Annotated in this window: 104 protein-coding genes, 4 tRNA genes and 5 pseudogenes (2 of these 113 running past the window's edge); 59 read left to right on the top strand and 54 right to left on the bottom strand. The window is 71.0% G+C overall.

The features are described from left to right. A protein-coding gene (locus H7A72_RS14430) for a hypothetical protein (protein WP_084449813.1) crosses the window boundary here: on the bottom strand, positions 1-194 show its 5' portion. 79 nt of this gene lie to the left of the window's left edge; only the first 194 of its 273 coding nucleotides appear in the window; its start codon is at positions 192-194; its stop codon lies beyond the left edge, outside the window. Positions 195-362: 168 nt separating this feature from the next. Next, positions 363-602, bottom strand: coding sequence for a hypothetical protein (locus tag H7A72_RS14425; protein ID WP_185220959.1), 240 nt, complete (start codon positions 600-602; stop codon positions 363-365). Between H7A72_RS14425 and H7A72_RS14420 the strand changes: the two genes are divergently transcribed. After that, positions 595-1,155 carry a L,D-transpeptidase family protein gene (locus H7A72_RS14420; protein ID WP_185220958.1) on the top strand — a complete coding sequence of 187 codons (561 nt, stop codon included), beginning with the start codon at positions 595-597 and terminating at the stop codon, positions 1,153-1,155. The two genes, H7A72_RS14425 and H7A72_RS14420, sit on opposite strands and share 8 nt — an antisense overlap. Before the next feature lie 27 nt (positions 1,156-1,182). Here the strand turns inward: H7A72_RS14420 and H7A72_RS14415 are convergent, their stop codons facing one another. Together H7A72_RS14415 and H7A72_RS14410 are read right to left on the bottom strand one after the other, a co-directional pair. Continuing rightward, entirely contained in the window at positions 1,183-1,575 is a 393-nt protein-coding gene (locus H7A72_RS14415; RefSeq protein ID WP_185220957.1) for a hypothetical protein, read from the bottom strand. After that, positions 1,568-2,293, bottom strand: a complete 726-nt coding sequence (locus tag H7A72_RS14410) for an AIM24 family protein (RefSeq protein ID WP_185220956.1) — start codon at positions 2,291-2,293, stop codon at positions 1,568-1,570. The genes H7A72_RS14415 and H7A72_RS14410 overlap by 8 nt, the downstream gene beginning before the upstream one ends. 133 nt (positions 2,294-2,426) lie before the next feature. On the opposite strand from H7A72_RS14410, the gene H7A72_RS14405 reads away from it, so the two are divergent. Beyond that, a complete protein-coding gene (locus H7A72_RS14405) occupies positions 2,427-3,056 on the top strand; it encodes a hypothetical protein (RefSeq protein ID WP_185220955.1) in 630 nt (209 codons plus the stop codon). Positions 3,057-3,063: 7 nt separating this feature from the next. Here the strand turns inward: H7A72_RS14405 and H7A72_RS14400 are convergent, their stop codons facing one another. The 9 genes from H7A72_RS14400 to H7A72_RS14360 all read right to left on the bottom strand — a co-directional run bounded on the left by H7A72_RS14400 (position 3,064) and on the right by H7A72_RS14360 (position 14,862). Beyond that, positions 3,064-3,912, bottom strand: coding sequence for a M56 family metallopeptidase (locus tag H7A72_RS14400; protein ID WP_185220954.1), 849 nt, complete (start codon positions 3,910-3,912; stop codon positions 3,064-3,066). After that, entirely contained in the window at positions 3,909-4,337 is a 429-nt protein-coding gene (locus H7A72_RS14395; RefSeq protein WP_185220953.1) for a BlaI/MecI/CopY family transcriptional regulator, read from the bottom strand. The genes H7A72_RS14400 and H7A72_RS14395 overlap by 4 nt, the downstream gene beginning before the upstream one ends. Next, a complete protein-coding gene (gene cydC / locus H7A72_RS14390; protein WP_185220952.1) occupies positions 4,312-5,997 on the bottom strand; it encodes a thiol reductant ABC exporter subunit CydC in 1,686 nt (561 codons plus the stop codon). The genes H7A72_RS14395 and cydC overlap by 26 nt, the downstream gene beginning before the upstream one ends. Continuing rightward, positions 5,994-7,700: a thiol reductant ABC exporter subunit CydD gene (cydD, locus tag H7A72_RS14385; RefSeq protein WP_185220951.1), complete on the bottom strand. Its 1,707-nt coding sequence runs from the start codon at positions 7,698-7,700 to the stop codon at positions 5,994-5,996. Before cydD ends, cydC begins: the two co-directional genes overlap by 4 nt. Before the next feature lies 1 nt (position 7,701). Continuing rightward, complete coding sequence (cydB, locus tag H7A72_RS14380; RefSeq protein ID WP_084449823.1) at positions 7,702-8,826, bottom strand: cytochrome d ubiquinol oxidase subunit II; 1,125 nt, start codon at positions 8,824-8,826, stop codon at positions 7,702-7,704. Between the two features lie 14 nt (positions 8,827-8,840). After that, the gene (locus tag H7A72_RS14375) at positions 8,841-10,280 is read right to left on the bottom strand and encodes a cytochrome ubiquinol oxidase subunit I (RefSeq protein WP_185220950.1); all 1,440 of its coding nucleotides are present in this window, start codon (positions 10,278-10,280) and stop codon (positions 8,841-8,843) included. A 156-nt stretch (positions 10,281-10,436) separates the two neighbouring features. Then, a complete protein-coding gene (locus tag H7A72_RS14370) occupies positions 10,437-12,017 on the bottom strand; it encodes an alkaline phosphatase (protein WP_084449826.1) in 1,581 nt (526 codons plus the stop codon). 325 nt (positions 12,018-12,342) lie between these two features. Next, complete coding sequence (locus H7A72_RS14365) at positions 12,343-13,614, bottom strand: MFS transporter (protein ID WP_185220949.1); 1,272 nt, start codon at positions 13,612-13,614, stop codon at positions 12,343-12,345. Between the two features lie 9 nt (positions 13,615-13,623). Beyond that, positions 13,624-14,862, bottom strand: a complete 1,239-nt coding sequence (locus H7A72_RS14360; RefSeq protein ID WP_185220948.1) for a GAF domain-containing protein — start codon at positions 14,860-14,862, stop codon at positions 13,624-13,626. Between the two features lie 126 nt (positions 14,863-14,988). Here H7A72_RS14360 and H7A72_RS14355 point away from each other — a divergent pair, with 126 nt between their 5' ends. Then, positions 14,989-16,803: an NAD(P)/FAD-dependent oxidoreductase gene (locus tag H7A72_RS14355; protein ID WP_185222413.1), complete on the top strand. Its 1,815-nt coding sequence runs from the start codon at positions 14,989-14,991 to the stop codon at positions 16,801-16,803. A 19-nt stretch (positions 16,804-16,822) separates the two neighbouring features. Here the strand turns inward: H7A72_RS14355 and H7A72_RS14350 are convergent, their stop codons facing one another. Then, positions 16,823-17,629: an amino acid ABC transporter ATP-binding protein gene (locus H7A72_RS14350; RefSeq protein WP_072625660.1), complete on the bottom strand. Its 807-nt coding sequence runs from the start codon at positions 17,627-17,629 to the stop codon at positions 16,823-16,825. Beyond that, a complete protein-coding gene (locus tag H7A72_RS14345; RefSeq protein WP_223277662.1) occupies positions 17,626-18,252 on the bottom strand; it encodes an amino acid ABC transporter permease in 627 nt (208 codons plus the stop codon). Before H7A72_RS14345 ends, H7A72_RS14350 begins: the two co-directional genes overlap by 4 nt. A 110-nt stretch (positions 18,253-18,362) precedes the next feature. On the opposite strand from H7A72_RS14345, the gene H7A72_RS16765 reads away from it, so the two are divergent. Next, positions 18,363-18,542, top strand: coding sequence for a hypothetical protein (locus H7A72_RS16765; protein WP_223277661.1), 180 nt, complete (start codon positions 18,363-18,365; stop codon positions 18,540-18,542). A gap of 101 nt (positions 18,543-18,643) precedes the next feature. Here the strand turns inward: H7A72_RS16765 and H7A72_RS14340 are convergent, their stop codons facing one another. From H7A72_RS14340 to H7A72_RS14330, 3 genes are all read right to left on the bottom strand, one after another. Next, positions 18,644-19,537, bottom strand: coding sequence for an ABC transporter substrate-binding protein (locus H7A72_RS14340; protein WP_185220947.1), 894 nt, complete (start codon positions 19,535-19,537; stop codon positions 18,644-18,646). 114 nt (positions 19,538-19,651) lie between these two features. Next, entirely contained in the window at positions 19,652-20,521 is an 870-nt protein-coding gene (locus H7A72_RS14335) for a VWA domain-containing protein (protein WP_185220946.1), read from the bottom strand. Positions 20,522-20,692: 171 nt separating this feature from the next. Continuing rightward, positions 20,693-21,427 (bottom strand): substrate-binding domain-containing protein, encoded by a 735-nt coding sequence (locus tag H7A72_RS14330; protein WP_185220945.1) that lies wholly within the window; start codon positions 21,425-21,427, stop codon positions 20,693-20,695. 128 nt (positions 21,428-21,555) lie between these two features. Between H7A72_RS14330 and H7A72_RS14325 the strand changes: the two genes are divergently transcribed. Together H7A72_RS14325 and H7A72_RS14320 are read left to right on the top strand one after the other, a co-directional pair. Then, positions 21,556-21,954, top strand: coding sequence for a phage holin family protein (locus H7A72_RS14325; protein ID WP_072625657.1), 399 nt, complete (start codon positions 21,556-21,558; stop codon positions 21,952-21,954). A 150-nt stretch (positions 21,955-22,104) separates the two neighbouring features. Further along, positions 22,105-23,043 (top strand): endonuclease domain-containing protein, encoded by a 939-nt coding sequence (locus H7A72_RS14320; protein WP_185220944.1) that lies wholly within the window; start codon positions 22,105-22,107, stop codon positions 23,041-23,043. 100 nt (positions 23,044-23,143) lie between these two features. Here the strand turns inward: H7A72_RS14320 and hisC are convergent, their stop codons facing one another. Continuing rightward, complete coding sequence (gene hisC, locus H7A72_RS14315; protein ID WP_185220943.1) at positions 23,144-24,223, bottom strand: histidinol-phosphate transaminase; 1,080 nt, start codon at positions 24,221-24,223, stop codon at positions 23,144-23,146. Positions 24,224-24,415: 192 nt separating this feature from the next. Between hisC and pdhA the strand changes: the two genes are divergently transcribed. The 3 genes from pdhA to H7A72_RS14300 are packed head-to-tail and all read left to right on the top strand — an operon-like array spanning position 24,416 to position 28,055. Next, on the top strand, positions 24,416-25,657 hold the full coding sequence (gene pdhA, locus H7A72_RS14310) for a pyruvate dehydrogenase (acetyl-transferring) E1 component subunit alpha (protein ID WP_185220942.1): 1,242 nt from the start codon (positions 24,416-24,418) through the stop codon (positions 25,655-25,657). Next, entirely contained in the window at positions 25,654-26,643 is a 990-nt protein-coding gene (locus tag H7A72_RS14305; RefSeq protein WP_185220941.1) for an alpha-ketoacid dehydrogenase subunit beta, read from the top strand. Before pdhA ends, H7A72_RS14305 begins: the two co-directional genes overlap by 4 nt. 11 nt (positions 26,644-26,654) lie before the next feature. Beyond that, the gene (locus tag H7A72_RS14300) at positions 26,655-28,055 is read left to right on the top strand and encodes a dihydrolipoamide acetyltransferase family protein (protein WP_185220940.1); all 1,401 of its coding nucleotides are present in this window, start codon (positions 26,655-26,657) and stop codon (positions 28,053-28,055) included. 359 nt (positions 28,056-28,414) lie between these two features. Here the strand turns inward: H7A72_RS14300 and H7A72_RS14295 are convergent, their stop codons facing one another. After that, the gene (locus H7A72_RS14295; RefSeq protein ID WP_185220939.1) at positions 28,415-30,385 is read right to left on the bottom strand and encodes an FG-GAP-like repeat-containing protein; all 1,971 of its coding nucleotides are present in this window, start codon (positions 30,383-30,385) and stop codon (positions 28,415-28,417) included. 90 nt (positions 30,386-30,475) lie between these two features. Then, entirely contained in the window at positions 30,476-30,922 is a 447-nt protein-coding gene (locus tag H7A72_RS14290; RefSeq protein ID WP_159451143.1) for a MarR family winged helix-turn-helix transcriptional regulator, read from the bottom strand. Between the two features lie 74 nt (positions 30,923-30,996). On the opposite strand from H7A72_RS14290, the gene H7A72_RS14285 reads away from it, so the two are divergent. After that, a complete protein-coding gene (locus tag H7A72_RS14285) occupies positions 30,997-33,018 on the top strand; it encodes a cytochrome c oxidase assembly protein (protein ID WP_185220938.1) in 2,022 nt (673 codons plus the stop codon). 91 nt (positions 33,019-33,109) lie between these two features. Here H7A72_RS14285 and H7A72_RS14280 read toward each other — a convergent pair whose 3' ends face one another. Further along, positions 33,110-33,856, bottom strand: coding sequence for a hypothetical protein (locus H7A72_RS14280; RefSeq protein ID WP_185220937.1), 747 nt, complete (start codon positions 33,854-33,856; stop codon positions 33,110-33,112). A 127-nt stretch (positions 33,857-33,983) separates the two neighbouring features. Here H7A72_RS14280 and H7A72_RS14275 point away from each other — a divergent pair, with 127 nt between their 5' ends. Together H7A72_RS14275 and H7A72_RS14270 are read left to right on the top strand one after the other, a co-directional pair. Beyond that, positions 33,984-34,184: a hypothetical protein gene (locus H7A72_RS14275; RefSeq protein WP_072625648.1), complete on the top strand. Its 201-nt coding sequence runs from the start codon at positions 33,984-33,986 to the stop codon at positions 34,182-34,184. Positions 34,185-34,204: 20 nt separating this feature from the next. Beyond that, entirely contained in the window at positions 34,205-34,408 is a 204-nt protein-coding gene (locus tag H7A72_RS14270) for a DUF6458 family protein (RefSeq protein WP_072625647.1), read from the top strand. 69 nt (positions 34,409-34,477) lie between these two features. Here H7A72_RS14270 and H7A72_RS14265 read toward each other — a convergent pair whose 3' ends face one another. Then, entirely contained in the window at positions 34,478-36,349 is a 1,872-nt protein-coding gene (locus H7A72_RS14265) for an acyl-CoA dehydrogenase (RefSeq protein WP_185220936.1), read from the bottom strand. A gap of 207 nt (positions 36,350-36,556) precedes the next feature. After that, a complete protein-coding gene (locus tag H7A72_RS14260; RefSeq protein ID WP_185220935.1) occupies positions 36,557-37,426 on the bottom strand; it encodes a hypothetical protein in 870 nt (289 codons plus the stop codon). An 82-nt stretch (positions 37,427-37,508) separates the two neighbouring features. On the opposite strand from H7A72_RS14260, the gene H7A72_RS14255 reads away from it, so the two are divergent. The 6 genes from H7A72_RS14255 (at position 37,509) to H7A72_RS14230 (ending at position 41,537) form a co-directional block, all read left to right on the top strand. Next, a complete protein-coding gene (locus H7A72_RS14255) occupies positions 37,509-38,045 on the top strand; it encodes a MauE/DoxX family redox-associated membrane protein (RefSeq protein ID WP_185220934.1) in 537 nt (178 codons plus the stop codon). 1 nt (position 38,046) lies between these two features. Beyond that, positions 38,047-38,841 (top strand): hypothetical protein, encoded by a 795-nt coding sequence (locus tag H7A72_RS14250; RefSeq protein WP_185220933.1) that lies wholly within the window; start codon positions 38,047-38,049, stop codon positions 38,839-38,841. Between the two features lie 89 nt (positions 38,842-38,930). Beyond that, complete coding sequence (locus tag H7A72_RS14245) at positions 38,931-39,527, top strand: sulfite exporter TauE/SafE family protein (protein WP_185220932.1); 597 nt, start codon at positions 38,931-38,933, stop codon at positions 39,525-39,527. 17 nt (positions 39,528-39,544) lie between these two features. Further along, entirely contained in the window at positions 39,545-40,051 is a 507-nt protein-coding gene (locus tag H7A72_RS14240; RefSeq protein ID WP_185220931.1) for a hypothetical protein, read from the top strand. Then, complete coding sequence (locus H7A72_RS14235; protein ID WP_185220930.1) at positions 40,048-41,433, top strand: LGFP repeat-containing protein; 1,386 nt, start codon at positions 40,048-40,050, stop codon at positions 41,431-41,433. Before H7A72_RS14240 ends, H7A72_RS14235 begins: the two co-directional genes overlap by 4 nt. Positions 41,434-41,466: 33 nt before the next feature. Next, a tRNA-Gly gene (locus H7A72_RS14230) sits at positions 41,467-41,537 on the top strand. 250 nt (positions 41,538-41,787) lie between these two features. Here the strand turns inward: H7A72_RS14230 and H7A72_RS14225 are convergent. Beyond that, the gene (locus tag H7A72_RS14225; RefSeq protein WP_185220929.1) at positions 41,788-42,336 is read right to left on the bottom strand and encodes a hypothetical protein; all 549 of its coding nucleotides are present in this window, start codon (positions 42,334-42,336) and stop codon (positions 41,788-41,790) included. Between the two features lie 304 nt (positions 42,337-42,640). Here H7A72_RS14225 and H7A72_RS14220 point away from each other — a divergent pair, with 304 nt between their 5' ends. The 4 genes from H7A72_RS14220 to H7A72_RS14205 all read left to right on the top strand — a co-directional run bounded on the left by H7A72_RS14220 (position 42,641) and on the right by H7A72_RS14205 (position 46,152). Next, positions 42,641-43,207 carry an RNA polymerase sigma factor gene (locus H7A72_RS14220; RefSeq protein WP_185220928.1) on the top strand — a complete coding sequence of 189 codons (567 nt, stop codon included), beginning with the start codon at positions 42,641-42,643 and terminating at the stop codon, positions 43,205-43,207. Then, positions 43,197-43,901, top strand: a complete 705-nt coding sequence (locus H7A72_RS14215) for a hypothetical protein (protein WP_185220927.1) — start codon at positions 43,197-43,199, stop codon at positions 43,899-43,901. Before H7A72_RS14220 ends, H7A72_RS14215 begins: the two co-directional genes overlap by 11 nt. A gap of 26 nt (positions 43,902-43,927) precedes the next feature. Beyond that, a complete protein-coding gene (gene dcd, locus H7A72_RS14210) occupies positions 43,928-44,503 on the top strand; it encodes a dCTP deaminase (RefSeq protein ID WP_072625635.1) in 576 nt (191 codons plus the stop codon). A gap of 122 nt (positions 44,504-44,625) precedes the next feature. Then, entirely contained in the window at positions 44,626-46,152 is a 1,527-nt protein-coding gene (locus H7A72_RS14205; RefSeq protein WP_185220926.1) for an amidase, read from the top strand. Here the strand turns inward: H7A72_RS14205 and H7A72_RS14200 are convergent, their stop codons facing one another. Beyond that, complete coding sequence (locus tag H7A72_RS14200) at positions 46,153-47,118, bottom strand: endonuclease/exonuclease/phosphatase family protein (protein ID WP_068318980.1); 966 nt, start codon at positions 47,116-47,118, stop codon at positions 46,153-46,155. It lies immediately after the preceding gene. 131 nt (positions 47,119-47,249) lie between these two features. Here H7A72_RS14200 and H7A72_RS14195 point away from each other — a divergent pair, with 131 nt between their 5' ends. Beyond that, positions 47,250-47,828, top strand: coding sequence for an RNA polymerase sigma factor (locus H7A72_RS14195; protein WP_185220925.1), 579 nt, complete (start codon positions 47,250-47,252; stop codon positions 47,826-47,828). Then, positions 47,825-48,523, top strand: a complete 699-nt coding sequence (locus H7A72_RS14190) for a hypothetical protein (RefSeq protein ID WP_143445415.1) — start codon at positions 47,825-47,827, stop codon at positions 48,521-48,523. Before H7A72_RS14195 ends, H7A72_RS14190 begins: the two co-directional genes overlap by 4 nt. A 31-nt stretch (positions 48,524-48,554) precedes the next feature. On the opposite strand, the gene H7A72_RS14185 is transcribed toward H7A72_RS14190, so the two are convergent. The 4 genes from H7A72_RS14185 to H7A72_RS14170 are packed head-to-tail and all read right to left on the bottom strand — an operon-like array spanning position 48,555 to position 52,817. Next, positions 48,555-49,649: an ABC transporter ATP-binding protein gene (locus H7A72_RS14185; protein WP_185220924.1), complete on the bottom strand. Its 1,095-nt coding sequence runs from the start codon at positions 49,647-49,649 to the stop codon at positions 48,555-48,557. A gap of 8 nt (positions 49,650-49,657) precedes the next feature. Further along, entirely contained in the window at positions 49,658-50,509 is an 852-nt protein-coding gene (locus H7A72_RS14180) for a sugar ABC transporter permease (protein WP_223277660.1), read from the bottom strand. Then, positions 50,506-51,513, bottom strand: a complete 1,008-nt coding sequence (locus tag H7A72_RS14175; RefSeq protein WP_223277659.1) for a carbohydrate ABC transporter permease — start codon at positions 51,511-51,513, stop codon at positions 50,506-50,508. The genes H7A72_RS14180 and H7A72_RS14175 overlap by 4 nt, the downstream gene beginning before the upstream one ends. Further along, positions 51,510-52,817, bottom strand: coding sequence for an extracellular solute-binding protein (locus H7A72_RS14170; RefSeq protein WP_185220923.1), 1,308 nt, complete (start codon positions 52,815-52,817; stop codon positions 51,510-51,512). Before H7A72_RS14170 ends, H7A72_RS14175 begins: the two co-directional genes overlap by 4 nt. 120 nt (positions 52,818-52,937) lie before the next feature. Here H7A72_RS14170 and H7A72_RS14165 point away from each other — a divergent pair, with 120 nt between their 5' ends. The 6 genes from H7A72_RS14165 to H7A72_RS14140 are packed head-to-tail and all read left to right on the top strand — an operon-like array spanning position 52,938 to position 58,514. Beyond that, a complete protein-coding gene (locus H7A72_RS14165; RefSeq protein WP_223277658.1) occupies positions 52,938-53,957 on the top strand; it encodes a LacI family DNA-binding transcriptional regulator in 1,020 nt (339 codons plus the stop codon). Positions 53,958-54,001: 44 nt separating this feature from the next. Beyond that, positions 54,002-55,036 carry an enoyl-CoA hydratase/isomerase family protein gene (locus H7A72_RS14160; RefSeq protein WP_185220921.1) on the top strand — a complete coding sequence of 345 codons (1,035 nt, stop codon included), beginning with the start codon at positions 54,002-54,004 and terminating at the stop codon, positions 55,034-55,036. A gap of 49 nt (positions 55,037-55,085) precedes the next feature. Beyond that, positions 55,086-56,204 (top strand): ABC transporter ATP-binding protein, encoded by a 1,119-nt coding sequence (locus H7A72_RS14155; protein WP_185220920.1) that lies wholly within the window; start codon positions 55,086-55,088, stop codon positions 56,202-56,204. Beyond that, positions 56,201-56,851, top strand: coding sequence for an ABC transporter permease (locus H7A72_RS14150; RefSeq protein WP_084449863.1), 651 nt, complete (start codon positions 56,201-56,203; stop codon positions 56,849-56,851). The genes H7A72_RS14155 and H7A72_RS14150 overlap by 4 nt, the downstream gene beginning before the upstream one ends. After that, the gene (locus H7A72_RS14145) at positions 56,848-57,576 is read left to right on the top strand and encodes an ABC transporter permease (RefSeq protein ID WP_185220919.1); all 729 of its coding nucleotides are present in this window, start codon (positions 56,848-56,850) and stop codon (positions 57,574-57,576) included. The genes H7A72_RS14150 and H7A72_RS14145 overlap by 4 nt, the downstream gene beginning before the upstream one ends. Then, entirely contained in the window at positions 57,573-58,514 is a 942-nt protein-coding gene (locus H7A72_RS14140; protein WP_185220918.1) for an ABC transporter substrate-binding protein, read from the top strand. The genes H7A72_RS14145 and H7A72_RS14140 overlap by 4 nt, the downstream gene beginning before the upstream one ends. Before the next feature lie 1,433 nt (positions 58,515-59,947). Here H7A72_RS14140 and H7A72_RS14135 read toward each other — a convergent pair. After that, positions 59,948-62,335: pseudogene (locus H7A72_RS14135) on the bottom strand ((Fe-S)-binding protein); the annotation flags it as partial. Between the two features lie 253 nt (positions 62,336-62,588). Between H7A72_RS14135 and cysK the strand changes: the two are divergent. Both cysK and cysE read left to right on the top strand, forming a co-directional pair. Continuing rightward, positions 62,589-63,515, top strand: a complete 927-nt coding sequence (gene cysK, locus H7A72_RS14130) for a cysteine synthase A (protein WP_185220917.1) — start codon at positions 62,589-62,591, stop codon at positions 63,513-63,515. Between the two features lie 2 nt (positions 63,516-63,517). Continuing rightward, entirely contained in the window at positions 63,518-64,117 is a 600-nt protein-coding gene (gene cysE, locus H7A72_RS14125; RefSeq protein WP_185220916.1) for a serine O-acetyltransferase, read from the top strand. Positions 64,118-64,215: 98 nt separating this feature from the next. Here the strand turns inward: cysE and H7A72_RS14120 are convergent, their stop codons facing one another. Then, positions 64,216-64,557, bottom strand: coding sequence for a hypothetical protein (locus H7A72_RS14120; RefSeq protein WP_072625621.1), 342 nt, complete (start codon positions 64,555-64,557; stop codon positions 64,216-64,218). 91 nt (positions 64,558-64,648) lie between these two features. On the opposite strand from H7A72_RS14120, the gene H7A72_RS14115 reads away from it, so the two are divergent. Then, positions 64,649-64,738 (top strand) — tRNA-Ser (locus H7A72_RS14115). Between the two features lie 6 nt (positions 64,739-64,744). On the opposite strand, the gene H7A72_RS14110 is transcribed toward H7A72_RS14115, so the two are convergent. Continuing rightward, the gene (locus H7A72_RS14110; RefSeq protein ID WP_185220915.1) at positions 64,745-65,152 is read right to left on the bottom strand and encodes a DUF2177 family protein; all 408 of its coding nucleotides are present in this window, start codon (positions 65,150-65,152) and stop codon (positions 64,745-64,747) included. Positions 65,153-65,222: 70 nt separating this feature from the next. On the opposite strand from H7A72_RS14110, the pseudogene H7A72_RS14105 reads away from it, so the two are divergent. The 6 genes and pseudogenes from H7A72_RS14105 to H7A72_RS14085 form a co-directional block, all read left to right on the top strand. After that, positions 65,223-66,258 (top strand): annotated as a pseudogene (locus tag H7A72_RS14105) (M4 family metallopeptidase); the annotation flags it as partial. Continuing rightward, positions 66,250-66,609 carry a protealysin inhibitor emfourin gene (locus H7A72_RS17245; protein ID WP_370543579.1) on the top strand — a complete coding sequence of 120 codons (360 nt, stop codon included), beginning with the start codon at positions 66,250-66,252 and terminating at the stop codon, positions 66,607-66,609. The pseudogene H7A72_RS14105 and the gene H7A72_RS17245, both read left to right, overlap by 9 nt. 25 nt (positions 66,610-66,634) lie before the next feature. Then, positions 66,635-67,075: a type II 3-dehydroquinate dehydratase gene (gene aroQ, locus H7A72_RS14100; RefSeq protein ID WP_084449869.1), complete on the top strand. Its 441-nt coding sequence runs from the start codon at positions 66,635-66,637 to the stop codon at positions 67,073-67,075. 229 nt (positions 67,076-67,304) lie between these two features. After that, positions 67,305-67,508 carry a cold-shock protein gene (locus H7A72_RS14095; RefSeq protein ID WP_007927749.1) on the top strand — a complete coding sequence of 68 codons (204 nt, stop codon included), beginning with the start codon at positions 67,305-67,307 and terminating at the stop codon, positions 67,506-67,508. 152 nt (positions 67,509-67,660) lie between these two features. Next, positions 67,661-69,268, top strand: coding sequence for an LCP family protein (locus H7A72_RS14090; RefSeq protein WP_185220914.1), 1,608 nt, complete (start codon positions 67,661-67,663; stop codon positions 69,266-69,268). A gap of 55 nt (positions 69,269-69,323) precedes the next feature. Next, positions 69,324-69,416, top strand: a tRNA-Ser gene (locus H7A72_RS14085). A gap of 57 nt (positions 69,417-69,473) precedes the next feature. On the opposite strand, the gene H7A72_RS14080 is transcribed toward H7A72_RS14085, so the two are convergent. From H7A72_RS14080 to H7A72_RS14060, 6 genes and pseudogenes are all read right to left on the bottom strand, one after another. Further along, a complete protein-coding gene (locus H7A72_RS14080; RefSeq protein WP_185220913.1) occupies positions 69,474-70,190 on the bottom strand; it encodes a hypothetical protein in 717 nt (238 codons plus the stop codon). 30 nt (positions 70,191-70,220) lie between these two features. Next, positions 70,221-70,919, bottom strand: coding sequence for a GtrA family protein (locus tag H7A72_RS16760; RefSeq protein ID WP_223277921.1), 699 nt, complete (start codon positions 70,917-70,919; stop codon positions 70,221-70,223). 92 nt (positions 70,920-71,011) lie between these two features. Beyond that, a pseudogene (locus H7A72_RS16755) lies at positions 71,012-71,476 on the bottom strand (glycosyltransferase); the annotation flags it as partial. Beyond that, positions 71,469-73,508 (bottom strand): glycosyltransferase family 39 protein, encoded by a 2,040-nt coding sequence (locus tag H7A72_RS14070; RefSeq protein ID WP_084449872.1) that lies wholly within the window; start codon positions 73,506-73,508, stop codon positions 71,469-71,471. The pseudogene H7A72_RS16755 and the gene H7A72_RS14070, both read right to left, overlap by 8 nt. A gap of 125 nt (positions 73,509-73,633) precedes the next feature. Continuing rightward, positions 73,634-75,097, bottom strand: a complete 1,464-nt coding sequence (locus tag H7A72_RS14065) for a cell wall metabolism sensor histidine kinase WalK (RefSeq protein ID WP_084449873.1) — start codon at positions 75,095-75,097, stop codon at positions 73,634-73,636. Beyond that, positions 75,094-75,825, bottom strand: coding sequence for a response regulator transcription factor (locus H7A72_RS14060; protein WP_072625613.1), 732 nt, complete (start codon positions 75,823-75,825; stop codon positions 75,094-75,096). Before H7A72_RS14060 ends, H7A72_RS14065 begins: the two co-directional genes overlap by 4 nt. A 129-nt stretch (positions 75,826-75,954) precedes the next feature. On the opposite strand from H7A72_RS14060, the gene H7A72_RS14055 reads away from it, so the two are divergent. Together H7A72_RS14055 and H7A72_RS14050 are read left to right on the top strand one after the other, a co-directional pair. After that, positions 75,955-76,365, top strand: coding sequence for a hypothetical protein (locus H7A72_RS14055; protein ID WP_185220912.1), 411 nt, complete (start codon positions 75,955-75,957; stop codon positions 76,363-76,365). 73 nt (positions 76,366-76,438) lie between these two features. After that, positions 76,439-76,511 (top strand) — tRNA-Arg (locus H7A72_RS14050). 142 nt (positions 76,512-76,653) lie between these two features. Here the strand turns inward: H7A72_RS14050 and H7A72_RS14045 are convergent. From H7A72_RS14045 to H7A72_RS14025, 5 genes are all read right to left on the bottom strand, one after another. Then, positions 76,654-77,787: a site-specific integrase gene (locus H7A72_RS14045; protein ID WP_185220911.1), complete on the bottom strand. Its 1,134-nt coding sequence runs from the start codon at positions 77,785-77,787 to the stop codon at positions 76,654-76,656. After that, complete coding sequence (locus H7A72_RS14040; protein WP_200811140.1) at positions 77,784-77,978, bottom strand: helix-turn-helix domain-containing protein; 195 nt, start codon at positions 77,976-77,978, stop codon at positions 77,784-77,786. Before H7A72_RS14040 ends, H7A72_RS14045 begins: the two co-directional genes overlap by 4 nt. Further along, entirely contained in the window at positions 77,975-79,516 is a 1,542-nt protein-coding gene (locus H7A72_RS14035; RefSeq protein ID WP_185220910.1) for a replication initiator, read from the bottom strand. The genes H7A72_RS14040 and H7A72_RS14035 overlap by 4 nt, the downstream gene beginning before the upstream one ends. Before the next feature lie 443 nt (positions 79,517-79,959). Further along, positions 79,960-81,315, bottom strand: coding sequence for an NAD(P)/FAD-dependent oxidoreductase (locus H7A72_RS14030; protein WP_185220909.1), 1,356 nt, complete (start codon positions 81,313-81,315; stop codon positions 79,960-79,962). Beyond that, positions 81,312-81,617: a thioredoxin family protein gene (locus H7A72_RS14025; RefSeq protein ID WP_185220908.1), complete on the bottom strand. Its 306-nt coding sequence runs from the start codon at positions 81,615-81,617 to the stop codon at positions 81,312-81,314. The genes H7A72_RS14030 and H7A72_RS14025 overlap by 4 nt, the downstream gene beginning before the upstream one ends. A gap of 55 nt (positions 81,618-81,672) precedes the next feature. Here H7A72_RS14025 and H7A72_RS14020 point away from each other — a divergent pair, with 55 nt between their 5' ends. The 3 genes from H7A72_RS14020 to H7A72_RS14010 all read left to right on the top strand — a co-directional run bounded on the left by H7A72_RS14020 (position 81,673) and on the right by H7A72_RS14010 (position 84,688). After that, a complete protein-coding gene (locus H7A72_RS14020) occupies positions 81,673-82,074 on the top strand; it encodes a heavy metal-responsive transcriptional regulator (RefSeq protein ID WP_185220907.1) in 402 nt (133 codons plus the stop codon). Positions 82,075-82,151: 77 nt separating this feature from the next. Then, a protein-coding gene (locus H7A72_RS14015) for an IS3 family transposase (RefSeq protein WP_185220906.1) occupies positions 82,152-83,422 on the top strand; the annotation gives its coding sequence in 2 pieces (ribosomal slippage) (positions 82,152-82,497 and positions 82,497-83,422; 1,272 coding nt in all). Positions 83,423-84,187: 765 nt separating this feature from the next. Further along, positions 84,188-84,688 (top strand): helix-turn-helix domain-containing protein, encoded by a 501-nt coding sequence (locus tag H7A72_RS14010; protein WP_185220905.1) that lies wholly within the window; start codon positions 84,188-84,190, stop codon positions 84,686-84,688. A gap of 111 nt (positions 84,689-84,799) precedes the next feature. On the opposite strand, the gene H7A72_RS14005 is transcribed toward H7A72_RS14010, so the two are convergent. Next, positions 84,800-86,638: a phosphoenolpyruvate carboxykinase (GTP) gene (locus tag H7A72_RS14005; protein WP_084453024.1), complete on the bottom strand. Its 1,839-nt coding sequence runs from the start codon at positions 86,636-86,638 to the stop codon at positions 84,800-84,802. Positions 86,639-86,932: 294 nt separating this feature from the next. Between H7A72_RS14005 and H7A72_RS14000 the strand changes: the two genes are divergently transcribed. The 5 genes and pseudogenes from H7A72_RS14000 (at position 86,933) to H7A72_RS13985 (ending at position 92,360) form a co-directional block, all read left to right on the top strand. Beyond that, complete coding sequence (locus tag H7A72_RS14000; RefSeq protein ID WP_185220904.1) at positions 86,933-88,258, top strand: acyl-CoA dehydrogenase family protein; 1,326 nt, start codon at positions 86,933-86,935, stop codon at positions 88,256-88,258. A gap of 44 nt (positions 88,259-88,302) precedes the next feature. Beyond that, a complete protein-coding gene (locus tag H7A72_RS13995) occupies positions 88,303-89,568 on the top strand; it encodes an acyl-CoA dehydrogenase family protein (protein ID WP_185220903.1) in 1,266 nt (421 codons plus the stop codon). Between the two features lie 50 nt (positions 89,569-89,618). Next, positions 89,619-90,125 (top strand): annotated as a pseudogene (locus H7A72_RS17240) (ParA family protein); the annotation flags it as partial. 109 nt (positions 90,126-90,234) lie between these two features. Then, a complete protein-coding gene (locus H7A72_RS17235; RefSeq protein WP_370543540.1) occupies positions 90,235-90,516 on the top strand; it encodes a ParA family protein in 282 nt (93 codons plus the stop codon). 98 nt (positions 90,517-90,614) lie between these two features. After that, positions 90,615-92,360, top strand: coding sequence for a S8 family serine peptidase (locus H7A72_RS13985; RefSeq protein ID WP_185220902.1), 1,746 nt, complete (start codon positions 90,615-90,617; stop codon positions 92,358-92,360). A gap of 84 nt (positions 92,361-92,444) precedes the next feature. Here H7A72_RS13985 and H7A72_RS13980 read toward each other — a convergent pair whose 3' ends face one another. From H7A72_RS13980 to icmF, 4 genes are all read right to left on the bottom strand, one after another. Further along, positions 92,445-93,200 (bottom strand): helical backbone metal receptor, encoded by a 756-nt coding sequence (locus H7A72_RS13980; protein WP_185220901.1) that lies wholly within the window; start codon positions 93,198-93,200, stop codon positions 92,445-92,447. Then, entirely contained in the window at positions 93,200-93,517 is a 318-nt protein-coding gene (locus H7A72_RS13975) for a DUF202 domain-containing protein (RefSeq protein WP_185220900.1), read from the bottom strand. Before H7A72_RS13975 ends, H7A72_RS13980 begins: the two co-directional genes overlap by 1 nt. A gap of 2 nt (positions 93,518-93,519) precedes the next feature. Further along, entirely contained in the window at positions 93,520-93,885 is a 366-nt protein-coding gene (locus H7A72_RS13970) for a YidH family protein (protein ID WP_084453013.1), read from the bottom strand. Positions 93,886-93,970: 85 nt separating this feature from the next. After that, a complete protein-coding gene (gene icmF / locus H7A72_RS13965) occupies positions 93,971-97,222 on the bottom strand; it encodes a fused isobutyryl-CoA mutase/GTPase IcmF (RefSeq protein WP_185220899.1) in 3,252 nt (1,083 codons plus the stop codon). Between the two features lie 134 nt (positions 97,223-97,356). Between icmF and H7A72_RS13960 the strand changes: the two genes are divergently transcribed. Next, positions 97,357-97,896, top strand: coding sequence for a hypothetical protein (locus H7A72_RS13960; protein WP_084453009.1), 540 nt, complete (start codon positions 97,357-97,359; stop codon positions 97,894-97,896). Positions 97,897-97,940: 44 nt separating this feature from the next. Here H7A72_RS13960 and H7A72_RS13955 read toward each other — a convergent pair whose 3' ends face one another. After that, positions 97,941-98,438, bottom strand: coding sequence for a MarR family winged helix-turn-helix transcriptional regulator (locus H7A72_RS13955; RefSeq protein ID WP_185220898.1), 498 nt, complete (start codon positions 98,436-98,438; stop codon positions 97,941-97,943). 100 nt (positions 98,439-98,538) lie between these two features. Here H7A72_RS13955 and H7A72_RS13950 point away from each other — a divergent pair, with 100 nt between their 5' ends. Next, positions 98,539-99,135 (top strand): superoxide dismutase, encoded by a 597-nt coding sequence (locus tag H7A72_RS13950; protein ID WP_084453005.1) that lies wholly within the window; start codon positions 98,539-98,541, stop codon positions 99,133-99,135. A gap of 97 nt (positions 99,136-99,232) precedes the next feature. Here the strand turns inward: H7A72_RS13950 and H7A72_RS13945 are convergent, their stop codons facing one another. Genes H7A72_RS13945 through H7A72_RS13935 form a run of 3 tightly spaced genes read right to left on the bottom strand, consistent with a single transcriptional unit; the run spans position 99,233 to position 101,246 of the window. Further along, positions 99,233-99,589: a CrcB family protein gene (locus H7A72_RS13945; protein WP_084453003.1), complete on the bottom strand. Its 357-nt coding sequence runs from the start codon at positions 99,587-99,589 to the stop codon at positions 99,233-99,235. Next, positions 99,586-100,032, bottom strand: coding sequence for a CrcB family protein (locus H7A72_RS13940; RefSeq protein WP_185220897.1), 447 nt, complete (start codon positions 100,030-100,032; stop codon positions 99,586-99,588). Before H7A72_RS13940 ends, H7A72_RS13945 begins: the two co-directional genes overlap by 4 nt. Continuing rightward, complete coding sequence (locus H7A72_RS13935; RefSeq protein ID WP_084452999.1) at positions 100,029-101,246, bottom strand: pyridoxal phosphate-dependent aminotransferase; 1,218 nt, start codon at positions 101,244-101,246, stop codon at positions 100,029-100,031. Before H7A72_RS13935 ends, H7A72_RS13940 begins: the two co-directional genes overlap by 4 nt. A gap of 609 nt (positions 101,247-101,855) precedes the next feature. Between H7A72_RS13935 and H7A72_RS13930 the strand changes: the two genes are divergently transcribed. From H7A72_RS13930 to H7A72_RS13910, 5 genes and pseudogenes are all read left to right on the top strand, one after another. Then, entirely contained in the window at positions 101,856-102,482 is a 627-nt protein-coding gene (locus H7A72_RS13930) for an ATP-binding cassette domain-containing protein (protein WP_223277920.1), read from the top strand. Further along, complete coding sequence (locus H7A72_RS13925; protein ID WP_185220896.1) at positions 102,479-103,795, top strand: hypothetical protein; 1,317 nt, start codon at positions 102,479-102,481, stop codon at positions 103,793-103,795. Before H7A72_RS13930 ends, H7A72_RS13925 begins: the two co-directional genes overlap by 4 nt. Next, a complete protein-coding gene (locus H7A72_RS13920) occupies positions 103,792-104,412 on the top strand; it encodes a hypothetical protein (RefSeq protein WP_084452995.1) in 621 nt (206 codons plus the stop codon). Before H7A72_RS13925 ends, H7A72_RS13920 begins: the two co-directional genes overlap by 4 nt. Before the next feature lie 38 nt (positions 104,413-104,450). Then, positions 104,451-105,790: pseudogene (locus tag H7A72_RS13915) on the top strand (MFS transporter). After that, positions 105,787-107,217: an aminotransferase class V-fold PLP-dependent enzyme gene (locus H7A72_RS13910; protein WP_185220895.1), complete on the top strand. Its 1,431-nt coding sequence runs from the start codon at positions 105,787-105,789 to the stop codon at positions 107,215-107,217. Before H7A72_RS13915 ends, H7A72_RS13910 begins: the two are co-directional and overlap by 4 nt. Positions 107,218-107,235: 18 nt before the next feature. Here the strand turns inward: H7A72_RS13910 and H7A72_RS13905 are convergent, their stop codons facing one another. Continuing rightward, the gene (locus tag H7A72_RS13905; RefSeq protein WP_185220894.1) at positions 107,236-108,894 is read right to left on the bottom strand and encodes an acetolactate synthase; all 1,659 of its coding nucleotides are present in this window, start codon (positions 108,892-108,894) and stop codon (positions 107,236-107,238) included. A 33-nt stretch (positions 108,895-108,927) separates the two neighbouring features. Here H7A72_RS13905 and H7A72_RS13900 point away from each other — a divergent pair, with 33 nt between their 5' ends. The 3 genes from H7A72_RS13900 to pntB all read left to right on the top strand — a co-directional run. Next, the gene (locus tag H7A72_RS13900; protein WP_159451240.1) at positions 108,928-109,068 is read left to right on the top strand and encodes a hypothetical protein; all 141 of its coding nucleotides are present in this window, start codon (positions 108,928-108,930) and stop codon (positions 109,066-109,068) included. 177 nt (positions 109,069-109,245) lie between these two features. Next, positions 109,246-110,787, top strand: a complete 1,542-nt coding sequence (locus tag H7A72_RS13895) for a Re/Si-specific NAD(P)(+) transhydrogenase subunit alpha (protein WP_143445629.1) — start codon at positions 109,246-109,248, stop codon at positions 110,785-110,787. 3 nt (positions 110,788-110,790) lie between these two features. Further along, positions 110,791-111,278, top strand: partial view of a Re/Si-specific NAD(P)(+) transhydrogenase subunit beta gene (gene pntB / locus H7A72_RS13890; RefSeq protein ID WP_185220893.1) — the 5' end (the start) only. It continues 961 nt past the right edge of the window; the window shows 488 of its 1,449 coding nt (coding positions 1-488); it begins with the start codon at positions 110,791-110,793; the stop codon falls past the right edge of the window.

The following is a 111,278-nucleotide window of genomic DNA, read 5'->3' as shown; positions in this document are numbered from 1 at the left end:
GTGAGCGTGCGGCGGCAGGTGGTGCAGAAGGTCGGGGCGTGCGCGGCGAGCTCTTCGTGGCACAGCACGTGGTTGCCCTTGGTGGCGGACTTGCCGCAGTGACCGCAGTAGGTGACCGCCACGACGGGCGGGATCGCACCGAGCGTGTCCGGGTCGCTCCAGCCGGAGTCGCCGGCGGTGGGGAGGTCAGTCATGTCACCGATTGTGTCGCATGCTCGCCGGGGCCTCGCCGCCGCACCCACAGGTCACGTCTCGGTCACTCCTGGTCAGGACGCAACCGGACAGCGCTCCCGGACGTCCACAATGACGAGGACCGGCCGCAGGGGGCGGCCGGCCGCACGATCAGGGGACACTTCCATGACTCAGGGACGAGCAGCGCTGGTGGCGCTGATGGCAGGGGCGGCGCTCGCAGGCTGCGGCACCCAGGCGGCGCCGACGGGGGAGCCGACCGCCGCGACGTCGGCGAGCTCGAGTGGTTCGACCACGAGCAGCACGCCGCCGACGTCGTCGAGCACGTCGACGACACCCACGACCACGGCGCCGTCGACGACGGCGGCGAGTCGCCCCCTTCGTCCGGGTGACGAGGGTCGGGCCGTGCGCACCCTGCAGCGCGACCTCAATGCCGCCGGCTACTGGCTGGGCATGCCCGACGGCACCTACGGGCACCTGACGGAGCAGGCCGTCATGGCCCTGCAGAAGTCCGCGGGCCTCACCCGCGACGGGGTCGCCGGACGCAAGACCCTCGACGCGCTCGCCGAGGGCACCCTGCCGCCGCTGCCCAGCGGCCCGGCCGACCGCGTCGAGATCGACCTCGAGCGCCAGGTGCTCATGGTCGTGCGTGGGGGTCGCATCACGTTCGTCATCAACACCAGCACCGCCTCCGGCGAGACCTACATCTCCCGCGGGCAGCCGGCGGTCGCCGTGACGCCGACGGGGACCTTCCGGGTCGGGCGCACCTTCCGCGGGGCGGAGGTGGCCCCGCTCGGCACGCTCTACAGCCCGCGCTATTTCTACGGCGGCTACGCCGTCCACGGGTCCGGCTCGATCCCGGCCTATCCCGCCTCGCACGGCTGCGCCCGGGTGAGCAACCCGGCGATGGACATGATCTGGGACGAGGACCTCATGCCCGTCGGGTCGACCGTCGTCGTGCGCTGACGCCGGGGGCCAGAGCCCGCGGCGCCCTCAGCGAGCGTCGCGGAAGACCTCGTCGGGGTAGGTCGCCGTCATCCCCGCGTCGTTGCGCAGGGTGACCGACCCATCGCCGAACTCCACGTCGACCTCGCCGGACAGTGGCCACGGGTGCGGCTCGAAGCGCACGCCCCCGGTGTCGCTGTAGTAGAACTCCACGAGGTGCTCGTCGGGCGCGACAAGGTTGCGGTTGTCGCGCTCGCGGACGCACCGCTCACGCACGGTGACCGTCGGGTCGTCGGTGAGCTCCTCGCACCACTCCCGCGTCTGCCCGCCGGCGAGCACCGACTCCGCGACACCGACCGCGCCGACCACGAGCAGCAGGCCGACGGAGCCGGCGGCGAGACCGCCGAGCGCCGCCGGCCAGCGCCGCACCCGGTCAACCACCGAGCAGGTCGCTCAGCCCGCCGCTGCTGCCGCCGGAGCCCTGGTGGCCGCCGTCGGTCACCGATTCCGCGGGCTGGACGAGGACGTAGCCCTGCCCGCCGAAGGCCATCTGGAAGGTCTCGCCGGTCCCTCCGCGGACCATCGACTTCAGCCCGCCGGTGTCGACCTTGATGTCCATCCGGACGCCGCCGGTCCACATGACGACGGCCTGCGCGTCGCCGAAGGTCGGGGCGCTCGCGACGTCGAGGGCGACGGGCTCTCCCTTCGTCGTCAGGGCCACGTAGCCGCTGCCGCGGAGAGTGACGTTGTAGAGGCCGCCGGTCATCGCGGCGCCGCGTGCCTGGATGCGGTGGATGTCCCAGTCGATCGAGGCGCTGAAGGCGAGGATGCTGTTGCCGTTGACCGAGATCATGTCGTTTTCCAGGTAGATCACCTGGATGTCCTGCGCCTCGTTGGCGACGAAGAGCTCGCCCTGACCGGTGCACGTCATCATCTTGACGCCCTCGCCCGTCGTGGCCTGCTTGAGGAACTTGCCGACACCGCCCGAGCCCTTGTTCTCGAAGCGGATGTCACCCTGGTAGGCGACCATCGAACCGGTGCGGGCCATGACGGGGCCGTGGCCCATCTGGATCTTGAGCAGCTTCTTGTTCTGCAGCGAGAACTGGTCGGTCGAGGACTCCTCGCGGAAGTCCTGGAAGAGGGAACCGTGGATCGGCATGGTGTGCAAGCCCTTCGGGTGGGGCGCCCCCTGCGGCGCCGTCTGGACGCAACTGTAGAGCCATCCGCGTGAGCACTCTAGGGTGTTGACCCCCTGCTGGCCTTGTTGCCACCCCCCGAGGCAAGGACGATCGATGAGCTTCTTCGAGCGAGCACGCGCTGGCTATGACAACCTCGCCGGGCGCACCGACGACGCCTTCGACCGTGCGACGGCGAGCAAGGACCTCGGCGAGATCGACAAGCACTACCGCGACCTCGGGGTCCTGGCCTATCTCGCGGCGACCGGGCGGCCGGTCGACCAGGCGACCCAGCAGCGGTTGCTGGGTGCGCTGACCGCCCTCGAGCAGCGCGGCGCGATCCGCGACTTCACGCTCCACACGACTGGTGGGGCGCCGGCAGGTGCTCCCCAGGCCCCGCAGCGCGAAGGGGGGTCCGACGGCATCCCGACGCCTCCGCCGGAGCGGGCCGGCCGGCACGGCGACTTCCTCAGCCAGCCGCGCGACCAGGCGCTGCCGGCGTCGACGATGCCCCCGCCGGCCCCGCCCGCTGCTGCGGGCGGGGGCCCGGGTGGTGCCGGCGTGGCGGGCAGTGGGGTGGCCGGTCAGCCGGAGCGGACGTGGCCGGCGAGCGACCCGGACGAGACGACCGGCCCGCGGCCGGTGCCGCCCCCGCCGCCGCCGTCGACCGGCGGCACCTGGGGGCCGCCGCAGCAGGACAACCAGGGCCCGACCCGGTGGCAGCCGGTCCGTCGCGGCGAGGAGTGAGCCCCGCTCACGGGGCCACCGTGACCGCGAGCACCGGCGGGGTGACGAAGGCCGCCACGCAGATGCCGTAGAGCACGAGCGTCTGCCACGGGGCCGGGTCGTCGGCGACGAGCAGGCGGATCCGCGCGGCGGCCGCGCCGGCGCCGACCGATGCCCCGGGGGTGAGGTCCTCACCCGTGGCCTCGGCGAGTGCGACGAGGGCTCGCCCGAGCGCGACCTCGCCGACCTCGTCGCGTGCCGCGCGGTCGGCGAGCACCTCGACGAGCAGCGCGACCTCACGCAGGGCGGCGTCGGTGCGCAGCAGGCGCGGCGTGGCGGTGTGCAGCACGGTGAAGAACTCGAGCACGAGGTCGTGCCGCTCCCGCAGGTGGGCCTCCTCGTGGGCGACCACGGCGGCGAGCTGCTCGTCGGGCAGGGCCGCCAGGGCCGCCTCGGTGATGACCAGACGCGACCCCGCGCCCGGGACGCAGTAGGCCGAGAGCTCCTGGGAGGGCAGCACGCGGGTGTGGTCGCCCTCGTGCCGGCCGACGAGGTCGACGAGCCGACGGTGCTCGTCGCGCGAGGCGCGGATCCGGGTGCCGACGTTGTGCCCGTTGACGAGGAGCCGCACGAGCACGCCGACGGACGCGATGGCGGCGACGACGACGATCGCGACCTCGACGGGCGCCGGCCAGGGCTGCGGGTGGACGAGGGCGAGCGGGGCGGCCGTGAGCAGGCAGAGCACGGCCGACAGGGAGAGCGACTGCCACACCAGGAGCGCCGCCCGGGGGCTCGTGCGCAGGCGCTCGACGCGCACGAGCAGGCGCGGGGCGGCGAGGAGTGCCGCTGCGCAGAGCAGCAGCAGGGCGGCGATCACCCTCGTGAGTGTGCCGCACCCCGACCGCGTCGCCGTGCGGGGCGATCGCCCTGGGCCTCGACCGCGGCCATCGCCTCGCGGACGGCGGCCAGGTCGTCGGGACTCGCCTCCGCGAGGAAGTGCAGGATCGCCGCCTGTCGCTCGGCGCCGGTCAGGTCGTGCAGCGGGCTGCGCATGGCCTCGGCGGTGAGGGACTCGCGGCTGGCGGCTGGGCGGTAGCGCCAAGCGCGGCCGTCCCGCTCACGGGTGGTCACCCCCTTCGCCTCGAGGCGGGAGAGGACCGTCATGACGGTCGTGTAGGCGAGGTCGCGACCGGTGAGGCCGTCGAGGACCTCGCGGACGGTGAGGCCGTGGTCGGCGTCGCTGGACCACAGGACGTCCATGATCGCCTGCTCGAGGTCACCGAGGGACGCGTTCTTGGCCATGGTGGGCTCCTTCCCTGGTGATGGTGACGGTGCGGTCGAGACGATCGAGGCCGACGCCGTGGTGGGTCACCATGATCACCGACCGCCCGCCGGCGTGCTGCAGCAGGTCGGCGATGACCGCGTCGGCGGTCGGGTGGTCGAGGTGGGCGACGGGCTCGTCGAGGAGGATCACCGGTCGCTGGCTGGCGATGGCGCGGGCGATGGCCAGGCGGGCGCGCTCGCCTCCGGAGATGCCACGACCGTCGGCGCCGAGTCGCGTGTCGAGGCCCTCGGGGAGGGCGTCGAGCCACGTGCCGAGCCCCGCCCGACGAAGGGAGTCGACGAGCGCCTCGTCGTCCGCCTCCGGAGCGGCGAGGACGAGGTTGGCGCGCAGGGTGCCGGCGAAGACGTGGGGCTCGTCGTCGACGACGGCGATGTGGGAGCGGATCTCGGCGAGCTCGGTCGTCGTGACGTCGCGGTCGTCCACGGTGTAGGTGCCGGCGGTGGGGTCGAGGTGGCGGGTGAGGACGGCCAGCAGGGTGGACTTGCCGGCGCCGTTGGGCCCGGTGATCGCGAGGTGCTCGCCGGGTTCGACGACGAGGTCGACCGGCCCCAGGTCGGTGCGGCCGGGGACCCATCCGGCGGTGAGCCCGCGCAGCTCGAGCCGCGGGGCCCGCACGTCCTGTGCCGCACCCGGTCTCGCCGGGACGGTGGGGTCCGGTGCGGCCGGCGGTACCGGACCCCGGGGAGTCGGGGGCGCGACCGCCGGCTCCTGGTCGAGCAGCTCGTCGAGTCGCGCGGCGCAGGCACGTGCCCGCGCCAGCGCGCGGGTGGCGTCGGTGAGCACTCCGAGGGCTTCGCCGGTCGCGAACGGGGCGAGGACGAGCAGTGCCTGGACCGGGGTGCTGGCGCCCGAGGTCGTGGCGAGCCCCGCGGCGGCCAGCGTCGCGATGCCCGTGATGACGAGCACCGCTGCGGCGGAGAGGGATCGGCCCCACGCCTGCCGGGCGACGCTCACTCGCAGCTCGGTGTGCGCCTCGCGCAACCAGCCGGCTGCCGTCTCGGTGCCACCGACCGCGCGCAGCTCGTCAGCGTGCGTGGCGATGAGCTCGGCGACGCGCGAGACCTCGGCGCGGGCGTCGAGCACGCGGGTCTGAGCGCGCGACTCGAGCCGGTCGGCGAGCCACGCGACGCCGGCGACGGCGAGGAGCATCGCCGCGAGCACGAGGCCGACTCGCGGGTCGACGAGAGCCGTGAGGGCCGCGGCGAGGACGCCGGCGACGAGCGCTGTCAGGGCCGGCACGGTGACCCGCACCGAGGCCTCGACGACGTCGGTGAGGTCGTCGACGACCCCGGTGAGCACCTCGGTGCGGCCCCGTCGCCCGAGCCGCGCTGGCGTCAGGGGGATGAGCGCGGCATAGGTGGCGGTGCGGGCCTCGGCGAGGTCGGCGAGCGCGGCATCGTGGCTGCGCAGCCGCTCCCAGTAGCGGAAGACCGGCCTGGCGAGACCAAAGGTGCGCACCGCGACGATCGCCGTGAGCAGCAGCATGATCTGGGGTCGCTGGTCGGCCCGGACGATGAGCCAGCCGGAGGTCGTCGTCAGGGCAATGCCCGACGCGGTCGCGACGCCGCCGAGCAGGCCGGCGACGACGAGCCCTCGGCTCAGGTGCAGGAGCTTCATCGGGCCACCTCCGGCTGGCGCAGGGCGAGGTGCTCTTCGGCGCGGGCGACGAGATCGCTCTGGTGGGTCACCGCGATGACGGTGCGGGTGCGGGCGAGGCGCTCGACGACCTCGCCGATCGTCGCGGCAGAGTCGGCGTCGACGTGGGCGGTGACCTCGTCGAGGAGGACGACGGCCTCGGGGGAGAGGAGGGCCCGTGCCAGGACCAGCCGGGCACGCTGACCGGCCGACAGGCCGAAGCCGTCGTCGCCGATCCGCGTGTCGAGCCCGTCGGGCAGCCCGGCGACGGTGCCGTCGAGGCCGACCTCGCGCAGCGCCTCCCACAGGTCGTGGGACTCGTGCGGGCCGCCGATGGTGAGGTTGTCGCGCAGGGTCCCGGCGCCGAGGAAGGGGCGCTGGGTCACGAGGTGGACGAGTGGGGCGCTGACCCGGCCGCTGTCCGGTCGGCGGATGCCGGCGACGAGCTCGAGCAGCGTCGTCTTGCCGCAGCCGGACGGTCCGGTGACGACCGTGAGCCCGGGGCCGGCGACGAGGTCGACACCGGTGAGGGTCGCCCCCTTCGCCCCGGGGTGGGTGTAGTCGACCCCGGTGACGGTGACGACCTCCTCGGCCCCGCCCCCTTCACTCCGCATTGCCCTACGGCAATGCGGACTCGCGCCCCCTCCAGCCTGCATTGCCGTAGGGCAATGCGGACTCGCGCCCCCTCCAGCCTGCATTGCCGTAGGGCAATGCGGACTGTCGAGCTCGGCGAGGATGTCGTCGAGGGCCGCGGCACCGTCGGCGGCGGAGTGGAACTCGGTCCCGACCCGGCGGATCGGCCAGTAGGCCTCGGGCGCGAGGAGGATCGCGGTGAGCCCGACGAGCAGGTCCATCGAGCCGTGGGTCAGGCGCAGCCCGACGGCGACGGCGACGATGGCGACCGAGATCGTCGCGAGCAGCTCCAGCGCCGCGGCCGACATGAAGGCCAGCCGCAGCGTGCGCATCGTGGCCCGTCGGTGCCGCTGGCTCACCTCGCCGATCGTGTCGACCTGCCGCTCGGCGCGGCCGTAGACCACGAGCGTCGGTAGCCCGCGCACGACGTCGAGGAAGTGCCCCGACAGGTCCGTCAGCGCGCCCCACCTGCGCTCGGTGTCCTCCTGCGTCGTCGCGCCGATGAGCGCCGCGAAGAGCGGGAGCAGCCACACCGTGCCGACGACGATCGCCGCGCTCGGCCAGTCGACGACGGCGAGGCAGGCGATGGCGAGCGCCGGCACGACCGCGGCGGAGACGAGGGCGGGCAGGTACTTCGCGACATAGGGCTCGACGGCGCTCGTGCCCTGCGTCGCGAGGGTGAGTGCCCGCGAGCGGCCCCGGACGAAGGGGGACTCCCCGGCCTCGTCCGTGACGTCACGCTGGTCCGTCGGTCGCCGTGACCAGGCCGCGAGCAGCTGCTCGCGCAGCCCCGTCGCCACGGTGGCGCCGGCCCGCGCCGCCACCGTCTCGGAGAGCGCCCCGAGCACGGCACGGGCCGCGAAGAGCCCGCCGGTCCACAGCGCGGGCCCGGTGAGGTCGGACCCACGCACCACCGCGACGACGAGCGAGGCGAGGGCGAAGGCCGTCGCGATCGTCGCGACGCCCTGCACGATGCCGATGCCGGCCAGCGCCGCCACCGGCCTGCGGGTGGCCGGGACCACCCGCAGGATGCGTGGGTCGAAGGGCCTCATGTCAGTGCGCCTCCGCGCCGGCCTGCTCGCGGACCGGCATGTGCTCGACGGACAGTCGACGGCGGAAGACCCAGTAGGTCCACACCGTGTAGGCGAGCATGATCGGCGTGAAGACGACGGCGGCCCACGTCATGATCGTCAGGGTCATCGGCGAGCTGGCCGCGGCCTCGAGGGTCAGGTCGGGGCTGTCGCCGCGACCGTTGATGGCATTGGGCGTCAGCATGAGGAAGTAGGCGACGACCGTCAGGCCGATCGTCACGGAGGTGCCGACGAAGGCCCAGCCCTCCCTCCCCTTCGTGTTGGCGGCGATGGCGGCGAGCAGCGCGACGGCGGCCAGGGCCATCGCGACCCACGCGGCGGTCGTGCCGCGCTGGGTGCCGAGCCAGACGAAGAGCGCGACGGCGAGCACCGCGGTGACCAGGCCGGCGCGGGTGGCGACCGACCGGGCCCGGGTGCGGATGTCGCCGGTGGTCTTCAGCGCGAGGAAGTGGGCGCCGTGCGTCAGGCAGGCGGCCGTGACGGTGAGGCCACCGAGGATCGCGACCGGCGTGAGCAGGCTGAGCAGGTTGCCGTCGAACTCGGTGTAGGCCGTGCTGCCCATCATGTGCTCGGTCATCGGCAGGCCGGCGACGAGGTTGGTCAGGGCGACGCCGACGAGGAAGGGGGCGACGAAGGAGCCGGCGACGATCGCCAGGTCCCAGCGGCGCACCCACTCACGGTCGTGCCGCTTGTGCCGGTACTCCAGCCCCATGTTGCGCAGGATGAGCGTGACGAGCAGGAGCAGCAGCGCGAGGTACATGCCGGAGAACATCGTCGCGTACCAGTGCGGGAAGGCGGCGAAGGTCGCGCCGCCCGCGGTGAGCAGCCACACCTCGTTGCCGTCCCAGTGGGGGCCGATGGTCGTGAGCATCGTGCGCCGCCGCGTCTCCCGCTCCTCGCCTCCCTTGTCGCCCCCACGTTGATCGAGGTGCGAGGCCGTCCGCGGCCGAGCCTCGAGATCGCCGGCGCCGGAACCCTTGTCGAGCACGGGCAGGAGCATCCCGACGCCGAAGTCGAAGCCCTCGGTGACGAGGTAGCCGGTCCACAGGACCGCCAGCAGGACGAACCAGATGGTGATGAGATCCATGTCGGTGCTCCCGGTCAGTAGGCGAACTCGAGCGGCTGGTCGTCCTCGACGAGACGTGGCTGCTCGAAGGGCTCGGCGCCCTTGCGGATGTAGGCGAGGAGGAGGCGGACCTCGACGACGGCCAGGCCTCCGTAGAGCAGGGTGAAGACGATCATCGACGTCCACACGTCGGCGGCACCGACCGAAGGGGAGACGGCGGTGTGCGTGGCCATCTCGCCGAAGACGACCCACGGCTGGCGCCCGACCTCGGTGAAGATCCAGCCGAAGCTGTGCCCGAGGACGGTGGCGATCGGGGTGAGCACGATGATCGGGAAGACCCAGCGCTGCATCGGCACGCGGTCCTTGCGCGTGGCCCACAGTGCCCAGGCGCCGACGGCCATGGCGAAGAAGCCGGTGGCCATCATCAGGCGGAAGTTCCAGTAGGTCATGGCGATCGGTGGGATGTAGGTCTCGGCCTGCGTCAGCTCGTCGTCGCCGAAGCTCTCGCGGTACTCGGCCTCGAGGTCGGCGATGCCCCGGACCTCACCGTCGAAGCTCCCGGTGCCGAGGAAGGAGAGCAGGCACGGGATCTCGATGACGTGCTTGGGGTCCTCGCCGCCGAGGTCGGCGACGGTCAGGACGGAGAAGGGGGCGCACTCGCCCTCGGGCGGGGTGTCGTAGAGGGCTTCTGCCGCAGCCATCTTCATCGGCTGGACCTCGGTCATGACCTTGCCCTGGAGGTCGCCGCTGATCGCCACGCCGAGGCCGCCGAGCAGGACGACGACGGCGCCGAGCCGCGCCGCGTGGCGGTACATCCTGCGGTCGGCGTCGGGTCCCCCCTGCGTCACGGTCCGGCGCAGCTTGTGCAGCCCGACGGCCATGACCAGGGCGCCGCCGACGAGGTAGCAGGCGGTGATGACGTGGGGGAAGGCGACGAGCTGGACCTCGTTGGTGAGGATCGCGACGAAGTCGGCCATCTCGGCGCGACCGGTCTCGGGGTTGATCCGGTAGCCGACGGGGTGCTGCATGAAGGAGTTGGCGGCGAGGATGAAGTACGCCGACAGCAGGGTGCCGACGTGCACGATCCACATGCAGGCCGCGTGCAGGCGCTCGGGGATGCGGCCCCAGCCGAAGATCCACAGGCCGAGGAAGGTCGACTCGAGGAAGAAGGCGAGCAGCGCCTCGAGGGCCAGCGGCGCGCCGAAGATGTCACCGACGAAGCGGCTGTAGCTGCTCCAGTTCATCCCGAACTGGAACTCCTGGACGATGCCGGTGACCAGTCCGAGGGCGAAGTTGATCGTGAAGAGCTTGCCGAGGAACTTCGCCATCCGCAGGTGGCCCTCGTCGCGCGTGCGGATCCACCGCGAGTGGTACCAGGCCACGATCGCGGAGAGCCCGATCGTGATCGGCACGAAGAAGAAGTGGTAGACGGTGGTGATCGCGAACTGCCACCGTGCGAGGTCGAGGACGTCCATCCAGGTTCCTTCTACTACGTCGATGAATACGACATGACGTAGTAGATGCTACTCCCTCGCTGGTCGAGGTGCGACGAAGGAGCCTTGAGACCCAGACGGACGAAGGGAGACCCCGCCGCGAGGTGCGGCGGGACCTCCCTTCGCCCTCCCTGCGACTCACCCCACGGGCCGCAGCCCCCGCTGCCCGTCCGCGACCTCGAAGCTCGCCTGGGTCGCCACGGCCCCGCCGCGGGTCGTCACCCGGTCGACCGAGCGGAAGTCGGCCCGCAGCCCGTCCGGGGTGACCGTCGTGCGCAGGTACCCGCGCAGGTCGCCGGAGAAGCGCAGGTGCGGGTTCCACTCCATGATCGGGTCCGACCACGCGGCATTGCCGTTGCCGCCGGAGGTGATCGACGACGCGACGAGCTCGGTGCCGACGACAGGTGCGTCGGGGTCGGCGTAGTCGGTCTTGACGTCGGCGGCCCAGTGCTTGTGGACGTCACCGGTGAGCACGACGGGGTTGCGCACGCCGGCGTCCATCCAGGCGCGGGTGACGCGGTCGCGCGAGCCGACGTAGCCGTCCCAGGCGTCATTGCTCGTGTGGAGCAGCTCCTGCTCGACCTTGCCGTCACGCTGCGCGAAGAAGACCTGCTGGCCGAGGAAGTCCCAGCGGGCACCGCTGCGGGAGAAGCCCTCTCGCAGCCACTGCTCCTGAGCGGAGCCGGTGATCGTGCGGCTCGGGTCGAGTGCGCCGGCGCAGTTGGTGTCCCACCCGTCGTCGCAGGCCTGGTCGTCGCGGTACTGGCGCGTGTCGAGCATGTGGAAGCTCGCCAGCCGGCCCCACCCGAGGCGCCGGTAGATCTGCATGTCGGAGCCGCGGGGGATCGAGGAGCGGCGCAGCGGCATGTTCTCGTAGTAGGCCTTGAAGGCATTGGCCCGCCGGGCGAGGAAGCGCTCGGGGGTGTCGTTCCACTCCGGGGCCTTGGCGTCCTGGGGGACACCGGCGGCCCAGTTGTTGTCGACCTCGTGGTCGTCCCAGACGACGAGCCACGGGGCGATCGCGTGGGCGGTCTGCAGGTCGGGGTCGGTCTTGTACTGCGCGTGACGCAGGCGGTACCCCTCGAGCGTCACGGTCTCGCTGCCCGCGTGGACCCGCGGCGCGGCCGGGTTGGTGGTGCCCTTGCCCTCGTACTGGTAGTCGCCCAGGTGCAGCACGAGGTCCGGCGCGTCGTCGGCGAGGTAGCGGTAGGCGGTGAAGAAGCCGGCCTCCCAGTTGGCGCAGCTGGCCGCGGACATCGCGAGCGTCGCCGGCATCTCGTCGCGTCGCGGGGCGGTGCGGGTGCGGCCGACGGGGCTGAGGTGGCCGTCGACGCGGAAGCGGTACCAGTACTCGCGGCCGGACCGCAGGCCCTCGACCTCGACGTGCACGCTGTGCGCGTCGGCGGTGCGGGCGCGGACGGCGCCCCGGGCGACGGGGCGGTGCATCCGGTCGTTGTCGGCGACCTCCCACTGGACCGTGATGTCGCGGCTCGGCATGCCGCCCTTGCCGTCGGGGGCCAGCGGGTCGACCGCCAGACGGGTCCACAGGACGACGCCGGTGGGCGTCGGGTCGCCCGAGGCGACACCCAGCGCGAAGGGGGAGGTCCGCACCGGTCCCGCAGCGGTCAGGAGCGGGGCCGCCGAGGCGGGGGAGATGGCGATCGTGGTGGCGCCGGCGGCGATGCCGCCGGCGAGGACGTGGCGTCGACTCAGGGTCATGACCTGCAGCCTGTCGACGCCGGGTGAACCCAGCAGCCCCCCTTCGTGAACCAGCCTGCCCTGCAACGTGGTCCACGCATGAAGGTCCGGTCAGGCAATGGTCAGGCTTGTCCCCGCGGTTGGTCGAGCGCCCTTCGCTGGTCGAGGTGCGAGCTTGCGAGCCGTCCCCCTTCCGCTGGTCGAGGTGCGAGCTTGCGAGCCGTCCCCCTTCCGCTGGTCGAGGTGCGAGCTTGCGAGCCGTCCCCCTTCCGCTGGTCGAGGTGCGAGCTTGCGAGCCGTCCCCCTTCCGCTGGTCGAGGTGCGAGCTTGCGAGCCTCGAGACCCCTCAGGCCCGCGGCACCCGGTACTTCGCGAAGGCCGGCACGAGCGCCGAGGCGAGCAGCGTCAGGACGATGACGAGCACGCCGCCGACGATGGTCGTCGTGGCCGCGCCGATCTGCCCGGCGACGAGCCCGTGCAGCACGTCGGCGACGCGCGGACCGCCGGCGACGACGACGATGAAGACGCCCTGGAGCCGGCCGCGCATCGCATCGGTCGCCGAGTTCTGCAGCATCGTCGAGCGGAAGGCCGCGGAGGCGACGTCGGCCGCGCCACCCGCGGCGAAGAAGACGACCGCGACGGCGAGCCACAGCCCGGCCGACCCGTCGGCGAGGGCGACCGCGATGCCGAAGCCGGTGATCGCGCCACCCCACACGAGGATCGCGACCATGACGGCCAGGCCGTGCCGCTCCACCCGCGAGACCCACCCGGACATCACCCCGCCGAGGAAGGCGCCGGCGGGCATGGCGGCGAAGAGCACCGCGAAGGCCAGCCCACCGTCGACCGGTCCGCCGAAGTCGAGGTGCGCCATCTCGGGGATGAGCGCTCGCGGCATGCCGAAGACCATCGCGATGAGGTCGACGACGAAGGACATGAGCAGCACCGGGTGCCCGGCGAGGTAGACGAATCCGTCGAGCACCGACCGCAGCCCCGGGGTCGACCCGGCGACCGCCTCGACCGGCAGCGGCGGTAGCGAGATGACCGCCCACAGGGTCGCGAAGAGGCAGATCGTGTCGGCGAGGTAGAGCCAGGAGAAGCCGAGCACGGGGATGAGCGCGCCACCGACGAGCGGGCCGGCGATGGCACCGCCGGTGAAGACCGTCATGTTGAGCGTGTTGGCCGAAGGGAGGAGCTCGGCCGGCACGATGCGTGGCAGGACCGCCGAGCGGGTCGGTTGGTTGACCGCGAAGAAGGCCTGCTGCAGGGAAAAGATCGCGAGCAGCAGCCAGACGTTGGTGTTGCCGAGCGCGGCCTGCACGAAGAAGAGCGCCGAGGTGATGATCAGGCCCCACGTCGTCACGGTGAGGATCCGGCGCCGGTCGAAGTGATCGGCCAAGGAGCCGCCGTAGAGCCCGAAGACGACGAGCGGCACGAGCCCGAAGATGCCGGTCAGCCCGACGTAGGCGCTCGAGCCGGTCATCGAGTAAATCTGCGCGGGCACCGTGACGACGGTCAGCTGTGCACCGATGACCGTGACGATCTGGGCGGTGAAGAGTCGCCGGTATGCCGGCACCTGCAGGGGACGGGTGTCGGCCAGCAGGCCCCGGAGGCGACGCACCGCGTCACCCTACGCCCGCGCCAGAGCCCCCCGCGCACGGATGACGACGGGGGCGCTGGCTCCGGGCAGCAACTGCGTCCCGCTCGCCGGCCACCGGACCTCGAGGTCGACGGTCGGGGCGACTCGGTAGGGGCGCGCGAGCAGCAGCCCGCCGAGTACCCGCCGCAGCCGGGACATCTCGGCGCGGACCGTGACGACCCGGCTCGGGTCGGCGAAGACCTCGTCGGCGAGGGCCGCGGCGTTCAGCCCCGTGTCGCCCGCGCCGACGAGCGCGAGGAGCAGCTCGGCGTGGCGGGGTGTGAGCCGCCGTGTCCACGCGCCGGACTCGGCGACCACCTCGATGCTCGGCTCGGCGGTGAGGTCGAGCACGGCCCGCGGCGCGAGCGGGCCCTCGGCGGGCCCGCCGCGCAGCAGCCAGCCGCCGGGCAACGGCTCGACGACGACGTCGCCGAGCCCGGCGAGGTGGACGACGCCGGGCTGGAGGTCGTCGGGAAGGGCGACCCGCCGCTGGGTCAGCAGGCCGGAGGTCGCGGCGACGTGCCCGGCGCGGTCGACGACGGCGGCAGGGCTGCTGACGCGGGTGAGGACGTGGCCCGACCCGGTGCGCAGCTCCTCGAGGGAGCGGCGGTGCCGCTCGAGCAGCTCCATCGAGGCGAGCCGGGAGGCCATGGCCGCGGTCGCGAGCACGCTCGGGTGCATCGCCGTGCGCGGACCGCTGATGTCGACGACCCCGACGACCTCGTCGGTCCACGGGTCGCGCAGCGGAGCGGCGGAGCACCCCCACCGGGCGTGTGACTCGACGAAGTGCTCCGAGCCCTGGATGTGCACCGGTTCGCCGAGGACGAGGGCGGTGCCGATGGCATTGGTCCCGACATTGCCCTCGGTCCACTCGGAGCCGGGGACGAAGCCGAGGTCGTCGGCGAAGCGGCGCACCCCGGGGCGGCCCATCCGCCACAGCACGTGCCCGTCGGCGTCGGTGACGACGACGAGGTGGCCGCCGTCGACGACCGACTGGAGGTAGGGGGTGAGCTCGGAGGTGATGCGGTCGAGCCCGTGGTGGGTGCGGCGGCGCTGCACCTCGGCCTCATCGAGGGGCGCGATGCGGGGCCGTCCGCCGGGGTCGACCCCCGCGGCGCTCACCCTTCGCCACGACGCGATGACGTCCGCGCGGCCGGGGGGATCGCCCTTCGAGCACGCGCCGAGGTGGGCGTCGCGCTGCCGCGCACGCTCCCGCTCGCTCGGTTCCATGGCTCGCTCCTCACCCGACGGCGGGGGGAGCGGGAGGGATGCAACGTCATGCAACCCTGTCGCCCGGCGCCGCTGCCGGAGTTGTGTGGGTCACGGTACAACGCAAAGGAGCGGATCGTGACCCAGATGACCGAGCAGCAGACGACGACGGCGACCGAGCGGGCAACGGCCTGGTTCGGTGCCCTCGAGGCGGCCCTCACGGCGCAGGACGTGGCGGCTGCCGCAGATCTCTTCGCCACCGAGAGCTATTGGCGAGATCTCGTCGCCTTCTCGTGGAACCTCACCACCGTCGAGCACCGGGAGGGGGTGAGCGAGCTGCTCGAGAGCACGGCGCGTGCGACCGCGGCTCGCAGCTTCGCCCTCTCGGAGGAGGCGACCGAGGAGGACGGGGTGATCACCGCCTGGTTCACCTTCGAGACCGCGGTCGGCCGCGGCCGCGGGCTCGCCCGGCTCGTCACCGAGGACGGCGAGGACCGCGCCTGGACCTTCCTCACGACCCTCTACGAGCTCAAGGGCCACGAGGAGCCGCGCGGCGAGTACCGGCCGAAGGGGGCCGAGCACGGGGTCGACCCCCAGCGCCTCAGCTGGAAGGAGAAGCGCGAAGCCGAGGACGCGGCGATGGGCGTGAGCACCCAGCCCTACGTCCTCGTCGTCGGCGGCGGGCAGGGCGGCATCGCCCTCGGCGCCCGGCTGCGCCAGCTCGGGGTGCCCTCGCTCGTGCTCGACCGCAACGAGCGGCCCGGTGACCAGTGGCGACAGCGCTACAAGTCCCTCTGCCTCCACGACCCGGTCTGGTACGACCACCTGCCGTACCTGAAGTTCCCCGACAACTGGCCGGTCTTCGCCCCCAAGGACAAGATCGGTGACTGGCTGGAGAGCTACACGAAGATCATGGAGGTGCCCTACTGGGGCTCCACGACGGTCAAGAGCGCCAGCTACGACGAGGCGAAGGGGGAGTGGACCGTCGAGATCGAGCGTGACGGCACGCCGATGACGCTCCACCCGACCCAACTCGTCCTGGCCACCGGCATGTCCGGCAAGCCCAACGTGCCGGTCGTCCCGGGGCAGGACGTCTTCCGCGGCGAGCAGCACCACTCGTCCGGGCATCCCGGCCCGGACGCCTACGCCGGCAAGAAGGTCGTCGTCATCGGGTCCAACAACTCGGCCTTCGACATCTGCGGCGCGCTGTGGGAGCACGGAGCCGACGTGACGATGGTGCAGCGCTCGTCGACGCACATCGTCAGGAGCGCGAGCCTCATGGAGATCGGTCTCGGTGACCTCTACTCCGAGCGGGCGCTCGCGGCGGGGATGACGACGGAGAAGGCCGACCTCGTCTTCGCGTCACTGCCCTACCGGATCATGCACGAGTTCCAGATCCCGCTCTACGACAAGATGAAGCAGGTCGACGCCGACTTCTACGCGCGGCTCGAGGCGGCCGGCTTCGACCTCGACTTCGGTGACGACGGCTCGGGGCTCTTCCTCAAGTACCTACGTCGCGGGTCCGGCTACTACATCGACGTCGGCGCGGCCGAGCTCGTCGCTGACGGCAGCGTCAAGCTCGTCAAGGGCCAGCTCGACCACCTCACCGAGGACGCGGTGGTCCTCGCCGACGGCACCGAGCTCGAGGCCGATCTCGTCGTCTACGCGACGGGCTACGGCTCGATGAACGGCTGGGCCGCCGACCTCATCAGCCAAGAGGTGGCGGACAAGGTCGGCAAGGTGTGGGGCCTCGGCTCCGAGACGACCAAGGACCCCGGGCCGTGGGAGGGCGAGCAGCGCAACATGTGGAAGCCGACGCAGCAGGAGAACCTGTGGTTCCACGGCGGCAACCTGCACCAGTCGCGGCACTACTCGCTCTACCTGGCGCTCCAGCTCAAGGCGCGCTACGAGGGCCTCGACACCCCGGTCCACGCGCTGGCCCCGGTGCACCACCTCGGGTGAGCCTCGCCGAGGCGGTCGCTCACCCCAGGTCGGCGACCGCCTCGGCAACCTTCTCGTGCTCGGCACGCAGCCGCCGCAGGAAGTCCTTGGTCCGGGCGTGCTGCGGGTTGTTGATGACCTCGCTCGGCTTGCCCTGCTCGACGACGACGCCGGCGTCCATGAAGACGACCCGGTCGGCGACGTCGCGGGCGAAGGCCATCTCGTGGGTGACGACGATCATCGTCATGCCCTGACCGGCGAGGTCCCGCATGACCTCGAGGACCTCACCGACGAGCTCGGGGTCGAGCGCCGAGGTCGGCTCGTCGAAGAGCATGAGCTTGGGCTTCATCGCCAGGGCCCGGGCGATGGCCACGCGCTGCTGCTGGCCGCCGGAGAGCTGGTTGGGGTAGGCGTGCCCCTTGTCGCCGAGGCCCACCTTGTCGAGCAGCTCGGTCGCCTCGGCACGGACCTCGGACCGGGATCGGCCCTGCACGCGGACCGGCGCCTCCATGACGTTGTCGATGGCCGTCATGTGCGGGAAGAGGTTGAACCGCTGGAAGACCATGCCGATCTCGCGGCGCTGGGCGGCGATCTCCTTGTCCTTCAGCCGGTGCAGGCGCTCGCCCTTGAGCTTGTAGCCCATGAGGTCGCCGTCGACGAAGATCCGCCCGGCCTGGATGTCCTCGAGCTGGTTGATGCACCGCAGGAAGGTCGTCTTGCCCGAGCCGGAGGGCCCGAGCAGGCAGACGACCTCACCGGGGGAGACCTCCATGTCGATGCCCTTGAGCACCTCGTTGCTGCCGTAGGACTTGCGCACCTGCACCGCGCGCACGAGTGGCTGGCTCACTTGCCGCCTCCGATCGTCAGGCCCATGAGGCGGGTGCGGGTGGTGTCGTCCTTGGTCTGCGTGCGGGTGTTGCCGTAGCCGCGACCGAAGTGCCGCTCGAGGTAGTACTGCCCGACCATGAGCAGCGACGTGAGGATCAGGTACCAGGCGCACGCAGCGACGAGCGTCGGCATGATCTTCAGCGTCCGGTTGCCGATGATCGAGGTCTGGTTGAACAACTCGGTGCCCAGCGGTAGTGCGACCAGGAGCGAGGTGTCCTTGAGCATCGCGATGGTCTCGTTGCCCGTCGGCGGGATGATCACCCGCATGGCCTGCGGCAGGACGATGCGACGCATCGACAGGCTCGGCTTCATGCCCAGGGCCGCGGCGGCCTCGCGCTGGCCCTCGTCGACCGACATGATGCCGGCGCGGGCGATCTCGGCCATGTAGGCCGCCTCGGACAGACCCATCGCGATGATGCCCCAGATGAGCGTCGTGCTGATCTGGTTGACGTTGAGCGTGAAGAGGGTGAGGTCGCTGCTCAGCCCGAGGTAGCCGGCGAGCTGCTGGCTGAAGGGGAAGGGCCCGATGTCGAAGCGCGGATAGAGGTAGCCGATGCCGGTACCGAAGAGCGTGACGAGCACCAGGCGCGGGGATCCCGCGGAAGAACCACGTGTAGAGGAAGCCGACGAACTTCAGCACCGGGTTGTCCGAGAGCCGCATGACGCCGATGACGATGCCGAGGCTGACGCCGATGATCATCGACCCGATCGTCGCGATGATCGTGCCCTTGAGCAGCCCCTCGAGCACCGGGTTGAAGTTCATCACCTGCAGCGCGAAGGGGATGTCCCACCGCGGGTTGGTGACGAAGCTGGAGATCATCATCGCGAAGATCACCGCGATGACCACTAGGGCCACCCACCGACCCGGGTGACGCACCGGGACGGCGTCGATGGGGGCCGGCGTCCTCGGACACGGGGGCGGTCCCCCCTTCGCCTGCCGAAGGGGGGACCGCCGCGTCGTTCGTGCCGGACATCAGGGGTTGACGGCGAACTCGTCGATGCCGCCGGACTCGTTGCCCCAGTCCTTGAGGATCTGCTCGTAGGTGCCGTCCTCCTTCATGGACTCGAAGGCGGCGGCGATGGCCTCGCCGAACTCCTCCTGGTCCTTCGGGATGACGATGCCGTAGGGGGCGGAGTCGTAGATGTCGCCGAGGGCCTCGAGCTCCTCGCCCTGCTGCTTGACGGCGTAGAGGCTGATCGGGGAGTCAGCGGCCATGGCCTCGGTCTTGCCGGAGACGAGGCTCGCGGTGACCTTGGACTGCTCCTGCTCGACGACGATCTTGATCTTGTCGTCGCACTTCTTGTTGAGCTCCTCGAGCTCGTCGAACTGGACGGTGCCCTTCTGCACGCCGACGGTCGCGCCGCACGGGTCCTTGGGGTCGACCTTGCCGGGGTTGCCCTTGGCGGTGACCCACTGGGTGCCGGCGTCGAAGTAGCTGATCATGTTGACCTGCTTCTTGCGCTCGTCGTTGATCGTGAAGGAGCTGACCGCGACGTCGTACTTGTCCGAGGAGACACCGAGGATGAGCGAGTCGAAGGAGGCATTGCTCCACTTCGTCTTCAGGCCCATCTTGGCGGCGGCCGCGTCGAAGAGGTCGACGTCCATGCCCTCGACGGTCTTGCCGTCGTCCCCGAGGAACTCGTTGGGCGCGTAGGAGGCGTCGGAGCCGATGTTGAGCGTGCCCTTGCTCTTGATGTCCTCTGGCACGAGCTCGGCGACGGCGTCGTCGACCTCGACCTCGGCCGCCGAGGTGGTCTCGCCGCCCCCGCCGGAGTCGGAGCCCTCGAGCGAGTCGGACCCGCAGGCCGTGAGGGCGCTGACCCCGAGGGTCAGCGAGGCGAAGAGAGCGACGTGGGCGCGGCGCATGGTGGATCCTCCATCGAGCAGTGGGGCACTGGGTGCGTGCCCGGTGCGGGCCATGGTGCCACCACGGTGGTCGCGGCGGGGACTGCCCCGCCGCGACCTTGACCGTCTCGTGACTCAGCCGCGGCGCGCCAGCAGCGCCTGGACGAAGACCCGCTCGATGTCGTCGGGCGTCTCGGCGATGTAGCTCGTGCCGCCGGTCTCGTCGGCGATCTTCTGCAGGGCCGTGGGGTTGGCCTCGCCCATGCCGATGGTGATGACCCGGACCGGCCGCTTCGGGTCGTAGGACGTGTCGAGCTTGCTCAGCAGCTGGTTGAGCGAGAGGCCGCCGTTGGGGTCGTCGTTCTCGCCGTCGGTGAAGACGACGATCGAGTTGACGTAGTCGTCGTCGTATTCCTCGACCATCTGCTGGTGGGCGGCCCAGATCGAGTCGTAGAGCGCGGTGTCGCCCTCGACGAGCTTGTCGCTGCCCGCGACGATCCGCTTGAGCCGGTCGCGGTGGGAGCCGGAGCCGGCGGCGGCGTCGAGCCGCTGGACCGGCGCGAGCTCCTCGTAGTCCTTGCCCTTGCCGCGGTCGCTGCTGAAGACCCACGCGCCGACCTGGCTGCCGGCGGGGAGCATGTCGGCGCCCTGGGTGAGCGCCCCCTTCGTCACGTCCCACCGGGTCTCGCCGGGCGTGGGGCTGTCCCACTTCATCGAGCCGGAGGCGTCGACGAGCGCGAGCATGCGCATGTCCGTGCGCATGACGTCCCACTGCTCGACGGCGGAGATCCGCTCGTTGCGGTTGAGCGGCTCGAGCTCGGTGAGCTTCGGCGGGGTGGCACCGTCGATCTCGGGGCCGCCCTGTCCGTTGGAGTCGCGGAAGCCGGCCTCGGTGAGGGCCTCGCGCACCTCGAGCGAGCCCAGCTCGGTGCGGGCCCGGTCGGCGGTCTTGAGCTCGTCGCCGGCGAGCTCGGGGTTGGTGATCCACGGGTAGTCCAGCGTCAACGTCCCCCTTCTTCGGCATCACCGCGCGAAGGGGGGAGGCGTCACCGTTGTCGGCGTTCCACGCGGCGATCTGCTGCTCGGAGGCGGGGAAGGGCTGGGTCTTGCTCGGGTCGGCGGCGTAGTCGTCGAGGAGCTTGTCGATCGACGGCGCAGCGAAGCGCGACATGAAGATCAGTCGCTTGCCGGTGTCGAGACCGATCCGACCGGGCTGCCCGATGCGGCTGGCGTGGAAGGCCAGGCGGCTCGCGGTGTCGGAGTCGGGGTTGGCCATGCGCAGGCCACCGTCCTGGTTGAGCAGCGAGGACCACGAGGTGAAGCCGGTGCGGGAGTTCTCTTCTGCTCGTCGCTCGTCGCGAGGACGACGGGGGAGGAGGCGATCGACTGGCCCTCGAGCCACTGGCCCGTGCTGTTGCTGGGGTCGACCGCGTCGATCCACGTCGAGCTGTCGGGGATCCAGACGTCGGGGGCGGTGCCGTCGTTGATGCCCTGGGCGGCGTCGGCGGCCGAGGTGGCCGAGACGTCGAAGTTGGCGCACTCGTCCTGCTCGCGCACCTTGTCCAGGGCGTCCTCGAGCGCATCGGCGATCTCGGGGGTCGCGGCGACGGTGAGGGCGTCGCCGCCGCACGCGCTGTCGTCGCCGCCGCGGCCGAAGGCCGCGAAGGCGCCACCGCCGCACAGGGCCAGCACGAGCAGGGCAGCGATCGGCAGCAGCCAGCGCTTGCGCTTGCTCGCGGCCTCGTCCCGGCGACGGGAGTGCCTCGACGGGGCGGGCTCGTCCCCCTTCGTCGGGGTCGCCGCAGCGGCGCTCCCGGCTGCGGCCGAGGTGTCGGCTGGGCCCGAGGTGGTGCCGAGGTCGTCGTCCTCGTCCCACAGGTCGTGCCGTCGTCCGGGGCGGCCGTCGCTCATCCGTCTCTCCTCCATCGCCGGTGCTCCCTCGCTACCGGCCGGTCAAGTATGACCCACTAGGGGACCACAGCCGCCGCCCGTCGGGCGGGTCCTGTGCCCACGGTCACGTGTGCTGCCATGCTGGGCCCATGACCAACTTCCTCATCCGGACCGGCGTCAACGCCGTCGCGCTGTGGGTCGCCGCGTGGCTCATCGACGGGATCCACCTGGCCGACGGTGACGCGACCTTCGCCTCGAAGTTCGCGACCATCGTGCTCGTTGCGCTGATCTTCGGTGTCGTCAACGCGGTCGTGAAGCCGATCGCCAAGGTGCTGACCTTCCCCTTCATCGTCCTGACGCTGGGGCTGTTCACCTTCGTGGTCAACGCCTTCCTGCTCCAGCTCACCGAGTGGATCTCCTCGCCGCTGGGCCTGGACTTCGAGATCACCGAGTTCTGGTGGGACGCGGTCATCGGCGCCCTCGTCATCACGATCGTCTCGATGATCCTCAACTGGGTCCTGCCGGAGAAGGAGGACCTCGACCGCTGACCCCCGGACTCTGCATTGCCCTACGGCAATGCACTCTCTCGAGATCAAGACTCTGCATTGCCGTAGGGCAATGCAGAGTTGGCGGGGCTCAACCAGCCTCACTGTGGATAACTCCGGGACTCGGGTCGGTGATTCGACCAACGTGGTCGCATGGCACCCGTCATCGCGCGACACGTCGACCTCTCCGCCTTCCGCGGCCTCCCGCTCTTCACGACCGAGCAGGCCCGTGAGGCGCGGATCTCCGGGCACGACCTGACCGCCCTCATCCGTCGCGAGCAGGTCTGGCGCGTCGCGCCCGGTTGGTACTCCTGCCTGGTGGACGCGACCGATGACGAGCGGCACGTCCTGAGGACGGTCGCCCGGTTGCGGCTCCTCGGGGAGGGGGCAGCCGCGTGCCGCGTCTCGGCGGCCCTGTTGCTCGGTCTGCCGATCGCCCGGTGCGATCTGGCCACCGTGGAGATCGCGACTGCCGGTTCTGGTCACGGCCGGACCCGCACGGGAGTGCGCGTCAGCGAGTACGCGGCGAAGGGGGGAGCCTGCCGTGACGTCGACGTCCCCTTGGTGGGCGGCGCGGTGCGCGTCGTGGACCCCGCGACGGCGATCGTCGGGATGGCCGCGATCAACAGCGCGCCGGGCGCCCTCGTGGCCGCGGACTTCGCCGTGGCCCAGGGTATGTGCACCGTGGAGGACATCGCGGCGTCGCTGAAGGCGCACGCGGGATCCACGGGCATCGACCGTGCACGAGCGTGGCTGGCGGACATCGATCCGCGCCACGAGTCGGCGGGCGAGACCCTCACCGCGGTGATCCTGCGGCAAGGGTCCTGGGAGTTCGAGCCGCAGCTGTGGGTGCGTGCGGGCGGCCGCAGGTTCCGGCTGGACTTCGCGCTGCGTGAGTACAAGGTCGCCATCGAGTTCGACGGCGAGGGCAAGTACACCGGCCCCGAGGTGATGTTGGACCAGCTGGCGCGGCAGGCGGCCCTCGAGGCCGAAGGGTGGGTCTTCGTGCGACTGGGCTGGGCCGACCTGGACGACCCCTCGACGATCCTGCGGCGGATCGCCGAAGCCGTCGCCGTGGCCGAGGCCCGCTGAACTGCCCTTCGACCGGGTGAGACTGCATTGCCCTACGGCAATGCAGAGGCTTGACGTCGAGAGGTTGCATTGCCGTAGGGCAATGCAGAGTCCACGGGTGTCAGGAAGCGGCGCCCAGGAACTCCCGGGCCACCTCGATGAGTCGGTCGTTGGCCTCGGTCTCGCCGATCGTCACCCGCACGCCGTCGGTGCCGTAGGGGCGCACCGACAGGCCCGCCTCGGTGCACGCCGCGACGAAGTCGGCCGTGCGCTCGCCGAGCGGGAACCACACGAAGTTGGCCTGGCTCGGCGTCATCTGCCAGCCCGCCTCGGCGAGGGCGGCGAGCACCCGCTCGCGCTCGGCGACGATCTCCTTGACCCGCACGTCGAGCTCGTCCTTGGCCTCGAGCGAGGCGATCGCCGCGGCCTGGGCGATGAGGTTGACGCCGAAGGGGGTCGCGGTCTTGCGCAGCGCCTCGGCCACCGGCTCCGGCGCGACGGCGTAGCCGACCCGCAGCCCGGCGAGGCCGTAGGCCTTGGAAAAGGTGCGCAGGAGCATGACGTTGCCGTGCTCGCGACGAAGGGAGAGGCCGTCGACCTCCCCTTCGCCGTCGACGAACTCGAGGTAGGCCTCGTCGACGACGACGAGGACGTCACGCGGCACCTTGGCGAGGAAGGCCTCGAGCTCAGCGTGGGTCACCGACGGACCGGTCGGGTTGTTGGGGGTGCACACGAGCACGACGCGGGTGCGGTCGGTGATCGCGGCGGCCATCGCGTCGAGGTCGTGGCGCTGGTCGTCGGTCAGCGGCACCTGGACCGAGGTGGCGCCGGCTATGGCGACGACGATCGGGTAGGCCTCGAAGGAGCGCCACGCGTAGACGACCTCGTCGCCCGGGTCGCACGTCGACTGGATGATCTGGGCCAGCACGCCGACGGACCCGGTGCCGGTCGCGATCTGCTCCCGCGGCACGTCGAGCTGCGCGGCGAGGGCGTCGGTGAGGGCCGTGACGCCCATGTCGGGGTAGCGGTTGACCCCTTCAGCCGCCTCGCGGATGACCTCCACGACCGAAGGGAGAGGAGGGTGCGGGTTTTCGTTGGAGGAGACCTTGTAGACCGTCACTCCGTCACGCGGGGCAGGCGGTTTGCCGGCCACGTAGGCGGGGACCTGGTCGAGGGCGGAGCGCAGCCGCGGGGTGTCCATGCGCGCACCCTAGCCCCCCTCGCGCAGTGGGTCGGGACCGGTTTGGGCGTCCACCTGCTGAGACGCTAGGTTGGCCCCAGCCAGTGAACTGTGGCTCGGGTCACAAGCCCGCCGCAGCCGACCGGGGCGTCGACGTCGACGCCCCAGTGCCGCGGACGGGTGACCCCCGGGCCGGGCCGAAGGGAGCACACCGTGAGCGACAGCGACGTCGCCGGCCACGCCGGCACCCGAGGACATGTGGCGGGGGCCTTCGAGCCCTCGCCCGAGATGGGGCCGACGCCACCGTCCCAGATCGCCGGGCACTTCTCCGACGACAACCCCGAGATGGTCCAGTTCGTGGACGCCGAGGGCACCCGGCTGGAGACCAACGCGACCAACGCGCCCTACGCCCAGATCGTCGAGGACATGACGAGTGAGGACGCGCGCACGATCTACCGCGACCTCGTCCTCGTGCGCCGCATCGACGCCGAGGGCTTCGCCCTCCAGCGCCAGGGCGAGCTCGGCCTGTGGCCGAGCCTGTTCGGCCAGGAGGCCGCGCAGGTCGGGGCCGGCCGCGCGCTGCGCCCCCACGACTACGCCTTCCCCGGCTACCGCGAGCACGGCGTCGCGTGGTGCCGGGGCGTCGACCCGGTGAGCCTCTTCGGCATGTTCCGCGGGGTCAACCACGGCGGGTGGGACTCCAACGAAAACAACTTCCACCTCTACACGATCGTCATCGGCAACCAGATGCTCCACGCGGTCGGCTACGCCATGGGCATCACGGCCGACGGGGCCATGGGCACCGGCGACCCGGAGCGCGACAGCGCGGTCATGGCCTTCACGGGTGACGGCGGCACGAGCCAGGGCGACTTCAACGAGGCGCTCGTCTTCGCGGCCGTGACCAACGCCCCGGTCGTCTTCTTCGTCCAGAACAACCAGTGGGCGATCTCCGAGCCCAACGACAAGCAGTTCATCATCCCGCCCTACCAGCGCGCCCGCGGCTTCGGCTTCCCCGGCGTGCTCGTCGACGGCAACGACCCGCTGGCCACCTATGCCGTCGCCAAGGACGCGCTCGACAAGGCGCGCAGCGGTCAGGGCCCGACGCTCATCGAGGCCTACACCTACCGGATGGGCGCGCACACGACCTCCGACGACCCGACGAAGTACCGCAGCGACGCCGAGGTCGAGATCTGGAAGCACAAGGACCCGATCAAGCGCATGCGCGGCTTCATGACCGAGCGTGGCCACGCCGACCAGGCCTTCTTCGACGCGGTCGACGCCGAGGCCGGGCAGGTCGCCGAGCGCATCCGCACGGCCTGCCAGGAGATGCCCGACCCGGAGCTGCCGACGATGTTCGACCACCAGTACACCGAGCCGCACCCCGTCGTCGACGCCGAGCGCGAGGAGTTCCTCGCCTACCACGCCGGCTTCGCCGAGGAAGGAGACGCCCGATGAGCGGCCAGCGCCTCTCTCTCGCCAAGGGCCTCAACGCCGGCCTGCGCAAGGCCATGGACAAGGACCCCAAGGTCGTCCTCATGGGCGAGGACGTCGGCAAGCTCGGCGGCGTCTTCCGCATCACCGAGGGCCTGCAGAAGGACTTCGGCGAGCACCGGGTCCTCGACACCCCGCTCGCCGAGTCCGGCATCGTCGGCACCGCCGTCGGTCTGGCGCTGCGTGGCTACCGGCCCGTCGTCGAGATCCAGTTCGACGGCTTCGTCTACCCGGCCTTCGACCAGATCGTCAGCCAAGTCGCCAAGATGCACGCGCGTTCCCTCGGTCACCTCAGGGTGCCGATGGTCATCCGCATCCCCTGCGGCGGCGGCATCGGTGCGGTCGAGCACCACAGCGAGTCCAACGAGGCCTACTTCGCGCACACCGCCGGCCTGCGGGTCGTCTCGTGCAGCAATGCGGCCGATGCCTACTGGATGATCCAGCAGGCCATCGAGACCGACGACCCGGTGATCTTCTTCGAGCCCAAGCGCCGCTACCACGAGCGCGGCGAGACCGAGATCGACGAAGGGGGTGCCCCCGACCTCGGTCTCTACGACGCCCGCGTGGTCCGGGAGGGTCGTGACGCGACGCTCCTGTGCTACGGCCCGATGGTCAAGACCTGCCTGCAGGCGGCCGAGGCCGCGCGCGAGGAGGGTCGCGACCTCGAGGTCGTCGACCTGCGCTCGCTCAGCCCGCTGGACCTGCCGACGATCACCGACTCGGTGAAGAAGACCGGTCGCGCCGTCATCGTCCACGAGGCGCAGACCTTCGCCGGCCTCGGTGCGGAGATCGCCGCCCGGGTCCAGGAGGAGTGCTTCTACCACCTCGAGGCGCCCGTGCTGCGGGTCGGCGGCTACAACATCCCCTACCCGCCCAGCCGCTTCGAGGAGGAGTTCCTCCCGACCCTCGACCGGGTCCTCGACGCCGTCGACCGCTCGCTCGCGCACTGACAGGAGTCCCCGTGGCCGTCAAGAAGTTCAACCTGCCCGACCCCGGCGAGGGCCTCACCGAGGCCGAGGTGACGACCTGGAAGGTCAAGGTCGGCGACACCGTCGCCGTCAACGACATCGTCATCGAGGTCGAGACCGCCAAGTCGCTCGTCGAGCTGCCGATCCCCTTCGCGGGGACCGTCCTCGAGCTGCTCGTCGCCGAGGGCGACACCGTCGACGTCGGCGCCCCGATCATCGCGGTGGAGGTCGCCGGCTCCGACCCGGAGCCGGCCGCGCCTGCGGCCGGTGAGGCGGAGGAGGCCTCCGGCCCCAACCTCGTCGGCTACGGCGCCAAGGCCGGCAGCACCCGTCGGCGTGCCCGCAAGTCGGGCGGCGCCGCTGCGGCACCCGCCGCGCCTGCTCCGGCCGCTCAGGCTGCCCCGGCTGCCCCGCGCGCCCCCGCAGCGGCGGCGGCACCCCCTTCGGCCCCGGCGCAGCCGCTCACGGGCGCGCAGACCCGCGCCCTGGCCAAGCCGCCGGTGCGCAAGCTCGCCAAGGACCTCGGCGTGGACCTGCAGTCGGTCACCCCCACCGGGGACGGTGGGATCGTCACCCGGGCGGACGTCGAGGGCGCGGCCGCCGCGTCTGCAGACGGGCGCGGGGCGACCCCCTCGGCGAGCGTGGCGCCGGCGCCGCAGCGTCTCGACGCGGCGCCCGGCACCGAGGTGCGCGTCCCGATCAAGGGCGTGCGCAAGGCGACGGCGGAGGCGATGGTCGCCTCGGCCTTCACCGCGCCGCACGTCACCGAGTTCGTCACCGTCGACGTCACCGCGATGATGGAGATGGTCGACTGGCTCAAGCGCGATCGGGCCTTCGCCGACGTCAAGGTCACGCCGCTGCTGCTCGTCGCCAAGGCCTTCTGCCTCGCGCTGCGGCGGCACGGCGAGGCCAATGCGAGCTGGGACCAGGCGGCCCAGGAGATCGTGCTGCACCCGCAGGTCAACCTCGGCATCGCCGCGGCGACCCCGCGCGGGCTGCTCGTGCCCAACATCAAGGGCGCCGACCGGCTCTCGCTGCACGACCTGGCCGCCGCGCTCGGCGATCTCGTCGGGACCGCCCGGGAGGGCCGCACGCAACCAGCCGACCTGTCCGGTGGCACCGCGACGATCACCAACGTCGGCGTCTTCGGCGTCGACACCGGTACCCCGATCCTCAACCCAGGCGAGGCCGCGATCCTCGCCTTCGGGGCCGTGCGGCGCATGCCGTGGGTCGTCACCGCCGCCGACGGCAGCGAGTCGATCGAGCCGCGCTGGGTCACCCAGCTCGCGCTCTCTTTCGACCACCGTCTCGTCGACGGCGAGCTCGGCTCCAAGCTGCTCGCCGACGTCGGTGCCCTGCTCCACGACCCGGGCACGGCCTTCCTCTGGGCCTGAGCCAGGGCGACCCGCGTGGACTCTGCACTGCCCTACGGCAATGCAGTCTCTCGACGTCAAGACTCTGCATTGCCGTAGGGCAATGCAGTCCTGCGCGGGCGAAGGGGAGGTCAGCGCGCCTCGGCTGGTGGGTTGAGGTGATGGCGACCGGCTATCCGGTCGCTGGGACCTCCACCAATACGACGAAGGGAGGGTCCCGCCGGCGACAACCGGCGGGACCCTCCCTTCGTCATGGGCGGTGCCTCGACAAGCGGGTGGGACCCAGCTGACCCGCGTGGACTCTGCATTGCCCTACGGCAATGCAATCTCTCGACGTCAAGACTCTGCATTGCCGTAGGGCAATGCAGTCGCGCGGCGGGTCACCAGACGTACGTCAGGTTGCCCAGCCCCTCGCTGATGTTGCGGTAGCTCGTGCCCTGGCCGCCGCCCTTGGTGCCGTAGTGCATCCGGCCGCGACCGGAGGGCCACACCGCGACGATGTCGTCCTGCTGCGACGAGGAGACGTTGATGTCGCCGGGGGAGAGGACCGTGCGGTAGGCGCTCCAGCCGGTGCTCGTCGCGCTCGCCTGCTTCCACGCGGTGCCCGTGGAGGTCCAGGTGCGCATGCGGCCGCCGGCGGCGACGCCACGCAGGTCGTCGCGGCCGTCGCCGTTGACGTCGGCCACGAGCATGATGTTCTGGTAGTAGACGGCCGGCTTGCCCATCGTGCGGATCCGCTTGAGGCTGCCGGAGTCGGACATCTCGTAGTGGTCGACCGCGCCGCCGACCTTGCGGTTGAGGACGTCGAGCTTGCCGTTGCGGTCGACGTCGCCACCCGCGGCGATGTCGGTGTAGGAGCCCCAGCCGGTCGCGATCGTCTTGGGAGTGCCCAGGGCGCCGCTGCTCGTCGTGAGCATCAGCTGCAGCCGGCCGTCGCCACGGCGCACGAGGACGTCGGAGCGCTTGTCCTTGTTGACGTCACCGGCGGTGCCCAGCCAGGTGGCGTCCGAGAAGCCGGACTTGACGACCTTCTTCGCGCCGAAGTCGGTGCCCGATCCCTTCATCCGGTAGATCCGGCCGGTGGCCGACATGCCCATGAGGTCGGCCTTGCCGTCGGCGTCGACGTCACCGCGCTTGCCGCGGGTCGTCGGCGTGGGGGTGGTCGATCCGCCGAGCTTCGCGCGGTTCTTCCACACGATGCGCGAGACCCCCTCGATGGTCGCGACCTCGGTGCTCATCGCGCCGGGGTTGTCGTGGGTGAGCACGGCGATCGTGTAGTCGGGGTAGCCAGCGTTGACCCAGCCGATGGAGTTGACGTGCCAGCCGTCGGTGCGCGGCAGCCAGCCGTTCTTCAGCGCCACCTTGCCGGCGGGCGGGCCGGCCGTGACGCCCCAGTCCTGGCTGGAGTTGATCTGGCGCATCAGGCTCAGGCCGTACATGCGGTTGGTCGCGCTGAGCACGCTGGACGGGCGGGCGTAGTGCTCCATGAGCCGGGCCTGGTCGGCCGCGGTCGTGCTCGTCAGGCCCCAGTGGTTGTAGGGGTCGGCGACGGTACTCGTCATGCCGAGCCGGTCGGCGGTGCTGTCGATCGCCCGCCGGCCACCGATGTGGTTGAAGAGTGCCGTCGTCGCGTCGTTGTCGCTGTTGCGGATCATCGGGGAGATCTTCGACTTCTCCCAGGAGGACAGGGCGCGCCCCTCGCTCTGGGCCTTCATCATCACGGCCGACATGATCTGGACCTTGACGATGCTCGCGGTGACGTTGCGGGAGGAGACCTTGGTGTAGGTCCAGGACTTGCCGGTGCCGGGTCGGCGGACGGCGACCCCGACGGCACCGGGGCGGGAGTTGAGATAGCTGCGCAGCTCCGACTCGAAGGGGAGTGCGGCGGCGGTCGACATCGTGTCGCCCTGGGCGGCGGCCTGCGGCGCCACCGCGGCGCTGGTGTCGACCTCGACGGTGAAGGTCAGCTGCCCGGTCACCGTGCCGGAGGAGGGGGCCTTGGCGGCCTGGGTGGCCGGCAGCACCTTGGCGATCGCGCTGGCCGTCGTCTCCTCGTCGGCGGTGCACAGGGCGCCGTCGCCGGTGGGCGCGACCTCGACCTGGTGGCCGGAGGCGTCCTCGCCGGTGAAGCCGGGGCGGCCGACGACGGTCAACGGGCCCCGCTCGATCTCGGCGGTGCCACCGCGAGTGAGGTCGCCGGTGAGGGTCACGGTGTCGGCGCCGATGCCCTCGCAGTTGACGTCGATGCCGGTGCTGGTCGGTGCGGCGGGGGCGGCACCGGCGGACGAGCCGATGAGCGCGCTCGACGTCGCGAGGACGAGTGCGGTGAGTGCAGCACTGCGATAACGCATGGTGGGTTCCCCCGGTCTGAGGCAGATGACGTCGTCATCTTGGCAGACGCCCGGCCGGTCTGCCGGGTTGCCCCGGTGTCAGCAGCGGTGTCAGGGGCGGTGGCGCTGGTCCGTGGAGACGGCGTCGCAGAAGCGGTCGACGTAGCCGATGAAGGCCGCGATGTCGTTCTCGCTCCAGTCGTCGAGCAGCTCGGCGAACCAGGCCTCGCGGCGCTCCACGAGCTCGTCGAGCAGAGCAGCGCCCTCGTCGGTCAGCGCGACGAGCTGGGCGCGGCCGTCCTGCGGGTCGGGCACCTTGTGCAGCAGTCCGAGGGAGGTCAGGTGGCTCACCTGGCGGCTGACCGTCGACGCGTCGGAGAGGTTGCGCTCGGCGATGTCGCCGACCCTGCTCGGGGCGTCGCGGACGGCGACGAGCACCGAGTGGTGGCTCGCCTCGACGGCGGGGTGCACGCGAGGGGCGCGCACGCGCGTGGCGTGGAGCATGCGCAGCATCCGGATGACGCTGGTGCTCAGCTCTGCGGACGACGACGTGGTCACGGGCACTCCCTTCGATCGGTCCATGACAGCACACGATGCGGTGGTCCCCGGACTCGTTGCCTAGATTAGAGGGCATGTCAGCCAGCCCGGGCGCCCCCCGCACCACCTCCGTCCCGCTCGGGATCCTCGGCCTCGTCAGCGTCCTCGCGGTCGTCGCGGCCACGGCCTTCGGTGGAGGTGCGGCGCCGCTGGAACTCGGCGACCCCGGTGGCTTCGTCCGCTGGTCGCTGCCCGTGCTGCGGGTCGTCCACGACGCCGCAGCCGCCGTGACCGTCGGCGCGCTCGTCCTCGGCGCCTTCCTCGTGCCCGAGACCACCCGCACGACCCGACGCGAAAGCCTGGCCCAGCTGGCCGGCGGTGCGGCGATCGTCTGGTTCCTCGCGGGCATCGGCCGGATGCTCACCGACTTCGCCTCCCTCGCGGGCCTGCGCCTCACCGACCCCACCTACTTCTCCCAGCTCGTCGCCTTCGTCTGGGAGCTGGACAGCACCCGCACCGCGGTCATCTCCTCGGCAATCGTCGGCGTCATCGCGATCGCCGCCCCGCTGGCCCGGACGAAGGGAGCGCTGGCCTGGGCCGCTGCCGGCTCCGTCCTCGCGCTGCTCCCGCTCGCCCTCTCCGGGCACTCCGCCGCCAGCCTCGACCACATGAGCGGGGTCAACGCCCTAGCCTTCCACCTCGTCTCGGCGACGGTGTGGATCGGTGGGCTCGTCGCGCTCCTCGTCGTCCGTCCCTCGCTCGGCACCCACCTGGCCGTGACCGTGCGGCGCTACTCGAGCATCGCCGCGTGGTGCTTCGCGCTGCTCGTCCTCTCCGGCCTGCTGGCCACGTGGATCAACATCGGCGGCCTCGGTGGTCTCGACTCGCGCTACGGGGTCCTGCTCCTCCTCAAGGCCGCGGCCGCGATCGTCCTCGGGGTCATCGGCTGGTGGCACCGCCACCGGATCATCGCCGGACTGGAGGCGGGCGCCCAGGGGGCATCCCCCCTTCGAGGCTCGGGCCTGAAGGCCCTCGCACCTCAGGACAGCGCCTTCGTCCGGCTGGCGCTCGGCGAGGTCGCCGTCATGGCCACCGCCGTGGGGCTCGGCGTGGCGGTGGGGCGCACGCCGACCCCCGAGACCGCCCAGACCGCGCCGGAGAACGCCGTCGTCTACGACCTCTCCGGCTACCCCGACCCCGGGCCGCCGAGCGCGACGAGCTGGATCAGCGACTGGCAGATCGACTGGCTGTGGCTGACCGTCGCCGTCGTCGCGGTCGTCGTCTACGTCCGGTGGGCCCTGCGGCTGCGGGCTCGTGGCGACCACTGGCCGCTGCTGCGCACGATCAGCTGGGTCCTCGGCTGGGTCGTCTTCGTCTACTTCACCTCGGGCGGGCCGGCCGTCTACGGCAAGATCCTCTTCTCCTGGCACATGATCGAGCACATGGGCGTGGCGATGATTGCCCCGCTGCTGCTCGTGCCGGGTGCCCCGATCACCCTGGCGCTGCGGGCCCTGCCAGCACGCAAGGACAAGACTCTCGGGCCCCGCGAGCTCATCCTGGCGACGGTCCACTCGAGCTACCTGCGGGTGCTGGCCAACCCCGCGGTCGCGGCGTCGCTCTTCTTCTTCAGCCTGGCAATCTTCTACTACAGCCCGCTCTTCGAGCTGGCGATGCGCACGCACACCGGCCACGTGCTGATGATGGTGCACTTCCTGCTCACCGGGTACATGTTCACCTGGGTGCTCATCGGCATCGACCCGGGCCCCAAGCGGTGGTCGCCGCTCGCCCTGCTCGTCGTGCTCTTCGCGACGATCAGCTTCCACGCCTTCTTCGGCGTCATCCTCACCCAGTCGACGCAGCTGCTCGCCGAGGACTTCTTCGGTCGGCTCGACCTGTCGTGGATGCGCGACCCGATCGCCGACCAGCAGCGCGGCGGCGCGATCGCCTGGGGCGTGGGCGAGGCGCCGACCCTCGTGCTGGCCATCGCCGTGGCCTGGCAGTGGATGCGCTCGGACGACCGCGAGACCGCACGGCGCGACCGGGCGGCCGACCGCGACGGTGACGCCGAGCTCGAGGCCTACAACAGGCACCTGGCCGGCCTCTCCCGCGAGGACTGACGCACGGCGCGAGCCCGGCCGTCAGCGCAGGCCGGACGACGACGGAGCCGGGCCCCGACGGGGCCCGGCTCCGGGTGCGTGCGGGCGGCGGTCAGCCGCAGTTGCTCCACTCGGCGGTGGTGCTCTTGGCGGCCCAGCCGTTGGAGTTGCCCTTGTAGATCGCGCGGTAGCGGTAGCAGGCGCTCGGCTTGACCGAGGTGTTCCACCCGAAGTAGCCGTGACCGTTGGTCTTCGTCGAGCCGGCGTCGAACCAGTAGGTGCCGTAGGCCTGCCGGGCCTGGATGTGGACGTTGACGTAGCGCAACGGGCGGGTCGGGTTGGCGACGAGCTGGGTGATCCGGCCGGTGACCTTGGTGCCGCCGTTGCTCGTCGCGACCGGCTTGGCGGTCGTGCGCACCCACTTGCCCGGCTTGGCCGTCTGGCGCTCCCAGTTGCTGTGCCGGCCGGTGTACCAGGCATTGCCCGAGTAGACCGCGCGGTAGGTCTTCGAGCGGTCGGCCGTCAGCGAGACGGAGAAGGCGCCGTTGGAGTTGGTCTCCGGGCGGGCGACCGTGCGCCACGTCGTGGAGCCGACATTGCGTGCCTGCAGCGAGATCGAGCGGCCGGTCAGCGGGCGGTAGGTCTTCGAGTCGTAGAGCTCGCCGATGACGGTCAGCCGCTCGTTGACCCCGCTCCACAGCGGCTCGACCGTGAGGTTGAAGCCGGGCCTGCTCTTGGCGGTGGTCGCTGCCGGGGCGGCCGGCGCGGCGGGTGCCGCACTGCTGGCGGTGGGGACGAGGGAGGCGGCGAGGGCGGTCGTGGCGGTGAGGACCATCGCGCGGCGGGTGCTCGGGCGCATCTGAGGCTCCAGGGACGAGAGAGAGGGGCGTGGCGGGTGTGACTCATGTGACTGGTGTGGTCACAATCGCAGTGTGCCCGGTCCACGGGTCTAGGGTGGGGCGAAACGCCGAAGAGAGGGGTACTCCATGGGCGGCGAAGCCCTGTTCTGGATCTTCATCGTCGTCTTCAGCCTGCTGATGATCGCCGGCTTCTTCCTCCTCGATCGGCCGCGCCGTTCGCGCGAGGTGCCCACGCGGCTGTCCGTCCACACCGACCCCAAGGACCCCCGCGGTCGGCACCAGCCGGCCGAGAGGGTCGACCCCACCGAGACCACCAACCGGCTCTGAGCCGGAGTCAGGAGCACGACATGTACATCGGCGCCGGGATCTTCCTGCTGCTCGTCGGACTCGTCATCGTCTTCGCCTACAACGGCGACATGTCGATCGCCGGCCTCGACCTCGCGGCCCTAGGGTGGATCGCCATCGGCCTGGGCGTCCTCGCGATCGTCCTGAGCTTCCTGCTCACGAGCCGCCGTCGCGAGACCGTGGTCCGCGACGACCGTCGCTACTGACGTTCCCGAGCACGACGAAGGGGAGGTCCCGCCAGCCGGCGGGACCTCCCCTTCTCATGTGCGTGCGGGTCAGAAGGCCGACTCGGGCACGTCCATGAGGGTGTTGTCCGTGGCCTCGGCGATGGCGCGCTCGCCGGCCAGGAGCGGGAGGACGTTCTTGGCGAAGAAGCTCGCCGCGGCGATCTTGCCCGTGTAGAAGTCCTTGTCCTTGCCCTCCGCGCCGGCCTCGAGGGCCTCGGTGGCAACGGCGGCCTGGCGCAGCAGCAGCCAGCCGACGACGAGGTCGCCGGCGCCGAGCAGCAGACGCGAGGTGTTCTGGCCCACCTTGTAGATGTTGGTGATGTCCGCGCCCTCCTGCTTGGGGTCGGAGGCCATGAGCGCCTGGAACATCGCGCCGAGGATGCCCTGGACGTTTTCCAGGCCCTGGCCGAGCAGCTCGCGCTCGTGCTTGAGCGCACCGCCCTGCGCGTCGACGTCCTGGGCGAACTCCTGGATCTGCATCGCGAGGTGACCCAGCGCCTGGCCGTTGTCGCGCACGATCTTGCGGAAGAAGAAGTCCTGACCCTGGATGGCCGTGGTGCCCTCGTAGAGGGTGTCGATCTTCGCGTCGCGGACGTACTGCTCGATCGGGTACTCCTGCAGGAAGCCGGAGCCACCGAAGGTCTGCAGCGACTCGGTGCCGAGGAGGGTCCAGGCCCGCTCGGAGCCCAGGCCCTTGACGATCGGCAGCAGCAGGTCGTTGACCCGGTTGGCCATCGCGGCGGGGGAGTCGTCGGCGATCTCCTCGACGCCCGTCGCGAGCTGCTCGACGTCGACGGTGTCCTGCTGGCTCGACGTGAGCGTGACGAGCGCCCGCAGGCCCTCGGCGTAGGCCTTCTGCAGCATGAGGCTGCGGCGCACGTCCGGGTGGTGGGTGATCGTCACACGCGGCGCGTCCTTGGCGGGCGTCGTCAGGTCGGCGCCCTGGACGCGCTCCTTGGCGTACTCGAGCGCGTTGAGGTAGCCGGTGGAGAGGGTGGCGATGGCCTTGGTGCCGACCATCATCCGGGCGTTCTCGATGACGCGGAACATCTGGGCGATGCCGTCGTGGACGTCGCCGAAGAGGGTGCCGACGGCGGCGTGCTTCTCGCCGAAGGTCACCTCGCAGGTCGTCGAGACCTTCAGGCCCATCTTCTTCTCGACGTTGGTGACGTAGACGCCGTTGCGCTCGCCCAGCTCGCCGGTCTCGAGGTCGACGGCGTACTTGGTGAGGATGAAGAGGCTCAGGCCCTTGGTGCCCGGGCCGGCGCCCTCGGGGCGGGCGAGAACGAAGTGGACGACGTTGTCGGTCATGTCCGACTCGGCCGAGGTGATGAAGCGCTTGACGCCCTCGATGTTCCACGTGCCGTCGCCGTTGTCGGTGGCCTTGGTCCGCCCGGCGCCGACGTCCGAGCCGGCGTCGGGCTCGGTGAGCACCATGGTGCAGTGCCAGCCCTTCTCGGCAATCCACTTCGCGAGCTTCTTCTGCTCGTCGGTGCCGAGCAGGTAGAGCAGCTTGGCGAAGGAGTAGCTCGCGCCGAACATGCCGATCGCCGGGTTGGCGCCGAGGACGAGCTCGTTCATCGCCCAGCGCAGCGACGGGGGAGCGACGGTGCCGTCGAGCTCCTCGGGCAGGTCGAGCGACCAGAAGCCAGCGTCCTGGAAGGCCTTGTACGACTTCTTGAAGGACTCGGGCATCGCCACGGACGAGGTCTCGGGGTCGAAGACCGGGGGGTTGCGGTCGGCGTCCGCGAAGGACTCGGCGAGCTCGTTCTCGGCCAGACGCGCGTACTCCTTGAGCATCTCGCGCGCGGTGTCGGCGTCGACAGCCTCGTAGGGGCCCTGGCCCAGGATCTCGTCGCGACCGAAGACCTCGAAGAGGTTGAACTCGATGTCGCGCAGGTTGCTCTTGTAGTGACCCATGCAGGCGTCTCCTGGTCGTGTCGTGCGCCGGGCCTGCCCGACGCTGGGGACAGCACAGTAAGCAAGCGCTTACTGTGCATTCGATTCATCTTCACCCCGCCGCGCTTGCTGGGGCAAGCGAATGTCAGGTGACCTGAGGCACAACGCAACTCGTCCCCCTTCGCCATGGACGAAGGGGGACGAGGTCACCTGCTCGAGGTGGGCGGCTCAGCGCACCGCGTCGTGCCAGGCCAGGGCTGCGTCGAGCTGGTCGCGCATCTGCGCCGGCCGGGGCGGGGAGTGGCCGTCGGCGAAGTCGTCGAAGACGAGCGAGAAGCGGGGGTGTCCCTCGAGGTCGTCGGGGTCGACGCCGGCGGCGGAGAGGAAGGGGCGGACGTGGTCCTCGAGGTGACCGGGGTCGCCGCTGTTGTGGACGAGGCGCACGCAGGCATCGGGCTGGTCGGGGCCGGCCGCCCAGCGGTGGGTCAGGTCGACGCGGTCGCGGTGGGCCGCCTCGACGGAGTCCATGTCGGGGTGCTCGGGGAAGAGGCGGGTGCGGAAGATCTTCACCGGCATGCGCTCGTAGCGGGAGACGCGCGTCTGCGGGGAGAAGGGCACGGCGAGCGAGCCGGGTGTGTGCGCCGCGAGGGCGATCGACGCGTAGCCGCCGCCGCTGCTGCCGGTGAAGACCGTGCGCCGTGCGCCGAGACGGCCGGCCAGGGCCGTCACCTCGTCGGCGAGGCGGGCGGTGACATCGTGCTCCTGCGGCCCGATGTACCAGGCGAGCGGGATCGCCTCGTCGACCTGCAGCGACGGGTCCGAGACGAAGAGCAGGCTCTCGGGACGCTCGCGCAGGGTCCGCAGCCACTCGAAGCGCGGCAGCGTCACGTCCTTGCGCACCAGCGCGCCGTGGAGCACGACGACGAGGTCGGGATGGTCACGACGCAGCAGGAGGGTGTCGATCGTCAGCCGCGGGTCGTCCGGCTGGGTCAGGCGAGTCAGCTGGCGGGTGCCGACCTCCGGCAGGGTCGCGTCCGCAAATCCTGTGGCCGCCACGACCGGCGCCTCGGCGCGCTCGTCCCATGTGCTGCTCGGCATTGGGCAACGGTACGACGGGCGCACGTGTCGTTGGTAGCGTGCCCCCAGCAGCGTCTGCCACGACGACCGGGGAGGAATCGCGATGGACAGCTGGCTCGTCCTCGGTCCCACGGCGCTCGCCGCCGCCGGCCTGCTCGTCCTCGCGGGAGTGCCCAAGGTCGCCGACCCCGGCGATCTGGTGCGAGCCCTGCGCGCGACCGGTCTGCGGATCCATCCCCTGCTCGTCCGTGGCTTCGCGCTCGTCGAGGTCGTCGCTGGCGTCGCGGCCATCGCGCTCCCTTCGCGCCCGTCGCTGGCCGTCGTGGCCCTGCTCCACGCCGGGTTCACCGGCTTCGTCATCCTCGCCCTGCGGCGCGGTGGTGTCGTCGCCTCGTGCGGGTGCCTCGGGCGGGCGGACACCCCGCCGACGCGGGCGCACGCGGCCACCACCGGGCTGCTGGCGCTCGCCGCCGGGGGGCTGGCCGTCGCGGCGCCGGTCGACCCGTGGTGGTCGGCCGGGACGGCCCCGGCGGTCGTCACGGTGCTGCTCGCGGGGTTCATCGGCTTCCTCGCGTGGCAGGTCATCGCCGTCCTGCCGTCCACGACCCCCGCCGCCGTCCGCTCCACAGGAAGGGCCTGACGTGACCGCACTGCTCACGACTCTCGTCGTCGCCGAGCTCGTCGTCCTCGTGCTCCTGTCGTTCCTCGTCCTCGGCCTGCTGCGCAGCCATGCGCTGATCCTCAAGTCCCTGCACGACCTCGGCGCCGGCCTCGAGCTCGACCGTCAGGTCGAGCAGGAGCGGGCGGGCGAAGGGGGCAGCCCCGGTCCGGTCCCCGTCGAGCTCGAGCGGGGAGTCGTCACGCCCGGTCGCACCGGTGACGCGACCGCGCCGCAGATCATCGGCGCCGACCTCGGCGGTGCAGAGCGGTCGGTGGACCTCCTCGGGGGCCGCACCCTGCTCGCCTTCCTCACCACCGGCTGCAGCGTGTGCGCCGGCTTCTGGAGCGAGTTCCGCTCGGCCGTGGACGTGCCCGGTGGCGGTCGCCTGCTCGTCGTGACGAAGGGGGACGATGAGGAGTCCCTGTCGGCGCTGGCCAAGGTCGCCGGTCCAGGGCTGGACGTCGTGCGCAGCGGCCCGGCGTGGGGCGACTACGACATCCCCGGCAGCCCGTACTTCGTCTACGTCGACGCGGGGCGGGTCATCGGTGAGGGCTCGGCGACGACCTGGGCCCAGGTGAGCGACCTCATGGCCCAGGCGCTCGGCGACGACGAGCACCGTGTTGCTGTTGCCGAAGGCTACGTCGACCGTGGCGACCGCGATGACCCGACGTCCGTCGACGCCGAGCTGCTAGCGGCCGGCATCGGCCCCGACCACCCGAGCCTGCGTCCGCCGCCCCGGCCTGGCGTCGACGCGCCGGGGCACGAGCACGGATGAGTACCGCACTCGTCCTCGGCCTCGTGCTGGGAGTGCCCCTCGCCGTCGTCGCGGCCGTGCGCGCCACGTGGTCGCCTTGAGGCGAGTCGATGCTCTCGAGCATCTCTCCGCTCGGTGAGCGGAGCCGCGGATCATCCTTCACCCGCACGGCCCTGGGCTACGTCGTCGGCTCGGTGCTCGCCGCCGTCCTCGTGGGTGCGGTGCTCGGCGGCCTCGGGTCGCTCGTCGGGAACGACGTGCGGGCCTCGACGCCCGTCCTCGCCGTGCTGGCACTCCTGCTCGTCATCGGACTGGTCCTCGACGTCCGGTCCGGCGGCGACGGGGTGCCCTCGTGGCAGCGCCAGGTCGACCGGGAGTGGATCGGTCGCTACCGGGGGTGGGTCACCGGGCTCGGCTTCGGCCTCCAGCTCGGGCTGGGCTTCGTCACGATCATCACGAGCACGACGACCTACGCCGTCTACCTGGCCGAGCTGCTCACCGGTCGGTGGTGGGCGGGCGCGCTCATCGGTCTCGTCTTCGGTCTGGTGCGCGCGTTGCCGCTCGTGCTCGTCTGCCGCGTCGAGACACCCCAGCGGTTGCACGAGGTCTTCGCGAGACTCGACTCCTGGGCCGTTCCGGCCGATATGGTGGCGAGGGCGAGCTTGGGGATCAGCGCCGTCGTCATCATCGTCGGGGCGCTCGGCTAGGTGAGGGGGACTTCTCCATGGCGGTGACGATCGCGGCGCAGGCGCCAGCGGGGTGGCACGTGCGGGTGAGCCGACGTCCGCAGGTGGCCGCCGGAGCGAGGCAGCCGTCGACCGGCAGGCTGCTCGACGGCGCCGGTGACGTCACCCGGCCGATCCTCCACGCAGCCTCGCGGCCACTGCCGCGCGGGCTGGCCGACTTCGGCGGTGAGCTCATCGACGTGCTCGGCCCCGACGACGCCTTCGTCGCCCTCATCGACCACGGGCCCGAGGTCGCCGGTGTCGGGCTCTTCGCACGGCAGGGGCGCCCGACGGTCGCCCCCTCCCAGTTCGCGGCCAACCGACTGGCGCGCTACGTCCCCGGTCGCAGCGCCGGCCAGTGGTTCTTCACCGAGCGCGGCCACGGCTTCTGCCTCTACGCCGTCGCCGGTGCGCACTCCCGACGGATGGCCACGGTGCCCGCCATCGCCCGGGTCGTCGCGTCGATCCGCGTGTCGGCCGGCGGCGGCATCGGAGGTGTCGGGTGACCTCGTCGGACGGCTCGTGGAGCGCTCGTCTCGTCGACGCACTGGCGCGTCGGCTCCCTTCGGTCTCGCGGCGTGACGTGCTCATCGGCTCGGCGGTCGCCGGGTCGGCCCTCGTCACCGCCCCCAGGACCTACGCGTTGCGGCCGGTCTCGGCCTACGCGACCATCTGCGGTCCGGGCAACACCGCCGCCTCGGGGTGGACCGTGTTCTGCGCGACGATCAACAAGGGCGAAAATGCCTGCCCGCCGGGCAGCTTCGCCGCGGGGTGGTGGAAGGCCGCGGGCTCATCGTGGTGCGGCGGACGCTACCGCTACATCGTCGACTGCAATGCGACCTGCTCCAAGTGCTCCACCGGGTGCACCGACGGCATCTGCGACAACAAGTGCTGGAGCTGCTCGTGCGGCACCGGCTCCTCGGCCACGTGCGACCAGCGCCGCGTCTGCTGCAATGCCTTCCGCTACGGGCAGTGCAACACGCAGGTGGCATGCAGCGGTGGTGTGCACTGCCGCGTCGTCAGCTGCACCCCGCCCTACCGGTGGGAAAACTGCACGACGACCTCGCTGGTCGACAACCGCACTTCCGAGCACTCGAGCCCGCTGCTGCCGTCGTGGGGCGTGATCGCCTCGCGCTACTACGCGATGGGTGAGCAGACCTCGCACCTCGGCCATTCCATGGGGCCGGTGCGCTCCGTGGGCGACGGCAAGGGCACCTATGTGCGCTTCTCCTCCGGCGGTAGGATCTACACCACGAAGGGCACCTCCACCGCCTATGCCGTCCGCAGCCAGGTCGTCACCAAGCTGGTCGCGCACGGCTCGGTCAAGGGCACGCTCGGTTATCCGGCGGGGCACGAGTTCCTCGCCTCCGCAGGCGGGCTCACCCAGCGCTTCGACAAGGGAGCGGTGTCCGGCGTCTCGCTCAGTCAGCTCAAGGCGGTCTACGGCCCGGCCTGGACGATCTGGGAGCGGCTCGGCCGCAAGAGCGGCGAGCTCGGCTACCCCACGTCGGAGCGCACCACGGTGGCGACCGGGTGGATCCAGCACTTTGAGAAGGGCGCGATCAGCAAGCGCGGCTCCGCGGCGTCGGTGCACGTGTCGGGGGCCTTCGCGGCGGCCTGGCGCGCTGCCGACGCCGAACGCGGGGTGCTGGGCCTCCCCACCAAGGTCGCGTGGTCGCTCTCCCGCGGCAGCTACCAGCGGTTCGAAGGGGGCGAGCTGTGGCGCATCGGCGCCCAGACCCCGCGCCGGGTCACCGGCACGATCCTCACCGCGTGGAAGGCTGCTGGTGGTCACGTCGGCAGGTACGGGTACCCGATCGGCGACACCACCCAGCGCTCCGACGGGCAGTGGCAGTGCGCCTTCGAGGGCGGGACGATCGTCGCCTGATCCATGGGTTAGCATGGCCGCTGCGCCTCGCGCGCCGGTGTAGCTCAATGGTAGAGCGCCAGCTTCCCAAGCTGGACACGCGGGTTCGATTCCCGTCACCGGCTCAGCAGTCCCTCGGCCCCGTCACCGCTCGGTGACGGGGCCGAGGCTTTGTGTGGGCGAAGGGGGCGCGGCTGGGTTGAGGTGATCGCGACCGGATAGTCGGTCGGATTTACCTCTACTCGCGAAGGGGAGGGGCTGGGTTGAGGTAATCCCGACCGGGTAGTCGGACGTTTTACCTCGACCGGCGAAGGGGAGGGGCTGGGCATGACGAAGGGCCGCACCCGGGTGGGTGCGGCCCTTCGTGCGCCTCGCTCAGGCGGCGGGGACGGGGTTGGTCGACGTGTAGGGAACGTCGCCCGCGAGCTCGTTGCTGGCCTTCACCGTGACGGAGATGGTGAAGGCGCTCGGGCTGCTCAGGCCGATGTCCTGGCCGAGGGGCGCTTTGTAGCTGCCGCCCGGGGCGATGCTGACCTGACCGACGCCACCGTTGGTGTTCGGGGGGAGCGTCAGGACGACGGTGTCGCTGCCGTAGCCGCTGGTCGTCGCGCCGGCGACGAGGTCCTTGATGTCCTTGTCGAAGATCGTGATGCCGGTGATCGTCTGGCCGTTGTCCACGACGAAGGTGATGGTCAGGCCCTCGATCGACTCGGACCCGGTGTTGTTGAAGGTCGTCGGCGACAGGTTCAGGTTGGTCGCACTTTGGCGCACGCCGGTGCCGGGCACCGAGGTCGACAGGTCGTGCGGCGGGGTCGGGTCGGGCGACGCCGCGAGCGAGGGGGCTGCGGCGGCGATGGTGACGACAGGGGCGGACCAGGCCGCTCCCTTGACGATGGTGCGACGGCTGGGCGTCTGCGGGGTCATGCGGGGGTTCCCTCCCATAGGTGGTCGGCCCGGGGAGGGCGAAGCACTCCGTTGCGCTCCCGTTATCGGCCGTGATCGGTCAGGATATTACCGTTACTTGGCAGTAGCTGGGGGGAGTTTGGCGAGAAGTTTCACGTTGTCCTGCTTTTCGTCAGTCGGGGAGGCCCTGGGTCGATGTACCCGGGTGCGCTGGAGGTCACCTAGGTACATCGACCGGCGATGAGGAAATGGGCGTGAACCCCCCTTCGCCCTGCGGGCAAGTACAGGTGTGAGCACACTGGGGACGGACACAGGGAGGCCGCCGATGGGTCAGGTCAAGGCGCTGCGCCGGACACCGAGCATCGGCGGGGTGCCGATCGACGAGGTCTTCGACCGGCACCATGCCGACGTCTACCGCTACCTCGCCCGGCGCGTGCCGGCCGACGTCGCGGAGGACCTCGCGAGCGAGACCTTCGTCCAGGCGGTGACCCGAGGGCACACGTTCGACCCGGAGCGGGGAGTGCTGCGCGGCTGGATCTTCGGCATCGCGAGCAACCTGCTCTCCCGCCATCACCGCGAAGAGGTCCGCGCCTACCGGGCCTGGGCCCGCACCGGCGTCGACCCGCTGACGACCGCCGGCGACGAGACCGACCGGGCCATCGACCGCGTCGACTCGCAGTCGACCCGCCCGGCGCTCGTCACCGCCCTCGCGGACCTGTCCGACGGCGACCGGGACGTGCTGCTGCTCGTCGCCCATGCGGGCCTCACCTATGCCGAGGTCGCCCAGGCCCTCGACCTGCCGGTCGGGACCGTGCGCTCCCGGCTCAACCGCGCCCGCCGCATCGTGCGGGCCGCGCTCGACGACACCAAGGAGACCCACGATGACCACTGACGAGATCGGCCTGCTCGACGGGCCGGAGATGGACGCGCTGCGCGAGCTGCGGGCCGACGTGCCCGGGCCGACTCAGGCGCAGCGACAGGCCGCGTGGGAGCGCGTGCAGGGGGCCCGCTCCCAGGCCGAGCCCCGGAGGAAGAAGGGCGGCCGCGCCTGGCTGCTGGCCGGCGCGGCCGCCGTGGCCGCCGCTGTCGTCGTCGGGGGTGTCGTGGTCGCCACGGGTGGCCCCGAGTCGGCGCCGCCGGCCACCAGCTCGGACCAGAGCTCCTCGGCCGCCCCGACCAACCCCAACCCCACTCCCTTCGCCACGGGCAGCGTGTGGGAGCCCGTGGGCGCGACCGAGCGCAAGGTCATCGAGGGGTACCGCAAGGGCATCGCCCTCACGCCCGAGGGCGGCGTGCGCATCGAGATCCCCGAGACGATGAACTGGGAGGCGATGACCAAGGCGACCAATGCCGAGGGCATCCCGGTCCGCTTCTGGGCCGTGGCCGGGACGACGAATGCCTGGGAGATCGGCGCGACCATGACCATCGACCCCGAGGACGGCGTCGACATGGCGGCGCAGCCCGGGGACCCGTACCCGTCGGACGGCATCACCTTCGAGCGGACAGGTGGCGAGGGCTCCCCGGTCACGGCCGTCGTCTTCGACCACGTCCCGACCGAGCCGGTCGACATCAACTTCACCCAGTGAAGCCGGCGGCGCTCTAGGGTCGGAGCATGCTGCTCTCCGACAGGGACATCCGGGCCGAGATCGACGGCGGGCGGGTCGTGCTCGACCCGTGGGACCCGACGATGGTCCAGCCGAGCAGCGTCGACGTGCGGCTGGACAAGTTCTTTCGGCTCTTCGACAACCACAAGTACCCGGTCATCGACCCGGCCCAGGACCAGCCCGAGCTCACACGGCTCATCGAGGTCGAGCCCGACGAGGGCTTCGTCCTCCACCCGGGTGAGTTCGTCCTCGGCTCCACCCTCGAGACGGTCACCCTGCCCGACGACCTCGCCGCCCGCGTCGAGGGCAAGTCCTCGCTCGGTCGCCTCGGTCTGCTGACCCACGCGACAGCCGGCTTCGTCGACCCGGGCTTCTCGGGGCACGTGACACTCGAGCTGAGCAATGTCGCCACCCTGCCGATCCGTCTCTGGCCGGGCATGAAGGTCGGACAGCTGTGCTTCTTCCGCCTCTCCTCACCGGCCGAGCACCCCTACGGCTCGGCGGCCTACGGGTCGCACTACCAGGGCCAGCGGGGGCCGACGGCGAGCCGCTCCTTCGCGGGCTTCCACCGGTCGCAGGTGTAGGCCGTCCCTTCGAGACGTTCGGCCGCGGGCGGCCTCCCTCCTCAGGGACCGTGATGGTGTGCCGCGGGCGGCCTCGCACCTCGACCAGCGAGACGGTGTGACCCGTGGGTAACATCGGGCACATGAGCGCCGACACCCGCCCCACCGTGCCCTACGAGCAGGTTCGCGAGGACCACGAGTCCCGACGGGTGTCGGCCTACCGCGACGACGCGCTCGGCACCCTCGACGCGACGGGCGTCGCCGAGGAGATCCGGGCCGGCCGGATCAGCGCGACCGAGGCCGTCGAAGCGGCCATCGCCCGCGTCGCCGCCGTCGACGCCGAGCTCGGCGCGACGACCGTCCTCGACACCGACCGCGCCCGCGAGCGGGCCGCCGCGATCGCTCCCGACGCCAAGGGGGCCGGGGCGCGGGCCCCCTTCGCCGGGGTGCCGACGGCCTTCAAGGACAACGTCCACGTGGCCGGGCTGCCCGTGCGCATGGGGTCCGACGCGCTGCCGGACCGGCCCGCGACCGAGGATGGGGCCTTCGTCCGGCAGTACCTGTCCACGGGCGTGGTGCCGGTGGCGACGACGACCTGTCCTCCCTTCGGCTGGACGGCGACGACCGAGCGGCCGGGCGGCCGGATCACCCGCAACCCCTGGGCCACCGGCTACTCCTCGGGCGGCTCCTCCGGCGGGTCCGCGGCACTCGTCGCCTCCGGGGCTCTGCCGATCGCCCACGGCAACGACGGCGGCGGGTCGATCCGCATCCCCGCCGCGGCCTGCGGGCTCGTCGGTCTCAAGGTGAGCCGCGGCCGGCTGCAGGGTGACCCGAGCACCGACCAGACGCCGATCCCGATCGTCGTCAACGGCGTGCTCACCCGCACCGTGCGCGACACCGCGGCCTTCGTCGCCGCGGCCGAGCAGCACCAGCCGGCGCGCAAGCTGCCGCCCGTCGGCCTCGTCGAGGGCCCGTCCTCCCGCCGCCGGAGGGTAGGCGTGATGATCGACTCGCCGCTCGTCCCGCCGACCGCCTCCCAGACCCGTGAGGCCGTCGAGGGGGCGGCCCGGCTGCTCGAGGGGCTCGGCCACGACGTCGACGACGTCGAGGTGCCGGTGCCGGCCTTCTTCAAGACCGACTTCGAGGACTACTGGGGGCTGCTCGCCCTCGCTTCCGCCAAGCAGGGCCGCCGGGTCTACGGCGAAGGCTTCGACGCCGCGCAGCTCGACCCCTTCACCCTCGGCCTGGCCAAGCGCGCCACCAAGCGGCTGTACCGCGCCCCGCTCTACCTCGCCCGCCTCGCCGCGGTCGGTCCGGTGGCGCAGCGCAACTTCCCGGCGGTCGACGTCATCCTCACGCCGACGCTCGCGCACACCACCCCGCGCATCGGCTACCTGTCCGGTGACCTCGACTTCGAGACCCACTTCGCGCGCCTGCCGGACTACGTCGGCTTCACCCCGCTGCACAATGCGAGCGGGCAGCCGTCGATCTCGCTCCCGCTCGGTCGCACCGACGACGGTCGCCCGATCGGCGTCATGCTCTCCGCGCGAAGGGGGCAGGAGCGGCTGCTCCTCGAGCTCGCCTTCGAGCTGGAGGCGGCGGCCCCCCTTCGAGGCTCGGGCCCGGGGGCCCTCGCACCTCAGGACGGCGCCTTCGCCCGGCTCGGCTGATCAGGGCAGCGCGACCGTCGCGGTCAGCGCGCGGTGGTCGCTGCCGCGCTCGCGGGTGACCTCGAGCGCGGTGCACGCGGCCCCGCGGGTCGTCACGTGGTCGATCGGCACCGGCCCGTAGGCGGCTCCGCGCGTCCGCCCCCACGTGCCGGGGAACCCGGACCCGAGCTGAGCGGTGCAGTCCCGCAAGCCTGTTCGCTTCACCCACCGCCGGTAGGCGACCGCGCTGGGCGGTGCGTTGAGGTCGCCGAGGACGATGACCGGACCGTCACTCCCTTCGGCCGCCAGACGAAGGGAGTCCAGCCCCTCGCCCCAGCGGTCGGCCGCGAGGAAGGCGGGGTTCTGCAGGCGCGTGCCGACGACGGTGACTTCCGTGCCACCCCGGCGCAGCCGCAGTGCACTTCCGGGCTGCCGACCGGCGAGCGGGGTGGACGAGGCGACCGTCCACGGGCTGCGCACCCAGACGTCGACGTCGGTCCCGATGTAGTCGTCGTGGTCGCTGGCGGCGAGCCGCCACTGCGGGCCGAGGGCGCGACCCAGGCCATCGGTGCGTCCGGGGTCCCACTCCTGCAGGGCGAGCACGTCGGCGCCGTCGGCGAGGTCGACGAGCTCCGCGTCGGTTGGGCCCGCCCACGCCGTGTTGAGCGTCGCGACCGTGATCGTCGGCCCGTCCTCGGCCGCGGGCCGCGGGTCGGCGACGACGTGGTCGAGCAGCGGTGCCTGGCTGAGCAGCAGGGCGGCGACGAGGGCGAGCCGCCACCAGCGCAGGTGGCGCCACGACACGAGCGCGGCCACCAGGGCGACCCCGACGACGACGGGCAGGGCGGCGGCGATGACGACCCCGATGCTCGTGCGGCCACCGCGCAGGTACATGGCGGCGACGGCGAGCACGCACAGGACGAGGACGCCGAAGCCGGCCCACGCCAGCAGCGTCCTCCAGCGTCTCCCCGCCCGGTGCTCCGTCATCGCGAGCCCAGTGTGCCAGCCGGTCGCGGCCCGTCGAGCGGGGGCGGGAACCGATCCGCGACGTGCGGGGAAGAACAGGTGTGAGCGCGACGGAGAGCACCATGGCGACATGGGCGACGAAGGGAGCAGTGATGACCGGGCATGAGGCCGCGCAGGGGGCGACCTCGCGCCCGGTCACGCTGCTCGACGTCTTCGACCAGCACTACCGGGACGTCCACGGGTACCTCGCGCGACGGGTGGACGCCCACACGGCCGAGGACCTCGCGAGCGAGACCTTCGTCCGCGCGCTGGAGCACAGCGACCGCTTCGACCCGACGAAGGGAGGTCATCGCGCCTGGCTCTTCGGCATCGCGACCAACCTCCTCGCCAAGCACCGGCGCGGCGAGGTTCGCGGCTACCGGGCCCACGCGCGACTCGGTGCGGACCCGCTCGTCGAGGGGTACACCGGCCTCGGCGACATCGACGCCCGGGTCGATGCGCAGGCCCGCGGGCGGGCCCTCGCCGGCGCGCTGGCCGACCTGCGCGACGACGAGCGTGACGTGCTGCTGCTCGTCGCCCACGCCCAGATGAGCTACGCGGAGGTGGCGGAGGCGCTCAACCTGCCCATCGGCACCGTGCGCTCACGGCTGCACCGGGCACGCGCCCGGGTCCGCGCGGCGCTCACCGACCACGACGGCACCGACCACGACACCGAGGGGGGTCACCCATGAGCAGGGATGTGCTCGAGCACGACGAGATCAACCACGACGACCACGACCTCGTGGCGGTGCAGGGCCACCGCGCCGACCTGACCGGCGTCGACGACACGCAGGTGGCCGCGGCCCGCGAGCGGCTCGCCGCGCTGGACGGTGCCGACCGACCGCTGGGGTCCGCGACCGGATCCGGCCGCGGCAGGACGGGGCGACCCCTGCGGCTGATCGCCGGACTGGCGGCGGCCGGGGTCGCGGCCTCCCTCGTCGGGGTCGCCCTGTGGGCCGCGTCCGACGGCGGGCCCAGCGGGCCCGCGACGGTGCCGGCCGCGCCTGCCTCGACGTCCACGTCGACGACAACCCGGTCGACGTCCAAGGCCACGCCGGTGGTCCCCGCGCCCGAGGGGCTCTTCGCCGAGGGGCAGCCGCTGCACTGCATGGCCCTGCACGACGAGCCGCTCGGCGAGGTCGCCCGCAAGCTCGCGACGACCGACCTCAAGGTCGTCTACACGCTCCCGGAGACCGACTCCGCGTCCGGCAAGCGGGAGCGGTGGACCCAGGCGCGGGCCGCGGCCGACACGACGATGAAGGTCTCGGAGGTCATGGAGCGGGACTCCTCCACCATCGAGGTCTACTTCTGGTCCAAGGACAACCCGGACTTCCAGCCGCAGCTGCTGAAGGACGACTTCGACCGACGCTGTCCCGCCCCGCGCTGACCTCCGAGCCGGTCCGGGCCGCTCGATCGGGTCAGGAGGGCAGCGCCTCGCCCGTGCTCGCGGAGAAGAGGTGCAGCCGGTCCTGCTGGATCCGCAGGTGGACCAGGCTGCCCTTCTCCGGGACGCTGCGCGGCGGGACCTTGGCGACGAGGTGCGGCGCGTGGAGCTCGCCGCCCACGAGGTTGCCGTAGAGGAAGGCCTCGGAGCCCAGCTCCTCGGCGACGAGCACCTCGATGGCCAGCGCGCCCTCGGTGCCCTGGCTCACCACCTCGACGGCCTCGGGGCGGAAGCCGAGCACGACCTCGTCCTCGGTGAGGGCCGCGATGGTCGCGCGGGACAGCGGGACCCTGGCGCCTCCCACGACCGCCGCGCCGTCGGTGACGCGGAAGGTCCCGAGGTTCATCGCCGGGGACCCGATGAAGCCGGCGACGAAGGCATTGGTCGGACGGTCGTAGAGCTCGAGCGGCGAGGCCGCCTGCTGCAGGACGCCGTCCTTGAGCACCGCGACGCGGTCGCCCATCGTCATCGCCTCGACCTGGTCGTGCGTGACGTAGACGGTCGTGACGCCGAGGCGCTGCTGGAGCGCCGCGATCTGCGTGCGGGTCTGGACGCGAAGCTTGGCGTCGAGGTTCGACAGCGGCTCGTCCATGAGGAAGACCTGCGGCTCGCGGACGATCGCCCGGCCCATCGCGACGCGCTGGCGCTGACCGCCGGAGAGGGCGGCCGGCTTGCGGTCGAGCAGGGGCTCGAGGTCGAGCACCTTTGCGGCCTCGGCGACGCGCGAGCGGATCTCGGACTTCGACACGCGAGCGATCTTCAGGGCGAAGCCCATGTTCTCCCCGACGGTGAGGTGCGGGTAGAGCGCATAGCTCTGGAAGACCATGGCGATGTCGCGGTCCTTCGGCGGCAGGTGCGTCACGTCCCGACGACCGACGTGGATCGAGCCGGAGGTCACGTCCTCGAGCCCGGCGAGCATGCGCAGGCTCGTGGACTTGCCGCACCCGGAGGGGCCGACGAGGACGAGGAACTCACCGGGGTCGATGTCGAGGTGGAGAGCGTCGACGGCGGGCGTGGTCGAGCCGGGGTAGACCCGGCTGGCGGAGTCGAAGAGGACGGGGGTGGACATCGGGGCTCCTATCCCTTGGTCCCACCAGCGGTGAGGCCGGCGACAAGGTGTTTCTGGGCGAAGTAGAAGACGAGCGACGCGGGGACCATGATGAGCACCGCTCCAGCGGTGAGCAGGTCCCACTGCGGGTTGTACTGCGGCACGAACTGCTGGAGCCCCGCACCGAGGGTCAGCTTCGAGTCGCTCAGCGTGAAGGCGATGGCGTAGGCCACCTCGCCCCACGCGGTGAGGAAGGTGTAGAAGGCGGTCACGGCCAGCCCCGGCCTGGCGAGCGGCAGGACGACGTGCCAGAAGGTCGCGAAGGGGCCCAGGCCGTCGAGAGCCGCTGCCTCGTCGAGGTCGCGGGGGATCGTGTTGAAGTACCCCCGGAGCATCCAGGTGCAGAAGGGGACGGCGACCGAGCAGTAGGCGATGACGAGCGACAGCTTGGTGTCGATGAGCCCGAGGTTGGCCATGATCGTGTAGATCGGCACGATGAGAATCGCGACGGGGAACATCTGCGTCACGAGGAAGAGCCACATGAGCCCGCGCTTGCCGGGGAAGTTGAAGCGGCTCAACGCGTACCCGGCGGTGGCGGACATCGCCAAGCCGAAGACCATCGTCAGCCCGGCCACGACGATCGAGTTGAGGAACCACGTCGGGAAGCTCGTCTCGAGGAGCACGCGGCGGTAGTTGTCGAGGCTCGGCTGGTCGAAGAGGGTGATCCGGCTCGACTGGATGGCGCTCCTCGGCTTGAGCGAGGACAGGAAGACCCAGACGACGGGGAAGAGCGCGATGACGGTGGCGGTGATGAGGGTGGCGTGCAGCGCGATCGATGCACCGACGCTCCGCTGCCCGCGACCGCGGGGACGACGACTCACCAGACCTCTCCCTTCTTGCTGAGGATGCGGCGGTAGATGCCGGCGTAGACGATGAGCATCGAGAGGATGAGCACGCCATAGGTCGCCGCGAGCGAGTAGTTGCGCAGGCCCTCGAAGGCCGCGCGGAAGGCCCCGGTCACGAGGATCTCGGTCTCGCCGGCGGGCTCTCCACCGGTGACGAAGAAGATGATCGGGAACATGTTGAAGGTCCAGATGGTGCCGAGCAGGACGACCGTCGAGCTGACGGGTCGCAGGCCGGGCAGGGTCACGTGGCGGAAGCGCTGCCACGGCGTGGCTCCGTCCATCTCGGCCGCCTCGTAGAGGTCGGCGGGGATGGACTGCAGCCCGCCGAGCAGGGCGACCATCATGAAGGGGACACCGAGCCAGACATTGGTGACGATGGCGGCGAACATCGCGGTCCAGCGGTGGTTGAACCAGTCCACGGGGTCGAGCCCGACGCCGCTCAGCGTGGAGTTGATGATCCCGAAGCGCGGGTTGAAGAGGAACTTCCACGCGAAGGCGCTGACGAAGGCGGGCACGGCCCACGGGACGATGAGCAGCACGCGGTAGAGCGAGCGCCCGCGGAAGTTGCGGTTGAGCAGGACGGCGAGACCGAGTCCGACGAGGTAGTGCAGGGCGACGCACGAGGCGGTCCACACGACGGTGTTGACGAAGAGCATCCAGAAGTTGCCCTGGCCGCCGGTGAGGAGCTCGACGTAGTTGTGCAGACCGACCCAGTGCGCCCCGTCAGGGTTGTCGACGCACTCCTGGCCGCCGCCGAGCGTCTTCGTGCAGACGACGTCGCGGTTGTTGGACTCGTTGAGGTTCGTGAAGGACTGGTAGATGCCTTGCAGCAGCGGGGCGATGACGAGCACCCCGAGAACGAGGACGGTGGGCAGGACCATCGCCCACGCGTACCAGTGCTTGTCGAGGAGCTGACGGACCCGGCCCCGAGGGGCGGAGCCCGACTCGAGGTCGGGCTCCGCGGTGATCGACGAGGTCACGGCAGCTCGTACTCCGGGACGACGTCGGACTTGTACGTCTTCGCCGTCGCGTCGAGCGTGCTCGAGACGTCGTCGCCCTTGACGAGGGTCTTCGTCGCCATCGCGTCGAGCGGCGTGAAGAAGAGGCCGCCCTCGGGGATCCACGGGCGGGGCTTGGAGACCTTGAGCGGCTCCTCCCATGCCGTCACCTGCGCGTTGTCCTTGACGAGCTCGTAGGCCTTCTCGCTCGTCGGCAGCAGGCCGAGCTCGTCGGCGATGTAGGCCTGCGACTCCGGCGAGCTCATGTACTCGATGAAGGCGGTGGCCGCGTCGGCCTTCTTCTCGTCCAGGCCCGAGTAGACGACGTAGTTGTGACCGCCCACGGGGGAGCCGGCCCCCTTCGAGCCAGCCGGGACCGGGGCGATGCCGAGGTTCTTCGTGCCTCCGAAGCCCGGGTCCTTGGTGATGTTCGCGACCTCCCACGGACCGTTCATGATCATCCCGACCTTGCCCTCCTTGAAGAGGGTCATCATCGTCCCGTAGGCGTCGTTGGCGTCCGGCTTCGGCGCCGCGCCGGAGTCGATGAGGTCGACGGCGGTCTTGATGCCCGCCTTGTTCTCGTCCGACCCCACGAGGATCTGCTTCTTCTCGTCGTCGACGAGGTCACCCCCTTCGCCGTACATGAATGGGAGCACGAAGTACCCGGCGCTGTTGAGGTAGATGCCGTCGACACCGGCCTTGTCCTTGAGCTTCTTCGAGGCCTCCTCGACCTCCTGCCAGGTGGTCGGGGGCTTGTTGATGCCCGCCTCCTTGAAGAGCTTCTTGTTGTACATGAGGCCGAGCGTGTCGGTGACCTGCGGGACGCCGTAGGTCTTGCCCTTGTAGACGTTCGAGGACAGCGGCGTCTCGAGGAAGTCCTTGTCCTCGAGCAGGGAGGTGCCGTCGAGGGCGTAGAGGTGGCCGGCGGCGGCGAACTCCGGGACCCAGGCGACCTCGGCCCGCATGACGTCCGGTGCGCCCTCCCCGGCCTCGGCCGCGGTCTTGAACTTGTTCTGCGCGTCGGCGAAGGGGACGGACTGGTACTTGATCTTGACGTTCGGGTACTTCTTGTTGAAGCGCTTGATGAGGTCCTTGAAGACCGGCGCCTCGTTGGTGGGGTCTGAGGTGTCCCACCACGTCAGCTCGGCCTTGAGCGTGGCCGGGTCGACCTCGGCCTGGCTCTTCGACGACGAGTCGCTCCCGCTGGTGCCGCTCCCACCGCAGGCGGTGAGGGCGAGGGCGAGAGCGCCGGCAGCAGCGGTGATGCCGGGCAACGAACGACGCATGGCGTGCTCCTTGGAGAGGTGGCGAAGGGTGAACCCGTGAAGGGCGTAACGGAACCTAGCAATGTCTTGCATGATTTGGAAGACCTTGCGCAAGTCGTGAAAGAGATGTTCGATGCACCCATGGGCACCCTGTCGAACATCGCCGCTCAGGCCGGCGTCAGCGAGGCAACCGTCAGTCGCGTGCTCAACGACAAGTCGGGGGTGAGCGAGTCGTCGCGGCAGTCGGTGCTCACCGCGCTCGACATCCTCGGCTTCGAGCGGCCGGCCAAGCTGCGTCGCAGGAGCGGTGGCCTCGTCGGGCTCGTCGTCCCGGAGCTCGACAACCCGGTCTTCCCCGCCTTCGCCCAGGTCATCGAGGACGGCCTCGCCCGGCGCCGGTACACGCCCGTGCTCTGCACCCAGTCGCCCGGCGGCATCTCGGAGGACGAGTACGTCGAGTCGCTCCTCGACCACGGCGTCGCCGGCATCATCTTCGTCTCGGGGCGGCACGCGGACACGACGGCCGACCACGAGCGCTACCGCAGCCTCGTCGCGCGCGGGATGCCCGTCGCCTTCATCAACGGCTTCGTCGACGACATCGACGTCCCCTTCTTCTCGACCGACGACGAGGACGCGATGGCGCTCGCGGTCGCGCACCTCGCGCAGCTCGGGCACCGTCGCATCGGGCTCGCTACGGGGCCGCGGCGCTTCGTGCCCTCGATCCGCAAGCTCGCCGGCTTCACCAGCGCTCTGCAGCGGCACCTCGGACTGTCCGCGGAGGAGGCCTCCGAGTGGGTCGACGAGGGACTCTTCACCGTCGAGGGCGGCGCCGCCGCCGCCCGGAGCCTCGTCGAGCGCGGCGCCACCGGGCTCGTGTGCGCCTCCGACCTCATGGCGATCGGCGCCACCCGCGAGGTGCGCGACATGGGCCTCTCGGTCCCCGAGGACGTCTCGGTCGTCGGCTTCGACGACTCGACGATGGTCGGCTTCCTCGACCCTCCGCTCACGACCGTCCGGCAACCGGTCCAGGGGCTCGGCGCGGCGGCGGTCGCCGCCCTCTCCGACGCGATCGGTGGCGAGCCGATCCCGGCCAAGGAGTACATGTTCAAGCCCGAGCTCGTCGTCCGGGCGTCCACCGCGGCCGCGCCGGCCAGGAGCTGACCCGGTCGAGATCGACCGGGCGGGCCTGTGCCAAGGTTTCGCCCATGTCTGACTTCGCTCCCGGGCCCACCGGCACCGACGAGGTGCTCTTCGCCGTCGAGGGGTCCCTCGGCAGGGTGCTGCTCAACCGCCCTCGGGCCATCAACTCGCTGACCCGCGACATGGTGCGCGCGATGTCCGAGCGGCTCGTGGCGTGGGCCGACGACGACGCCGTCGCCGCGGTCTCCCTCGAGGGCGCGGGCGAGCGCGGGCTGTGTGCGGGCGGCGACGTGCGCGCCGTCCGCGAGGCGCACCTGGCGGGGACCGCTGGGGGAGTGGACTTCTGGGCCGAGGAGTACGTTCTCGACGCGCAGATCGCCGAGTACCCCAAGCCCTTCGTGGCCGTCATGGACGGCATCGTCATGGGCGGTGGCCTCGGGCTGTCGATGTTCGGTGCGGCGCGGTGGACGACCGAGCGCTCGCAGATCGCCATGCCCGAGACGATCATCGGCTTCTTCCCCGACGTCGCCGCGACCTACCTGCTCTCCCGGGCGCCCGGCGAGGCCGGCACGCACGTCGCGCTCACCGGGGCGACCGTCACCGGCGCCGATGCCGTGCACCTCGGGCTCGCGGATGCGGTCGTCGAGTCGGCGCGGGTCCCCGAGCTGCTCGCGGCGATCGCCGCCGGCGGGCCCGTCGAGCCGGTACCGACGGGCGCGGCGCGGAGCGAGGGCTCCGAGCTCGCCGTGGCGCAGTCCTGGATCGACGAGTGCTACGCCGGCGACGACCCCGTCGTGATCCACGCCCGGCTGCAGGAGCACTCGGACCCGGCGGCCCGTGCGGCAGCCGAGACGATCTCCCTTCGCTCGCCGATGTCGGTGGCGGTCACCCTGGAGGCGCTGCGCCGGGCGAAGGGGGTCGGCTCCGTCCGCGAGGTCCTCGCGACCGACACGGTCGTCGGGCGTGGTCTGCTCGCCGGCCCCGACTTCAGCGAAGGGGTGCGCGCCCAGCTCGTCGACAAGGACCGCCAGCCGCGGTGGGAGCACGCGTCCCTCGCCGAGGTTCCCCGTGACCGGGTGCTCGAGGTCTTCTCGGGCTAGGTTGGTGCTGCCCTGGAGTGATCTCCTATATGAGCGACAGGACTATTGGATGATTCGGCTCGACGGCGTGACCAAGCAGTACCCCGACGGCACGGTCGCCGTCGACGACCTGAGCCTCACCGCGCCGGACCGGGCGATCACCGTCCTCGTCGGCCCCTCCGGGTGCGGCAAGACCACCACCCTGCGGATGATCAACCGAATGATCGAGCCGACCGCGGGGTCGGTGACGATCAACGGCCAGGACGTCCTGGCGATGGACGCCGCGCAGCTGCGCCGGGGCATCGGCTACGTCATCCAGCACGGCGGGCTCTTCCCGCACCACACGGTCGAGCGCAACGTCGCGGCCGTCCCGCTCCTGCTCGGCACCGCGAAGAAGACCGCGATCTCCCGGGCCCGTGAGCTGCTCGAGCTCGTCGGTCTCGACCCGGCCCTCGGCCGGCGCTACCCCAGCCAGTTGTCGGGCGGCCAGCAGCAGCGCGTCGGGGTCGCCCGCGCGCTCGCCGCCGACCCGCCGGTCATGCTCATGGACGAACCCTTCAGCGCCGTCGACCCCGTGGTCCGCGAGCAGCTGCAGGACGAGTTCCTGCGGCTGCAGGGCGAGCTCGGCAAGACGATCGTCATGGTCACCCACGACATCGACGAGGCGATCAAGCTCGGCGACCACGTCGCCGTGCTGCGTGTCGGTGGGCGGATCGCCCAGCTGGCCCGACCGCACGAGCTGCTCGCCCACCCGGCCGACGGCTTCGTCGCCGACTTCCTGGGACGCGACCGCGGGTACCGCGCGCTGGGCTTCGAGCGGGCGAGCATCCCGCTGCACGACGAGCCGACCGTGGCGCTGGGCTCGGGTGTCGGCGACGCGGCCGCCCGCGCCGGCAGCGACGGGTGGGTGCTCGTCGTCGACGACCGACGCCACCCCCAGGGCTGGGCGCGACCGGCCGACCTCGGTGACGGGGTGGTCGACGAGACCTCGCTCGCCCTGGGTGGCACGCTCGCCCGGGTCGACGGGCCACTGCGCGCCGCCCTCGATGCGGCCCTGTCCTCGCCGAGCCGCCGCGGGGTCGTCGTCGACGGCGATGGTGCCCTCGCCGGCACCTGCCGGGCCACCGAGGTCCTCTCCGTCATCGAGGCCCAGGAGCGGCCCCATGACCCGGGCGGCGCGACACCATGAGCTGGATCCTCGACCACCTCGACGACGTCCTCGCGCTCACCCTGCGGCACACGTGGCTCGCCGGTCTGCCCCTGCTGCTCGGCCTGCTCGTCGCGCTGCCTCTCGGCTGGCTGGCGCACCGCAGCCCACGCCTGCGTGGTGGCGTCATCGTCGCGGCGGGGCTGCTCTACACCGTGCCGTCGTTGGCGCTCTTCGTCCTCATGCCGCTCGTGCTGGGCACCGGCATCCTCGACCCGATCAATGTCGTCGTCGCCATGACGATCTACACCGTCGCGCTGCTCGTGCGCTCGGTCGTCGACGGTCTGGGCTCGGTGCCCGAGGAGGTCGAGCGGTCGGCGACGGCGATGGGCTACACGCCGGTGCGCCGGTTCTTCGGCGTCGAGCTGCCCCTCGCCGTGCCGGTCATCGCGGCCGGCCTGCGGGTCGCCGCGGTCAGCAATGTCTCGATCGTCTCGATCGCCTCGCTCATCGGCGTCAGCCAGCTCGGTGACCTGCTCGTCGACGGCTACAACCGGGCGATCGGCGGCGAGCTGCTCGCCGGCATCGCCGGGTGCATCCTGCTCGCCCTCGTCCTCGACATCGCGATCCGGCTCCTCGAGCGTGCCCTCACCCCGTGGCGGCGGGCGCGGGAGGGGAGCGCGGCATGATCGGGTCCATCCTCGAGTGGCTGACGAGTGCCGAAGCGTGGTCGGGAGCCGACGGGATCCTCGCGCGGCTGCTCGAGCACGTGGGCTACACCCTGCTCGTGCTCGTCATCGCCGCGGCCATCGCCATCCCCGTCGGCCTGTGGATCGGGCACTCCGGCCGTGGCCGGTGGCTCGTCACCGCGGCCAACGCCCTGCGCGCCGTGCCGACCCTCGGCCTGCTCTTCGCCCTCACCCTCGTCCTGCTGCCCCGACTGCCGGGCGACGCCGCCTTCCTCGTCCCGAGCGTCATCGTCCTCGTGCTCCTGGCGATCCCCGCGATCCTCTCCGGCACCTACGCCGGGGTCGAGGCCGTCGACCCCGCCGCCCGCGACGCCGCCCGCGGCATCGGCATGACCGGCAGCCAGGTGCTGTGGAAGGTCGAGCTGCCCATCGCCCTGCCCCTGCTCCTGTCCGGCCTGCGGGCCGCGGTGCTCCAGGTTGTCGCCACGGCGACCGTCGCCGCCTACGTCGGCCTGGGCGGCCTTGGCCGCTTCCTCATCGACGGGCTGGCCACACAGGACTACGCGATGACCGCCGGCGGCGCGATCCTCGTGGCCCTCCTCGCGCTGGCGCTGGACGCCCCCTTCGCCCTGCTGGGCCGGGTCGTCGTCTCGCCGGGACTCACCGGCCGCACCCGCTCCCTTCGTCCCTCGTCCGACCCCATCACCGCTGGAGGAACCCCATGACCCCGACCATCCGCGTGCCCCGTCGTGCCCGCGTCGCCGCGTTGTCCCTGACCATGGTCGGAGCCCTCGGCCTGACCGCCTGCGGTGGCGGCGGCGACCCGCTCGCCAGCTCCTCGTCGTCGGGCGAAGGGGGTGACGCCGGCGGTGGCGTCGTCGTGGGGTCCGCGGACTTCTCCGAGTCGATCCTGCTCGCCCACATCTACGCCGGCGCGCTCGAGGCCGACGGCGTGGAGGCCTCGACCAAGACCGGCATCGGCTCCCGCGAGGTCTACCTCAAGGCGCTCGAGGAGGGCTCCGTCGACGTCGTGCCGGAGTACACCGGCAACCTCGCGCTCTACTACGACAAGAAGTTCGCCGAGACCGACCCCGACAAGACCTACGACGGGCTCACCGAGGTGCTGCCCGACGGGCTGGCGGTCCTGGACAAGTCCGAGGCCGAGGACAACGACTCCATCGTCGTCACGAAGGAGACCGCGGACTCGCAGGACCTGAAGACGCTCGAGGACCTCACCGACGCGGCCGGGGAGATGACGCTCGGTGCGCCGTCGGAGTTCAAGACGCGGGCGCAGGGCATCCCCGGGCTGAAGAGCACCTACGACATCGAGTTCCAGAGCTTCCGTCCGCTCAAGCCCGGGCAGGCCACCAACGGCGCGCTGAAGAACGGGCAGATCGACGCGGCCAACATCTTCAGCACCGACCCGGCGATCGTCGAGAACGACTTCGTCGTCCTCGAGGACACCAAGAAGCTCTTCGGCAGCCAGAACGTCGTGCCGCTGGTGCGCGAGGACTCGCAGGAGCAGGTGGCCGAGACGCTCGACGAGGTCTCCGCGAAGCTGACGACCGAAAAGCTGCAGGAGCTGCTCAAGCGGACCGATATCGACAAGGAGGACCCGGACAAGGTGGCCGCGGACTTCCTCAAGGAGGAGGGGCTCGACTGAGCCCGCCAGTCTGTTCGGCCACGGGGGAGGGCCACCGGCGCGGGTGTGGCTGACGGCGTTGATGCCACCTGGCGTCGTTGGTGTCACCTGGTTGTCCCTCTCCGGGCGACCAAGCGACACCAACGACGCCGGGTCAGGGCGGCGGCCTGGCCCGCCGACATGACGAAGGGGGCTGCGCACCGTGGTGCGCAGCCCCCTTCGTCGCGTGAGCGTCCTGAGGTCACTCCCAGGAGGGGTTGGCGTTCTTCTTCGCCAGCTCCGAGAGGTCACTGTCGCCAGCCGGTGCCTCGGGGGCCTGCGCTGCGACCTCTTCGGCCTGCTCGGCCTCCTGCGCCGGCTCCTCGGCGACCGGCTCGGCCGGTGCCTCGGTCTCGGCCGGGGACTCGGCAGCCGTCGCCTCCGCGGCGGGCTCTGCAGCGGCAGGTGCCTCGACTGAGGGGGCGGCCGCGATGCCCGTCTCCCACGAGGGAGCGGCGTTCTTGGCCGCGAGGTCGCTGTCACCGGTCGCCGCCGGGGCGGCGGGAGCGGTGTCCTCGGCGACCGGGGTCGCCTCGGCGGCGGGTGCCTCCGACTCCTCGGCAGCAGGCGTGGCCTCGACCTCGGCGGGTGCCTCGGTGGTGGTGGGTGCCGCGGCCTCGGCAGGTGCCTCGGTGGTGGCCGGAGCCTCTGCCGCGGAGGTGGCAGCAGCAGCCGGGGCGGCAGCCGCGGCGCCGGTCTCCCACGAGGGAGCGGAGTTCTTGGCCGCGAGGTCGCTGTCACCGGTCGCCGCCGGAGCCGCGGCGGGAGCAGCGGCCTCGGCAGCCGGTGCCTCCTCGGAGGCAGACTCCGTGGCCGACTCGGCGGGCGCCGCAGCCGGGGTTGCAGCAGCGCCGGTCTCCCAGGAGGGAGCGGCGTTCTTCGCGGCGACCGAGTCTTTGGCAGCCGCAGCCGCGGGCGCCTTGGCCTTGGGTTCCTCGGCGGCCGGCGCGGCGGCACCCGGTCTCCCAGGACGGGGCGGCGTTCTTGTCGGCGACCGATCCGGTCTCCCACGAGGGGGCCGCGTTCCTCTCGGCAGCGGTGGCCCCGGTGGGCGCCTCAGCCTTCGCCTCCTCGGCCTTGGGCTCCTCGGCGGCCGGCGTGGCAGCGCCCGTCTCCCACGACGGGGCGGCGTTCTTCTCTGCAGCCGAACCGGTCTCCCACGACGGCGCGGCGTTCTTCTCAGCAGCCGAACCCGTCTCCCAGGAGGGAGCCGCGTTCTTGTCCGCGGCGGTGGACGCGGCCGCAGCCGTGCCCGCTGCTGCAGCGGCGCCCCCGGCAGCGGCGCCGGTCTCCCAGGAGGGGGCGGCGTTCTTGTCCGCGGCGGTCGCCGGCTCGTCGGCCGGAGCCTCCGCCTGCTTCGCCTCGGCCGGGGCAGGCGCAGCCTGCGTCGAGGTCTCCTCGGTGGCCTCCGCGGGCGCGGCGGCGGGGGCGCCCTTCGCCTCGACCGGGGCGGCCTCCTTGACCGACGCGAGCAGCATCTGCGCGACGTCGACGACCTCGATGTCCTCGGAGGCGCCCTCGGACTGCTTGGCCGTCAGGCCGTCGGTGAGCATGACGCGGCAGAAGGGGCAGCCGACGGCGATCCTGTCCGCGCCGGTTGCGATGGCCTCCTCGGTGCGGTTGAGGTTGATCCGCGAGCCGAGCTGCTCCTCCATCCACATGCGGGCGCCACCGGCGCCGCAGCAGAAGGACTTCTCCTTGGAGCGCTCCATCTCCTTGAGCTCGACACCAGGCAGCGCCGAGATGAGCTCGCGCGGCGGGGCGTAGACGTTGTTGTGGCGACCCAGGTAGCAGGGGTCGTGGTAGGTCACCGACGGCCCGGTGGACGCGACGTCCTTGTTGCTCGACTTGCGCGTGCCCTCGGGGCGGTTGACCGGGACGATCTTCTTCTCGCGGACGAGGCGGTTGAGCAGCTGCGTGTGGTGCAGCACCTCGTACTTGCCGCCGAGCTGCGGGTACTCGTTCTTGATCGTGTTGAAGCAGTGCGCGCAGGTGACGACGATCTTGGTCGCGCCGAGCTCGTTGAGCGTCTCGACGTTCTGCTCCGCGAGCATCTGGAAGAGCACCTCGTTGCCCGCGCGGCGAGCGGAGTCACCGGTGCAGGTCTCGCCGTTGCCCAGGACCGCGAAGTCCACACCGGCGTGGTCGAAGAGCTCGGCCACTGCGCGGGTCGTCTTCTTGGCGCGGTCCTCGTAGGCGCCGGCGCAGCCGACCCAGAAGAGGTAGTCGACGTCGTCCGCGGACTCGACGTCCTCGCCGAGGACCTTGACGGAGAAGGGGAGGTCCTTCGCCCAGTCCATGCGCGCCTTGGCGCCCATGCCCCAGGGGTTGCCCTTGGACTCCAGCTTCTTGAACAGGCCCCCGAGCTCGCTCGGGAAGGCCGACTCGATGAGGTTCTGGTAGCGGCGCATGTCGACGATGTGGTCGACGTGCTCGATGTCGACGGGGCACTGCTCGACGCAGGCGCCACAGGTGGTGCACGACCACAGGACGTCCTCGTCGATGACCGCGTCGGGGCCGTGCGGGTTGTAGGCCGACAGCGGGTGGTCGATGTCGTAGCCGGTCTGGCCGACGAGCGACATCTCGCCCCAGTTGATCGCGTCCGGCTCGGCCGTCGCGACGGCGCCCTCGGCCTGGCCGGCCTCGGCGCCACCGAAGGCGACGGCACCGTCGGCGGTCTGGCCCTTGGCGGCGCTCGCCGGGGTGTAGACGCCCGAGACGCCCTGTGCCGCAGCGAGGTAGGGCGCCTTGGCGTGCGCGTGGTCGCGCAGCGTCATCATGAGCAGCTTGGGGGAGAGGGGCTTCTCGGTGTTCCAGGCGGGGCACTGGCTCTGGCAGCGGCCGCACTCGGTGCAGGTGGAGAAGTCGAGCAGGCCCTTCCACGTGAAGTCCTCGACCTTGCCGACGCCGAGGGTGGAGTCCTCCTCCATCTCCTCCATGACCTCCATGGAGAAGGGCTTGCCGTCGACGAGCATCGGCTGCAGCTCACCCAGGGAGGTGCGGCCGTCGGCGTGACGCTTGAAGTAGATGTTGAAGAAGGCGAGGAAGCGGTGCCACGCGACACCCATCGTCGGGTTGATCGAGATGGTGATCATCCAGGCGTACGAGATGAGCAGCTTGATCAGCGCGACGACGACGATGCCAGCCTCGAGCGCCCCGACGGACATGCCCGAGAAGAGCGAGCCGAGCCAGCCGGTCAGCGGGAAGTGCAGCAGCGATGCGTGGTCGGTCTCGCCGGTGTTGAGCAGGAGCGCCCGCTCCAGGCCGCGCAGCAGGGCGATGCAGATGCCGACGCCGAGGATGGTCAGCTCGACGTAGTAGGCCTGCCAGAAGGTCGAGCCGAAGAAGCGGGACGTGCGGCCCTCGTCACCGGCGGCCGAGCGCGGGTGGCTCTTCTGCCGGATGACCATCAGCATGACGATCGTGATGATGCCCGTCATCGCGAAGAGCTCGGTGATCCACTCGTAGAGGAAGAAGTGGCCGATGAGCGGCAGCACGAAGTGCGGGTCGAAGAGCTGGACCGTCGCCTGCACCAGTGTCAGGAAGAGGACGCCGAAGGAGATCATCGTGACCCAGTGGGCGATCGCCACGATCGGCAGTCGCGACATGCGGGTGTGTCCGAGGAACTCCCGCAGCAGCGTCGCCGTGCGGGCGCCGGGCTGACCCGTGCGCTCCTTGGCCGGCGTCGACGCTCCGAGCTTGAAGACGGTGACGAAGTGCTTGACGGCTCGAGCGAGCAGGCCCCATCCGACGATGGTGATCCCGACCCCGAGGATGATCGCGACGATCTGGAGGGCAGACATGGGGTCGAGTCTAGGACTCGGGCCCTGCCCCGACAGCCTGATGGAGGTGCGGCACTCGTCACCCAGCCGACCCTCACCAACCCCCCTGCCGGCGGGACGAAGGGGGGAGCCTCCCCCTTCGTCTCGTGGCGGTGAGACCCGCTTGCACCGACAGATAACGCGGTGTTGGAATATCCATAACATCGCGTTCGTTGTCGCGGACGTGCCCGCCGCAGTGACCGCGGCATCTCGACTCCCGAGGGAAGGACCCGCGTTGCCCATCTACGAAGACGCCACCAAGCTCGTCGGCCGGACTCCGCTCGTGCGGATCAACCGCATCATCGACTCCGAGGCCACCGTCGCCGCGAAGCTCGAGTTCTACAACCCGGCCAACTCGGTCAAGGACCGCATCGGCGCCGCGATCATCGACGCAGCCGAGGCCTCCGGTGACCTCAAGCCCGGCGGCACGATCGTCGAGGCGACCTCGGGCAACACGGGCATCGCGCTCGCGATGGTCGGCGCGGCCCGCGGCTACAACGTCGTCCTGGCCATGCCGGAGACCATGTCCAAGGAGCGCAGGGCGCTCCTGCGCGCCTACGGTGCTGAGCTCGTCCTCACCGAGGGCGCCAAGGGGATGAAGGGCGCGGTCGAGAAGGCCGAGGAGATCGCCGCCGAGCGCGGCGCCGTCCAGGCGAAGCAGTTCGCCAACGCCGCCAACCCGGCCATCCACGAGAAGACCACTGGTCCGGAGATCTGGGAGGACACCGACGGTGAGGTCGACATCCTCATCTCCGGCATCGGCACCGGCGGCACCATCACCGGCGCCGGCCGCTACCTGCGCTCGCAGAAGTCGGACGTCCAGATCATCGCGGTCGAGCCGGCCGAGTCCCCGATCCTCAACGGTGGCGCCCCCGGCCCGCACAAGATCCAGGGCCTGGGTGCCAACTTCGTGCCCGAGATCCTCGACACCGAGATCTACGACGAGGTCATCGACATCGACGCCCCGACGGCTATGGACTGGGCGCGTCGGTCGGCCACCGACGAGGGTCTGCTCGTCGGCATCTCCTCCGGCGCCGCCTTTGCGGCGGCGGACCAGGTGGCCCGCAGGCCGGAGAATGCCGGCAAGACGATCGTCGTCATCATCCCGAGCTTCGGCGAGCGTTACCTCTCCACCCCGCTCTTCGAGGGGCTCCTCGACTGACCGTGGCCACCCACCTGCCGATCCGCGCCACGATCCGTGAGGATCTCGCCGCGGCCATGGAGCGCGACCCCGCCGCGACCTCGCGGTGGGTCGTGCTCCTGACCTCTGCCGGGCTGCACGCCATCTGGCTGCACCGCATCGCCCACCGCTGGTGGGTGCGCCCCGGCGGCAGGTGGCCCGCGCGCCTGCTCGCCTACGTCTCGCGCTCGGTGACCGGGATCGAGATCCACCCGGGCGCCCACATCGGGCGCCGCTTCTTCATCGACCACGGGATGGGTGTCGTCATCGGCGAGACGGCGGTCGTCGGTGACGACGTCATGCTCTTCCACGGCGTCACGCTCGGCGGCACCTCGGGTCGGCGGGTCAAGCGGCACCCGACGCTCGGCGACAAGGTCATGGTCGGCGCGGGCGCCAAGATCCTCGGCGACGTCCACGTCGGCAGCAACGTCAAGGTCGGCGCCAACTCCGTCGTCGTCAAGGACGTGCCGACCGGCGCTGTCGCGACAGGCATCCCGGCGCGCTACCGCTTCCCGGCGCTCGAGGGCACCCCGGAGCTGTCGTCGCAGGAGCTGCTCTACGCGGACCCGGCGCTCTTCATCTGAGGCCGCTCGCCGGTCCCTGAGGTGCGAGCGCCAGCGAGCCTCGAAGGGAGGGGACCCACCGATCACCGGTGGGTCCCCTCCCTTCGTCGTGTCGCGGGTCAGGCGGGGGTCGGGCCCTCGCCGAGCGGGTAGGTCGACGGGCCCTGGGGGTCCGCGGCGACGCCGCTCGGGACGTCGCGGGTGGGGTCGCCCTTGATCTTGCTGGCGCCCTCACGCATCTTGTCGCCGGCGACGGAGGCGGCGGTGCTCACCGCGTCGAGCGCCGCGGGGGCGGCCTTGGTCTTGGCGGCGTGCTTGGCGGTGGCCACCTGTTGCTGCACCGGCTGCGACTGCCAGGCCTTTGCGGCGCCGGAGCGGATCTGCTCGTAGCGCTGACGACCGGCCCGGGCGCCGAGCACGTACCCGGCGGCGGCACCGAGGAGGAAGGAGATCTTCGACATGGGAGTCCTTTCGATCTGGTGGTCGCTTCACCGCCGACACTACCCACCCGGGCATGGCCTACCGTGGACTCGCCCGCGGTGCCGTGGGCGAGGAGGGCTCGCATAGTGGCCTAGTGCGGCGGTCTTGAAAACCGCTATGGCGGCAACGTCATCGTGGGTTCGAATCCCACGCCCTCCGCCAGCTGCCTCAGCGCAGGGCACGGACCCGGCGGGAGACGACGAAGGTCAGCCCGCACGTCGCCGCCGTACCAACGGTGCCCCACGCCAGGTCGTAGAGGACGGAGCCCGAGGGGTAGCCGTCGAGGACGGCGAGGTTGGTGAGGTTCCACGTCGCGTAGGCGACCAGCCCCAGGACGGCACCGTTGAGCACGGCCGTGACCCAGGACCCCTGCGCCAGGGCCGGGTTGATCGCCAGCCACACCATGCCGAAGACGTAGATCGCGTAGAAGGCGAGGGCCGCCACCATGTTCGGCGAGTCCGCGAGCCAGTCGCCCAGGTGCTCTTCGTAGACGGGTCGGGCGATGACGCCGAGCCAGAGGTAGTCCAGGACCCCGAAGATCACCGCGGCCACGACGTACCGCCCGAACCACGCCATGGCGCCCAGCGTAGACGCGGCGACCGCTCCCCGGGGTGCGGTTGTCGGGGCCCTGGAGTTCACTGGGTGGATGACTCGGTGCAGCATTGTCCCCCCGCACGTCCTCGCCGCGCTCGCCCGCTCCGACCGGCCCGGCCCGGCGCTCGTCGCCGCCCGCACGCTGGCCATCGACGCCTCGCTGCGTCACGAGCGGCTCCCGGCCGGGCCGCGCCCCACGATCGCTCCGCCGGTCCGGCAGGAGGTGGCCGGGCCGCAGCGCACCATCCACGACGCGCGTGGGGGAGAGGAGCTGCCCGGTGAGGTCGTGCGCGTCGAGGGTGACCCGGCGACCGGCGACCGGCGACCCGGCGGCCGACGAGGCCCACGACGGACTCGGCCTCACCTGGCGGCTGTGGGCGCAGGAGTACGGCCGCGACTCCCTCGACGGCGCGGGGATGCCCCTCGTCGCCACCGTGCGCTACGCCGAGCAGTACGACAACGCCTTCTGGAACGGCGAGCAGATGGTCTTCGGCGACGGAGACGGTGAGACCTTCGGCCGCTTCACCGCCAGTCTCGACGTCATCGGGCACGAGCTCGCGCACGGAGTCACCGAGCACACGGCGGGGCTGGTCTACCGCGGCCAGCCGGGGGCGCTCAACGAGCACGTCTCCGACGTCTTCGGGGTGCTCGTCAAGCAGCGCCACCTCGACCAGTCCGCCGACGAGGCCGACTGGCTCATCGGGGCGGAGCTGCTGCTGCCGGCCGTGCAGGGCAGCGCGCTGCGGTCGATGGCGGCGCCCGGCACCGCCTACGACGACCCACGTCTGGGTCGGGACCCCCAGCCGGCGCACATGGACGACTTCGTGCGCACGAGTGACGACAACGGCGGGGTCCACATCAACTCGGGCATCCCCAACAAGGCCTTCCACCTGGTCGCGACGACGATCGGCGGCCCAGCGTGGCAGGCGCCCGGCCTCATCTGGCGCGACGTCCTCCTCGGCGAGATCAGCGCAGACTGCGACTTCGCGACCTTCGCCGATCTCACCCTCGCGGCCGCCACGGACCGCTACGGGCGTGACTCCGCCGAGGCAGCGGCCGTTGCCGACGCCTGGCGGCAGGTGGGCGTCACCCCGGCGGGCGAAGGGGGTGCGCCTGACCCGGCCCGGGAGCAGCCGGAGCCGGTCGACGGCGCCGCCGACGCCGCGCTGCGACTCACCCGCACGGGTGGGGTGGCCGGCCTGACCCGCACCCGGGAGCTGACTCTCGGGGAGCTTCCCGAGCCCGACGCACGCGCCTTCCGCTCGCTCATCGAGGGGCCGCAGCTGCCACGTCTTGCCGACGAGGCGCCGCCACGACCGGACGCCTTCTGCTACGGGCTGAGCTGCGAGCGGCCCGAGCTCGACGTGCAGGTCCCCGAGGCGGCGCTGCCGCAGGCGACCCGGCGGCTCTTCGAGCGGACCCTGCGCCGGGAGGGGTGATCCCCCTTCGCACTAGGCTGCCGGGGTGAGCGATCGACCCCTCCTCGTGGTCCTCAACGGACCCAACCTCAACCTCCTGGGCGAGCGCGAGCCCGACATCTACGGGCACGAGACCCTCGCCGACGTCGAGGCGTTGTGCCGCAAGCGCGCTGACGGGCTCGAGTGGGAACTCGACTTCCGCCAGACCAACCACGAGGGCGTCATGATCGACGCGATCCACGAGGTGCGCGCGAGCGCCGTCGGGGTCGTCGTCAACGCCGGGGGCTGGACCCACACGTCGGTGGCGATCCGCGATGCACTGGCCGCGGTGCGGGGGCCGGTCGTCGAGGTGCACATCTCCGACGTGCACGCCCGCGAGGAGTTCCGTCACCACTCCTACATCTCCGACCTCGCGGCCGAGGTGATCGTCGGACGCGGTGTCCGTGGCTACGTCGACGCGATCGACGCCGTCCACCGTCACGCCTGACCGGGTCCACACCTAGCGGAACGCAATCGCGCCATGCACCCCTTTTGCTGGTAGCGTCCATCACGTAGTTGCAGTACAAGACTTCTCGCATGATGCGAAGCGGGTACGGCGCACGCCGTGCCCGCAGTGTTTTCAGGGGCGTGTACCCCCTGCCGAGGGGAGCTTTGCAGCTGGCAAGGGACCGTGACCTGCGGACCCGGATTGTTCAACAGGAAAGAAGATTCACCCCATGGCACAGGGCACCGTTAAGTGGTTCAACGCTGAGAAGGGCTTTGGCTTCATCGCCCAGGACGGCGGCGGCCCCGACGTGTTCGTTCACTACTCCGCGATCGACACGACCGGCTACCGGTCGCTCGACGAGGCGCAGCGCGTCGAGTTCGAGATCACCCAGGGCCCCAAGGGCCCGCAGGCTGAGCGCGTTCGTCCCGTCTGAGACGACGCGCACCTGATGCGGTGACCACACCGCTTCTGCACGAGGCCCCCACCGGTCACCGGTGGGGGCCTCGTCGTCTCCCGCCCCCTTCGTCTGCCGTGGTCGGATCGGTCAGGGGAACCTCACCGGGAGTGCCTGTAGGGTGCCCCCCGATGAGCACCGAGGGCGATGGCCGGGACGAGACCCGCGCCGCACGACCAGAGCGCGAGCGGCGTCCCTCCCGACGCGACCCCGTGAAGCCCGAGCGCCCCCAGCCGAGCTTTTCCTCGCGGTCCGACCGCCGCGCGCACGAGGCGGGTCGCGGGCAGCACCACACGCGCGGCTCGCGACGCCGGCAGCGCGACGAGCGCCGTGCGAGCTTCCGACGCAAGGCGGCGATCGCCGGCGGAGTCGTCGTCGCGCTCACCGCGTCGCTCGGCATCGGCGTCGCCCTCCACCTCGACGACAACATCTCGCGCGTCGACATCGCGGCCGGGTCGACGCAGCGCCCCGACGACGTCGACGGCGCCCTCAACATCCTCGTCATCGGCTCCGACACCCGAGAGGGTCTGGGGACCACGGAGTACGGCGTCGGCACGGCCGAGGGCGGACCCCGCTCCGACACCAACCTGCTCGTGCACATCTCGGCCGACCGCAAGTCGACCTACGTCGTGTCGATCCCGCGCGACTCGATGACCAAGGCACCGACCGACTGCGCCGACCCGACGTCGACGGTGGCCAACGGCGAGGTCCGCCGGTGGAACGACAACTTCAACCAGGGCGGACCCGCCTGCACGGTCAAGACCCTCGAGGGCCTCACCGGTATCTACGTCGACCACGTCGCGGTCATCGACTTCAGCGGCTTCCAGTCGATGGTCGACGGGCTCGGTGGCGTCGAGGTCTGCCTGCCCGAGGCCGTCGACGACGAGGACGCCCAGATCAGCCTCGAGGCCGGACGCCAGCGCCTCACGGGCAAGGAGGCGCTCGGCTACGTCCGCATGCGCAAGACGCTCGGCGACGGCTCCGACCTCCAGCGGATCAAGCGCCAGCAAGCCTTCATGGCGTCGATGGCGCAGGAGGCGACCAAGACCTCGCTGCTGCTCCGCCCCGACCGGCTCTACAAGTTCCTCGACGCGGCGACGAAGTCGATGACCGCCGACGACGACCTCGGCCTGACGAAGATGATGTCGATCGCCTCGAGCCTCAAGGGTCTGGGCACCGACGAGATCGTCTTCGTCACCGTCCCCACGGAGCCCTACGCGGCAGACGTCAACCGCGTCCAGTGGCGCGAGGAGGCGGCCGACGAGCTGTGGGCCGCGGTGCGCGACGACTCGGACCTGCCCGGGGCCGAGCCGAAGAAGAAGGTCAAGGAGCGGGCGCTCACGGTGGCGCCCTCGGACATCACCGTGAGCGTGGTCAACGACACCGCCGCGACCGGTCTCGGCACGCAGGAGGCCGAGGCGCTGCAGGTGCAGGGCTTCACCGCGTCGGTGGCGGATGTGGCCCCGACCTCGGACGCCAGGGGTGTCGTCGTGCGCCATGCGAAGGGGGACACCGAGTCCGCTCGCACCGTCGCCGCGGCGTACCCCGGGGCCAAGCTCGTCGTCGACCGCACGCTCACGACGGGCAACGTCCAGGTCGTCCTCGGGATGGGTGCCGAGACGGCGTCCGAGGTGCCCAACCGCGAGGGCGACGAGCCGCTCCCTTCGGCCACCGTGACCGCACCGCCGGCACCCACCGCGGTCGAGAGTCGCACGGCCGACGAGGACATCTGCGGCTGATCGGTACCCGAGTTGGTCGCCCGCCCACCCGGCAGATACTCTGTCCGGGTTGTCTGGAGGCGTCGCCTAGTCCGGTCTATGGCGCCGCACTGCTAATGCGGTTTGGGCTAACCGCCCATCGAGGGTTCAAATCCCTCCGCCTCCGCCAGCAGACGAGACCCCGGTCGCACGATGCGGCCGGGGTCTCGTCATGTCCTGGCGGGTGTCAGCCGCGGGTGGAGCGGTGCTCGTCGACGAGCGCGAGGACCGCGAGCGAGAGCAGCCCCAGCAGTGCGATGAGCGACCACGCGAGCAGCGTGATCGGGGACGGCGGCTGCTCGAAGGCGGCGATGGCGCGCCACGAGCCCAGCCCGATGACCGCGAGGAAGGTCGGCAGGGCGAGGACGAGCCGAAGGGGGGTGAGGCGCACGAAGCCGACGACGCACGCGGCGCTCCAGGCGTGGGTCGTGACGATGATGGCCCCGACGGTGAGCAGCGCGACGGGATCGGAGGTCATCGTCAGCAGGGTGGAGGCGGTCGGTGCCCGGCCGTCCATGAGCAGCGACCACACACCGATCGTCACCAGGTCGATGGCGCCCACGACGAGGACGGCGAGGGCGAGGAGGGCGGCCAGACCGCGCACGCGGAAGCCCTGGTCCGGGCGCGACGTGGAGACGAGCACGATGGGCCACATGACCCCGAGCGTGACGGCGAGGATGGCCACGAGGGTCGGGTCGGCCTCGATGGGGTAGTCGGAGGTCGAGCGGTGGCGCAGCCACCCCGCCCGGGCGAGCAGGAAGAGCCCGGTGAAGAGGAGTGCCGCGCCGGCCCCGGCACCGACCGCGCGGCGCTGGTCGGCCCACCACGGTGGGCCGACCAGCTCGGCGCGACGGAGGTCCTCGGCGGTGCGGGGCGCGATCCGCCCGTGCGGGTCGTGGGCCATGCCTCCATCATGGCCACGGGCACCGATGGCTCAGCGGGCGGCCTCCAGCTCCCGGCCCGCGGACTCGTCCTCGGCCGTGGGGTGCTCGGCAGGCGAGGGTCCGGTGAGCTCGCCCCGGTCGGCGAAGATCCACGAGCGCATCGCGACGAACTTGACCACCGTCGCGACGACATTGGCCACGCCGATGACGAGGGTCTCGGCCACGACCGGTGTCGCCGGCCATGCCGCGTGCAGCGCTCCGAGCGCTCCCGAGGTCATCGCCCAGGTCCCGCCGAAGACGAGGAGGGCCTGCGCGTGGTGACGCAGACTCCCTTCGCCGCCGCGGATGCCGAAGGTCCACCGCCGGTTTGCCCAGGTGTTGGCGATCGTCGCGAGCAGGAGCGCGGTGACGTTGGCCGTCTGCGAGCCGACGCCGACGACCGAGGCGAGCGCCGCGAGAGCCCGAGGTGGAGCAGGGTCGACCCCACGCCCACGACACCGAAGCGCACTACGTGGGCTCCGACGCCGGACGTCGGGGGGATTCGCCCCATGTCCTGGCGGATCTGCTCGGTCGGCAGCCGCCCGGAGGCCAGGGCCCGGTGCATCCGCCAGACGCCGCGCAGGTCGTCGGTCGCCGTCCCGACGACGTCGACCCGGCTGTCGGGGTCGTCGTACCAGTCGACGGGCACCTCGTGGATGCGCAGGCCGCAGCGTTCGGCGAGGACGAGCAGCTCGGTGTCGAAGAACCACGTCGGGTCCTCCACGAGGGGCAGGAGCACCTGCGCGACGTCCCCGCGGATCGCCTTGAATCCGCACTGCGCGTCGGAGAAGCCGGCACCGAGGGCCGCGTGCAGCACGAGGTTGTAGGCCCGGGAGATCAGCTCGCGCTTGGCGCCGCGCACGACCCGGCTGTCCGGGTGCAGGCGGGTACCGATCGCCAGGTCCGAGTGGCCCGACATCAGGGGCGCGATGAGCGGCCACAGGGCGTCGAGGTCGGTCGACAGGTCGACGTCCATGTAGGCGAGCACCGGTGCGCGAGAGGCCAGCCAGACCTGCTTGAGGGCACGACCTCGCCCCTTGGCCTCCAGCCGGACCACCGCGACCTCGGGCATCTCCCGCGTCAGTGCCGCGGCGACGAGCGGGGTGGAGTCGGTGCTCGCGTTGTCGGCCACCGTGATCCGGAAGGGGTAGGGGAAGGTCGTCATCAGGTGCTCGTGCAACCGACGGACGCACGGCCCGAGGGTGTGCTCCTCGTTGTGGACCGGCACGACGACATCGAGGACGGGGGTCGGGGTCGTCTCAGACATCGGTGCCCGCCCCGGTGGTGGTCGAACCGGACGAGGAGGTCGCCGGCTGGGTGAGGTCGTAGAAGGTGCTGCCACCGATCGTCACCTCGGTGAAGTTCTCCTGCACCCAGGTCGAGATCTGCGAGGCGCTGCCCGAGCCACCCATGCCGCCACCCATGCCCCCGCCGGCGGCGAAGTAGTGGATGCGGCCCTGCGCGACGTACTCCTGGAACTGCTCCAGGGTGGGGGAGGGGTCGGAGCCGTTGAACCCGCCGATCGCCATGACCGGCAGCTCGCTGCCGAGCTGCAGGCCCGCGGCGTTCTGCGAGCCGATTGCGGCGGCGACCCAGGTGTAGGAGTCGGCGTCGGCGGACAGCGCGGCCACGACCTCGGTGCTCGGGGTGCTCGCGTCGAGCAGACCGCCCATGCCGCCGCCGCCCTGTGGGGTGCCGGTGCCAGTGCCGGTGCCGGTGCCGCCCGCGGCCTGCGGCCTGCCACCGTCCGGGGCGCCCCCGCCGCCACCCGGGGCGCCACCCCGAGCGCCTCCGCCGCCCGGGCCGCCGGTCGACGGACCGGCGGTGACGATCGAGCCGGAGTGCCCCTCGGCGAGGGTCGTGGCCGAGTAGGCGGCCGGACCGGCGAGGCCCGCGGCGATCGCCGCAGCCGCGATGATCGGCACTGCCCTGACGTGGACGCGGGCGATGACGAGCAGGAGGAAGGCCGCGGCGAGTCCGACGGCGAGGACGGCGACGCGCAGCCAGCCGTACTCGGTGGTGCGGCTGAGGAGCACGAAGCCCCACACGCCCGCGGCGGCCGTCGCCACGGCGAGGGGCACGGAGCCGACGGACTCCTCCCTTCGCTCCCAGGCCTCGGCCGCACCGGCGCCGACGAGGACGGCGACGGCCGGCGCCAGGGCCACGGTGTAGTAGTCGTGGAAGATGCCGGCCATGAAGGAGAAGACGAGCATCGTCACCACGAGCCAGCCACCCCACACGAGGTAGGCCGCGCGGCGCACGTCGGTCCGCGGCGAGCGCCCGCGCAGCCACAGCCCCGCGGCCAGCAGGACGAGCGCGCTCGGGATGAGCCACGAGATCTGGCCGCCGGAGCCGGACTCGAACATCCGGAACAGGCCCGTCTGGCCCCAGCCGTTGCCGCCGCCGACGGAGCCGGTCTCCTCACCGTTGATCCGACCCAGGCCGTTGTAGCCGAAGGTCAGCTCGAGGAAGGAGTTGGTCTGGCTGCCGCCGATGTAGGGCCGCATGCTCTCGGGGACGAGCTCGACGATCGCGACCCACCACCCTGCGGCGAGCAGCATCGTGCCGACGCCGGCCAGCGAGCCGATGACGCGTCGACGCAGCGTGGTGTCCGCCGCCACGAGGAAGGCGATGCCGAGGAAGGGCACGACGAGCAGCACCTGGAGGGTCTTGGTGAGGAAGCCCAGGCCGATGAGTGCCCCCACGAGGGCGAACCAGCGGATCGAGCCGCGCTCGATGGCATGCACCGTCGCCCAGGCGGCGGCCGTCATGAGCAGCACGAGCAGCGCGTCGGGGTTGTTGAAGCGGAACATCAGGACGGCGACGGGCGTGAGGGCGAGGACCGCACCGGCGAGCAGCCCGGCCCCTGCGCCCCAGTGCCGCTTGACGCTGGCATGGACGAGGGCGACGCTCGCGACGCCCATGAGCACCTGCGGGACGAGGATCGACCACGAGCTCAGCCCGAAGATCCGCACCGACAGTGCCATGACCCACAGGGACGCCGGCGGCTTGTCGACGGTGATCGACCCGGCAGCGTCGGAGGCGCCGTAGAAGAGGGCGCTCCAGCTCTGCGAACCGGCTTGCACCGCAGCGGAGTAGAAGGAGTTGGCCCACCCGCTGGCGCTGAGGTTCCACAGGTAGGCCGCGGCGGTGAGCGCGAGGAGACCGAGCAGCGCCGGCCGGGCCCATCGGGGGTCGGCCTCGGGGCCGCGCCACAGCCGGGTGAGGCGCGAAGGGGGTGACGGGGCGCGGCGTGGCGTCGCCGCCGCAGGGGGCGGGGTGAGGGTCATCGTGTCCATGACCACCACGCTCCGGCCGCGCCCTGTGGCCCCGCTGTGGCCCGTCGGTGGTCGAGGTGTGAGCCCCGCCCCGCTGGTCGAGGTGCGAGGAGCTCTGCGACGAGCCTCGAGACCTCCGGCGTCCCTCAGCCCACCGGCAGCGTCACGGTGAAGACCGTCCGTCCGGGTGCCGAGTCCACTCCGACCTCGCCACCGTGGGCACGGGCGACGGCGGTGACGATCGACAGCCCGAGACCGGTGCTGCCGGAGGCGCGCTGGCGCGACCCGTCGCCCCGGGTGAAGCGCTCGAAGACGTGGGGCCGCAGGTCGTCGGGGATGCCGGGCCCGTCGTCGGCCACCTCGAGGACGGCGCGTCGGCCCCCTTCGTCGAGGCGAAGGGAGGTCCGCACCGTCGTCCCTGCAGGGGTGTGGGTGCGGGCATTGGCGAGGAGGTTGGCGAGGACCTGGTGCAGGCGCGCGCGGTCGCCGACGACCTCGATCGGCTCCGGGGGCAGGTCGAGCTCCCACCGGTGGTCGGGGGAGATCGTGCGGGCGTCGCCGGAGACGTCGATGGCGAGCATCGTCAGGTCGACCGCCTCGCGCTCGAGCGGGCGCCCGGTGTCGAGCCGGGCGAGCAGGAGCAGGTCCTCGACGAGGTCCTGCATGCGCAGCGCCTCGGACTCGACCCGGGACAGCGCGTGGGTGACGCCGGCGGGGACCGGCTCGGTCTCGCGTCGGGTCAGCTCGGCGTAGCCGCGGATGGACGCGAGCGGCGTGCGCAGCTCATGGCTGGCGTCGGCGACGAACTGCCGCACGCGCGTCTCCGACTCCTGCCGCGCACGCAGGGCGCCATCGACGTTGTCGAGCATGCTGTTGAGCGCCAGTCCCACCTGCCCGACCTCGGTGCCGGGGTCGACGTCGGGGACGCGTTCGGCGAGCGCCACGTCGCCGGAGTCGAGCTCGAGCTCGGAGACGCGGCGGGCGGTCCCGGCGACGCGGTCGAGCGGCTGGAGGTTGCGACGCACGAGATAGGTGCCGCCGACCCAGACGCCGACGAGCCCGACGACGCTCGATCCGACGATGATCATGACGATGGCGCTGACGGTGCGCCCGATCGGGTCGACGGGGACGCCGGTGATCGCGGTCCACCCGTCGGCGGTGCGCACCGACACGAGCCGGTAGGTGCCGATGTCGTCGCCGAGGTCGACGGTGCGCGGGCGGCTGCCCAGGCCGGACTCGTCGAGCTGGGCGACCTGGTCGGCGTCGAGGCTGTCGTTGTGCCCGGAGGTGTTGACGGCGTAGTTGACCTCGTTGCCGCGCTCGTCGACGGCGACCTCGCCGTCGCGCAGGACGAGGTGGAGCACGGCATTGCCGCTGCCAGCGGGTGGCCCGCCGCGCGGTCCGCTCGGGGGCTGGGTGCCGTCGAGAGCGCCGACGAAGCGGTCGGACGCGCTCAGCAGGTCGTCGTCGACCTGCTGGGTGAGGTACTCACGGGCGGCCAGGCTCGTCAGGGTTCCCGTGACGGCGGTGAGGGCGAGGAAGAGCAGCAGGACCGAGGCGACGAGCTTGGCCCGCAGCGTCCACGTCGACGGATGGCGAAGGGAGGTCATCTCGCCGGCTTGAGGACGTAGCCGGCGCCGCGCATCGTGTGGATCATCGGCTCGCGCCCGGCGTCGACCTTCTTGCGCAGGTAGGAGATGTACAGCTCGACGACGTTGGCCTGGCCGCCGAAGTCGTAGTTCCACACCCGGTCGAGGATCTGCGCCTTGGACAGCACCCGGCGCGGGTTGCGCATGAGATAGCGCAGCAGCTCGAACTCCGTTGCGGTCAGGCTGATCTCGTCACCGCCGCGGGTGACCTCGTGGCTGTCCTCGTCGAGGGTGAGGTCGCCGACGACGATGAGCGAGGAGGACTCCTCGGCGACGACGGCCGTGCGGCGCAGCAGTGCGCGGACCCGGGCGACGACCTCCTCGAGGCTGAAGGGCTTGGTGACGTAGTCGTCGCCGCCGGCGGTGAGCCCCGCGACGCGGTCCTCGACGGCGTCGCGGGCGGTGAGGAAGAGGACGGGCACGTCGGGGGCGTCGGCGCGCATCCGGCGCAGCACCTCCATCCCGTCGATGTCGGGCAGCATCATGTCGAGCACGACGGCGTCGGGCGAGATCTCGCGGGCGGCACGCACCGCGTCGGTCCCGGTGCCCGCGGTGCGCACCTCCCAGCCTTCGTAGCGCAGCGCCATGGAGACCAGTTCGGTGAGGTTGGGCTCGTCGTCGACGACGAGCACGCGCACGGGCGAGCCGTCGGGGCGGGTGAGTGCGGGGGGTGCGGAGCGCTGGGCCATGGTGACAGTCAACTCCCTTCGCCCTGCTCGTGACCATGTGTCGGCTGTGCGTCACCTGTGAAGGTCTCCGTAGGTGCGTGACGGGTCCATCACAGGTGCGCCACAGGCAGCGGATCGAGCGTTGCGGACATGACGACACCTCCGCAGGACCCCACGACCCAGCCCACCCCGCAGTACGCGACGCAGACCTTCGACGCGCAGCCGACGCCGCCGAAGACCGCCCCGGCCATCAACCCGCCGCGCTGGCGCGGCCGCAAGACGGCCGTCGCCGCGGCCCTGGCCATCGGGCTCAGCTCGGCCGGTGCGGTCGCCGCTGCGGCCACGGTCGAGCAGGGCAGCACCGGAGGCGAAGGGGGTGGCCCCGGCGGGCAGGGCATGCCGGGCGGAGCCGGCCAGGGGCAGGGGCAGCCCGGTCAGCAGGGGCAGCAGGTGCCCGGCCAGGGACAGCAGCAGACGCCGCAGCAGGGTCACCACGGGACGCCTCCCGCCGACCCGAGCGGGGGCGGATCCGGCGGTTCGACGGGCTCGACGACGCACTGACCGGGCTCGATTTCGCCGCGCAGCCACAAGCAGGTACTCTCTTCACTTGTCGCCGAGCAGCGCTGGGCGGCGAGCGCCCGTAGCTCAACGGATAGAGCATCTGACTACGGATCAGAAGGTTTGGGGTTCGAATCCCTACGGGCGCGCTCTGTGTTGAGACAGACGGAACAGGCCCTGCCAGCGGAAACGCAGCGGGGCCTGACTCGTCCCCGGGGATGCACCCACGCACGATCTGGACGGCCACTGACAGCAGCCGTGACAGCAACCGCACCGTGTGATCAGGAAACTTCACGCCTCGAACACCCCATCGAGAGCGTCCGCGGCCGAGCGCAGCGACGAGGGCATGACGTGACCGTAGAGATCGGTCGTTATGCTCATCTGGGAGTGCCCGAGGACCTCCATCACCACCCGCGGCGAGACCCCCTGAGCCAGCAGCAGCGATGCGCACGTGTGCCGTAGATCGTGGAAGCGGATGCGGCGAAGACCTGCCCGGGCGATGGCCTCATCGAGGAAGCGGTTGAGGTTGCGGGGTTCGATCATCGTCCCCTCCTTCGTGGTGAAGACCAGCCCGGAATCGTGCCACCACGCGGCCGCCTCACGTTCCCGCTCCTGGACCACCCAATGGTCGCGGAGGGTGGCCACCAGCACGCGGGGGAGTGGCAGGGTGCGCCGACTCTTCGCCGTCTTCGGTGCTCCGGTCACGAGTCCGACGCCCTTGCCGAGCCGCTGCACCGTCGCCCGCACCCGCAGCACTCCGGCGTCAAGGTCGACGTCCTGCCAGCGCAGTGCCAATAACTCGCCCTTGCGCAGACCGAGAGCGACACCCACCGCGAAGAGTGGTCGCATTCTGTCGCCCTCCAAGGACGTCAGAAATCGGCCCGCCTCGTCCGCCGACCACGGCACTACTTCCTCGCGCTCGACCCGTGGGCCCTTGACCAGAGCCGCGACGTTGCGGTGGACCAGTTGGTCGCGCTCAGCATCCGCGAGCATCGATCGCAGCACGGCCCGGCTCAGCTGCACCGTGCGCGCCGACGAGCCAGTCTCCGAGACGGCGAGCAGCAACGCACGCACATGTTGAGGAGACAGCGCCACCAGCCGCTGACGCCCGAGGTGTGGCAGGACATGACGGTTGAGGACCCAGCGGTAGTTGCTGACCGTCGCAGGCTTCAACCCGGAGGACCCGAGCCGATCGAGCCAGGAGTCGGCGTACTGCTGGACCGTCACCGTCACGGGTGCCGCCGGGATGTGTTTCCGGTTCAGGCTCAGCAGGTCAGCCACCTTGCCGGCAGCCTCGGCGCGCGTTCTGCCGTAGACCTGTCGACGCTGCCGACCGCCGTCGCGGTTCCACACGTAGACCGCGCCCGTCCACCGTCCGTCCTTGCGCTGGTAGATCGACCCCTCGCCATTGGCTCGCCTGCTCATGTCAGGGTCCAGTCCTCAGAGACCGCAGCCACGTACTCCCGCACGGCAGAGACGGGGATCCGGCGCAATCGGCCGATCTTTACGCTCGGCAGGGTGTTCATCCGGATGAGGTCATAGACGGCGGACTTTCCGACATTCAGCACCTCAGCGGCTTCGGTGACCGTCATCAAGAGCTTCTCTGGCATCGTCATTCCCTACTCTCTAGTCCACTTCGTGTCTTGCGTCGTTGGGCTTTCCACAGGTCGTACTCGCGGTTGCGGGCTGCGACCGCCAGGGCCAGGGCTTGCTCGAGGTGGTCGCGCCAGCCGGTGCCGACGTAGGCCCAGGTGCCGATCACCTGGGTGGTCTCTTCTGCGTCGTCGGCGAGCAGGCGTGCCTCGAGGTCGCGGGTGTCGAGGGGCTGGTCGGTGCGGCGGGACTCGGCGGCCAGTGCCTGCCACCGCGAGCGGGCACGACGCAGCGCGCCGAGGGTGATCGAGTAGCGCCGGGACTTGGTGCCGAAGTGGCCACGGAAGCCAAGGCAGTGCACCCACTTGCCCATCCGTTGGTAGTCGTGGTCCTGGTCGTGGAAGGTCGCGGCCCTAGCGGCCATCTCTCGGCACTGCCGGCGCAGGGCGAGGATGTGCGGGCGTTGTTGGCCGTGGCCGTGCAGGCCGGAGGAGTCCTTGGTGGAGTACTTCGCCAGGTACCCGGCGACCTGATCGGGGGTCAGCGGGCCGCCCGGGTCGTCGGTGCGCGAGCCGTCACGGACGGTGCGCACGTCGACCTGGGTCCCGAAGACCAGCACTCGTGGGGTGTCCTCGTGGTCGACCGGCTCGGCGATGGTCGTCACGGTCGGGACGACCCGTCGGACGAGGGCAGCGAGGGCGTCACCGTCCAGCGATGGGGGAGCGGGCGAACCGGTGCCGCCGGCGGCGGGTCCGTCGAGACGGATCAGGGCGTGGAAGTGGATCAGGCCGCGGGCCTGGTGCTCGGCGACCTTGGCGTACTGGATCGACGCGTGCTCGTCCAGGCGGGAGTCGGGCACGGCCAGGTGGTGGGCGAGGGCACGGCGGAAGGCGATGGTGAAGCGTCGCCACAGCTCGGGGGCGTGCCACTGCCACATCACCGCCGACGCCGTGTCGTGGCACTGGAAGCACAACGGCGCCCCGTTGACCTCGTCATCCCGGTCATGGACACGGGTGCACCACAACGGCCGACCGTGCGGGCAGCGGCTGCGGTCATCCCGGCGCCGGGGCCGACAGGCCCTCCCGCCGCGGTGGCCGTGGACCGGCCCGAACGAGGGGGCGGTGAGGGTGACGAACAGCAGCGGGTTGTCCCGCACCTGCTCGGGGACGGTCTTGCCGCCGGCGACCCCGGCATGGATGAGGGCGTAGGTGTCACGGGCGTAGGTGCGTGAGCAGGACGGGCACACCGAGGCACGCCGGTTGCCGCACGCGCGGTGCAGCACCCCGAACGGCAGGTCACTGGCATCAAAGGAAGAGACGATCTCGCCCGTGGTGGTGTCGACGGTGACCGAGGACCCGGCCAGCCGGACGGGGTGGGCGCAGTTGCGGGTGGTGCCCAGGGCCTGGGAGAAGTCATCCATGCTCCCGTCGCGCATCCGCTGGGCGATCAGCTTGGCGTTCTCGGGGTGGTTGAGGTCGGGTATGTCCAGCGGCGCGTCCTCCCCGAAGCCGGGGAAGCGGTCCTCGGGCGCGGCAGGGGCGTGTGTGTCTGTGGTGGCCACGGTCCCCTCCCAACCAAAGAAGGGTGTGCCACGCGGACCGGAGTGCGGCTCTGGGATCCGCGCGGCACACCCAGACTGTGGGGTGAGCGGCGATGCTTGGTCACCGACGTTCCAGAGCCGCTCAACGCCGGGCACACCCGAAAGGGGTGCGAGTGGCGGATCCAGTCAGTGAGTCTCTGTCGCGGCTATCGGTGAGAGCGAGCCGTCAGGCCCGAGAGGGGAGCCGACCCCCGGGGATACTCCCGTCCATGTGTGTGCGTCTGTGATGATCCGCACCAGCCACGTTGCCCCCCAAGGGGGCCCAGTTCCACTTTCGCGGAGATCCTTGACGCAAACCTGACTCTTTCCTAACGGTCCCCGAGGCTTGGTCGCGTCTGCCCACGTCGACCGGCTTGATATGTGATTGGAGCGATCGGGTGGCTGCACGAGCGCGGCAAGTCCCCTCAGAGGATCGATCCGAGGTCTGACCCGACGGTGGGGTAGGCGGCGGTCATTGACTTCAGCTGACGGGTGGTCAGCTCGAGCTTTATGGCCAAGCCCAGGAAGTTGATCAGCTCGCCGTATCCCGGGCCGAGTAGGTGCGCCCCGAGGATCTTGTCCGTGGCTCGCTCGACGAGGATCTTGGTGGCTGCAGTGGTCTCGCCGATCCGGTAGTTGGAGAACCAGCTACTCGTGTCGCGGTAGCGGACTTCGACGTCGAGGCCGTGGTCGTGGGCGTCTTGTTCGAGCATCCCCACTCGGGTGAGTTCAGGGATCGTGAAGACCGCCGTGGGCACCCCGGCGTAGTCGGGTTCGGTCGCGGTCCCCTTGAGCATGTTCGACGCGGCAACTTTGCCCTCGAACACCGCTACCGGTGTCAGTGGCATCCCGGGGCTGCTGGCTGCGTCGCCGGCGGCGTAGACCGCCGAGTTGCTGGTGCTCCGCAGATCAGCCCCCACCCGCACTCCACGTTCGTCCCACTCGATCCCAGCGGCCTCGAGGTCAAGTCCGCCCAGATCCGGTACCCGCCCCGCGCCCTGCACGACAAGGTCGAACTCCACCGTCTCGGGCTGGCCAGACCGTTCCATCTCGACCCGGTAGGAGGCAGCGGACTTCTCGATGGCGGTGATGGTGCTGGAGCGCCACAGCCCGACTCCGGCATCAGCGCCGCGGCTGATGAGGAGCTCGACCAGGTCGGGGTCGAAGGCCTTGAGCGGTCGGGGCCCGCGGTCGAGGATGACCGGAGTGCTGCCCGCGCGCGCCGCGATGTGGGCGAACTCGAAGGAGACGAAGCCACCACCGACGAACAGAATCCGCTCTGGCAACTCGGGAAGGTCCATGAAGTCTGTGCTGTCGATCAGGTGCTCATGGCCCGGAAAGGCCAGTGGGCGGGGGCGGGCGCCCGCGGCAATCAGAAAGTGTGCCGCCTCGTACGGAGTGCCGTCGACCGTGAGTGTGTTTCGACCGGTGAACCGTGCCTGTCCGTGCAGTGTGTCGACGCCATTGCCCGCGAGGCCATCCTCTATGCCTGCTGGCACCGGGTCGGTGAACCCGTGCTTGTGCTTCACCAGATCCGCCCAGTTGATCGACAGATTGGCGTCGTCGATACCCTTGCCGCGCATCAGGTGCGCACTGTCGATGATCTCGGCACCCCGGCGCAGGATCTTCTTCGGGTCGCACCCACGCAGAGCGCACGTGCCGCCGTACGGCAGCGCGTCGACGATCGCCACGTTCCACCCCGCCGAGGCGCACTTATTGGCCGCTGCCACGCCGGCCATGCCCGCTCCGATCACCATCAAGTCGTAACCCCGCATCGTCATGCCACCGCCACGTCGAATTTTGCTCGAAGCTGCTCCATCGTGGGCGCCCCCGCCAAACCGTCCGGTGTGGGGTACAGGCGGCAGGACAAGCCCACTTCCGCACCTGGCCCGGCGAAGACGTCGACCCCGCCGACCAGGATGCTGGGCGACCCGTGGAAGCCCAGCCTTTCGGCCTCATCCACGGTCTCAACGCGGCGCCGGGTCACCACAACATCAGGGCGCTCGACGGCGATCGCGGCAAGCCGCTGATCGGCCAACTTCCAGTTCGGGCAGTCATCGAAGTACAACAAGGCGACGTCCATGCTCCGACGGTAAACGTTGTACTGTACTAGAAGGTCTAGGCTGGGGGTGGACGACATGTTGATCGTTGAGCTCGCCGAGGCTGCCTCAGTGAGCAGCCAGACCATCCGGTTCTACGAACGCAAAGGCCTCTTGCCCCACGCCGAACGGAGCACCAACGGCTACCGCGTCTACGACGAATCCACGCTGGTCAGGTTGCGCTTCATCCGCGTGGCCCAAGGCGCCGGTCTCACGCTCTCCGAGATCCGCAGCATCATCGACCTTCGTGACGACGGCACAGCGCCCTGCGAGCACGTGGGCGGACTCATCGACACCAAACTCTCCGACGTGCGGGAACGGGTCCGGCACCTTGCCGCGCTACAAACTGCACTCGAAACACTGCACGAGCGCAGCCAGCAGCTGAATCCCGCTGACTGCACAGAGGACCACATCTGCCACGTACTCTCCACTGGGACCTAGCCTCGGGGCCTGACCCCGGTTCTTGGACACGCAGAATCCAGCACCTGGTGCTGGGGAAGCGAGATGATTCGAGAATCATGGCCAGGAAGAACTACTCCGAGGAGTTCCGTCGTCAGGCAGTCGACTTGTACGAGTCCACCCCGGGCGCCACGGTCCGCGGCATCGCCGAGGACCTGGGCATCGTGCGGGGCACGCTGCGGCACTGGCTCGAGGCGTACGGGACCGGGAAGAAGACCGCTGCTGACGGGACGTTGACCTCCAGCCCGCTGCAGTCCAAGCCGTCGAAGAGTTCCTCGACGCCGGCTGATGAGAGGCCGGAGCAGAAGATCGCCCGGCTCGAGGCTCGGGTCAATGAGCTCGAGGTCGAGACGACGAAGCTGACCACCGAGCGGGAGATTCTTCAGCGGGCGGCCAAGTATTTCGCCGGGGAGACGCGCTGGTGAGTCGCTTCCAGTTCGTCGCTGACAACTCCGCCACCTTCGCCGATCGCGGCGGGGTGAAGCGACTGTGCGAGCTCGTCGAGGTCGAGCGCTCGTCCTACTACGCCTGGCTCAAGGCTGCCCCGACACGCGAGGGGCGTGCCCGGGCTGATGCCGAGCTCGCGGAGCGGATCAGGGCCGTCCATGCCGAGGACAACACCCAGGGTGCGCCTCGGATCACCGCCGAACTCAACGACAACGCGCCTGCCGGTGCACGGGTGAATCACAAGCGCGTGGCCAGGGTGATGCGGCTGGAGGGCATCCGCGGCTATGTGAAGAAGCGTCGCGTGCGGACCACGATCCCCGAACCCTCGGGGCAGAAGTACCCAGACCTGCTGAACCGGGACTTCACCGCTCCTGCGCCGAACCGACGCTACGTCGGGGACATCACCTACCTGCCGTTGGCCGACGGGACGAACCTGTACCTAGCGACCGTGATCGACTGCTACAGCCGTCGGCTGGCCGGGTGGGCGATCGCCGACCACATGCGCACCGAGCTGGTCGAGGACGCTCTCAACGCCGCTGCCGCGACCCGCGGCAGCCTCAAGGGCGCGATCTTCCACAGCGACCACGGGTCGGTCTACTGCTCGAAGGCCTACGCCAAGCTCTGCAAGAAGCTCGGCATCGCCCAATCCATGGGAGCCGTCGGGTCGTCGGCCGACAACGCGCTCGCCGAGTCGTTCAACGCCACGATGAAGCGCGAGGTCCTCCAAGACGCCGCCTGCTGGAGTGACGACCTGACCTGCCGCCGGCAGGTCTTCAGGTGGCTCGTCCGCTACAACACCCGCCGCCGTCACACTTGGTGCGGCTACCTGTCCCCGTCCACCTACGAGGCCCGCCGGGCCGCTACGCTGCCGACCGCCGCGTAATCACACCCTGTGTCCAAGAACCGGGGGTAGGGCCCCTCAAACGCTCGGATTCGGGCCAGCCACAAGGCGCCAAACCCGGGCGTCACTGTGGCGCACCAGGCGGGGGATGTGAGAACTTTCTCTACTGACTCAAGGCGGCGACTCCGTCGCCGCTGGCCGCCCGCTTCGCGGGCGACCGCTGCGCATGCGGCCTGGCGGCCGTTCTCGCGGTCGCCCGCGGAGCGGCCGGAGATGACGAAGGCGCCCCGGTCCAGTACCGAGACGCCCTCACCCTTCGATCCGTCGACCCGCCGCTACACGATCCGTCCTCCACGGTCACGGCTCAAGCGGCCAGTGGTTGCACCATCAGGGACGCGCTCCGCGCCTGTGCTCCATACCTCCTCGTCTCGGTTCGCCGCTTGACCCATGCCCACTCCGGCCGGGACTGCTCCGCTATCGGGTCGATGGCTCTCTTCGCCCACCTGACAGCAGCCATGACAGCAACCGCTGGTGTACACATCCGGAAGAGCTCCAACCAGCCGACACCATTGACCCGGACCCATGGGCCTTGAGCAGGGGCGGGCCACCCGTGGATCCGCCTACGGATCAGAAGGTTTGGGGTTCGAATCCCTACGGGCGCGCTCTGTGTTGAGACAGACGGACAGGCCCCGATCGCCACTGGCGACCGGGGCCTGACTCGTGCCCGGGGCATGTGCGCTCGGCGCCCTTCAACTTTCTTCGGGGAAGTTATGCTGGGGCGCAGCCCACGACCCCCGGAGGCCCCGCATGCCGCTTCGATCCGACTGGTCCGACGACCTGTGCCCTGTCCGGCGTTCGCTCGACGTCCTCGGTGACGGCTGGGTCCTGCTCATCATCCGCGACGTCCTCCACGGGCGAGGGCGCTTCGACACGCTGCGCGACAACCTCGGCATCTCCGACGCGGTCCTCAGCCGGCGGCTGCGGGCGATGGTCGAGGCCGGCTTGCTCGAGCGCGTCGACTACGACGACGGCGGACGCACGCGGCAGGGTTATGCCGCGACCGAGGCGGGCGCCGAGCTGCTCCCGGTGCTGCAGCAGCTGGCGATCTGGGGGGAGCGGCACACGACGACGCCGCCCGGCGGTGGCCACATGGCGCTCATCCACGAAGCCTGCGGCGAGGAGACGACGCGCGGCGAGGTCTGCAGCGCCTGCGACGAGCCGATGCGCCCCGAGGAGATGTCCTGGGACAAGCCCTGGCGCGGCCGCCGGGACCGGCTCGTCGCTGCCGGAGAGCTCGGCGGACGCTGAGCCGCCCCCCTTCGTCCCCCGGAGCCCCTCCGGGCGCTCCCTGGGCCGACGTCGGGTACGACGAAGGGCGCCACCTCACTGGGGTGACGCCCTTCGTCGTGCTCGGTCCGATCAGGCCTGCTTGTCCAGGTCGGCGGCCACGCGGCGGTGGGCCTCCCAGATCTCCTCGGGCAGCCGGTCGAAGGCCTTGAGGTGCTCCTCGCGGAAGCCCATCTCCTGCTGCCAGCGGGCCACGTCGATGTCGAGGATGCGGTCGAGGTCCTCCTGCGGCAGGTCGAGCCCGGTGAGCTCGAGCTCCTCCTGCGTCGGGATGATGCCGACCGGGGTCTGGCGACCGGTGACCTCGCCCGCCTTGAGCTGCATGAGCCACAGCAGGGGGCGGAGGTTCTCGCGGTAGCCGGGCCACAGGTAGTGACCGTCCTCCGGGTCCTTCTGGAACCAGTTGACGTGCGCGAAGAGCGGCTTGTCCTTGGCGGCCCCGACGATGTCGAGGTAGTGGCGCGCGTAGTCGCCCTCGCCGTAGGCCATGAAGGGGCGGTTGGACATCGGGTCGTAGCGCAGCTGGCCCTCGACACCCTCGGCCGCGGCCGTCGCCTCGGCGCCCAGGGTCAGACCGTCGTAGACGCCCTCGGGCAGGTCGGTGATCGCGCGGATCAGCGGCTCGCGGTCACGCGTGCGGCCACCGAAGATGATCGCGTCGATCTCGACACCCGCGGCCTCATCGAAGTCGGGGGCGGCGTTGGGCACGTTGGCCAGCGTCGTCGTGAAGCGGCTGTTGGGGTGCGCCCACGGCGAGGTGTCGCCGGGCTCGCGGTCGGCGATCGCGTCGCCCTTCCAGTCGAGCCACCCGTCGACGTCGGCCGGCGGCTCGGGCGTGCGGCCCTCCCACCAGACCTCCTCGGTCTTGGGGTTGTAGGCGATGTTGGTGAAGATCACCTTGGTGCCCGGGTCGACGGAGTGCAGCGCCGTCGGATTGGTGCTCTCGTTGGTGTCCTTGGCGACACCGAAGACGCCGAACTCGGGGTTCATGCCCATGAGCTTGCCGGTGGACTCGTCGACCCACAGCCAGGCGATGTCGTCGCCGTAGAAGTCGACCTGGTAGCGGTCGCCGAGGGCGTCCGGCGGCAGCATCATCGCGAGGTTGGTCTTGCCCGAGGCGCTCGGGAAGCCACCGGTGATGTGGTAGCGCCTGCCGGTCTCCTTGTCGGTGATGCCGATGAGCATGTACTGCTCGGCGAGGAACTTCTTCGTCGCCCAGCCGTCGTAGGCGCCCTGGCGCAGGCCGTGGGCGATCTTGCCGAGCAGAGCGTTGCCGCCGTAGGACGAGCCGAAGTGCAGGATGGTCCGCTCGTCGGCGACGGTGACGAAGTAGCGCTTGTCGTCGGGCGTCCCCTGACCGAGGTTCTCGAGGTCGCCGGTGACGTGGACGGCGCGGACGAAGTCGTCCTGGACCGGCAGGTCGTTGACGTGCTCGACGCCGACGCGCGACATGCGGATCATGTGCAGCACGACGGGGCGGGAGTCGGTCAGCTCGACGCCGGTGGCCCACTGGGCGAGCTCGTTGCCCTTGGGGGACATGAGGTACGGCAGGACGTACATCGTCTTGCCCTTGGACTGACCGCGCATGAGCTCGGTCAGCTTCTCCTTCATCTCCGCGGCGGGGCGCCAGTTGTTGTAGACGCCCTTGTCCTTCTCGTCGTTGGTCGCGACGATCGTGCGCTCCTCGGAGCGCGCGGTGTCCTTGGAGTAGGAGCGGGAGTAGTAGCGGCCCTCGCCTGCGGGGAGGAGCTCACCCGCCTCGACGGCCTCGGCGATCAGGCGGTCGTCGTCGTCGGCGCCCACCACCTCGATCCGGTCCGGCTGGGTGATCTCGGCCCAGTGCTTCACGTACTCGCGAACGGCCTCGTTGGTGAGACCTGACGCGTCAAGCGCGGCGTCGACGTCGACCATGCTCAGTTTCCCTCTCACGTGCTTGGTGTGCGGGCGGTCCCTCGCGGGTTCTCCCGGTTGCGGGCAGGCTACCGTCCGGCGGCTGGTCACGGCGGGGAGGTCCGGGGCCCCGAGGCGTGATGTGACCCACCTGCGGGGCGAAGGGGGCGCGAGCCTCTCCCTTCGACCGTCCCGTCCAGGGGTGCTGCCGAAACTCGTAGTGACTCGCCGGTTTACCGATACGAGGTGTAGCAGGTACTGTCGGTATCGCACACTTTCCGTTCCACTCAGCACTGTCGCGAAGGGTTCTCCCACATGGCTTCCACCGACACGATGTCCTTGGCCGACAAGGGCCAGCGACTCGGCCTGCGGCTCATCGCCAAGGCCGGCGGGCTGCCCGGCCTGAAGGACAAGGAGGTGCGCGCCAAGGTCGAGCGGTACCTCTACAAGGGCGCCGTCACCGGCTTCAAGGCGCAGACCGCTGCTGGGCGCGCCTTCACCAAGAAGCAGGGCTCCGGCGGCCCGGCCCGCGCCGCGACGGCGAAGCCGAAGCCGCTCTTCGACCTCACGCCCACCGAGGACCAGCAGATGATCCAGGGCGTGGCGCGTGAGCTCGCCGACGAGATCATCCGCCCCGCCGCCGCGACCGCCGACGCCGAGCGCGCCGTGCCGGCCGAGGTCCGCACCGCCGCGGCCGAGGTCGGGCTCCACCTCGTCGGGGTCCCGGCCGAGCTCGACGGCATCGCCGAGGAGCGCTCCGCCGTCACCGGCGCGATCGTGCTCGAGGAGCTGGCCCGTGGCGACATGGGGATCGCCACGGCGATCATGGCGCCGGCTGCCGTCGCCACCGCCATCGCTGCCTACGGCGACGCCGACCAGCAGGCGACCTACCTGCCGGAGTTCACCGGCGAGACGCCGCCGACGGCGGCCCTCGCCCTGCACGAGCCCCAGCCGCTGTTCGACCCCTTCGCCCTGCGCACCACGGGCCGGGTCGAGGGAGACGAGATCGTCCTCGACGGCGTCAAGGCCATCGTCCCCGGCGCCGAGGCGGCCGACCTCTTCATCGTCTCGGCCGCGATCGACGGCGAGCCGCGACTGGTCCTCGTCAAGCCCGGCACCGAGGGCGTGAAGACCGAGGACGACCCGGCCATGGGAGTCCGTGCCGCCAAGACCGCCCGACTCCACCTGGAGGGCGCCCGCGTCGCCAAGAGCGACCTGCTCGGCACCGCCGAGGACCACGCCGACGCCGTGCGCCGTGCTCGGCTGGCCTGGGCGGCCGCCGCCGTGGGCACCTCGCAGGCGGTGCTCGACCACGTGAGCGAGTACGTCAAGGAGCGCAAGGCCTTCGGCGAGCCGATCGGCTACCGCCAGGCCGTCGCCTTCACCGTCTCCGACATCGCCATCGAGCTGGCCGGACTGCGCCTCGTCGTGTGGAAGGCCGCCGCCCGCCTCGACCGCGGCGAGGACGCCAGCGCCGAGATCGCCCAGGCCCGCAGCCTCGTCAGCCGCCACGCCACGTGGATCGGATCGAGCGGCGTGCAGCTGCTCGGCGGCCACGGCTTCGTCAAGGAGTTCGACAACGAGCGCTGGTACCGCGACCTGCGGGGCGCCGGAGTCCTCGAGGGCACGCTGCTCGTCTGAGCGCGGCCCCTTCACCCCACAGACCTGACACGAAGGACACGATCATGATCGACCTCGAGGTTCCCAAGAAGTTCCGACCCCTTGTCGCCCAGGCGCGCGGCATGGCGGAGGAGGTCTTCTGGCCCATCTCGCGCAAGTACGACCGCGCCGAGCACGAGTACCCCGCCGAGCTCGACCTCGTCTCGGCCGTCATCGACGGCATGTCCGACGGTGGCGCCGGCCAGGGCGCGGGTGCCTCCTCCTCGACCCGCGCCAAGGACGACGGCGCGGAGGAGGGCGACGTCGCGGCCGTCGGCTCCGGCCGCAGCCCGAAAAAGGGCCCCAAGGACAACAAGAACGGCTCCAACCTCTCGTCGGTGCTCTCCATCCTCGAGACCTGCCGCGGCGACGTGGGGCTGACCCTGTCCATCCCGCGCCAGGGGCTGGGCAATGCGGCGATCGCCGCCGTCGCCAACGACGAGCAGAAGGCGCGCTACGCCGGCAAGTGGGCCGCCATGGCCATCACCGAGCCCGACGTCGGCTCGGACTCCGGCGCCATCCGCACGACCGCGGTCAAGGACGGCGACGAGTACGTGCTCAACGGCGAGAAGATCTTTGTCACCTCCGGTGAGCGGGCCGAGCTCGTCGTCGTCTGGGCGACCCTCGACCGCAGCCTGGGCAAGACGGCGATCAAGTCCTTCGTCGTCCGGCGCGACAACCCCGGACTGCAGCTGGTGCGCCTGGAGCACAAGCTCGGCATCCGCGCGTCCGACACCGCGGCCTTCGTCCTCGACGACTGCCGCGTGCCGGCGGAGGACCTCCTGGGTGACCCGGAGATCAAGATCGAGGGCGGCTTCGGCGGCGCCATGCAGACCTTCGACAACACGCGTCCGCTCGTCGCGTCGATGGCGCTGGGGCTGACCCGTGCGTCGCTCGACAAGACCACGGAGCTGCTCAAGGAGGCCGGCATCGAGGTCGACTGGGACCGGCCGGCCAATGTGCAGTCCGCCGCTGCCGCCAAGCTCATCGAGCTCGAGGCCGACTACCAGAGCGCCTACCTGCTCACCCTGCGCGCGGCGTGGATGGCCGACAACGGCAAGCCCAACTCGATGGAGGCCTCGATGGCCAAGGCGAAGGCCGGGCGCACCTGCGTCAACGTCTCCCTCGCCTGCGTGGAGCTGGCCGGCGCCACCGGTTACGCCGAGACGCACCTGCTCGAGAAGTGGGCCCGCGACTCCAAGATCCTCGACATCTTCGAGGGCACGCAGCAGATCCAGCTGCTCGTCGTGGCCCGCCGGCTCCTCGGCTACTCCAGCAAGGAGCTCAAGTAGTCGCATTGCCGTAGGGCAATGCGGTCTCGGGTGTGCATTGCCGTAGGGCAATGCGGTCTCGGGGGCGCACGACCTTCAGGAGACTGCAGCCGCCGCCGCGCCCCCTTCGTCCCACCCCGGACGAAGGGGGCGCCGCGCCTTATCATCGGGGCGTGATCGTCCTCGCGGTGTGCAGCCTCAAGGGTGGTGTGGGCAAGACGTCCGTCACCCTCGGGCTCGTCGCGGCCGCGCGGGCCGCCGGGCTGCGCACGCTCGTCGTCGACCTCGACCCGCAGGGCGACTCGACCGCCGGTCTCGACGTCGACGGGGAGGTCAGCGCCTCGAGCGCCCTCGTCATCGACGAGCCGCGCCGCCGTCACCTGCGCGCAGCGACCCTGCGCAGCCACTGGAGCGACGGTGACCACCCGCCCGTCGACGTCGTCGTGGGCGGCGACGACCTGGCCGCGATGGATCGCACCGACCTCTCCTCCCGGCGGCTGACCTCCCTTCGCACCGTGCTCGACAAGGTGTCCGGCGACCACGACCTCGTGCTCGTCGACTGCCCGCCCTCGCTCGGGGGCCTCACTCGCATCGGTCTGGCCGCGGCCGACCGGGCGATCATCGTCACCGAGCCGGGGGGTCTTCGCCATCGCCGCGGCCGACCGGGCGCTGCGGGCGGTGCACGACGTGCGCACCCAGCTCAACCCCCGCCTCCAGCCGCTCGGCATCGTCATCAACCGCGTGCGCCCCAACATCGGCGAGCACCGCTACCGCGTCGAGGAGCTCACCTCGCTCTTCGGGCCGCTCGTGCTGACCCAGCAGATCCCGGAGCGCGCCGCGGTCCAGCGTGCGCAGGGCGCCTACGTCCCCATCCACGCCCTGCGCAACCCGGGCGCCCGCGAGGTCGCGGCGCTCTTCGACGGGATCCTCGCCCACGCCCTGCGGGCGGCTCGACGGCAGCGTCCCTGACCATTTCCTGACTCAGCGATCTCCCCCGGATGCGTGACCTGAGTCATACAGTTCCCGATGGCGGCGTACCGCCGCCGATCACCATCGGGAGGAACCACATGCGACACCAGCGCATGGCCGCGGTCCTGGGCGCCCTCGCGCTCGGGGCGACCGGGCTGACCGCCACTGCAACCGCCACCGCAGCACCCACCGTCGAGACCGGATCGACCGTCTCCGCCACCGGGGCCGAGACGAGCTACGTCGTGCTCGCCGACCGTGGCGGCAGCGCCACCGCCCTCGCCAAGCGCCTCGAGGCGAAGGGGGCGAAGGTCGTCTCGGTCAACGACAAGGTCGGGATGGTCACCGTCACGTCCACCGACACCGCCTTCGCCGCGAAGACGCGGGCGATGAAGGGCGTCTTCGGCGCCGCCGAGGAGGGCATCGTCGGTCGCTCCCCGCAGGAGCGCGCCAAGAAGCAGCAGCTCGAGCGTCCGCGCGCCCAGGCCAAGGGCAAGGCCGCCGCCGCGGGCCAGGGCAAGGGCAAGGGCAAGAGCAAGGGGGCCGACCCCCTCGACGACAAGCTCTGGGGCCTGGACATGATCAACGCGTCTGCCGCGCACAAGGTCGAGTCCGGCGACAAGCGGGTCAAGGTCGGTGTCATCGACACCGGTGTCGACGCGAGCCACCCGGACATCGCGCCCAACTTCGACCACAAGCTCTCGCGCAACTTCACCACCGACATCCCCGACATCGACGGGCCCTGCGAGGTCGAGTCCTGCGTCGACCCGGCCGACGTCGACAACGGCGGGCACGGCACCCACGTCGCGGGCACGATCGCCGCGGCCAAGAACGGCATCGGTGTCTCCGGTGTCGCGCCGGACGTCTCGATCGTCAACGTTCGCGCCGGTCAGGACGCGGGCTACTTCTTCGTCGGCCCCACCGTCAACGCCCTGACCTACTCCGCCGACGCCGGCCTCGACGTGGTCAACATGAGCTTCTACGTCGACCCGTGGGCCTACTACTGCGAGGGCGGTGCGCCCGAGGACAGCCCGGAGGAGGCCGCCGAGCAGGACATGATCATCGAGTCGATGTCGCGTGCGCTCAACTACGCGCACTCCAAGGACGTCACCATGGTCGGTGCGCTCGGCAACGCCGCGACGGACCTGGCCAACCCCGGGACCGACTCGGAGAGCCCCAACTACCCCGAGGGCAATGCGCACGACCGCACCATCGACAACTCGAGCTGCAAGGACCTGCCGGTCGAGGGTCCGCACGTCATCGGCGTCTCGGCCGTCGGCCCGACGGAGCGCAAGTCCTACTTCTCCAACTACACGACCGACCTGACCTCCGACGAGATCGAGATCAGCGCCCCCGGTGGTGACTCCCGCGACAACTACGGCACCCCCGACTACCGCAGCCCGAGCAACCTGATCCTGTCGTCCGTCCCGGAAAACGTCGTCAAGGCCGAGGGCTCGGTCGACGAGGACGGCAACATCACCGAGGCCGGTGAGGGCTACGTCTTCAAGGACTGCGGCAGGGTCAAGGGCAAGGAGCAGTGCGGCTACTACGAGTACTACCAGGGCACCTCGATGGCCTCGCCGCACGCGGCGGGTGTCGCCTCCCTGATCGTCTCGCGCTACGGCAAGACCGCGGGCAAGGCCGGCTTCGGCCTCGCCGCGGACACCACCCGCGGGGTGCTGCTCGGCACGGCCCGCAACAAGGCCTGCCCCGAGCCGCGCACCGTCGTCTACCCGGAGCTCCCGGCGGCCTACACCGCCACCTGCGTCGGTGACGAGGACTTCAACGGCTTCTACGGCGAGGGCATCATCGACGCCCAGGCCGCGGTGGCGAAGAAGAAGCTCTGACGCACCACCAGGAAGCGTCGTCCTGAGATGCGACGCAGGAGCCTTGAAGGGGGCCGGTCACCGCGAGGTGACCGGCCCCCTTCGTCACGTCGCGAGCGTCTCGTGGGCCTCGACCATCGCCGGGCCGTACCAGGTGAGCAGGCGGCCGCTCACGAGCCGGGTCGGCGCGTGGGTGAAGGCCTCCGGTCCGTCCTCGGCCGTGAAGACATAGGGCTCGTCGGGCAGGAGGACGAGGTCGACGCCGGGATGGTCGAGATCGGCCAGGTCGACGTGCGGGTAGCGGTCGCTCGGGTCGGCGTCGGGGCCGGCGAGGGCATTGGTCCAGCCGAGCCGCGTCAGCAGGTCGGTCGTGTAGGTGCGGGGGCCGACGGCCATCCACGGGTCGCGCCAGATGGGGACGGCGACGGTCCCTCGGGTGGCGGGCGCCGCTGTGCCCCAAAGCTGCTCGGCCTGCACCAACCACTCGGGCACCGGCTGGCGCAGCGCCTCGACCCAGAGCCGGCGCATCGAGGTCAGCGCCGACGGCACGTCCTCGATGTCGGTGACCCACACGGTGACACCTCGCTCACGCAGGCGGCGCACGTCGAGCTCGCGATTTTCTTCCTTGTTGGCGACGACGAGGTCGGGGGAGAGGTCGGCGATCGCGCGCAGGTCGGGGTTCTTGGTGCCGCGGACCCGGGCCACGTCGAGGTCGGCCGGGTGGGTGCACCAGTCGGTCGCGCCGACGAGGGTCTCGGGGCAGCTCGTGGCGATCGCCTCGGTGAGGCTGGGCACGAGCGAGACGACCCGCCGCGGGGGAGCGGTCAGGTCGACGGGCGCACCCAGGTCGTCGCGCAGCATCAGGGCACCGCCAGGGCGAGCAGTTCCGTCGCCGCCATGCCGGCGACGGCCACGGCGAGGACGAAGGGAGCCCGGCCGTCGCGTCGTCGGGTGGACTCGAGGGCGGCCGCATAGCGGCGGCGGCCCATGGCGAAGGCGGCCCCGGCCAGACCGAGTGTGGCGAGCATGATGAGCAGCGCGGCCGGTCCGATCTCGCCGGTCGTGTGCCGGGCGATGATCGCGGCCCCCGCAGCGGTCGTCAGCGAGGTGCGCTGCCACGACAGCGCGGTGCGCTCCGGCTGGGCGCCCCGCGGCGCCGACCTCGCGAGCTCGGTCATCGTCAGCCGCCCGCCACGACGACGGCGAGGGCGGCCGCGGCGACGAGCACGACACCGGTGATCACCGCAGCCGACACCCCGAGCGAAGGGAGTGGCTCCTCCCTTCGCATCGCCCGCTCGGCCATCGCCCACCGGAGGAAGGCGAGGAGCGGGCACAGCGCTCCGAGGGCCAGCAGCATCGCGGCCAGCCCGGTGGTCATCGCGGCGGGGACACCGATGTCGATGACGTCCACGGCGACACCGGCGGCGAGCAGCGCGAGGGTCGTGCGCAGCCAGGCGAGGAAGGTGCGCTCGTTGGCGAGGGAGAAGCGGTAGTCCGGTTCTTCTCCCTCGCCGTAGACGTACCCGGGCCAGCGGTCTGAGGTCACGGTCGCAGGCTACCGAGGTCCGCATTGCCCTACGGCAATGCGGCCGGGAGTGCGCATTGCCGTAGGGCAATGCGCGAGAGGGGCGTCAGACATTGCGGCGGTACTGGCCACCCACCTCGAAGAAGGCGTCGGTCACCTGCTGCAGGCTGCACACCCGGGCGGCGTCCATGAGCACGGCGAAGACGTTGGCATCGGTCGTCGCCGCCTCCTTGAGGCGCGCGATCGCCTCCTCGGCGTGTTCGCGGTGCGTCTCCTGGTAGGTCTGCACCCGCTCGAGCTGGGAGCGCTTCTCCGACTCGGTGGCGCGGGCGAGCTCGATCTCGTCGGGCTCTCCCTTCGCGCCGTCCTCACGCAGGAAGGTGTTGACGCCGACGATCGGCAGGGACCCGTCGTGCTTGCGGTGCTCGTAGAGCAGCGATTCGTCCTGGATGCGGCCGCGCTGGTAGCCGGTCTCCATCGCGCCGAGGACACCGCCGCGGTCGTTGATCCGGTCGAACTCGGTGAGCACGGCCTCCTCGACGAGGTCGGTGAGCTCGTCGATGATGAAGGACCCCTGGAGAGGGTTCTCGTTCATCGACAGGCCCCACTCGCGGCTGATGATCAGCTGAATCGCCAGGGCTCGGCGCACCGACTCGGTGGACGGCGTCGTCACGGCCTCGTCGTAGGCGTTGGTGTGCAGGCTGTTGGCGTTGTCGTAGAGCGCGTTGAGCGCCTGCAGCGTCGTGCGGATGTCGTTGAAGTCCATCTCCTGCGCGTGCAGCGACCGGCCGCTCGTCTGGATGTGGTACTTCAGCTTCTGGCTGCGGTCGTTGGCGCCGTACTTCTCCTTCATGGCGACCGCCCAGATGCGGCGGGCGACGCGGCCGAGGACCGAGTACTCGGGGTCCATGCCGGAGGAGAAGAAGAAGGACAGGTTGGGTGCGAAGTCGTTGATGTCCATGCCCCGCGCGAGGTAGGCCTCGACGTAGGTGAAGCCGTTGGCCAGGGTGAAGGCCAGCTGGCTGATGGGGTTGGCCCCAGCCTCGGCGATGTGGTAGCCGGAGATGCTCACCGAGTAGAAGTTGCGCACCCCTTGCTCGATGAACCACTCCTGGATGTCGGCCATCATCCGCAGGCTGAACTCCGTGGAGAACAGGCAGGTGTTCTGCCCCTGGTCCTCCTTGAGGATGTCGGCCTGCACCGTGCCGCGGACATTGGCCAGCGCGTGGGCGCGCAGCTCCTCGGCCTCGGCGCCGGAGGGCTCGCGGCCCTCGCGCTCGCGGAAGGCGTCGACCTGCTGGTCGATCGCCGTGTTGAGGAAGAAGGCGAGAACCGTCGGCGCGGGGCCGTTGATCGTCATCGACACGCTCGTCGTGGGGGAGACGAGGTCGAAGCCCGAGTAGAGGGCCTTCATGTCGTCGAGAGTGGCGACGGAGACGCCCGAGGTGCCGACCTTGCCGTAGATGTCGGGGCGCTCACCCGGGTCGCGCCCGTAGAGGGTCACCGAGTCGAAGGCCGTCGACAGACGGGTCGCCGGCTGGCCCTGCGAGAGCAGCTTGAAGCGGCGATTGGTGCGGAAGGGGTCGCCCTCGCCGGCGAACATGCGCGCCGGGTCCTCGTTGTCGCGCTTGAAGGGGAAGACGCCGGCGGTGTACGGGAAGAAACCGGGCAGGTTTTCCGACCGCCAGAAGGTGACGAGGTCGCCGTGGTCGGTGTGCTTGGGCAGGGCGACGCGCGGGATCTTGTTGCCCGACAGCGACTCCTTGGTCAGCTTGGTGTGCAGCTCCTTACCGCGGATCGTCACGACCTGCTCGTCACCCGAGTAGGACTCGACGACCGGGGGCCAGCGCTCGATCTGGTCGGCCACCTCGGTGGGCAGCGCCTGGCGGGCCGCGTCGAGCAGCTCGTCGACGCCGTGGCCGTCCTTGCCCGCGGCCGTCAGCTCGTCGTCGACGGCCGCCAGCCGCTGCACGCGGCGGGCGCTGTCGGCGAGCTCGGTCGTGCGTGCGTGGTAGCCGCGGACGGCCTCGCTGATCTCGGCGAGGTAGCGCACCCGGGTGGCCGGGACGACCTGGCCGAAGCGGGTGGAGTGCTTGGTGTCGACGGGCGCCAGCTGGCCCTCCTCGACCGGCAGCCCCTTGGCCGCGAGCAGGTCGCGTAGGTGCTGGTAGAGGCCGGTGACGCCGTCGTCGTTGAAGGTCGCGGCCGAGGTGCCGAAGACCGGCATGTCCTCGGGGCGCTGGCCGAAGGCCTCGCGGTTGCGGACGAGCTGGCGGCCGACGTCGCGCAGTGCGTCGGCGGCGCCGCGGCGCTCGAACTTGTTGATCGCCACGACCTCGGCGAAGTCGAGCATGTCGATCTTCTCCAGCTGGCTGGCCGCGCCGAACTCCGGCGTCATGACGTACATCGGCACGTCGACGAAGGGGACGATCGCGGCGTCGCCCTGCCCGATGCCGGGCGTCTCGACGACGACGAGGTCGAAGCCGGCGGCCTTGGTGATGTCGATGACCGTCGACAGGGCCTCGGGCACCTCGCGGTCGCCGCGGGTGGCGAGCGACCTGAAGAAGACGGGCGACGCCCCCGAGAGGCTCTCGCCCAGGGAGTTCATCCGGATGCGGTCGCCGAGCAGGGCGCCACCGCCCTTGCGTCGGGTCGGGTCGACGGCGATGACGGCGATGCGCAGCTTGTCCTGCTGGTCGACGCGGAAGCGGCGCACGAGCTCGTCTGTGAGCGAGGACTTGCCCGAGCCGCCGGTGCCGGTCAGCCCGAGGACCGGGGCGTGGGACTTCTTCGCGGCCTCGGCGATGCCGCCGAGGAAGGTCTCGTCGAGGTGGCCGAGCTCGGCGCCCGAGATGGCCCGCGCCAGGGCAGCGCGCTCGCCGGCGAGCACCGCCTCGAGGCCGACCGGGCCGCCCTCCCAGACATCGGTGTCGCAGTCGGTGATCAGCTGGTTGATCATGCCGGGCAGGCCGAGGCGCTGGCCGTCCTCGGGGGAGAAGATCGTCACGCCGGCCTCGCGCAGCCGGGCGATCTCCTCGGGGACGATGACGCCGCCGCCACCGCCGAAGACCTTGACGTGGCCAGCGCCCTGCTCGCGCAGCAGCTGGGTGAGGTACTCGAAGTACTCGACGTGCCCGCCCTGGTAGGACGAGACGGCGACGCCCTGCACGTCCTCGTCGATCGCCGCGTCGACGACCTCCTGGACGGAGCGGTTGTGCCCCAGGTGGATCACCTCCGCGCCCTGGCTCTGCATGATGCGGCGCATGATGTTGATCGACGCGTCGTGGCCGTCGAAGAGCGCGGACGCCGTGACGAACCGGACCGGGTGGGTCGGGGAGTGCAGCTCGGGCGTGGACATGTCCTACCTCGTCGTCGAAGTGCGGGTTCTCAAATACTAGGACATCCAAGTAATTTTGGGAAACCGGCCGACCTCCACACGATCTGCAGATCTCCGCCCGATGATCGCCCCGGTCGGCGTGCCAGCCTGAGCCCGTGCGCCGCCTGCTGACCTCGCCCTGGACGACCGCGGTCGTCGTGGGGCTCTTCGTGCTCTCGCTGTGGGGTCCTCCCTTCGTCGTCGGGGGCCTCCTCCTGCGACCCGAGGTCGTGACCGCGGTCCTCGGCCTCGTCGTGGTCGGCCTCGTCGTCCGGCGGGTGCGCGCAGGTGGTGACGGGGCCGCCGGCCGGAGTGCCTGTGCTGCCCTCGCGGTGCTCGCCGTCGTCCTCGTCGTCGGCGCGCGGGGCGTCCTCGGTCTCGGCAGCTCCTACGTCGTGCTCGCGCCCGTGGGGCCGTCGGGGTGTCGGGTCGTCGTCGAGGAGTCGAGCTTCCTCATGCTCGGCTCCGGCCGGGTGGGCGCTGCGGGGAGGGTCGGGCCGGTCCGTCTCCAGTCGGACTACACCGCCGACGACGGTGGTCGACCGGCGAGCCTGGGGGAGTACGCCGTCCGGTGGTCGGGGCCGGACGCCGTCGTCCAGCTCCACGGCAACCCCGGCCAGCCGGTCTGGCCGGCGCTGCACGAGGTCACCTGCTGAGGCCGGGTGTCGAGGCTCCTTCGTCGCACCTCCACCAGCGTGGGTCAGCCGACGGTGTCCCCGTGCGCGGCGCGAAGGGAGGACAACAGCGCCGTCGCCTGCCGCACCTCCGCCTCCGCCAGGCCGGGAGAGGAGAAGACCTGGGCGTTGAGGTCCGTCGTCGCGGACTCGACGACGTCGGCCCCCTTCGTCGTCAGGGAGGCGAGGACGACGCGACCGTCGTCGGGGCTCTGGCGGCGCTCGACGAGGCCCTGCTTCTCGAGCCGGGCGACCGCGCTCGTCACGCTCGTCGCGTGCACCTGCAGCAGCGAGCCGAGTCGACTCATCGGCATTTCCCGCCGCCGGCTGAAGGCGAGCAACCGCAGGATCTCGAAGCGCGCGAAGGTCAGGTCGTGGGGCCGCAGCACCGACTCGACCCGCTCGTGGACCAGCTGCTGCGCGCGGACCACCGAGGTCATCAACGCCATGCCATCCGCGGCGTCGGTCCACCCGTGAGCCACCCACTGGTCATGGGCGGCGGCGATGGGGTCGCGGTCGGTCATGGAGCCCGATCCTACGGGTGAGGGTGCCCTTTCATGGACTCGTTCCAGACGACGTGGAAGGGTAGGCAGGGCAAGCACATCCGCACGCATCGGAGGCCTCATGTACACCCTTCCCGATCTTCCCTACGACTACGGTGCCCTCGAGCCCGCCATGAGCGGCGAGATCCTCGAGCTGCACCACGACAAGCACCACGCGACCTACGTCAAGGGCGCCAACGACACCACCGAGAAGATCGCCGAGGCTCGCGACAAGGGTGACCTCTCCGGCATCGTCGGCCTCGAGAAGACGCTGGCCTTCAACGTCTCCGGTCACGTCCTGCACTCGATCTTCTGGGAGAACCTCTCCCCGGACGGTGGCGACAAGCCCGACGGCGCCCTCGGCACCGCGATCGACGAGCACTTCGGCTCCTTCGACAAGTTCCGCGCGCAGCTGACCGCCGCGACGCAGACGACGCAGGGCTCCGGCTGGGGCGTCCTCGCGTGGGAGCCGATCGGTCAGCGGCTGCTCGTCACGCAGGTCTACGACCACCACGGCAACGTCGCTGCGGGCATGACGCCGCTCCTGGCCTTCGACGCCTGGGAGCACGCCTACTACCTGCAGTACAAGAACGTGAAGCCGGACTACATCGAGAAGCTCTGGGACATCGTCAACTGGAACGACGTCTCCGCGCGCCTCGAGAAGGCCACCAAGGCCTGACCACTTCGGCACCGTGCCCGGGTCCCGTCCAGGGGCCCGGGCACAGCCGTGTCCAGCCGCATGTCCTCAAGGTCGTGCGAAGGGGAGGCCCCTCACCTCACGCGGTGACGGCCCAGCCGAGCGAGACGAGCGCGAGGCCGAGGGCGAGGTTGAGCGCGAGATCGGCCAAGGCATGGCGGGTCCGGCCGGTCCGCAGGGCGCTCGCCACCTCGACCGCGTGGGTGGCGAAGGTCGTGTAGGCGCCGCAGAAGCCGATGCCGACGAGCGGCAGCAGCCACCCCGGGGCGGCACCCGATGCGTGCCCGGCGGCCAGGCCCAGGACGAGCGACCCGGTGGCGTTGACGACGAGGACCGCCCCGGCGGTCGTGGCGCCCGCGCCGCGCAGCCGCTCGACGACGAGGTGCCGGCACAGCGCGCCCAGAGCGGCGCCGACGGCGACGAGCAGCGCGGTCACAGCTCCTCCTCGGCGACGGCCTCGTCGGCGAGAGCGTCACTGCCCCAGATCCGGTCGCCGACGACCAGCCCCGCGACGGCAGCGCCGACGCCGAGCCCGATCGTCAGGACGAGGTAGCCGAGCAGCCCCCCGAGACCGTCGCCGGCCAGGGCATGCGTGTCGAGCGCGAAGCTCGAGTAGGTCGTCCACCCGCCGAGCAGCCCGACCGAGAGGAAGGGGCGCGCCAGCGGGTGGGCGGTGCCGCGCGCCAGCCACGCGACGAGCACCCCCATCGCGAAGGCGCCGGTGACGTTGACCAGGAGCGTCGCCCAGTGCGACCCGCCGGCCGCGAGGCCCACGCCCCACCGGCAGAGCGAGCCGACGGCGCCGCCAGCGGCGACGGCGGCGAGGGGGCCTCCCTTCGAGGCTCCTGCGTCGTGCCCCGGGACGACGCCCTGGCTCATGCCCGGATCGACTCGAGGTACTCCGCGATCCGGCCGATCGCCTCGGTGAGCACGTCCTCGTCGGGCAGCGTCACGAGCCGGAAGTGGTCGGTGTCGGGCCAGTTGAAGCCGGTGCCGTGGGTGACGAGGATCTTCTTGGCGCGCAGCAGATCGATGACGAAGGCCTCGTCGTCCTCGATTGGGTAGACCTCGGGGTCGAGCCGGGGGAAGCAGTAGAGGGCGCCGCGTGGCTCGACGCAGCTGACGCCGGGGATCTCGTTGAGCAGGCGCGAGGCGAGCTTGATCTGGTCGTGGTAGCGGCCGCCGGGGACGATGAGCTCGTTGATCGACTGGTATCCGCCGAGTGCGGTCTGGATCGCGTGCTGCGCGGGGACGTTGGCGCACATGCGCATGTTGGACAGGAGCGTCAGGCCCTCGAGGAAGTCGGCCGCCTCGTGCTTGGGTCCGGAGATCATCACCCAGCCGGCGCGGTAGCCGCAGACGCGGTAGGCCTTGGACAGGCCGGAGAAGGTCAGGCAGAGCACGTCGTCGCCCGCGTACTCGGCCGCGTGGTGGTGGACCGCGTCGTCGAAGACGATCTTTTCGTAGATCTCGTCGGCCATGACGACGAGGTCGTGGCGACGGGCGATGTCGACGAGGCCGCGGACGATCTCGGGCGAGTAGACCGCGCCGGTTGGGTTGTTGGGGTTGATGATGACGAGCGCCTGGGTGTGCTCGGTGATCTTCGACTCGATGTCCGCGAGGTCGGGGTTCCACCCGTTGTCCTCGTCGCACCGGTAGTGCACGGGTGTGCCGCCGGCGAGCGAGACCGCTCCGGTCCACAGCGGGTAGTCGGGGGCGGGCACGAGGATCTCGTTGCCGTCGTCGACGAAGGCCTGCAGCACCATCGAGATCAGCTCGGAGACGCCGTTGCCGATGTAGACGTCCTCGACGGTCGTCTCCTTGAGCCCGCGGGACTGGTAGTACTGCGCGACCGCGGTGCGCGCCGAGTAGATGCCCTTGCTGTCGACGTAGCCCTGCGCGTCGGGCAGGTGGCGGGTCATGTCGGCGACGATCGCCTCGGGTGCCTCGAAGCCGAAGGGGGCGGTGTTGCCGATGTTGAGCTTGAGGATCTTGTGGCCCTCGGCCTCGAGGCGCTGGGCCTCGACGAGGATCGGTCCCCGCACGTCGTAGCGGACGTCCTTCAGCTTGCGGCTCTGGCGGATCTGGCGCATGAGGCGCAGTCTTTCAGCAACCTCGACTTGCTGTTGACGAGGTCCATGCTTGGCTCTACCTTCAACCCCACCATCATCAGCCCGGGGAAGGGGAGGACATGTTCAAGAGATTCTCAAAAGGGGGGCGCTGGCTTTGGGCCTTGCCCTGATGCCGACGGCAGCCTTTTCAGTGGGTACGTCGTCGGATGACGGCGCTGGTTGGCAGACGCGCAAACAGGCGTACTCCAACGGAGCGTCGACCAACGGTGTCATCAGGAGCACACGAGGCGACATGGTGTACCACTCGGGTCAGGTGGCCAGGAACAACTGCGAGGACGTGGGGACCGGTCGCTACACGAGCAATGTCACGTCACTGACGAACGTCGGGAACAACGGGCGCATCATCACCACGTGGATGAACTGGCCGTGTCATGAGTTCCAGGGTGTCCGGGCCAAGATCTGCCGAGTCCGAAACAACGTGCCTGACGCCTGCGGAGCTTGGAGCTCCAGGTTTTGACGACACGTTCGCCCGACCTCCATGTCTCGTTGAGGGACGTGGAGGTCGCGTATCGGGGCAAGCAGGTCGTCCAACCGACGACGCTGTCGCTCCCTTTGGGGATCACGGCCTTCATGGGCAACAACGGTGAGGGCAAGAGCAGCCTGATCCGAGTGCTCGCGGGGGTCCAGCCTCCGTCCCGTGGGTTCCTCCTGCGCGGAGGTCAGGACGCTCACGCATCTGGGGCAGCCCGAAGGCAGCACCACCGAGTCACCGGATGGCTTCCCCAGGAAGCCGGATTGCCGCGCAACGTCACGGTGCGCGAGTTGGTCGACTACGCGGCCTGGCACAAGCAGGTGGCGCGAAGGGAGCGTCGCACCGCGTCGAGCGTGGCCATCGAGCAGGTGGACCTCGTGGAGCAAAATGACTCTCGGGTCGGCGCGCTCAGTGGCGGTCAGCGCCGACGAGTCGCGCTCGCAGCAGCGATCGTGGGTGCCCCGGACCTGCTCCTCCTCGACGAACCAACCACGGGGCTCGATCCCACCCAGCGCGATCAGCTGCACGGAGTGCTCAGATCGCTCCCTGCGAGCAGAGTCGTCGTCGCGACCCATCTCGTCGAGGACGTCCTCGCCGTCGCCGACCACGTCCTCTTCATCCGGGGTGGAGTCGTGCAGGCGCCGATCCCCATGTCTGAGCTCGTGCCCGCGGGAACAGACCTGGAGACGGCGAGCAGGGCACTCAGGCTCGGGCTGGCGGGATGACCATCGCACGTGCCGCACTGCTCGATCCGTGCCCGCCGTTGGTCCGTCGCCCGGCCCGCACGTGGGCAGCGCTGACCGCCTTCGTAGTTGTCGTGGACCTCGCGCTCGCCCTCACCACGCGTGAGCAGTGGTTGGGTTGGATGCCCTCAACGACCAATGCTTGGGCGGCCATGACCGTGACGCTGCCGCCTTCGCTCCTCGCTGGTGCCGCAGCGTGGCTCGTGGGCGCACCCCGGAGGAGCGGTGCGCAGGAGTGGTTGATCGCCTCGCCACGGCAGCTGAACTCGGCCGCGGTGTGGTCGGTCCTCTGGGTGGCCCTGGCAGGGGCGGTGGGGCACGTGATCACCTTCGCGGCCATGCTGATCTTGAGTTCGCGAGCAGCCCCCGTCGACTGGGCGGGGAGCCTGCCCGCGACTGCGTTCACCCTCGTGCTGATCATCGCCTTCTCTGTTCTCGCGGCGTCCTTCGGTGGGTGGGTGGGTTCGATCCTCCCGACGGCGGCTGCACTGCCTCTCGGCGCGGCTCTGCCGTACGGACTGGCCGTGTGCAGCGCCTTCATCAGCAGGGAGTCGCCGCTGGCGGCACTCTTTGTCCACAACGCCGTTCCCATCGCGGCTCGCTCGACGACATGGGTGCTGCTCGCGCAGTCGGTGACCTACGCCGCCGTCGCCGTCTGGCTGCTGTTCCTGATGACGCGGCATGCCAAGAGTTCGTGGATGGCGTGGGTGGTCAGCGCGTCGGTTGCCGTAACGATGTTCGGAGGGCTGCCTCTGGTCTTCCCGCCCGGCGCCGAGGAGCCGGTCTGCCGAAGCGCGGCCTCGACGGTGTGTGTGCCCAGATCGCAGCTGGCTGCACTCGACGACCTGACCACGTTCACGGACGATGCGCTCGCGGACATGCCCGAGTCGATGCGGCCGGACTACGTGATCGGCAGCATGCCGCCTCCCGGGCGCGGCGCGATGGTCTCTGTCGGCAGTGACAAGGTCGTGGACCGTCAGCAGGTGATCGCCATGCTGGGTGCTGACTCCTTCGAGCCGCCGTGCGCGACGTCGACGGGAGACCCGTCAGCCACTCTTGCCCTGCTGACCTGGTGGTGGCGGGCGCACGACCTGCCGGAGGATGAGCAGGTCTATCCCGGTGGGCCGGTGCTGGCAGGCGAGGGCGCCATCGTCCCCACGGACAGCAGCAGAGTGGACCGTGTGGCCGTTGCAGAGCGGTTGTCGGCGATGTCGAGGGCCGAGCGAAACCGATGGTTCTCGGTCAGGGCAGACAAGATCCGGAGCTGCTCCCTCACAGCCGCGGACGTCAGGTGACTGCGCGCAAGACGGCGGCGCGGGTGCAGGGCATCAGCTCAGCTTGGCTCGTGCTGCTTCCCGTGGTCTGGGGGTTGGTGCCGACGTTGTCGTGGGCCACTCTGCCGCAGATCGCGCCGGGTGACCTCGGGATGACCAGGCCCTTGGAGATGTTCGGTACGGCTGTGCTCGCGGTGAGCGTCGCGCACATGGCCTGGCCGCTGGGGGATGAGGCGCCGTGGCTCTCGTCTGTGTCGGCACGAGGGGCTGCCCGACAACGCGTCGGGCGGTTCATGGCGCTCAGCGGACTGTGCGCTGTCGCGGCCGCTGTTACCGGACTGGTGCTCGTGCGGGCAGGGGTGGACCTGGCGCATTTCGTCGGGGTAGGGCTCTTGCTCTGGGCGCTCGCAGCTGCTGGCGCTGTGACGCTCGGACGCCGCGCCGCGGCGGTACTGCCCGTGGGGCTCATGCTCATTTCCAGCCGGGCCCACCTGATCCCCTGGGACAAGAACGTCGTCTTCAACGAGATGGCGACGGGCCCGCTGTGGGCGTTGGCAGTGGCCTGTCTGGCAGGTGCGGGGGTCGCCTTCGCGTACTGGGGGGAGGGCATCGCGCGCCGGGAGGTTCGCTCTGCGTGACCGACCGCCCAGAGGCGACCCGTGAGTAGCCTTCCGTCATGGTGCAGGACACGGCGGTGCTGCCGGGGCGCGTGCGGCGCGGCTGCGGCCTCGGGTCGGTGGCGACGGGCGCCTTCGGCACGGTCCCCGGCCTGCTCCTGCTGCCCTACCTCACCGACCGGCTCGGCGTGGCCGCCGGCCTCGCCGGACTCATCGTCCTGCTGCCCAAGGCCTGGGATGTCCTGCTCAACCCGATCGCCGGCCGGGTCTCCGACCGCAGCACGCACCCCGATGGTCGGCGCCGCCCCTTCCTCGTCCGGGCCGGCCTGACGCTCGCCGTCCTCTTCGCGCTGCTCTTCGCCGGGCCGACCTCCCCTTCGACCCTGGCTGCCGCGTGGGTCGCCGTGCTCTTCCTCGCGTGCGCCAGTGCCTACGCCTTCTTCCAGGTCCCCTACGTCTCCATGCCTGCCGAGCTGACCCGTGACTACGGCGAACGCACCCGCCTGATGACGTGGCGGGTCGCGGTCCTCGCGCTGACGATCCTCGTCGCGGGCGGCCTGTCCCCAGCCCTGCGCGACGCCCTCGGTCCAGAGTGGGGCTACCGGGCCGTCGGCGTCTTCGTCGCTCTCCTCATCGTCGTCGGCGCACTCGGAGCCTGGTGGGGGACGAAGGGGGTTCCCCCCGTCGAGCACGTCGCCGCCGGCGGCTCCCTGGCCCACCAGCTGCGGGTCGTGGCGGGCGCCCCGGACTTCCGGGCCCTGCTGCTCACCTTCGCCGTCCAGGCGCTCGCGACCGGTGTCATGCTCGCCGGTGTCGACTACATGGCACGGTGGGTGCTCGGCGACCCCGGCGCCGCCACGATCCTCTTCGTCGCCTTCGTGGGCCCCGCGCTCGTCGTCACCCCGCTGTGGGAGCGCATCGGTCGCCGTACCGGCAAGCGGCCCGCCTTCGTCGTCGCCTCGCTCTGCCTCGCGGCGGGAGCACTCCTCGTGTGGGTCACCCACGACCTCGGTCTCGTCACCGTCGCCCTCGCTCTGGCCCTCGTCGGGGTCGGCTACGCCGGTGCGCAGATGTTCCCCATGGCGATGCTGCCCGATGCCGCCGCGGTCGACGCCGACCGCAGCGGCGAGAGCCGGTGGGCGTCTACACCGGAGTGTGGACTGCTGCCGAGACGCTCGGCCTCGCCCTCGGCCCGGGTGTCTACGGTCTCGTCCTCATGCTCGGCGGATATGTCTCGTCGACGGACGGGACTGCGGCACAACCGGACTCGGCTCTGACGGCGATGACCCTCGGCTTCACCGTCCTGCCCGCGCTGCTCGTGCTCGGCTCCCTGCTCCTCCTGCGGGGCTATCGCATCGACGAGGCAGCCGTTGTCGCTGCCGGAGAGGTCGCCCGATGATGCTCGACCCGACCCACCCCACACCGGCCGACGACATCCGGGCGGCGCTGGACTCCCTTCGCGCACAGGACCTGCCGACACACGGCGGCCGCACGCTCAGCTATGTCTACGACTCCGGCCTCGCGGAGGCCGATGCCATCGGGCGCGAGGCACTCGCGGCCTTTGCCTCGACCAACGGGCTCGACCCGACGGCCTTCCCGTCGCTGGCCCGGCTGGAGTCCGAGCTCGTCGCGCTCGCGGCCGGGCTCCTCCACGGGCCGCCGTCCACGGTCGGCGTCGCGACCTCGGGCGGTACGGAGTCGCTCGTCCTTGCGGTGCTCGCCGCGCGCAACGGCTCGCCGCACGTCGAGCGACCCCAGGTCGTCGCGCCGAGCACCGTCCATGCCGCGGTGCACAAGGCCGGGCACCTCCTCGGCGTCGACGTCGTGAGCGTGCCGGTCGACCCGGTGACCTTCCGCGCCGACCCGGCGGCGATGGCGGCCGCCGTCACCGACGACACGGTGCTGCTCGTCGCGTCGGCGCCCTCCTACGCCCACGGCGTCGTCGACCCCGTCGCCGAGATCGCCGCGATCGCCCGTGAGCGGGGCGTCCGCTGCCACGTCGACGCATGCATCGGCGGGTGGGTGTTGCCCTTCCTCGACGACGTGCCGCCGTGGACCTTCGCCGTCGAGGGCGTCACGAGCATCTCCGTCGACCTGCACGAGTACGCCTACACGCCCAAGGGGGTCTCGCTCCTGCTGCACCGCGACCCCGGTCTGCGGCGCGGGCACGTCTACGCCTCAGCCGCGTGGCCGGGCTACACGATGCTCAACACGACCCTCCAGTCGACGAAGTCCGGCGGCCCGCTCGCGGCGGCCTGGGCGGTCGTGCACGCCATCGGGCTCGACCGCTACCGCGAGCTCGCGGCGGTGGCCCGGCAGGCGACCCTCGACGTCGCGGCGGCGGTGGAGGCGATCGAGGGGGTGCAGGTCGTCGTCGCCCCCGACTCGACCCTGCTCGCCCTCGAGGCCACCGCGGGCTGCGACGTCTTCACGATCGCCGACGAGATGAGCTCCCGCGGGTGGCTCGTGCAGCCCCAGATGGCCTTCGCCGACCACGCCGCGACACTGCACCTCACCCTCTGCGCGGCGACCGCTGCCCACACCGACGAGCCCGTCGCCGCCCTGACCGAGGCCGTCTCTGCGGCAAGGGAGTCCGGCCCGGTCGAGGTCAACCCCGACCTCGTCGCGGCCGCCCGGCAGATCGACCCCGCAGGTCTCGACGAGGCGACCCTCGACGGTCTGCTCGCCATCGCGGGCCTCGGGGGCGGTGGCGGCACGCTGCAGGTGCCCGACCGCATGGCCGAGGTCAACGCGCTGCTCGACGCCGTGCCGCGGGCGCTGCGCGAGGCACTGCTCGCGGCCGTGCTGGACCGGCTCACCCGCTGAGTGGACCTCCCCTTCGGCTCACATACCGGTGGTCGACCGCGGATAGGGGATCTGCGGGTCGGTGACGACGTTGACGAGGTAGGGGACGCCGGAGGCGAAGGCCCGGTCGAGGGCCGGCCCGATCTGCCGGGGGTCGGTGACCATCTCGCCGGCGCCGCCGAGGGCCCGCACCACCTCGTCGTAGCGGGTCTGCGGGGCCAGGTCGGCGGCGACGTCGTAGCCGTAGAGCATCTGCATCGGCTGCTTCTCCAGACCCCACGCGCCGTTGTTGCCCATGACCATGACGACCGGCAGGTCGTGGCGCACGAGGGTGTCGACGTCCATGAGCGACATGCCGGAGGCACCGTCGCCGAGGAGCAGCACGACCTGCGACGAAGGGCGGGCGATCCGGGCCGCGATCGCCGCACCGAGGCCCGCGCCCAGGCAGCCGAAGGGCCCCGGGTCGAGCCACGAGCCCGGCCGCGCCGGCTCGACGAAGCGCCCGGCCCACGAGACGAAGTCACCGCCGTCGCCGATGACGACGGCGTCGTCGGCCAATCGCGGGAGCAGCTCGCCGTAGATGCGCGCCGGGTGCGCGGGGGAGACGGCGCTGGTGAGCAGCTCGTGGTCGGCGGCGGCCCGGGCCGCCGACTCCTCGGCGAGGCGGCCGCTCCACGCCGACCAGTCGGCGTGACCGTGCTGCTCGACCACCGTCTGGACGAGGTCGAAGAAGGCGGTGAGGTCGCCGGCTGCGCTCGTCGCAGGGTCGGCATGGGCGCTGATCTGCCCGGGGGAGTCCGCGACGTGCACGACCCGGGCGTCGGGGGCGCCGCCGTGACCGCCGAAGGCCCCGTAGCCCAGCCGGAAGTCGAGGGGGGCGCCGACGACGAGCGCGAGGTCGCACTCGCCGACGGCCGTGCGGCGGGCTCGGGCGACGAGCAGCTCGTGCCCGCCGGGGACGATGCCCCGTCCCAGGCCGTTGGTGATCGTCGGCAGCCCGAGGTCGGTGACGAAGCGCAGCGCCGCGGTCTCGGCCCGGTCGCTCCACACGTCGGTGCCGAGGACGACGAGAGGTCGGTCGGCGGCCGCGAGCAGTCGGGCGATCGTGTCGACGTCCCCGGCGTCGGGAGGCGAAGGGAGGGTCTCGCCCGCGGTGACCGGCCTGCCCTCGGCGTCGCCGTAGAGCTCGTCCATCGGGACGTCGAGCAGGACCGGGCCGCGGTGCGGTGCGGCCGCGAGACGGAAGGCGTCGTCGACCTCGTCGGCGATCTTGTCGACGGAGCCGATCGTCGCGGCCCGCTTGGTCACCGGGCCGAGGAGGCTCGGGTGGTCGAGCTCCTGCAGCGCCCCCCGGCCCCACGAGTAGGTCGCTGCGCGCCCCCCGAGCACGACGAGCGGCGACCCGGAGAAGTGCGCCTGGGTGATCGCGCTGATGCCGTTGGTGACGCCGGGGCCGGCGGTGAGCACCGCGAGGCCCGGGGTGCGGGTGAGCTTGCCGGTGGCCTCCGCGGCGAAGACCGCGGTCTGCTCGTGGCGCACGTCGAGCAGACGCATCGGCGGGTTGGCCGAGACCGCGCCGTCGTAGAGGGGGAAGACGTGCGCTCCCGACAGGGTGAACATCGTCTCCACCCCGTGTGCCGCCGCTGCCGCGACCGCTCGGACTCCGCCACTCACCTCGTCGTGATCCACGCGTTCCATGTTACTCATGGGTATGGTCGCTAGGCTCGGCCCATGACCGAGCCATCGCACACGGTGTGGGAGGACGAGGAGGCCGCTCGCGAGGCGGCGCTCGCCGAGGAGGGCCTCGACCTCGAGCCCGAAGCCACTGGCGGCGACGAGACCGACCCGTCAGGGAGCGACGAGCCCGCCTGAGCGGAGGCGAGCCGAAGGCTCGTCGGGCACTACTCCCTTCGCCCGCGGTCGCGGCGCTGCGTCTCACCCAGTGGCGGTGTGACCATCGTCCCCGTCACAAAGTCTGCGGGTGCGCTCTCCGGTGCCCTAGGTTGCCCAGCGACCACATCCACCACACCCCTCATCACAGGAGTGACGATGCGACTTGGCGTGCCCAAGGAGTCGAAGCGCGGCGAAACCCGCGTCGCGGCGACCCCGAAGACCGTGGAGCAGCTGATCAAGCTCGGATACGACGTCGTCGTCGAGGCCGGGGCCGGTGAGGCGTCCGCCTACCCGGACCAGGCCTACGTCGACGCCGGAGCGAGCCTCGAGAGTGCGGAGCAGGTGTGGGCCAGCGACATCGTCGCCAAGGTCAACGCCCCCACCGACGAGGAGGTTCCGCGGCTGCGCTCCGGGGCGATCCTCGCCTCGCTGCTGGCTCCGGCGCTCAACCCCGACAAGGTCGAGGCGCTGCGCGCGCAGGGCGTGACCGCCCTGGCGATGGACGCGGTGCCGCGCATCTCGCGGGCCCAGTCGCTCGATGTCCTGTCGTCGATGGCCAACATCGCCGGCTACCGCGCGGTCGTCGAGTCGGCGCACGAGTTCGGCGGTCTCTTCACCGGTCAGGTGACGGCCGCGGGCAAGGTGCCGCCGGCCAAGGTGCTCGTCTGCGGCGCCGGCGTGGCCGGTCTGGCCGCGATCGGCGCGGCCGGCTCGCTCGGCGCGATCGTGCGCGCCTTCGACGTGCGGCCCGAGGTGGCCGAGCAGGTCGAGTCGATGGGCGCGGAGTTCCTCCAGATCGATGTCGAGCAGGAGGTGTCGAGCGACGGCTATGCAAAGGAGACCGGTGAGGACTTCAACCGCAAGGCCGCCGAGCTCTACGCCGAGCAGGCCAAGGACGTCGACATCATCATCACCACGGCCCTCATCCCGGGGCGCCCGGCGCCGCGGCTGATCACCGAGGAGATGGTCGCCTCGATGAAGCCGGGGTCGGTCATCGTCGACATGGCCGCCGGCTCCGGCGGCAACGTCGCCGGGTCGGTCGCCGACGAGCGGGTCGTCACCGACAACGGCGTGCGGATCATCGGCTACACCGACCTGGCCGGTCGTCTGCCCACGCAGGCCAGCCAGCTCTACGGCACCAACATCGTCAACCTGCTCAAGCTCGTCACGCCGGACAAGGACGGGCAGCCGGTCCTCGACATGGAGGACACGGTCGTGCGCGGCATGACGGTCACCCAGGGTGAGGAGACCCTGTGGCCGCCGCCGCCCGTGCAGGTCTCGGCCGCGCAGTCCACGCCGGCCGCATCGAAGGTCGCCGAGGCTGAGGCTGACAAGAAGCCGGAGAAGCCGCACGACCCCAACCGCAAGTTCTGGTACATCGGTGGCGCCGCGCTCCTCTTCCTCGTCGCGGCCGCCTTCATGCCCGCGGCCTTCCTGTCGCACTTCATCGTCTTCGCGCTGGCGGTCGTCATCGGCTTCTACGTCATCGGCAGCGTCCACCACGCGCTGCACACGCCGCTGATGTCGGTGACCAATGCGATCTCCGGGATCATCGTCGTCGGCGCCCTGCTGCAGGTGACCTCGCCCGACATCGCGATCCAGGTCATCGCCGCAGCTGCCATCTTCTTCGCCAGCATCAACGTCTTCGGTGGGTTCACCGTGACCAACCGGATGCTCAACATGTTCCGGAAGGGCTGAGTCGTGCTGTCCACCGTCGTCACCGCCGCCTACATCGTCGCGGCGCTCCTGTTCATCCTCTCCCTCGCCGGCCTGAGCAAGCACGAGTCGGCCAAGCACGGCAACTGGTTCGGCATGGCCGGCATGACCATCGCCCTGCTCGCCACGATCGCCCTCGTCATCGACGGGGTCTACGGCGAGGGCGAGGCCACCGATGCCGGCAAGTGGGGCCTGGGCGTCCTCGTCGTCACCATGGCCCTGGGTGGCCTCATCGGTGTGCGCATCGCCCGCCGCGTCGAGATGACCGGCATGCCCGAGCTCATCGCGATGATGCACTCCTTCGTCGGTCTGGCCGCCGTGCTCGTCGGCTACAACACCTTCCTCGCCTCGCACGGTGACAGCCCCGAGGCCGTCGCCGAGCACCAGCGCCTCGAGTCCATCGACATGGTCGGGATCCACAACGGCGAGGTCTTCATCGGTGTCTTCATCGGTGCCGTGACCTTCACCGGCTC

Origin of the sequence: Janibacter sp. YB324 (assembly GCF_014217915.1) — a bacterium.
In the GTDB taxonomy this organism is placed as follows: domain Bacteria; phylum Actinomycetota; class Actinomycetes; order Actinomycetales; family Dermatophilaceae; genus Janibacter; species Janibacter indicus.
The sequence above is the reverse complement of the archived record's forward strand: the minus strand, read 5'-3'. Positions and strand labels throughout refer to the sequence as shown.

What these genes read in the sequence shown, in the direction of transcription:
- H7A72_RS14410 (WP_185220956.1), bottom strand. Translation starts at nt 2,293, where the DNA reads ATGCCGATCCACGGTTCCCTCTTCCAGGACTTCCGCGAGGAGTCCTCG.
- H7A72_RS14405 (WP_185220955.1), top strand. Translation starts at nt 2,427, where the DNA reads ATGAGCTTCTTCGAGCGAGCACGCGCTGGCTATGACAACCTCGCCGGG.
- H7A72_RS14395 (WP_185220953.1), bottom strand. Translation starts at nt 4,337, where the DNA reads ATGGCCAAGAACGCGTCCCTCGGTGACCTCGAGCAGGCGATCATGGAC.
- cydC (WP_185220952.1), bottom strand. Translation starts at nt 5,997, where the DNA reads ATGAAGCTCCTGCACCTGAGCCGAGGGCTCGTCGTCGCCGGCCTGCTC.
- cydD (WP_185220951.1), bottom strand. Translation starts at nt 7,700, where the DNA reads ATGAGGCCCTTCGACCCACGCATCCTGCGGGTGGTCCCGGCCACCCGC.
- cydB (WP_084449823.1), bottom strand. Translation starts at nt 8,826, where the DNA reads ATGGATCTCATCACCATCTGGTTCGTCCTGCTGGCGGTCCTGTGGACC.
- H7A72_RS14375 (WP_185220950.1), bottom strand. Translation starts at nt 10,280, where the DNA reads ATGGACGTCCTCGACCTCGCACGGTGGCAGTTCGCGATCACCACCGTC.
- H7A72_RS14370 (WP_084449826.1), bottom strand. Translation starts at nt 12,017, where the DNA reads ATGACCCTGAGTCGACGCCACGTCCTCGCCGGCGGCATCGCCGCCGGC.
- H7A72_RS14360 (WP_185220948.1), bottom strand. Translation starts at nt 14,862, where the DNA reads ATGGAACCGAGCGAGCGGGAGCGTGCGCGGCAGCGCGACGCCCACCTC.
- H7A72_RS14355 (WP_185222413.1), top strand. Translation starts at nt 14,989, where the DNA reads ATGACCGAGCAGCAGACGACGACGGCGACCGAGCGGGCAACGGCCTGG.
- H7A72_RS16765 (WP_223277661.1), top strand. Translation starts at nt 18,363, where the DNA reads ATGATCATCGACCCGATCGTCGCGATGATCGTGCCCTTGAGCAGCCCC.
- H7A72_RS14340 (WP_185220947.1), bottom strand. Translation starts at nt 19,537, where the DNA reads ATGCGCCGCGCCCACGTCGCTCTCTTCGCCTCGCTGACCCTCGGGGTC.
- H7A72_RS14330 (WP_185220945.1), bottom strand. Translation starts at nt 21,427, where the DNA reads ATGAGCGACGGCCGCCCCGGACGACGGCACGACCTGTGGGACGAGGAC.
- H7A72_RS14325 (WP_072625657.1), top strand. Translation starts at nt 21,556, where the DNA reads ATGACCAACTTCCTCATCCGGACCGGCGTCAACGCCGTCGCGCTGTGG.
- H7A72_RS14320 (WP_185220944.1), top strand. Translation starts at nt 22,105, where the DNA reads ATGGCACCCGTCATCGCGCGACACGTCGACCTCTCCGCCTTCCGCGGC.
- hisC (WP_185220943.1), bottom strand. Translation starts at nt 24,223, where the DNA reads ATGGACACCCCGCGGCTGCGCTCCGCCCTCGACCAGGTCCCCGCCTAC.
- H7A72_RS14305 (WP_185220941.1), top strand. Translation starts at nt 25,654, where the DNA reads ATGAGCGGCCAGCGCCTCTCTCTCGCCAAGGGCCTCAACGCCGGCCTG.
- H7A72_RS14295 (WP_185220939.1), bottom strand. Translation starts at nt 30,385, where the DNA reads ATGCGTTATCGCAGTGCTGCACTCACCGCACTCGTCCTCGCGACGTCG.
- H7A72_RS14285 (WP_185220938.1), top strand. Translation starts at nt 30,997, where the DNA reads ATGTCAGCCAGCCCGGGCGCCCCCCGCACCACCTCCGTCCCGCTCGGG.
- H7A72_RS14280 (WP_185220937.1), bottom strand. Translation starts at nt 33,856, where the DNA reads ATGCGCCCGAGCACCCGCCGCGCGATGGTCCTCACCGCCACGACCGCC.
- H7A72_RS14275 (WP_072625648.1), top strand. Translation starts at nt 33,984, where the DNA reads ATGGGCGGCGAAGCCCTGTTCTGGATCTTCATCGTCGTCTTCAGCCTG.
- H7A72_RS14270 (WP_072625647.1), top strand. Translation starts at nt 34,205, where the DNA reads ATGTACATCGGCGCCGGGATCTTCCTGCTGCTCGTCGGACTCGTCATC.
- H7A72_RS14265 (WP_185220936.1), bottom strand. Translation starts at nt 36,349, where the DNA reads ATGGGTCACTACAAGAGCAACCTGCGCGACATCGAGTTCAACCTCTTC.
- H7A72_RS14260 (WP_185220935.1), bottom strand. Translation starts at nt 37,426, where the DNA reads ATGCCGAGCAGCACATGGGACGAGCGCGCCGAGGCGCCGGTCGTGGCG.
- H7A72_RS14255 (WP_185220934.1), top strand. Translation starts at nt 37,509, where the DNA reads ATGGACAGCTGGCTCGTCCTCGGTCCCACGGCGCTCGCCGCCGCCGGC.
- H7A72_RS14245 (WP_185220932.1), top strand. Translation starts at nt 38,931, where the DNA reads ATGCTCTCGAGCATCTCTCCGCTCGGTGAGCGGAGCCGCGGATCATCC.
- H7A72_RS14240 (WP_185220931.1), top strand. Translation starts at nt 39,545, where the DNA reads ATGGCGGTGACGATCGCGGCGCAGGCGCCAGCGGGGTGGCACGTGCGG.
- H7A72_RS14225 (WP_185220929.1), bottom strand. Translation starts at nt 42,336, where the DNA reads ATGACCCCGCAGACGCCCAGCCGTCGCACCATCGTCAAGGGAGCGGCC.
- H7A72_RS14220 (WP_185220928.1), top strand. Translation starts at nt 42,641, where the DNA reads ATGGGTCAGGTCAAGGCGCTGCGCCGGACACCGAGCATCGGCGGGGTG.
- H7A72_RS14215 (WP_185220927.1), top strand. Translation starts at nt 43,197, where the DNA reads ATGACCACTGACGAGATCGGCCTGCTCGACGGGCCGGAGATGGACGCG.
- dcd (WP_072625635.1), top strand. Translation starts at nt 43,928, where the DNA reads ATGCTGCTCTCCGACAGGGACATCCGGGCCGAGATCGACGGCGGGCGG.
- H7A72_RS14205 (WP_185220926.1), top strand. Translation starts at nt 44,626, where the DNA reads ATGAGCGCCGACACCCGCCCCACCGTGCCCTACGAGCAGGTTCGCGAG.
- H7A72_RS14200 (WP_068318980.1), bottom strand. Translation starts at nt 47,118, where the DNA reads ATGACGGAGCACCGGGCGGGGAGACGCTGGAGGACGCTGCTGGCGTGG.
- H7A72_RS14195 (WP_185220925.1), top strand. Translation starts at nt 47,250, where the DNA reads ATGACCGGGCATGAGGCCGCGCAGGGGGCGACCTCGCGCCCGGTCACG.
- H7A72_RS14190 (WP_143445415.1), top strand. Translation starts at nt 47,825, where the DNA reads ATGAGCAGGGATGTGCTCGAGCACGACGAGATCAACCACGACGACCAC.
- H7A72_RS14185 (WP_185220924.1), bottom strand. Translation starts at nt 49,649, where the DNA reads ATGTCCACCCCCGTCCTCTTCGACTCCGCCAGCCGGGTCTACCCCGGC.
- H7A72_RS14170 (WP_185220923.1), bottom strand. Translation starts at nt 52,817, where the DNA reads ATGCGTCGTTCGTTGCCCGGCATCACCGCTGCTGCCGGCGCTCTCGCC.
- H7A72_RS14165 (WP_223277658.1), top strand. Translation starts at nt 52,938, where the DNA reads ATGGGCACCCTGTCGAACATCGCCGCTCAGGCCGGCGTCAGCGAGGCA.
- H7A72_RS14160 (WP_185220921.1), top strand. Translation starts at nt 54,002, where the DNA reads ATGTCTGACTTCGCTCCCGGGCCCACCGGCACCGACGAGGTGCTCTTC.
- H7A72_RS14155 (WP_185220920.1), top strand. Translation starts at nt 55,086, where the DNA reads ATGATTCGGCTCGACGGCGTGACCAAGCAGTACCCCGACGGCACGGTC.
- H7A72_RS14150 (WP_084449863.1), top strand. Translation starts at nt 56,201, where the DNA reads ATGAGCTGGATCCTCGACCACCTCGACGACGTCCTCGCGCTCACCCTG.
- H7A72_RS14145 (WP_185220919.1), top strand. Translation starts at nt 56,848, where the DNA reads ATGATCGGGTCCATCCTCGAGTGGCTGACGAGTGCCGAAGCGTGGTCG.
- H7A72_RS14140 (WP_185220918.1), top strand. Translation starts at nt 57,573, where the DNA reads ATGACCCCGACCATCCGCGTGCCCCGTCGTGCCCGCGTCGCCGCGTTG.
- H7A72_RS14120 (WP_072625621.1), bottom strand. Translation starts at nt 64,557, where the DNA reads ATGTCGAAGATCTCCTTCCTCCTCGGTGCCGCCGCCGGGTACGTGCTC.
- H7A72_RS14110 (WP_185220915.1), bottom strand. Translation starts at nt 65,152, where the DNA reads ATGGCGTGGTTCGGGCGGTACGTCGTGGCCGCGGTGATCTTCGGGGTC.
- H7A72_RS14095 (WP_007927749.1), top strand. Translation starts at nt 67,305, where the DNA reads ATGGCACAGGGCACCGTTAAGTGGTTCAACGCTGAGAAGGGCTTTGGC.
- H7A72_RS14090 (WP_185220914.1), top strand. Translation starts at nt 67,661, where the DNA reads ATGAGCACCGAGGGCGATGGCCGGGACGAGACCCGCGCCGCACGACCA.
- H7A72_RS14080 (WP_185220913.1), bottom strand. Translation starts at nt 70,190, where the DNA reads ATGGCCCACGACCCGCACGGGCGGATCGCGCCCCGCACCGCCGAGGAC.
- H7A72_RS14070 (WP_084449872.1), bottom strand. Translation starts at nt 73,508, where the DNA reads ATGGACACGATGACCCTCACCCCGCCCCCTGCGGCGGCGACGCCACGC.
- H7A72_RS14065 (WP_084449873.1), bottom strand. Translation starts at nt 75,097, where the DNA reads ATGACCTCCCTTCGCCATCCGTCGACGTGGACGCTGCGGGCCAAGCTC.
- H7A72_RS14060 (WP_072625613.1), bottom strand. Translation starts at nt 75,825, where the DNA reads ATGGCCCAGCGCTCCGCACCCCCCGCACTCACCCGCCCCGACGGCTCG.
- H7A72_RS14055 (WP_185220912.1), top strand. Translation starts at nt 75,955, where the DNA reads ATGACGACACCTCCGCAGGACCCCACGACCCAGCCCACCCCGCAGTAC.
- H7A72_RS14045 (WP_185220911.1), bottom strand. Translation starts at nt 77,787, where the DNA reads ATGAGCAGGCGAGCCAATGGCGAGGGGTCGATCTACCAGCGCAAGGAC.
- H7A72_RS14040 (WP_200811140.1), bottom strand. Translation starts at nt 77,978, where the DNA reads ATGACGATGCCAGAGAAGCTCTTGATGACGGTCACCGAAGCCGCTGAG.
- H7A72_RS14030 (WP_185220909.1), bottom strand. Translation starts at nt 81,315, where the DNA reads ATGACGATGCGGGGTTACGACTTGATGGTGATCGGAGCGGGCATGGCC.
- H7A72_RS14025 (WP_185220908.1), bottom strand. Translation starts at nt 81,617, where the DNA reads ATGGACGTCGCCTTGTTGTACTTCGATGACTGCCCGAACTGGAAGTTG.
- H7A72_RS14020 (WP_185220907.1), top strand. Translation starts at nt 81,673, where the DNA reads ATGTTGATCGTTGAGCTCGCCGAGGCTGCCTCAGTGAGCAGCCAGACC.
- H7A72_RS14010 (WP_185220905.1), top strand. Translation starts at nt 84,188, where the DNA reads ATGCCGCTTCGATCCGACTGGTCCGACGACCTGTGCCCTGTCCGGCGT.
- H7A72_RS14005 (WP_084453024.1), bottom strand. Translation starts at nt 86,638, where the DNA reads ATGGTCGACGTCGACGCCGCGCTTGACGCGTCAGGTCTCACCAACGAG.
- H7A72_RS14000 (WP_185220904.1), top strand. Translation starts at nt 86,933, where the DNA reads ATGGCTTCCACCGACACGATGTCCTTGGCCGACAAGGGCCAGCGACTC.
- H7A72_RS13995 (WP_185220903.1), top strand. Translation starts at nt 88,303, where the DNA reads ATGATCGACCTCGAGGTTCCCAAGAAGTTCCGACCCCTTGTCGCCCAG.
- H7A72_RS13985 (WP_185220902.1), top strand. Translation starts at nt 90,615, where the DNA reads ATGCGACACCAGCGCATGGCCGCGGTCCTGGGCGCCCTCGCGCTCGGG.
- H7A72_RS13980 (WP_185220901.1), bottom strand. Translation starts at nt 93,200, where the DNA reads ATGCTGCGCGACGACCTGGGTGCGCCCGTCGACCTGACCGCTCCCCCG.
- H7A72_RS13975 (WP_185220900.1), bottom strand. Translation starts at nt 93,517, where the DNA reads ATGACCGAGCTCGCGAGGTCGGCGCCGCGGGGCGCCCAGCCGGAGCGC.
- icmF (WP_185220899.1), bottom strand. Translation starts at nt 97,222, where the DNA reads ATGTCCACGCCCGAGCTGCACTCCCCGACCCACCCGGTCCGGTTCGTC.
- H7A72_RS13955 (WP_185220898.1), bottom strand. Translation starts at nt 98,438, where the DNA reads ATGACCGACCGCGACCCCATCGCCGCCGCCCATGACCAGTGGGTGGCT.
- H7A72_RS13950 (WP_084453005.1), top strand. Translation starts at nt 98,539, where the DNA reads ATGTACACCCTTCCCGATCTTCCCTACGACTACGGTGCCCTCGAGCCC.
- H7A72_RS13940 (WP_185220897.1), bottom strand. Translation starts at nt 100,032, where the DNA reads ATGAGCCAGGGCGTCGTCCCGGGGCACGACGCAGGAGCCTCGAAGGGA.
- H7A72_RS13935 (WP_084452999.1), bottom strand. Translation starts at nt 101,246, where the DNA reads ATGCGCCAGATCCGCCAGAGCCGCAAGCTGAAGGACGTCCGCTACGAC.
- H7A72_RS13930 (WP_223277920.1), top strand. Translation starts at nt 101,856, where the DNA reads ATGGGCAACAACGGTGAGGGCAAGAGCAGCCTGATCCGAGTGCTCGCG.
- H7A72_RS13925 (WP_185220896.1), top strand. Translation starts at nt 102,479, where the DNA reads ATGACCATCGCACGTGCCGCACTGCTCGATCCGTGCCCGCCGTTGGTC.
- H7A72_RS13910 (WP_185220895.1), top strand. Translation starts at nt 105,787, where the DNA reads ATGATGCTCGACCCGACCCACCCCACACCGGCCGACGACATCCGGGCG.
- H7A72_RS13905 (WP_185220894.1), bottom strand. Translation starts at nt 108,894, where the DNA reads ATGGAACGCGTGGATCACGACGAGGTGAGTGGCGGAGTCCGAGCGGTC.
- H7A72_RS13900 (WP_159451240.1), top strand. Translation starts at nt 108,928, where the DNA reads ATGACCGAGCCATCGCACACGGTGTGGGAGGACGAGGAGGCCGCTCGC.
- H7A72_RS13895 (WP_143445629.1), top strand. Translation starts at nt 109,246, where the DNA reads ATGCGACTTGGCGTGCCCAAGGAGTCGAAGCGCGGCGAAACCCGCGTC.